Origin of the sequence: Shewanella livingstonensis, from assembly GCF_003855395.1 — a bacterium.
In the GTDB taxonomy this organism is placed as follows: Bacteria; Pseudomonadota; Gammaproteobacteria; order Enterobacterales; family Shewanellaceae; genus Shewanella; species Shewanella livingstonensis.
In genome coordinates this window covers 1,783,427-1,898,769 of sequence record NZ_CP034015.1, presented here as the reverse complement: position 1 = coordinate 1,898,769, position 115,343 = coordinate 1,783,427, and the positions used below count along the sequence as shown (strand labels likewise).

86 protein-coding genes, 6 tRNA genes, 1 other RNA gene and 1 pseudogene (2 of these 94 running past the window's edge) are annotated in these 115,343 nt (G+C 41.4%); 33 read left to right on the top strand and 61 right to left on the bottom strand.

Features of this window, described 5'->3' with window-relative positions:
* Nucleotides 1-581, top strand: partial view of an enoyl-ACP reductase FabV gene (fabV, locus tag EGC82_RS08205; protein ID WP_124730326.1) — the 3' portion only. Its footprint begins 622 nt before the window's first position; 581 of the gene's 1,203 nt are visible here — the last part of the coding sequence; its start codon lies beyond the left edge, outside the window; the stop codon is at nt 579-581.
* 357 nt (nt 582-938) lie between these two features.
* Here the strand turns inward: fabV and EGC82_RS08200 are convergent, their stop codons facing one another.
* The 11 genes from EGC82_RS08200 to EGC82_RS08150 form a co-directional block, all read right to left on the bottom strand.
* On the bottom strand, nt 939-1,907 hold the full coding sequence (locus EGC82_RS08200; RefSeq protein WP_124730325.1) for an AraC family transcriptional regulator: 969 nt from the start codon (nt 1,905-1,907) through the stop codon (nt 939-941).
* Nucleotides 1,908-2,051: 144 nt separating this feature from the next.
* Nucleotides 2,052-2,666, bottom strand: a complete 615-nt coding sequence (locus EGC82_RS08195) for a pentapeptide repeat-containing protein (protein WP_124730324.1) — start codon at nt 2,664-2,666, stop codon at nt 2,052-2,054.
* A gap of 78 nt (nt 2,667-2,744) precedes the next feature.
* The gene (locus EGC82_RS08190; protein ID WP_124730323.1) at nt 2,745-4,622 is read right to left on the bottom strand and encodes a SurA N-terminal domain-containing protein; all 1,878 of its coding nucleotides are present in this window, start codon (nt 4,620-4,622) and stop codon (nt 2,745-2,747) included.
* Between the two features lie 218 nt (nt 4,623-4,840).
* A complete protein-coding gene (gene hupB / locus EGC82_RS08185) occupies nt 4,841-5,113 on the bottom strand; it encodes a nucleoid-associated protein HU-beta (RefSeq protein WP_059745462.1) in 273 nt (90 codons plus the stop codon).
* 262 nt (nt 5,114-5,375) lie between these two features.
* Complete coding sequence (lon, locus tag EGC82_RS08180; protein ID WP_124730322.1) at nt 5,376-7,727, bottom strand: endopeptidase La; 2,352 nt, start codon at nt 7,725-7,727, stop codon at nt 5,376-5,378.
* A gap of 131 nt (nt 7,728-7,858) precedes the next feature.
* The gene (gene clpX, locus EGC82_RS08175; RefSeq protein ID WP_124730321.1) at nt 7,859-9,139 is read right to left on the bottom strand and encodes an ATP-dependent protease ATP-binding subunit ClpX; all 1,281 of its coding nucleotides are present in this window, start codon (nt 9,137-9,139) and stop codon (nt 7,859-7,861) included.
* A gap of 130 nt (nt 9,140-9,269) precedes the next feature.
* On the bottom strand, nt 9,270-9,881 hold the full coding sequence (clpP, locus tag EGC82_RS08170; RefSeq protein WP_101087838.1) for an ATP-dependent Clp endopeptidase proteolytic subunit ClpP: 612 nt from the start codon (nt 9,879-9,881) through the stop codon (nt 9,270-9,272).
* A gap of 90 nt (nt 9,882-9,971) precedes the next feature.
* Nucleotides 9,972-11,276: a trigger factor gene (gene tig / locus EGC82_RS08165; protein ID WP_124730320.1), complete on the bottom strand. Its 1,305-nt coding sequence runs from the start codon at nt 11,274-11,276 to the stop codon at nt 9,972-9,974.
* 393 nt (nt 11,277-11,669) lie between these two features.
* Nucleotides 11,670-11,745 (bottom strand) — tRNA-His (locus EGC82_RS08160).
* Between the two features lie 8 nt (nt 11,746-11,753).
* A tRNA-Arg gene (locus tag EGC82_RS08155) sits at nt 11,754-11,830 on the bottom strand.
* Between the two features lie 85 nt (nt 11,831-11,915).
* Nucleotides 11,916-11,992 (bottom strand) — tRNA-Pro (locus tag EGC82_RS08150).
* 290 nt (nt 11,993-12,282) lie between these two features.
* On the opposite strand from EGC82_RS08150, the gene folD reads away from it, so the two are divergent.
* Complete coding sequence (gene folD / locus EGC82_RS08145; RefSeq protein WP_124730319.1) at nt 12,283-13,137, top strand: bifunctional methylenetetrahydrofolate dehydrogenase/methenyltetrahydrofolate cyclohydrolase FolD; 855 nt, start codon at nt 12,283-12,285, stop codon at nt 13,135-13,137.
* A gap of 80 nt (nt 13,138-13,217) precedes the next feature.
* Here the strand turns inward: folD and cysS are convergent, their stop codons facing one another.
* Nucleotides 13,218-14,600 carry a cysteine--tRNA ligase gene (gene cysS / locus EGC82_RS08140; protein WP_124730318.1) on the bottom strand — a complete coding sequence of 461 codons (1,383 nt, stop codon included), beginning with the start codon at nt 14,598-14,600 and terminating at the stop codon, nt 13,218-13,220.
* A gap of 143 nt (nt 14,601-14,743) precedes the next feature.
* On the opposite strand from cysS, the gene EGC82_RS08135 reads away from it, so the two are divergent.
* Nucleotides 14,744-15,238, top strand: coding sequence for a peptidylprolyl isomerase (locus EGC82_RS08135; protein WP_124730317.1), 495 nt, complete (start codon nt 14,744-14,746; stop codon nt 15,236-15,238).
* Between the two features lie 2 nt (nt 15,239-15,240).
* Nucleotides 15,241-15,966 carry a UDP-2,3-diacylglucosamine diphosphatase gene (locus EGC82_RS08130; RefSeq protein ID WP_124730316.1) on the top strand — a complete coding sequence of 242 codons (726 nt, stop codon included), beginning with the start codon at nt 15,241-15,243 and terminating at the stop codon, nt 15,964-15,966.
* 66 nt (nt 15,967-16,032) lie between these two features.
* Here EGC82_RS08130 and miaE read toward each other — a convergent pair whose 3' ends face one another.
* Nucleotides 16,033-16,800, bottom strand: a complete 768-nt coding sequence (miaE, locus tag EGC82_RS08125) for a tRNA isopentenyl-2-thiomethyl-A-37 hydroxylase MiaE (protein ID WP_124730315.1) — start codon at nt 16,798-16,800, stop codon at nt 16,033-16,035.
* Between the two features lie 361 nt (nt 16,801-17,161).
* Here miaE and EGC82_RS08120 point away from each other — a divergent pair, with 361 nt between their 5' ends.
* Nucleotides 17,162-17,758 (top strand): Yip1 family protein, encoded by a 597-nt coding sequence (locus tag EGC82_RS08120; protein WP_124730314.1) that lies wholly within the window; start codon nt 17,162-17,164, stop codon nt 17,756-17,758.
* Between the two features lie 104 nt (nt 17,759-17,862).
* Here EGC82_RS08120 and glnS read toward each other — a convergent pair whose 3' ends face one another.
* The 15 genes from glnS to EGC82_RS08045 all read right to left on the bottom strand — a co-directional run bounded on the left by glnS (nt 17,863) and on the right by EGC82_RS08045 (nt 37,561).
* Entirely contained in the window at nt 17,863-19,533 is a 1,671-nt protein-coding gene (glnS, locus tag EGC82_RS08115; RefSeq protein WP_124730313.1) for a glutamine--tRNA ligase, read from the bottom strand.
* A gap of 159 nt (nt 19,534-19,692) precedes the next feature.
* Nucleotides 19,693-22,005: a Fe(2+) transporter permease subunit FeoB gene (gene feoB / locus EGC82_RS08110; RefSeq protein ID WP_124730312.1), complete on the bottom strand. Its 2,313-nt coding sequence runs from the start codon at nt 22,003-22,005 to the stop codon at nt 19,693-19,695.
* Nucleotides 21,998-22,237, bottom strand: coding sequence for a FeoA family protein (locus EGC82_RS08105; protein WP_124730311.1), 240 nt, complete (start codon nt 22,235-22,237; stop codon nt 21,998-22,000). Before EGC82_RS08105 ends, feoB begins: the two co-directional genes overlap by 8 nt.
* Nucleotides 22,238-22,435: 198 nt before the next feature.
* Nucleotides 22,436-22,972: a GNAT family N-acetyltransferase gene (locus EGC82_RS08100; RefSeq protein ID WP_124730310.1), complete on the bottom strand. Its 537-nt coding sequence runs from the start codon at nt 22,970-22,972 to the stop codon at nt 22,436-22,438.
* Between the two features lie 68 nt (nt 22,973-23,040).
* On the bottom strand, nt 23,041-23,319 hold the full coding sequence (locus EGC82_RS08095) for a peptidylprolyl isomerase (RefSeq protein ID WP_124730309.1): 279 nt from the start codon (nt 23,317-23,319) through the stop codon (nt 23,041-23,043).
* Nucleotides 23,320-23,413: 94 nt separating this feature from the next.
* Entirely contained in the window at nt 23,414-25,243 is a 1,830-nt protein-coding gene (locus tag EGC82_RS08090; protein ID WP_124730308.1) for a DUF885 domain-containing protein, read from the bottom strand.
* A 349-nt stretch (nt 25,244-25,592) separates the two neighbouring features.
* Complete coding sequence (locus EGC82_RS08085) at nt 25,593-26,840, bottom strand: tetratricopeptide repeat protein (protein ID WP_124730307.1); 1,248 nt, start codon at nt 26,838-26,840, stop codon at nt 25,593-25,595.
* Nucleotides 26,840-27,460, bottom strand: a complete 621-nt coding sequence (locus EGC82_RS08080) for an energy transducer TonB (protein WP_124730306.1) — start codon at nt 27,458-27,460, stop codon at nt 26,840-26,842. The genes EGC82_RS08085 and EGC82_RS08080 overlap by 1 nt, the downstream gene beginning before the upstream one ends.
* Before the next feature lies 1 nt (nt 27,461).
* Entirely contained in the window at nt 27,462-27,866 is a 405-nt protein-coding gene (locus EGC82_RS08075; protein WP_124016392.1) for an ExbD/TolR family protein, read from the bottom strand.
* Between the two features lie 13 nt (nt 27,867-27,879).
* Nucleotides 27,880-28,407 (bottom strand): MotA/TolQ/ExbB proton channel family protein, encoded by a 528-nt coding sequence (locus tag EGC82_RS08070; RefSeq protein WP_011638074.1) that lies wholly within the window; start codon nt 28,405-28,407, stop codon nt 27,880-27,882.
* On the bottom strand, nt 28,407-29,762 hold the full coding sequence (locus tag EGC82_RS08065; RefSeq protein WP_124730305.1) for a MotA/TolQ/ExbB proton channel family protein: 1,356 nt from the start codon (nt 29,760-29,762) through the stop codon (nt 28,407-28,409). Before EGC82_RS08065 ends, EGC82_RS08070 begins: the two co-directional genes overlap by 1 nt.
* Complete coding sequence (locus EGC82_RS08060; RefSeq protein ID WP_124730304.1) at nt 29,762-30,544, bottom strand: DUF3450 domain-containing protein; 783 nt, start codon at nt 30,542-30,544, stop codon at nt 29,762-29,764. The genes EGC82_RS08065 and EGC82_RS08060 overlap by 1 nt, the downstream gene beginning before the upstream one ends.
* 357 nt (nt 30,545-30,901) lie before the next feature.
* Nucleotides 30,902-31,888 (bottom strand): class I SAM-dependent methyltransferase, encoded by a 987-nt coding sequence (locus EGC82_RS08055; protein ID WP_124730303.1) that lies wholly within the window; start codon nt 31,886-31,888, stop codon nt 30,902-30,904.
* A 100-nt stretch (nt 31,889-31,988) separates the two neighbouring features.
* On the bottom strand, nt 31,989-34,595 hold the full coding sequence (locus EGC82_RS08050) for a TonB-dependent receptor (protein ID WP_124730302.1): 2,607 nt from the start codon (nt 34,593-34,595) through the stop codon (nt 31,989-31,991).
* A 569-nt stretch (nt 34,596-35,164) separates the two neighbouring features.
* Complete coding sequence (locus tag EGC82_RS08045) at nt 35,165-37,561, bottom strand: DNA polymerase II (protein ID WP_124732594.1); 2,397 nt, start codon at nt 37,559-37,561, stop codon at nt 35,165-35,167.
* 117 nt (nt 37,562-37,678) lie between these two features.
* Between EGC82_RS08045 and dinG the strand changes: the two genes are divergently transcribed.
* From dinG to EGC82_RS08015, 6 genes are all read left to right on the top strand, one after another.
* Nucleotides 37,679-39,754 (top strand): ATP-dependent DNA helicase DinG, encoded by a 2,076-nt coding sequence (gene dinG / locus EGC82_RS08040; RefSeq protein ID WP_124730301.1) that lies wholly within the window; start codon nt 37,679-37,681, stop codon nt 39,752-39,754.
* 8 nt (nt 39,755-39,762) lie between these two features.
* Nucleotides 39,763-40,536: a TSUP family transporter gene (locus tag EGC82_RS08035; RefSeq protein WP_124730300.1), complete on the top strand. Its 774-nt coding sequence runs from the start codon at nt 39,763-39,765 to the stop codon at nt 40,534-40,536.
* Entirely contained in the window at nt 40,533-41,195 is a 663-nt protein-coding gene (locus EGC82_RS08030) for a primosomal replication protein (RefSeq protein ID WP_124730299.1), read from the top strand. Before EGC82_RS08035 ends, EGC82_RS08030 begins: the two co-directional genes overlap by 4 nt.
* Before the next feature lie 9 nt (nt 41,196-41,204).
* Nucleotides 41,205-41,912 (top strand): DUF2057 domain-containing protein, encoded by a 708-nt coding sequence (locus EGC82_RS08025; protein ID WP_124730298.1) that lies wholly within the window; start codon nt 41,205-41,207, stop codon nt 41,910-41,912.
* A 5-nt stretch (nt 41,913-41,917) separates the two neighbouring features.
* Nucleotides 41,918-42,835 carry a histone deacetylase family protein gene (locus EGC82_RS08020; RefSeq protein ID WP_164839109.1) on the top strand — a complete coding sequence of 306 codons (918 nt, stop codon included), beginning with the start codon at nt 41,918-41,920 and terminating at the stop codon, nt 42,833-42,835.
* 62 nt (nt 42,836-42,897) lie between these two features.
* Nucleotides 42,898-43,197, top strand: a complete 300-nt coding sequence (locus tag EGC82_RS08015) for a late competence development ComFB family protein (protein WP_124730296.1) — start codon at nt 42,898-42,900, stop codon at nt 43,195-43,197.
* A 160-nt stretch (nt 43,198-43,357) separates the two neighbouring features.
* Here EGC82_RS08015 and ffs read toward each other — a convergent pair.
* An RNA gene (gene ffs / locus EGC82_RS08010) (signal recognition particle sRNA small type) lies at nt 43,358-43,454 on the bottom strand.
* Between the two features lie 617 nt (nt 43,455-44,071).
* Here ffs and EGC82_RS08005 point away from each other — a divergent pair.
* The 8 genes from EGC82_RS08005 to panP all read left to right on the top strand — a co-directional run bounded on the left by EGC82_RS08005 (nt 44,072) and on the right by panP (nt 57,776).
* Nucleotides 44,072-46,246, top strand: a complete 2,175-nt coding sequence (locus tag EGC82_RS08005) for an OmcA/MtrC family decaheme c-type cytochrome (protein WP_124730295.1) — start codon at nt 44,072-44,074, stop codon at nt 46,244-46,246.
* 286 nt (nt 46,247-46,532) lie between these two features.
* Nucleotides 46,533-48,494, top strand: a complete 1,962-nt coding sequence (locus EGC82_RS08000) for an OmcA/MtrC family decaheme c-type cytochrome (protein ID WP_124730294.1) — start codon at nt 46,533-46,535, stop codon at nt 48,492-48,494.
* Nucleotides 48,495-48,591: 97 nt separating this feature from the next.
* A complete protein-coding gene (locus EGC82_RS07995) occupies nt 48,592-49,581 on the top strand; it encodes a DmsE family decaheme c-type cytochrome (RefSeq protein ID WP_124730293.1) in 990 nt (329 codons plus the stop codon).
* Nucleotides 49,582-49,593: 12 nt separating this feature from the next.
* Complete coding sequence (locus tag EGC82_RS07990; RefSeq protein ID WP_124730292.1) at nt 49,594-51,681, top strand: MtrB/PioB family decaheme-associated outer membrane protein; 2,088 nt, start codon at nt 49,594-49,596, stop codon at nt 51,679-51,681.
* Between the two features lie 370 nt (nt 51,682-52,051).
* Nucleotides 52,052-53,209 carry a sugar diacid recognition domain-containing protein gene (locus EGC82_RS07985; RefSeq protein ID WP_124730291.1) on the top strand — a complete coding sequence of 386 codons (1,158 nt, stop codon included), beginning with the start codon at nt 52,052-52,054 and terminating at the stop codon, nt 53,207-53,209.
* Nucleotides 53,210-53,338: 129 nt separating this feature from the next.
* A complete protein-coding gene (locus EGC82_RS07980) occupies nt 53,339-54,697 on the top strand; it encodes a GntP family permease (RefSeq protein WP_124730290.1) in 1,359 nt (452 codons plus the stop codon).
* A gap of 20 nt (nt 54,698-54,717) precedes the next feature.
* The gene (locus tag EGC82_RS07975) at nt 54,718-55,887 is read left to right on the top strand and encodes a glycerate kinase (RefSeq protein WP_124730289.1); all 1,170 of its coding nucleotides are present in this window, start codon (nt 54,718-54,720) and stop codon (nt 55,885-55,887) included.
* Between the two features lie 230 nt (nt 55,888-56,117).
* On the top strand, nt 56,118-57,776 hold the full coding sequence (gene panP / locus EGC82_RS07970) for a pyridoxal-dependent aspartate 1-decarboxylase PanP (protein ID WP_124730288.1): 1,659 nt from the start codon (nt 56,118-56,120) through the stop codon (nt 57,774-57,776).
* An 18-nt stretch (nt 57,777-57,794) separates the two neighbouring features.
* On the opposite strand, the gene EGC82_RS21235 is transcribed toward panP, so the two are convergent.
* The 12 genes from EGC82_RS21235 to EGC82_RS07915 form a co-directional block, all read right to left on the bottom strand.
* Nucleotides 57,795-57,947 (bottom strand): hypothetical protein, encoded by a 153-nt coding sequence (locus EGC82_RS21235; RefSeq protein ID WP_164839108.1) that lies wholly within the window; start codon nt 57,945-57,947, stop codon nt 57,795-57,797.
* Nucleotides 57,948-58,957: 1,010 nt separating this feature from the next.
* Nucleotides 58,958-60,166, bottom strand: a complete 1,209-nt coding sequence (locus EGC82_RS07965) for a hypothetical protein (protein WP_124730287.1) — start codon at nt 60,164-60,166, stop codon at nt 58,958-58,960.
* Nucleotides 60,167-60,418: 252 nt separating this feature from the next.
* Complete coding sequence (locus tag EGC82_RS07960; protein ID WP_124730286.1) at nt 60,419-61,138, bottom strand: uracil-DNA glycosylase family protein; 720 nt, start codon at nt 61,136-61,138, stop codon at nt 60,419-60,421.
* A 1,338-nt stretch (nt 61,139-62,476) separates the two neighbouring features.
* A tRNA-Leu gene (locus tag EGC82_RS07955) sits at nt 62,477-62,562 on the bottom strand.
* 48 nt (nt 62,563-62,610) lie between these two features.
* Nucleotides 62,611-62,684 (bottom strand) — tRNA-Cys (locus tag EGC82_RS07950).
* Between the two features lie 41 nt (nt 62,685-62,725).
* A tRNA-Gly gene (locus tag EGC82_RS07945) sits at nt 62,726-62,801 on the bottom strand.
* A gap of 398 nt (nt 62,802-63,199) precedes the next feature.
* The gene (gene pgsA / locus EGC82_RS07940) at nt 63,200-63,748 is read right to left on the bottom strand and encodes a CDP-diacylglycerol--glycerol-3-phosphate 3-phosphatidyltransferase (protein ID WP_124730285.1); all 549 of its coding nucleotides are present in this window, start codon (nt 63,746-63,748) and stop codon (nt 63,200-63,202) included.
* A gap of 44 nt (nt 63,749-63,792) precedes the next feature.
* Entirely contained in the window at nt 63,793-65,625 is a 1,833-nt protein-coding gene (uvrC, locus tag EGC82_RS07935) for an excinuclease ABC subunit UvrC (protein ID WP_124730284.1), read from the bottom strand.
* 44 nt (nt 65,626-65,669) lie between these two features.
* Nucleotides 65,670-66,314 carry a UvrY/SirA/GacA family response regulator transcription factor gene (gene uvrY, locus EGC82_RS07930; protein WP_011638098.1) on the bottom strand — a complete coding sequence of 215 codons (645 nt, stop codon included), beginning with the start codon at nt 66,312-66,314 and terminating at the stop codon, nt 65,670-65,672.
* A gap of 239 nt (nt 66,315-66,553) precedes the next feature.
* Complete coding sequence (locus EGC82_RS07925; protein WP_124730283.1) at nt 66,554-66,973, bottom strand: secondary thiamine-phosphate synthase enzyme YjbQ; 420 nt, start codon at nt 66,971-66,973, stop codon at nt 66,554-66,556.
* 1,233 nt (nt 66,974-68,206) lie between these two features.
* On the bottom strand, nt 68,207-68,515 hold the full coding sequence (locus tag EGC82_RS07920; protein ID WP_124730282.1) for an Mpo1-like protein: 309 nt from the start codon (nt 68,513-68,515) through the stop codon (nt 68,207-68,209).
* Between the two features lie 68 nt (nt 68,516-68,583).
* A complete protein-coding gene (locus EGC82_RS07915) occupies nt 68,584-69,213 on the bottom strand; it encodes a GNAT family N-acetyltransferase (RefSeq protein ID WP_124730281.1) in 630 nt (209 codons plus the stop codon).
* Between the two features lie 178 nt (nt 69,214-69,391).
* On the opposite strand from EGC82_RS07915, the gene EGC82_RS07910 reads away from it, so the two are divergent.
* Nucleotides 69,392-69,628 (top strand): DUF2789 domain-containing protein, encoded by a 237-nt coding sequence (locus EGC82_RS07910; RefSeq protein WP_124730280.1) that lies wholly within the window; start codon nt 69,392-69,394, stop codon nt 69,626-69,628.
* An 84-nt stretch (nt 69,629-69,712) separates the two neighbouring features.
* Here the strand turns inward: EGC82_RS07910 and EGC82_RS21510 are convergent.
* Nucleotides 69,713-69,898: pseudogene (locus tag EGC82_RS21510) on the bottom strand (DUF3192 domain-containing protein).
* Nucleotides 69,899-69,915: 17 nt separating this feature from the next.
* Entirely contained in the window at nt 69,916-70,059 is a 144-nt protein-coding gene (locus EGC82_RS21505; protein ID WP_244212557.1) for a hypothetical protein, read from the bottom strand.
* A gap of 159 nt (nt 70,060-70,218) precedes the next feature.
* Between EGC82_RS21505 and EGC82_RS07900 the strand changes: the two genes are divergently transcribed.
* The 3 genes from EGC82_RS07900 to EGC82_RS07890 are packed head-to-tail and all read left to right on the top strand — an operon-like array spanning nt 70,219 to nt 74,078.
* On the top strand, nt 70,219-70,578 hold the full coding sequence (locus tag EGC82_RS07900) for a hypothetical protein (RefSeq protein ID WP_124730279.1): 360 nt from the start codon (nt 70,219-70,221) through the stop codon (nt 70,576-70,578).
* A complete protein-coding gene (locus EGC82_RS07895; RefSeq protein ID WP_124730278.1) occupies nt 70,579-71,352 on the top strand; it encodes a Zn-ribbon-containing protein in 774 nt (257 codons plus the stop codon).
* A 14-nt stretch (nt 71,353-71,366) separates the two neighbouring features.
* Complete coding sequence (locus tag EGC82_RS07890; protein WP_124730277.1) at nt 71,367-74,078, top strand: DEAD/DEAH box helicase; 2,712 nt, start codon at nt 71,367-71,369, stop codon at nt 74,076-74,078.
* 74 nt (nt 74,079-74,152) lie between these two features.
* On the opposite strand, the gene syd is transcribed toward EGC82_RS07890, so the two are convergent.
* A complete protein-coding gene (gene syd / locus EGC82_RS07885) occupies nt 74,153-74,803 on the bottom strand; it encodes a SecY-interacting protein (RefSeq protein WP_124730276.1) in 651 nt (216 codons plus the stop codon).
* A 54-nt stretch (nt 74,804-74,857) separates the two neighbouring features.
* Between syd and queF the strand changes: the two genes are divergently transcribed.
* Entirely contained in the window at nt 74,858-75,715 is an 858-nt protein-coding gene (gene queF, locus EGC82_RS07880; RefSeq protein ID WP_124730275.1) for an NADPH-dependent 7-cyano-7-deazaguanine reductase QueF, read from the top strand.
* A 91-nt stretch (nt 75,716-75,806) separates the two neighbouring features.
* Here the strand turns inward: queF and EGC82_RS07875 are convergent, their stop codons facing one another.
* Nucleotides 75,807-76,742, bottom strand: coding sequence for a 4'-phosphopantetheinyl transferase family protein (locus EGC82_RS07875; protein WP_124730274.1), 936 nt, complete (start codon nt 76,740-76,742; stop codon nt 75,807-75,809).
* A gap of 458 nt (nt 76,743-77,200) precedes the next feature.
* Here EGC82_RS07875 and EGC82_RS07870 point away from each other — a divergent pair, with 458 nt between their 5' ends.
* The 6 genes from EGC82_RS07870 (at nt 77,201) to EGC82_RS07845 (ending at nt 96,092) form a co-directional block, all read left to right on the top strand.
* Complete coding sequence (locus EGC82_RS07870) at nt 77,201-78,070, top strand: helix-turn-helix domain-containing protein (RefSeq protein ID WP_124730273.1); 870 nt, start codon at nt 77,201-77,203, stop codon at nt 78,068-78,070.
* Complete coding sequence (locus tag EGC82_RS07865) at nt 78,067-85,980, top strand: type I polyketide synthase (RefSeq protein ID WP_124730272.1); 7,914 nt, start codon at nt 78,067-78,069, stop codon at nt 85,978-85,980. Before EGC82_RS07870 ends, EGC82_RS07865 begins: the two co-directional genes overlap by 4 nt.
* Nucleotides 85,977-88,199 carry a PfaB family protein gene (locus EGC82_RS07860; RefSeq protein ID WP_124730271.1) on the top strand — a complete coding sequence of 741 codons (2,223 nt, stop codon included), beginning with the start codon at nt 85,977-85,979 and terminating at the stop codon, nt 88,197-88,199. Before EGC82_RS07865 ends, EGC82_RS07860 begins: the two co-directional genes overlap by 4 nt.
* Nucleotides 88,154-94,111, top strand: coding sequence for a hotdog fold thioesterase (locus EGC82_RS07855; RefSeq protein ID WP_415837562.1), 5,958 nt, complete (start codon nt 88,154-88,156; stop codon nt 94,109-94,111). The genes EGC82_RS07860 and EGC82_RS07855 overlap by 46 nt, the downstream gene beginning before the upstream one ends.
* Before the next feature lie 20 nt (nt 94,112-94,131).
* The gene (gene pfaD / locus EGC82_RS07850) at nt 94,132-95,760 is read left to right on the top strand and encodes an eicosapentaenoate synthase subunit PfaD (RefSeq protein ID WP_124730269.1); all 1,629 of its coding nucleotides are present in this window, start codon (nt 94,132-94,134) and stop codon (nt 95,758-95,760) included.
* 74 nt (nt 95,761-95,834) lie between these two features.
* Entirely contained in the window at nt 95,835-96,092 is a 258-nt protein-coding gene (locus EGC82_RS07845; RefSeq protein WP_124730268.1) for a hypothetical protein, read from the top strand.
* Nucleotides 96,093-96,178: 86 nt separating this feature from the next.
* On the opposite strand, the gene EGC82_RS07840 is transcribed toward EGC82_RS07845, so the two are convergent.
* Complete coding sequence (locus EGC82_RS07840; protein WP_124732593.1) at nt 96,179-96,817, bottom strand: fumarylacetoacetate hydrolase family protein; 639 nt, start codon at nt 96,815-96,817, stop codon at nt 96,179-96,181.
* A gap of 458 nt (nt 96,818-97,275) precedes the next feature.
* Here EGC82_RS07840 and EGC82_RS07835 point away from each other — a divergent pair, with 458 nt between their 5' ends.
* Nucleotides 97,276-99,312: a methyl-accepting chemotaxis protein gene (locus EGC82_RS07835; protein ID WP_244212556.1), complete on the top strand. Its 2,037-nt coding sequence runs from the start codon at nt 97,276-97,278 to the stop codon at nt 99,310-99,312.
* 617 nt (nt 99,313-99,929) lie between these two features.
* On the opposite strand, the gene EGC82_RS07830 is transcribed toward EGC82_RS07835, so the two are convergent.
* From EGC82_RS07830 to EGC82_RS07820, 3 genes are read right to left on the bottom strand one after another with little or no spacing between them, the layout of a single operon-like run.
* Nucleotides 99,930-100,946, bottom strand: a complete 1,017-nt coding sequence (locus EGC82_RS07830; protein ID WP_124730267.1) for a succinylglutamate desuccinylase/aspartoacylase family protein — start codon at nt 100,944-100,946, stop codon at nt 99,930-99,932.
* Complete coding sequence (rimK, locus tag EGC82_RS07825; protein ID WP_124730266.1) at nt 100,946-101,851, bottom strand: 30S ribosomal protein S6--L-glutamate ligase; 906 nt, start codon at nt 101,849-101,851, stop codon at nt 100,946-100,948. The genes EGC82_RS07830 and rimK overlap by 1 nt, the downstream gene beginning before the upstream one ends.
* Before the next feature lie 3 nt (nt 101,852-101,854).
* Nucleotides 101,855-102,286, bottom strand: a complete 432-nt coding sequence (locus EGC82_RS07820; RefSeq protein WP_124730265.1) for an ATP-dependent zinc protease family protein — start codon at nt 102,284-102,286, stop codon at nt 101,855-101,857.
* 468 nt (nt 102,287-102,754) lie between these two features.
* On the opposite strand from EGC82_RS07820, the gene EGC82_RS07815 reads away from it, so the two are divergent.
* A complete protein-coding gene (locus EGC82_RS07815; RefSeq protein WP_124730264.1) occupies nt 102,755-103,426 on the top strand; it encodes a DUF2461 domain-containing protein in 672 nt (223 codons plus the stop codon).
* 249 nt (nt 103,427-103,675) lie between these two features.
* Nucleotides 103,676-105,052 (top strand): RsmB/NOP family class I SAM-dependent RNA methyltransferase, encoded by a 1,377-nt coding sequence (locus EGC82_RS07810; protein WP_124730263.1) that lies wholly within the window; start codon nt 103,676-103,678, stop codon nt 105,050-105,052.
* Nucleotides 105,053-105,162: 110 nt separating this feature from the next.
* On the opposite strand, the gene EGC82_RS07805 is transcribed toward EGC82_RS07810, so the two are convergent.
* From EGC82_RS07805 to flhF, 12 genes are all read right to left on the bottom strand, one after another.
* Entirely contained in the window at nt 105,163-105,561 is a 399-nt protein-coding gene (locus tag EGC82_RS07805) for a DUF2802 domain-containing protein (RefSeq protein ID WP_124730262.1), read from the bottom strand.
* Between the two features lie 89 nt (nt 105,562-105,650).
* Nucleotides 105,651-106,145: a chemotaxis protein CheW gene (locus EGC82_RS07800; RefSeq protein WP_124730261.1), complete on the bottom strand. Its 495-nt coding sequence runs from the start codon at nt 106,143-106,145 to the stop codon at nt 105,651-105,653.
* A gap of 2 nt (nt 106,146-106,147) precedes the next feature.
* Nucleotides 106,148-107,239 carry a chemotaxis protein CheW gene (locus EGC82_RS07795; RefSeq protein ID WP_124730260.1) on the bottom strand — a complete coding sequence of 364 codons (1,092 nt, stop codon included), beginning with the start codon at nt 107,237-107,239 and terminating at the stop codon, nt 106,148-106,150.
* A complete protein-coding gene (locus EGC82_RS07790) occupies nt 107,223-108,017 on the bottom strand; it encodes a ParA family protein (protein WP_124730259.1) in 795 nt (264 codons plus the stop codon). Before EGC82_RS07790 ends, EGC82_RS07795 begins: the two co-directional genes overlap by 17 nt.
* A 48-nt stretch (nt 108,018-108,065) precedes the next feature.
* Nucleotides 108,066-108,527 carry a membrane anchored protein in chemotaxis locus gene (locus EGC82_RS07785; protein ID WP_244212555.1) on the bottom strand — a complete coding sequence of 154 codons (462 nt, stop codon included), beginning with the start codon at nt 108,525-108,527 and terminating at the stop codon, nt 108,066-108,068.
* On the bottom strand, nt 108,520-109,728 hold the full coding sequence (locus EGC82_RS07780) for a protein-glutamate methylesterase/protein-glutamine glutaminase (protein ID WP_124730258.1): 1,209 nt from the start codon (nt 109,726-109,728) through the stop codon (nt 108,520-108,522). Before EGC82_RS07780 ends, EGC82_RS07785 begins: the two co-directional genes overlap by 8 nt.
* Nucleotides 109,729-109,758: 30 nt before the next feature.
* Complete coding sequence (locus EGC82_RS07775; protein WP_124730257.1) at nt 109,759-111,975, bottom strand: chemotaxis protein CheA; 2,217 nt, start codon at nt 111,973-111,975, stop codon at nt 109,759-109,761.
* A gap of 15 nt (nt 111,976-111,990) precedes the next feature.
* The gene (locus EGC82_RS07770; protein WP_124730256.1) at nt 111,991-112,728 is read right to left on the bottom strand and encodes a protein phosphatase CheZ; all 738 of its coding nucleotides are present in this window, start codon (nt 112,726-112,728) and stop codon (nt 111,991-111,993) included.
* Nucleotides 112,729-112,741: 13 nt separating this feature from the next.
* Complete coding sequence (gene cheY, locus EGC82_RS07765) at nt 112,742-113,125, bottom strand: chemotaxis response regulator CheY (protein WP_011919599.1); 384 nt, start codon at nt 113,123-113,125, stop codon at nt 112,742-112,744.
* Nucleotides 113,126-113,168: 43 nt separating this feature from the next.
* Complete coding sequence (locus EGC82_RS07760; protein WP_124730255.1) at nt 113,169-113,888, bottom strand: RNA polymerase sigma factor FliA; 720 nt, start codon at nt 113,886-113,888, stop codon at nt 113,169-113,171.
* A complete protein-coding gene (locus EGC82_RS07755) occupies nt 113,881-114,762 on the bottom strand; it encodes a MinD/ParA family protein (protein ID WP_124732590.1) in 882 nt (293 codons plus the stop codon). Before EGC82_RS07755 ends, EGC82_RS07760 begins: the two co-directional genes overlap by 8 nt.
* 4 nt (nt 114,763-114,766) lie before the next feature.
* A protein-coding gene (gene flhF, locus EGC82_RS07750; RefSeq protein ID WP_124730254.1) for a flagellar biosynthesis GTPase FlhF crosses the window boundary here: on the bottom strand, nt 114,767-115,343 show its 3' end. It continues 809 nt past the right edge of the window; the window shows 577 of its 1,386 coding nt (coding positions 810-1,386); the start codon falls outside the window, past its right edge — the gene reads right to left on this strand; it ends in the stop codon at nt 114,767-114,769.

The window sequence follows — 115,343 nt, the reverse complement described above, 5'->3', positions numbered from 1 at the left end:
TAAGCGACGCTGGCGTATTAGCAGACAACTGCAAAACAGTTGCTTATAGTTATATTGGTACTGAATTAACTTGGCCTATTTATTGGCATGGCGCTTTAGGCAAAGCCAAAATGGATTTAGACCGTGCAGCTCATGCCCTTGACAGCAAATTATCCGCTACGGGTGGCTCAGCTAACGTTGCAGTGCTCAAAAGTGTCGTGACTCAAGCGAGCTCAGCCATTCCAGTGATGCCACTTTACATCGCCATGGTATTCAAGAAAATGCGTCAAGAAGGCTTGCATGAAGGCTGTATTGAACAAATATACCGCTTATTCAGTGAACGCCTATACCGTGTTGATGGCAAAGCACCAGCCGTTGATAGCGAAAATCGTTTACGCCTTGATGACTGGGAACTTCGCGAAGAAATCCAGCAGCATTGTCGTGATTTATGGCCACAAGTGACCACAGAAAATTTAAGTGAACTCACTGATTACGATGAATACAAAGAAGAGTTTTTAAAACTATTCGGTTTTGGTATTGACGGTATCGATTACGAAGCCGAAGTTAACCCTAGCGTGACATTTGATGTGATTGAGCTGTAAGCATAAATAAGCGACTAATTGTACAAAAATAGTATGTACTTCTCGCTATATGAAGTTAGCCCTTCAACTGCGCTAACCGTTTTAAGTGGTTAACATAAAAGCCATAATGCCCTGCATTATGGCTTTTTTATTCGCGTAACCCTCAATCAATCTACCTTCAACGAATATCGACAATATTATGCAGTTAATTAACCCTTAGCTTGATTAACGATGTATGACGTTATAACTCAAAAGCAATAATATCGCTGTTTGATATCTGTCGTATGTCAGTAGTCAATTATGCAATATCGTGTTAAATCATCTTTGTTAAATAATTTTGTTAAAAAAAATTTATTGATGAAGCTTATTTACTTGTAATTAAACAATCGGTAAATAAATTATTATCGGCATTGAGTCCTGTTGGGGATCTGGCTGTTGCGATTCTGACTGGGTAAGCGTTGGATGTATTGAGTCTTGGTCTGTAGATTTACTATGCCTAATCCCAAACTGTTCTATAAACAATGGGAAATCTCTTAAAACAACGTCATTAGCATTTAACCAGTCGCGATACAGATAATCTATTGCAGCAGCTAAACAGTTGTCATAGCCATTGCCATCATCAAAGCATCTGAGCGTCGCATATCGTCCCTCAGGGAGCGATTTAAGCGAAATATCACAGTGTTGTAAATCAACAGTATTTAACCTAGCTTGAATATCGATGTTTAGCGACACGGCTATATCAATCCGATATTGGGTTTTAGGGGTAAATGGAGGGGTTGAGTGCAATAAATTAAATGTTCTGCTACTCAAAGCTGATAAGCCATGTTGCTGACGCCACTTGATAAATCGCTCAACCGTGAGCGGGAGTAAAGCAGGATCACCATAATGCTGCATTACAACTAAGGCATGTTCATCAAGTGAGATGATTTCAACAAGATGGCATTGTTGAGTTTGCTGACTGGTGTCTGGCTGAAAAGATTTAAGCGGTTGCTGTTTAGCGAAAAAGTTGCCCCAATCAGGTGATTGTTGAAAAGCTTCAGGAGTTTGACCAATACTGTGAGTAAACGATTCAATAAAATGTTGTTGGTCACGGTAGGCTAATTTAGCCGCGATAGTCGCCAGAGAAACTTGCTTACCAAAACCTAATAAATGAGCGGCTTCTAGGCTTTTTAGCAGTTCAACGTAAACATCAATAGACATATGGTACAGCGCATAAAATAATGCTTCAAAATGGCTTTGCGGAAGCTGGGCGACATCAGCCAGCACATTTAGGTCAATAGGCTCATGTAAATGCTGATCTAAATAGGCTAATGCCCGCTCAAATGCTTTATCTAGTCGGTGGCTCATGCCCTCTCCTTATATGATGTTGATTGTGGTGACTATTTATTGCTCATCACCGAATTGACGTAACCTGACGGCTCAATTGTGCGCATATAATCCAACACACTTTATAAACATCTTTTTACTGAATCACCATTTTAATTAATCATATTAGTCGACTAATTGAATATCTAATCCTTGTAACAAATTCAATGCCTCAAACCGGCTAAATGTCGCGTGTTTCACATTGTTTGCAGTAATATCAATTTGATAATTCAACGCATCGGTAAAATTCGCGCCATTTAAATTTGTATGACTAAATTGACTTAAATTAAAGTCAGTCAAACGCAAATCTGCTTGGCTTAAAATAGCTTCTCTAAAGTCGACATCATGGGCGCGGCAACCAACAAGTGAAAACTCGGGTAAATGCAGAGCATAAAAATTACTGCCATCGAGCAAACTTCTTTCAAACTTAATCGTGGTTTGAGTCATAAACTGTGGCCACTGAGCTTTAGTCCAATCAATACCTATGGCTTTACAGTCGCTAAAAGTAACGTCATCAAACTCTGTAGCAATAACTGACATTACGCTTAAGTTACATTGGCTAAAAACACATTCTATAAATTGGCAACAGTGGAAGTGACTCTGACTAAAATCACATTGAATAAAATGGCAGCGCTCAAAAGTAATATGTTTAAACTGTAATGCCACGCCTTTGATCGATTCGAATAAGTCATCGCCGTAGTGTGATAACACAAACAATTCACTAGTTGCCTTATGACTCATAACTTATATTCCTTATAAACAAAAAGACCTAGACGTGAGCCTAGGTCTTTTTATATTTTATATATTGCGACAACTTAATTAGTCGGCAACTGGATACTCAATTTCAGCATCAGCTTTAAGTGAGGCAACCACTGCACGATAATCAGCTTCGCTGTATTGAGGTGCGATACGTTGTTTAAGCGTATTGATCAGATTGTCATTAATGCCTTCTGCTTTATTAACTTTATCAACCACAATAACCGCATAACCGGTTGCTAACGCTGCCGTATCAATAGTGACACTATTTTCAGCAGGAGCCGCAATCTTGAAAGCTTTGTTAGTTATCGCTTGATCAATGTCCTGATTAAAGCGACCTAATTTAGTTAACGTTGTTAATGAAGCACCAGTTAAAGTGTTATTACCCGCTTTTAGCTGCGCCATATATTCAGCGGCTTTATCACGAGCTCCATCATTGGCTTTGTCTTGCTTCAAACGTTCAGCAATACCTGCTTTAACATCTGCAAAGCTCATGATACCGGCTGTCTGATGTTTTTTCATGCGTATAACCACAACATGGTTAGGCGCAAGTTCAATCACATCACTGTTCAAACCGCTCGCAAGCACTTCGTCAGAAAATGCAGCTTTAATAAACTCAGGATTGTTAAAGTTAGCCGGTACGTTGTCACGAGAAAATAACTGCGTAGATTGCACTTTTGCATTAACAGCTTGAGCCGTTTCGTTTAGCGTATCAGGAATTTCGTAACTGGTATCAGCTAATTTAGTTTGTAAGCTATAAAACACATCAAGTGCTTTCTTTTCTTGCAGCTGAGCAACAATTTTTGCTTTAACATTTTCAAAAGCAGTTGCTTGGCTAGCTTGTAAGTCAAGTAGCTTAATAATGTGATAACCAAACTCACTTTTTACAATTGATGATATTTGATCTTTTTGTAATCCAAAAAGGGCTTCATCAAATGCAGGATCCATAACACCTTGTTCAAACCAATCTAACTTGCCGCCTTGTTGAGCGCTAAGCTGATCATCAGAATCTGTTTTTGCTACTTCAGCAAAACCTTCACCAGCAGTTAATTTGGCTTCAATAGCCTCAGCTTTAGCTTTATCTGCACTGTCATCATCAGTTGAGGCGACAAAAATATGCGCAGCAAGACGTTTTTCAGCCGTTTGATATTGTGCTTTATTCTCGTCGTAATACGTTTTCACTTCTTCATCAGAAGCTTCACTGTTTTTAGCCATATCAGCAGCATTTAATTCAACATACTCAAGGCTGACTTTTTCAGGACTCATGTATTGCGATACGTTAGCATCGTAATAGTTTTGCGCTTCTTCATCAGACACTGACGCGCTTGATAAAAAAGGTGTTGAGTCGACGACTAAATAACGAATATCACGGGTTTGGCCTTGAACTTGGGCAAGCTGCTTGGCTTCACCATCAAGCACAAACTCACTGCCAACAAGGGCATTTAATAACTGACGACGTGTCATATCAACACGCATCATGTTTCTAAAGCTTGTAGTTTGATAGCCTAACTGACGTAAAACGGCAAGATAACGCTCATTATCAAATTGACCGTCAGTTTGAAATGCTGGTTCTTCGATAATAGATTTTTTGATTTGCTCATCAGATACACGCAAGCCTAATTTATTGGCCGCCTGATCAATAAGTTTATCAGCGATTAAACGATCTAATACACCTTGTTTAATACCGTTCATGTAAGTTTCATCAGCCGCTAATGCAGTAAACATTTCACCAAGCTGTTGCTCTATGCGAGAGCGTTCATTTTGAAAAGCCTGCTCTAGCTCGTTGGCGCCAATTTCGTCACCATTAACAACTGCTGCAGGTACACCTGTGCTTGAGCCTAAATAGCTGCTCACACCGGCAAAAGCAAAAGAAAATATCACAAGTACTAGAATTGTTTTAGCAACAATCCCCTGTGATCCTTCACGAATTTTTTCTAACATCTGAATTCTCGCTTGTTGCGATTAATAAAATAAAAAGGCGCATCACCTTGTGGATGCGCCTTATTGTAAATTATATGGAGTTATCAGACGCTACCACGGGTATGACCCAATACTCCCAATATATATTATGCAGCGCATAACAATATTGCTTTTCGTAAAAAGCACCGCCGAGCAGTGCTTATTTTACGAATGCCTTACAAAGGCCACGATATTAACGACTAGTTAACAGCGTCTTTTAGCGCTTTGCCAGCTTTGAACGCAGGAATGTTCGCAGCAGCAATTTTAATTTCTTTACCCGTTTGTGGGTTACGGCCAGTACGTTCAGCACGTTGACGTACTTCAAATGTACCAAAACCAACTAGAGAAATCTTATCGCCATCTTTAAGACCTTCGGTTACCGCAGCGATAAAAGAATCCAGTGCGCGGCCAGCAGCAGCTTTAGAAATATCAGCACCAGATGCGATTTTCTCGATTAGTTCAGATTTGTTCATGTCATCCCCTTGAATGTTATTGTCGCGCCGCAACCAAATCTATGTTTAGAGCGGTCTGCGGAGGCTTTATTTTATAAGCTTGATAACACATCAAACTTAGTACGAAAACCAAAAAAAAGAAGTTGGATACTGCTCAACGTCAGATGCCCCAAGGGCTTGGTGCGTCTGACTCTCCACTAACCTAGGCTACCACAGGTCAGCGCTTTGTTAAGCCCCTTTTTTGATTTTTTTTATGCTCTATAGCAATTTTTTAACTAACAAGCTATTTTTTGACCACTTCAAAGCCTTCAACTGGTCGCTCAAGCGCCAGTTTCAACACTTCGTCTATCCAACGTACTGGATGGATAATTAAATCTGCAATCACATTGGCTGGAATTTCTTCCAGATCGCGTTCATTTTCTTGAGGAATTAATACGTGTTTAATTCCACCGCGATGCGCTGCTAATAGCTTTTCTTTTAAACCACCAATGGGCAATACTTCGCCACGCAACGTGATTTCACCTGTCATAGCTACATCACTACGAACTGGGTTACCGGTTAAACTAGACACTAACGCGGTACACATTGCAGCACCTGCCGAAGGACCGTCTTTTGGCGTTGCACCTTCTGGCACATGCACGTGAATATCACGTTTTTCATAAAAATCTTTATTGATGCCTAGATTTTCTGCACGAGCACGTACAACCGTCATTGCCGCTTGAATCGACTCTTTCATCACATCACCCAGCGAACCGGTATAGGTTAATTTACCTTTACCGGCTACTGAAGTGGCTTCGATAGTTAATAAATCGCCGCCAACTTGGGTCCATGCAAGACCCGTGACCTGGCCGATTTGATTATTCGATTCTGCTTTACCAAAATCAAAACGCTGCACACCCAAAAATGACTTTAAATTATCCTGGTTAACTTCAACCACTTTAATCGTTTTATCAAGCAGAATATGCTTAACCACTTTACGACAAATTTTTGATAATTCACGCTCTAATGAACGAACGCCCGCTTCGCGAGTGTAATAACGAATAATGCCCAAAATAGCACTATCATCGACAATAATTTCTTTCTCTTTAAGGCCGTTACGTTCAATTTGCTTAGTCAATAAATGCTTCTTGGCAATATTAAGCTTTTCGTCTTCGGTATAACCCGACAAACGAATCACTTCCATACGGTCAAGTAAAGGCCCAGGAATATCCATTGAGTTTGACGTAGCAACAAACATCACATCTGACAAGTCGTAATCGACTTCAAGGTAATGATCGTTAAACGTGGCGTTCTGTTCAGGATCGAGCACTTCTAACAAGGCTGACGATGGATCGCCACGCATGTCTGAGCTCATTTTATCGATTTCGTCGAGTAAAAATAATGGATTTTTAACACCCACTTTAGCCATCTTTTGGATGACTTTACCCGGCATAGAACCAATATAAGTACGGCGATGACCACGAATTTCCGCTTCATCACGAACGCCGCCTAATGCAACGCGAACATACTTACGACCAGTTGCTCGAGCAATAGATTGCCCTAAAGACGTTTTACCTACACCTGGAGGTCCAACTAAACACAAGATAGGCCCTTTAAGTTGCTTAACTCGACTTTGTACCGCTAAATACTCAAGAATACGCTCTTTAACTTTTTCAAGCCCATGGTGATCGGTATCAAGTACTTCTTGTGCTTTGGCTAAATCACGTTTGATTTTAGACCGTTGCTTCCAAGGTACTGCAGTCATCCAGTCAACATAGCTACGTACTACCGTGGCTTCAGCAGACATTGGTGACATCATTTTGAGCTTGTTTAGTTCAGCAATAGCTTTTTCTTTTGCCTCGCTTGGCATACCGGCATCTTCAATCTTACGCGCCAATACTTCAAATTCGTCGTGGCTTTCGTCAATATCGCCTAACTCTTTTTGAATGGCTTTCATTTGCTCGTTCAAATAGTATTCGCGCTGACTTTTTTCCATCTGCTTTTTAACACGAGTACGGATACGTTTTTCAACTTGTAATAAGTCGATTTCCGATTCCATCATCGCCATCAAATATTCAAGGCGTTCACCGACATTGATCATCTCAAGCACAGATTGTTTGTCTTCTAACTTCAATGGCATATGTGCAGCCATGGTATCAGCCAAACGAGCGGCTTCATCAATGCCTGACAATGAGGTTAATACTTCAGGTGGAATTTTTTTATTTAACTTGATGTATCCTTCGAATTGGCCAATAGCACTACGTACTAAGACTTCTTCCTCTTTATCACTTAACTCTTGTGACTCGAGATATTCAGCTGTAGCGGCAAAGAATTCTTCTTCTTGAGTGTATTGCTTGATTTTGGCACGTTGGCCACCTTCAACTAATACCTTCACTGTGCCATCAGGTAATTTAAGCAACTGCAAAATAGAAGCAACGGTACCAATATCGTAAATGTCATCTTTGGTCGGTTCGTCAAGATCAGCGTCTCTCTGAGCAACTAATAAAATTTGCTTGTCTTGTTCCATTGCCGATTCTAGGCAACGAATTGATTTTTCCCGTCCTACGAATAGCGGAATTACCATATGCGGGTAAACCACCACATCTCGCAGTGGTAATACGGGGAGTTCGATATGCGCTTCACGCTCTTTAGTCATGGCTCGATTCCGTTTAATGAAATAGACTTAATATTGATTATATTGGGGTGATGTTATCAGTTTCAATGGCTAATACGAAAAAAGGAGCCCTATGGACTCCTTATTTTTCAACTTACTGGTTATCAGTACATTTATTGCTCGCCTGAAGCAACCTGTGTCTCGGTATTTTCGTAAATCAAAATAGGCGCTGATTCACCTTTGACGACAGACTCATCAACAACCGCTTTAATCACACCTTGGGTCGATGGAATATCGTACATAGTATCAAGCAAAATGCTTTCAACAATAGAACGTAATCCACGGGCACCGGTTTTACGTGACATCGCTTTTTGGGCGATCGCTTGTAATGCATCATCACGAAATTCAAGTTCGACATTTTCCATCTCAAATAATGCACTATATTGCTTAGTTAACGCATTTTTAGGCTCAGATAGAATTTGTACTAATGCCGCTTCATCTAACTCAGTTAGCGTAGCAACAACAGGTAAACGACCAATAAATTCAGGGATTAAACCAAACTTGACTAAATCACCAGGTTCTACTTGGCTGAGGATCTGTGAAATTGTCGCTTTATCCGCTTCGCCTTTTACTTCCGCACCAAAACCAATTCCGGTACCTGTATGAGCTCGTTGCTCAATGACTTTTTCAAGCCCAGCAAACGCACCACCACAGATAAACAGGATTTTAGAGGTATCCACTTGCAAGAATTCTTGTTGTGGATGCTTACGTCCGCCTTGCGGAGGAACAGAAGCTACAGTACCTTCAATTAACTTAAGCAACGCTTGTTGAACACCTTCACCCGACACATCACGAGTAATTGAAGGATTGTCAGATTTGCGGCTAATTTTGTCAATTTCATCTATATAGACGATGCCGCGCTCAGCTTTTTCAACATCATAATCACACTTTTGTAATAGCTTTTGAATGATGTTTTCAACATCTTCACCCACATAACCCGCTTCGGTTAGTGTAGTTGCATCTGCCATAGCAAAAGGGACATTAAGAGAACGAGCTAACGTTTCTGCGAGTAAGGTTTTACCACTACCGGTAGGACCTAGTAATAAAATGTTACTTTTACCTAGCTCAACACCGTCTTTTATTGCGCCATTACGTAAACGCTTATAATGATTGTATACCGCTACGGCTAGTACTTTTTTAGCTTGATCCTGACCTATTACGTAGTCATCAAGATGTTTGCGTAACTCATGCGGTGTAGGCAATTTGTCTTCATCACGTTTAGGTGAAATCTCTTTGATTTCCTCACGGATGATGTCATTACATAAATCAACACATTCATCGCATACATAAACTGATGGACCAGCAATGAGTTTTCTTACTTCATGCTGACTTTTTCCGCAAAAAGAGCAGTACAGCAATTTGCCGCTGTCACCGTTATTTTTGTTATCGCCCATTATTCTACCTCTGTTTACAACTTAGGCTAAACCTAAGCTCTGCTTGTAGATATTTATCATAACCACATTGATGACTGAACGCCTTTCAATACAGAATACCTGAAAAAATCTAGAAAATCAGCTAGCGGTTTTAGCCGCGACTCGTTAACAATGAATCGACAATACCATATTCAACAGCTTGAGTGGCACTCATGAAGTTATCACGGTCAGTGTCGCGCTCGACCACTTCTAGCGGTTGGCCAGTATGATCAGCTAACATTTGGTTTAATTTATTCTTAATGCCTAGGATTTCCTGTGCATGAATGGCGATATCTGATGCTTGCCCTTGAAAGCCACCTAATGGCTGATGGATCATCACACGAGAGTTAGGCAAACAATGACGCTTACCTTTAGCACCACCGGCTAATAAGAATGCCCCCATACTTGCCGCTTGGCCCATACAGACAGTACTCACATTAGGCTTAATAAACTGCATAGTGTCATAAATAGCCATGCCAGCCGTGACTGAACCACCTGGAGAGTTAATGTACAAATAAATGTCTTTATCTGGGCTTTCTGACTCTAGGAATAGTAATTGGGCAACAATGAGGTTAGCCATGTGTTCTTCGACTTGGCCAACTAAGAATATAACCCGCTCTTTTAATAGACGAGAGTAGATATCATAAGAACGTTCACCTTTAGCTGTTTGTTCAACAACCATAGGTACAAGAGCATTGAGTACTGATTCTGGTGCTTTATGCATTATTCATTTCCCTAAAATAAAAATGGCCCGCATGAGGAACCTCATACGAGCCATTATAAATGGCGAACCGCTTGTTAAGTCAAGCTTAGCTTACGCTCGTCCGGTAGCCTTGTTCATAAATTCTTCAAAAGCGACGTCTTTAACGGTTACTTTCGATGATTTTAACAATGCTTCAACAGCTTGCTCTTCAAGCGCTACGTTGCGCATGTTTTGCATGAGTTCTTTATTTGAGTTGTAGTATGAAACAACTTCAGATGGATCTTCATACGCTGAAGCCATAGATTCGATCAATGTCTTAACACGATCATCTTCTGCTTTTAGCTCGTTGGTCTTAATCACTTCGCCTAATAGCAAACCAATTTTAACACGACGCTCAGCTTGTTCAGTGAAAAGTTCAGCCGGAAGTTCAGGCATATTTTCAGTTTGACCACCAAAACGTTGCATTGCTTGCTGACGAAGTACATTTACTTCACCTTCAACCAGTGCTTTAGGAATAGCGATGTCGTTTGCTGCGAGTAAACCAGTAATGACTTGCTCTTTCACATTCGCTTTCAACGCTTGCTCTAGCTCGCGAGTCATGTTCTTACGGATTTCAGCTTTAAGCGCATCTAATCCGCCATCAGCAATACCAAACAAAGAAGCAAATTCATCATTTACTTCTGGTAGATTAGCCGCTTGAACTTCAGTTAAGGTAATAACGAACTTAGCCGCCTTTCCTTTCAAGTTTTCAGCATGGTAATCTTCAGGGAAAGTCACTTCAATTTCGAATTCATCACCGGTTTTGTGGCCAACGATACCGGTTTCAAAACCAGGGATCATACGGTTGCTACCTAATTGGAGTTCGAAATCATCAGCTTTTCCGCCTTCAAATTCTTCACCGTCAATAGAACCAATAAAGTTCATTTTAACTTTGTCGTCTGCAACGGCTGCACGTTCAACAGCGGCAAAAGTAGCATGCTGTTTACGTAACGTTTCTATCATAGTATCAACGTCAGCATCATTGACTTCAGCTTTAGGCTGTTCAACAGCAATGCTATCTAAACCCGTTAGCACAACTTCTGGGTAGATTTCAAATGTTGCAACGAATTCAAAAGAATCACCTTCAGTTGAACCAGGAGTAAATACTGGTGCACCTGCTGGGTTTAACTTTTCAGCCACAATAGCTTCAATAAAGTTGCGTTGCATCACTTCACCAGTGATGTCTTGACGAATGGCTTTGCCATAACGCTTGTTGATTTCGCCAATAGGTACTTTACCTGGGCGAAAACCTGGAAGACGAGCACGCTTAGCTTCGCGTAATACATTGTCTTTAACCAATTTCTCGATTTGCTCAGCAGGTACAGAAATAGTTAGGCGACGCTCTAGGCCTTGAGTTGTTTCAACAGAAACTTGCATTGTTTTACCTCGAAATATGTCTGACGTTCTTTGTAATGGTCGACAACTCAACCATTAGATATTCGTTTCTTGACCACGGATTTAGCTCTGATACCCAGCACAGCGATATTATTGATGCTGAAGACGCTGTTGGTACAGGTAGCTTATTTTTGATATTTATCAAGACGCGACATTATAGCTACCGTTTTTAACAGAGTCGAGCCTGAAAAGGTCGATTTGCATGATAAAAAGGCTGACTTATGTTCAATTTTGATGTGTTTGCACGTTTAATGTGCGAAATGAGTTTTGAGTTACAGCTTAAAATGAATTGCCTCGAAATAATTATCGTGACAAAGGTGTGGATTTACAGCTGATGGAGGCTAGTTGTTTTAAGGTTTGATTTAATCAGAAAAATGGGGTGACTGATGGGGCTCGAACCCACGACAACCGGAATCACAATCCGGGACTCTACCAACTGAGCTACAATCACCATTGAAATGGTGCACCCGGCAGGATTCGAACCTGCGACCACCCGCTTAGAAGGCGGGTGCTCTATCCAACTGAGCTACGGGCGCATGGTTACAGCAATAGCTGTATCCTGTCTGGTTGAACAAGTTTACTTGTTCTGTTACTCGCTATTATAGCAAATAACATTTAATTTGGTCGGTGATAGAGGATTCGAACCTCTGACCCTCTCGTCCCAAACGAGATGCGCTACCGGGCTGCGCTAATCACCGAAATATTGCTTAATTTTCGAAACAAACATTATGGGTAAACAATAATTACGTTGTCTCTAGAACGGAGCGCATATTAACGAGTCACTTTGATATCGTCAACGATTTTTTTAACCATAAATGCTATATGCCGAATTTAGCAGCAAAAATCATGATTAGCATCATAGCGCGAATAGTTTATTCACTGTATTTTCCTTGTCTAGCAAATGACACTCTCTAATACGCCTGCTAGAATAAGCGCCGATCGACCATTGACTTCAACACCCGCGTCACTCAAAGGAAACTCTACAGCCATGACTGCTCAACTTATTGACGGTAAAGCCATTGCACAATCTATTCGCACCACTCTAAAACAAAAAGTAGCAGTAAGAAGACAAGCAGGATTTCGAGCGCCAGGACTTGCGGTTATTTTAGTGGGCAGTGATGCCGCATCTCAAGTTTATGTAGGCAGTAAACGCAGAGCTTGTGAGGAAGTCGGTTTTGAATCGCAATCTTTTGACCTTGACACCAGTACTACAGAAGCTGAACTATTAGCGTTAATTGACCAATGTAATGCTAATCCAAGCATTGATGGGATTCTAGTACAGCTGCCTTTGCCCACTCATATTGATGATTCAAAAGTCATTGAACGTATTCGTCCAGATAAAGATGTTGATGGTTTTCATCCCTATAATGTTGGCCGCTTAGCTCAACGTATCCCGGTGTTACGTTCTTGTACGCCTATGGGTATTATGACCTTGATTAAATCAACAGGTATCGATACTTATGGTCTAGATGCTACTGTTGTGGGGGCATCAAACATTGTTGGTCGTCCAATGACACTGGAATTATTACTAGCAGGTTGTACTACCACCACCTGTCATCGTTTTACCAAAAACTTAGAGCAAAAAGTCCGTCAAGCTGATTTATTGGTTGTCGCAGTAGGTAAACCAGGTTTTATTCCTGGTGAGTGGATAAAGCCTGGTGCAATTGTGATTGATGTTGGTATTAATCGGTTGGAAAACGGCAGTTTAGTGGGTGATGTTGAATTTAGTGTTGCTGCCGAAAAAGCGGCATTTATTACTCCGGTACCGGGCGGTGTAGGTCCGATGACCATTGCCAGCTTGCTTGAAAATACTTTATACGCTTGCGAGCACTATCATAGTTAACTAAAAGCCAGCTAAAAATGGTGTTCACAAAACAATCAAAAGCCTGCGGAAGCAGGCTTTTGATTGATGGCCAAATTACATTATTTTTTACGCCATGTGGTGCCACTTGGGCCACCATCTTCTAATATTACCCCTAACACATTTAAGCGATCGCGGGCAATATCCGCCGCTGGCCAATCTTTTTCAGTACGAGCGCGGTTACGCTCAACAATAAGCGCTTCTATTTCGGCCACTTCATCATCACTGCCCTCACCCTTAAAGAAAGCCTCTGGCGTTTGGCTGATAAGTCCCAGCACATCGGCTAATTGCTTCAAGCTGACACCAAGAGCAGATGCTGCTGTCATATCAGTGGTTTTAAGACGATTGATTTCTCGTACCATCTCAAATAGAACGGAGTAAGCTTCAGGCGTATTAAAGTCATCATCCATTGCTAACTTAAACTTGGCGACAAACGCTGTTGCAGCTGCAGCATCCACGGTTAAGTCTAAATCTTTAATGGCTGTGTATAAACGCTCTAATGCTGAACGAGCTTGCTTTAAATTGTCTTCAGAATAATTTAGCTGGCTACGGTAATGACCTGATAATAAAAAGTAACGAACAGTTTCAGCGTCATAATGTTTGAGCACATCACGAATGGTAAAAAAGTTATCTAATGACTTAGACATTTTTTCACGGTCAACCATCACCATTCCGGTGTGCATCCAATAATTAACATAAGGCGTGTCGTGGGCACAACATGACTGCGCAATTTCATTTTCATGATGTGGGAACTGTAAGTCAGAACCGCCACCATGAATATCAAAATGTAAACCTAGATGCTTACTGTTCATGGCTGAACATTCAATATGCCACCCTGGACGACCAGGTCCCCAAGGTGATTCCCAAGTAGGCTCACCCGGTTTAGACATTTTCCACAATACAAAATCCATTGGATTACGTTTGGCATTATCAACTTCAACACGAGCGCCGGCTTGAAGCTGATCTAAGTTTTGGCCTGACAACTGGCCATATTCAGGAAATGACGCAACACTGAACAATACATCACCATTACTGGCAACATAGGCATGATCGCGATCGATTAAACGCTCAACCATATCGATAATTTCTTCAATATGTAACGTTGCGCGTGGCTCAAAATCAGGCCGCTTCATATTCAATGCATCAAAATCTTGATGCATTTCGCCAATTAACCGTTCAGTAAGCGACTCACATGACTCATTATTTTCAGCAGCACGTTTGATTATTTTATCATCAACATCGGTAATATTACGCTGAAAATTCACCTCATAACCGATATAACGTAAATAACGTACTATCATGTCAAACGAAACAAAAGTACGCCCGTGACCAATATGACATAAATCGTAAATGGTCACGCCACAGACGTACATTCCGATTTTGCCTGGATTTATTGGTTTAAATTCTTGTTTGTCACGGCTAATACTATTGTAAATTTTTAACATCGATTGTTCTCTTTTACACTAATTTATAACGGAAAATGTTGATCTTGAGTTTAACATGATGTCACCTGTTTTGAACACTGCACTTTAAGCGACACTTAAGATAAGTTAGAATCGCGCAAATTATTATTTTCAAGTGAGATAACATGATTACTTTACATACCAATATGGGCGATATTACTTTACAACTAAATGAAGAAAAAGCGCCTATTACTGCCGCTAACTTTATGCAATATGTTGAAGATGGCTTTTTTGAAGGTACAATCTTCCACCGTGTTATTGACGGTTTTATGATCCAAGGTGGTGGTTTCACTGAAGACATGAGCCAAAAAAGCGTCAAAGCAACAATTAAAAATGAAGCTAACAACGGGTTATCTAACCGCAAAGGCACTGTTGCAATGGCGCGTACCTCTGATCCGCATTCAGCAACAGCACAATTTTTTGTTAACGTTAAAGACAATACCTTCCTTGATTTTAAATCAGAAACCTCTCAAGGCTGGGGTTACTGTGTGTTTGGTGAAGTTGTTGAAGGTTTAGACATTATTGAAACAATCAAAAATGTTGCAACAGGTAATAATGGTATGCATCAAGATGTACCATTAGAAGCCATTGTGATCAAAAGCGTTAGTGTAAAAGCGTAATTTTGAAAAAAACAATCTTTGTGGGCGATTTGCATTTAAGTGCTGATCGTCCCGATATTACTCAAGCCTTCGTGTATTTTCTGAACCATGGTTTAGATAATACTGAAGCGCTTTATATTATTGGCGATCTGTTCGAAGTATGGATGGGTGATGATATTGCTGAGTCATTTACCATTGCCATCGCAGAAGCAATCAAAACAGTATCGAATTCAATACCTGTATATTTTATTCATGGTAACCGTGACTTTATGGTCGGCAAGCAATTTTGTCAGCGTGCAGGCATGCAAGTATTGCCTGAGGTGTATTGTATCGACTTGTACGGTGTGAATACTGTTATTTTGCACGGTGATAGCCTTTGCACCCTTGATATTGCCTATCAACGATTCAGACGCTTTAGAAGTTTAAGTATTGTTCGTTGGGTTTATGCTCGCTTACCTAAAAAGACACGTTTAAATATAGCCGCAAAAATTCGTCAAAAAAGTGTCCAAGGTAATCAACAAAAAAACTACGAAATTATGGATGTTGAGCCAAGCGCAGTAACTGCACTGTTAGCAAGTACAGGCTGCCAACGGATGATTCACGGTCATACCCATCGACCAGCAATTCATCAACTAACGGCACAACATCAACGAGTCGTAGTAGGCGACTGGTACACACAAGGCAGCGTCTTAAACGTGAGTGACAACGGTTGCGAATTAATCACACTGCCCTTTTCCGATACAAACTAGGCTCACTACGATAAGCTTACCACATCATAGGTGAGTCTTAGTTAACAACACTTTGTACTTGTTGTGCTATTGCGGCGGTATACCACTGTGAAAGCGAAACTCGGTATCTTCTGCCAAAATTAACCCCATTTCTATCTTTCTAAAAAAATCAATTCGCTCGCTGATGTCGATACCAGCTATATCCTCTGCAAGCGTCAAATAATCTTGAAAATGCCGAGCTTCTGAGCGAAGTAATGAGGTATAGAACTTAGCCAGCTCATCATCTAAGTGCGGTGCTATTTTGGCAAATCGCTCACATGAACGGGCTTCAATAAATGCGCCTATAATTAATTTATCAATAATAGTAAGAGGCTCATGAGTACGAACATGGCTAATTAAGTGTTTCGCGTACCCCCCTGCACGAATATTACTGTAGTCAATGCCACGTTCAGTCATGATCTGTAGTACTTGTTCAAAATGATGAAACTCCTCTTTAATGAGGCGCACCATTTTACTCATTACATCGGCGCTATTGGCTAATTTCTCATTAGCGACTAATTCATTCGTCATATCGTTCTTTTTATTATCACGAGCTAAAAATGCATGCGCATTACGGTCTTGTTGATAAACAAAATCCTCATAGGGTTTTGCCCAGGTCTTTAATAAATGCGAACTGCTTTTATCTATCGCATATTTGCGGACCATTAAAATAGCCGTTTGTGCCGCCTTGAGCTCACAGTTGCAATGATCAATCAGCAATGCAGTGAGTTGTTCGGGTTGTTTAGCTTGTTCGACCCAACGGTTTGGTGTCTCACAACCTAAAAAGTCGTAAATAGGGGTAAGTAATTGTTGCATAAAATGGATAATCCTCTCAAAAATCTATGGTTATTTTACCTATAGAACGATTTTTTCTGAAGTCAAAAACGTAATAGCACTTGACGAAAGTCTTTTTATGTTCAATAAATAAGCTAAGCATCTAATTTAACGATTTTATAACAGATGCAATCGATCACCTTAAATAATGATTCTACATTGGGATAGAGTCATAACTTAGCAACATAGATGTTGGCCATTGAACTATCTCAGTGTAGTGCCAACACCATAACCCCTGTTGCTAAGTAGATGTGGACTGATTAAGGCGATGGGTAAATAGCTGTAGTCAGTTCGTCGTTGTTTGGCGAGCTAGGTCAAAAAATGCTAAACAAGGATAACTATAATGGTATTGAATCACTTAATGGGGCTTTACACTCATCCTAAACAAGAGTGGCACACAATTGAAAAAAATCATGAAGCGCTAAAAAGCAGTTTAAGTCATGTGTTGCTTATCGCACTCATTCCTGCAATATGTGCTTATTTTGCAACAGCACACATTGGTTGGCATCCTGGAGCCGGTGAACCACTGTTTCTAACATCACAAAGCGCACTATTTATGTCAATTGGAATGTATTTTGGCTTAATTGTTGGCGTTTTAGCACTCGCTTACTTAGCGTTTTGGATGGGTAGGACATTTGACGCGGATCCTACTTACACCCAAGCTCTCGAATTAGCATCGTATACTGCAACCCCTTTATTTATGGTCGGCTTAGCGGCACTTTACCCCGTACTATGGTTCATCATGGTCATCGGACTAATTGGCTTATCCTATTCGGTTTATCTGCTGTATGCAGGTGTCCCTATTATTATGAATATACCTGAAGAAAAGGGCTTTATTTATGCAAGCTCAGTGGTTACTGCTGGCCTTGTATTATTAGTAGCCCTAATGGCTAGTAGTGTTATTTTGTGGAGTATTGGCTTAGGACCTATGATGCAATAATGTATTCATCATTAATAATAAATTGTTGATTATTGATTGTTGATGAAATGATATGACATGAAAAAAGGCGCATTATGCGCCTTTTTTGTCACTTGCAAGCTTAATTATGCAAAGGTATCTCTTAACGGTACCGTTAAGTTAAACACTAACTGCTCGGGACTTGAGTCTTTACTGTCTGCACAAAAATAGCCTTCACGCTCAAACTGATATGATTTTTCAGCTGGCGCATCCACTAGGCTGGGTTCAACTAACCCCTTCACTATCACTAGTGACTGTGGATTAATCACTTCATCTACGGTTTCAAAAGCTGCAGGATTTTCATTAGTAAATAAACGGTCATACAAACGAAACTCTGCTGGTTTTGCTGTAGTAGATTCAACCCAATGAATAACGCCTTTCACTTTACGGCCATCGGCTGGGTTTTTACCTAACGTATCAGCATCATAGGTACAGTATATAGCGGTTACATTACCCTCTTCATCTTTGTCACAACGTTCAGCTTTAATGATATAAGCATTACGTAGGCGGACTTCTTTACCTAATACAAGACGTTTAAAGTGCTTATTAGCTTCTTCTTTAAAATCTTCTACATCAATAAATAGTTCACGACCAAAAGACAGTTCGCGGGTACCCATAGCTTCATTATTTGGATGAGCAGGTGCGGTAATAGTTTCAGGCTGTGCATTAGGGTAGTTTTCAATAACAACTTTAATTGGTCTTAAAACAGCCATTGCACGTGGTGCATGTTCATTTAGTTCTTCGCGAATACACGCATCTAACATACCGACTTCAATTAAGTTTTCTTGCTTAGTAACACCAATACGTAAGCAGAACTCGCGAATAGAAGCGGAAGTGTAACCACGACGACGTAAACCTGCGATAGTTGGCATACGAGGATCGTCCCAGCCATCAACCAATTTGCGAGTGACTAAATCGTTTAGTTTACGCTTAGACATCAAGGTGTATTCAAGGTTTAAACGAGAAAACTCATATTGACGAGTACGATTTGGCGCTTGAAAATCATTTAAATGATCTAAAACCCAGTCATATAAACGACGGTTATCTTGAAACTCTAAAGTACAAATCGAATGAGTGATATTCTCAATAGCATCAGAGATACAATGAGTAAAGTCGTACATTGGGTAAATACACCACTGGTCGCCGGTTTGATGATGATGAGCAAATCGAATGCGATAAATAATAGGATCGCGCATACACATAAACGGTGATGCCATATCGATTTTGGCACGCAGAGCACATTCACCTTCTTTGAATTCACCTTTACGCATTTTTTCAAATAATGCGAGGTTCTCTTCAATACCGGTATCTCGGTAAGGGCTGTTTTTACCTGGTTCTTTTAATGAGCCACGGTACTCTCTAGTTTGTTCACCATTTAAGAAACAAACATAGGCTAGACCTTTGGTGATTAACTCAACGGCATATTGATGTAATTGGTCAAAATAATTTGATGAATAACGGATATCGCCAGACCATTCAAAGCCTAACCAACGCACGTCTTCCTGAATAGAACGAACATAATTAATATCTTCTTTTTCAGGGTTTGTATCATCAAAACGTAAGTTACATTGACCGTGGTAATCTTTTGCAATACCAAAGTTTAAGCAAATAGATTTAGCATGGCCAATATGTAAATACCCGTTAGGTTCTGGTGGGAAACGTGTATGAACTTGGCTGTGCTTACCGCTTTTTAGGTCTTCGTCAATAATATTACGAATGAAGTTACTTGGACGTACTTCAGTGTCCACATGACTCATGGAAATCCTCTTGGCGCACTATGGCAATATGAATAAAAATAGATGATCCTACAGATCTTAAGTAGTTACAACTCCTAGGCCTGAAAAAGTTAACCAGATAAAGCAAATAAACCCAGCTAAGCTGGGTTTATTGTTTAAATCAAATATGATCAAGCATCACTATTCAGTGATAATACGTATCCCTGGAATAATTTGCTGTGCTTTTCTACCTTTTTTATTTAACCAGAAGTAAAAACCGACTAAGGCCAAAATGAAGAAACCAATCCAACTGGCCGACTGCACTGGATGTTCAGTGAAGGTCGCACCTTGATATACAACGGTGGCAGAACCATAGGCTAACGAAAATGTCCAAATTGCAGCAAATCGCGCCCATTTGGCACCAAACTCATGCACCAAAGCGCCCATAGCAGCCACACAAGGCGTATAAAGCAAGATGAAGAGCAAGTATGAAAATGCCGCTATCTGACTTTTAAAGCCCGTTTGAAGGGCACTGAACGTAGAAGAGTCAACAGACAATGCCATTGCAGCTTCATCTAAATCAGTAATTCCCGCTATCGCAATAGATAATGGATCACCAGGCTCTATACCTAATAAATTTGCCGGAATGGTTGCTAGGCCTATTTTAACGCTGTCCCAAATTGACACAAGTTCAGCCTGGTCACCTTCAACAGTGCTATATAAACTATTTAACGTTCCAACAACGGCTTCTTTAGCAAAAATACCTGTAATAATACCTACTGTTGCCGCCCAGTTATCCTGTTCAATCCCCATAGGCCTAAAAAATGGCGTAATTTGCTGACTAGCAACACTGAGTAATGACTCTTTGCTGTCTTCATGCCCAAAAGAGCCATCAGTACCGATAGCATTAATAAAATTAAGTAATGTCACAACAATAATAATTGTTTTACCGGCGCCCATAATAAAACTTTTAGTCCGCTTAGTTGTACGAGAGAGCACCGCTTTAGATTTAGGCATTTCGTAACTAGGTAATTCCATAACAACGGCACTACTACTTCCGGGTAATACTGTTTTTCGCAGCAATAAACCGGTACCAATAGCAGCGAAAATACCAATGATATACAGTAAAAATACTAAGTTTTGCCCCGACTGTGGAAAAAATGCTGCGGCAAATAACGCGTAAACAGGCAAACGTGCACTACAAGACATAAACGGTGCCATCATCCCTGTAACAATGCGCTCACGTTCACTGCCTAAGGTTCTAGTCGCCATAATGGCAGGAACCGAACAACCAAAACCAACGATCATCGGCACAAATGCTTTGCCAGGTAAACCAATACGGCGCATTAACCCGTCAACGACAAAAGCCGCACGAGCCATATAACCAGATCCTTCGAGTACCGAGAGGGCTAAAAATAACGCTGCTACAACCGGTATAAAGGTCGCAACAGTTTGAATACCTTGGCCAACACCGCCAGCTAAAATCGTAACGAGCCAATCAGGCGAATCGATTGAAGACAGTAATGCCCCAAAATGATCAACAAAAATAGCGCCTGCGGTAATATCAAAGAAATCGATAAATGCATTACCAACATTAATACTAAATAAAAACATCAGGTACATAACAAACAAGAAGATAGGAATACCCAATATTGGATGCAACACCACTTTATCGAGTCTATCGGTAGCACTAACGTGAGCGCCTTTACTCACTGAAGCTTCAAATACTTGTTGCACGAAATCATAACGAGTTGTGGCTATCATAATATCGATATCTGCACCCGCTTGTTCAACCCGCTCAGTACATTGTTGTACTGTATCATGTAGTTGTGTTTCGCTAGTACCACAGCCATTTCCATGACTGTTAGCTAAAATAGCCAGTGCTTGTCCGCGACTTAACTCTGCAAGACCCTGACTATCATTTTGTCTCTGTAAAGCGGTTACACTAGCCTCAATATCTGCATGATACTGGAGTAATAAAGATGACGTAATATCGCCTTTATTCAATAATGACAATAACTCAGCCTGCAAATGCTTAACATCGGCTTGATTTCGGGAGCAAATGGCTACCACAGGACAACCAAGACGGACAGACATGTCATCAACATTAATATTAATCCCCAGCTTTTTAGCTGCGTCAATTTTGTTAATGACAACAATAATAGGAATACCTAACTCTCGTAATTGAGTGGTTAAATACAGATGACGCTCAACGTTGGTGGCATCAACTAAGTTGATAATGGCATCCACTTGTTGATTTGATAGATAAGTCTGAGCAATTTGTTCGTCCAGTGAACAATCACAACTATTCCCAGCGGGTAATAAATCATAAATGCCAGGTAAATCGGTCAGAAAAATATCTGTACCAGAGTCACTAAACTTACCGGTTTTCTTTTCTACGGTAACACCGGACCAATTGCCAACCTGCTGACTTGCACCAGTAAGAGCATTAAAAAGAGTCGATTTACCTGCATTAGGGTTACCCACGGTGACACAGTGAAATTGTTTAGTCATTTTGTAGAACCACCTCAATAATGTCGGCTAAATCACAACGCATACATAATTTACTGCCACGTAAATCTAACTCAACACCCGAGCCCATTGGGGCTCTGCGGATAAAATGAAAGCGGGTGTTGGGTGTAATGCCCATAGATAACAACTTACGTTTAACGGCTTGCGGTAACGTTAATTGACCGATTTCAGAGATAATCGCCTGATCACCCGGCTTAAGTTCACTCAGCTTCATGTAACACTACCTTCAACAACATTAATAACACTAAAAATTTTATCTGAACTGAACGAGTTAAACTTAAATCTAGATCAAAGTTTTACATGTTAACGAGAATAGTTTTCAGTTGTATTACGTATTATGTGACAAATGCCCGTTAGAATACAGTGCCACGAAGATTTTATTTTGTTGGGATGGCTGACTGAATAAAATGAGTTACTCTCTTTGTGCAGTTAATAATCCCATATAGCAATCATCTGACCATATTCCATTAATACAACTATTCTGCCTTAACGTTCCCTCAAGGGCAAAACCTGCGTTCTCAAGCACCTTACGTGAAGCGGTATTTTGTTGAGCACAAATACCTATATATTTATGCATAGTAAATTGTAAAGCGCCCCAATCGATTACGGCTCGTAAGCTTTCAGTTGCAAACCCGAAGCCTTGCTGCTCGGGAGCAATAAGGTAGCCCACTTCAGCTATTTTTAATTGCGAGTCGTCACACCTAAAACCGATAAGTCCCACAAATTCATTAGTATCAATTCGCTCAATAGCCAATGATAGCCATTGGGCAGATTCAAATTGCCATATCGCTTTGCGCTGTTCAAACTTAGCGACTATGTCTGCTTCGGATTCAATTGCTCGAATATGTTGATTGACTTCTTTATCGAGATGCAAGCGAAGAAAATGCAGCCAATCTTTGCTGTGTAAATTACGTAATATCAAACGATCACTATAAAGATTTATATTCATAGACTCTAGTCCCCATCAATAAAAATGGCAGCCTAGGCTGCCATTACTCATCACTTAATCATCAATAACTAGCCGCGGCTAGTAACCTCGAGTAAATGAAAACCAAATTGAGTTTTTACCGGCCCTTGAACAACATTTAATGGCGCGCTGAACACAACTTCGTCGAATTCTTTGACCATCATGCCTGGTCCAAAAGAGCCCAAATCGCCACCTTGAGCACCTGATGGACAAGAAGAACTTGCCTTCGCAATATCAGCGAAATCCGCACCAGCTTCGATCTGTTGCTTAAGTGATTCGCATTGTTCTTGAGTGCTTACGAGTAAGTGTCTAGCTGTTGCTTGTACCATAATATGGCTCCTAAAAATGTAATATCTACTAAAAAATAACACTAACATAATGACAAAGTGATGACACGATTATGTCACCAAACTTGTAAGTCATTTACTTTGCTGATTCAGCTTTAATCCAATCGGCAATTTTGTTTTCCATAACAGCCATAGGCAAAGAGCCTGATGTTAATAACTGATCATGGAAACCTTTAAGATCGAATTTATCGCCAAGGGCTTTTTCAGCATCAGCACGTAATCTTAAAATAGTCAGTTGGCCCACTTTATATGACAAAGCCTGACCAGGAATAGCCATATAACGTTCAACTTCGGCGATAATATCTGACTCCGCCATAGGCGAATTGTCCATCATGTATTGAATAGCTTGTTCGCGACTCCATCCTTTGGCATGAAGTCCAGTATCAACCACTAATCGCATTGCACGTAACATCTCATCGGATAACTTTCCAAAATACTGATATGGGTCATTAAATACCCCCATTTCAATGCCTAAGTATTCTGAATACAACGCCCAACCTTCTTCAAATGCGGTATAACCTTGGAAGCGTTGGAATTGTGGAACATCGGTTAATTCTTGCTTAATAGCAATTTGAAAGTGATGACCAGGTGCGGCTTCATGCAATGAAAGAGTTGTCATACCCCATTTAGGTTGAGCTTTTAAGTTATAAGTATTGATATAAAAAATACCCGGACGAGAACCATCTACAGCAGGAGACTCATACGATGCACCAGCCGCAGACTTTTCGCGGAAGCTTTCTACCGGTTTGACAATATAATCCGCTTTAGGCATAACATTGAAATATTGTGGCAATACCTGATTAATTTGATCTTTTATGGTCATATAACCATTAATCAAATCTTGTCTATCGGTAAAGAAATACTGAGGTTCTGAAGATAAAGAAGCAAAGAATGCTGTTAGGTCACCTTTAAAGGCAACTTGCTCTCTAACCTTATCCATTTCAGATAAAATACGTGCAACCTCAGACAAACCAATTTGGTGAATTTCATCGACTGATAATGTGGTCGTAGTGTGGCTATTAGCCAGGTGTTGATACCAATCTTTACCATTGGGTAACCCCCACCAACCGTCTGAAGCACGAGAATTTGGTAAATATACGTTTTTCACATAGTCACGTAGTTGGGTCAACGCAGGTAATAACTCAGTGTTGATAAGTTGAGTATACTCAGCTGTTAATTTTGATTTTTGTTCCGCAGTAAAATCTTCAGGTAATAAGTTTATTGGTGAATAGAACAAGCTGCTTTGTGCATCGGTAACAAGTTGAGCATCTAACTGAGGAATAATGCGCTCCACTAAGACTCTAGGTAATACGACTTTACTGGCAATACCTTCATCCATGCGTTGTTGCGCAAGCTTGGTCCAGTTAATAAACCCACCTAAGCGACCTAACCAATTTTGATAATCTTTAACAGTCTTAAATGGTTGAGCACTTTCACCACTTCCCAGCTGGACCATAGTAAATACGGTGCTATAAAACTGATTAATGGGTAAAAAATATTCAGGATAAGTTTCACCAATAAGCTCCATATTACGATCATAAATGAACATATCGTAACTGAGTTTAAGGGCAGCCGGAAGCTTATCAACATTAATCGTTTTGGCTTGACTAAAATAATGACTATTCAAGTCATGACGAGCCTTTAAATACTCTTCTGTTAATGCACCACCAAACTGGTCGTTATAATCATTAACACCTACAAAGGTGGCATAAATAGGTTCAAGCTTTAGCTGATCATTAAAAAAATTGTCAACCATGGCTAAATACTGCTCTGAAGCAGATTGAGGCATAACTGTAGTACTAGACTCTTTACTGGAATCAGATGTTGAAGAAACCGTTGAGGCATCTGAACAACCTTGAGCGGCCAAAAGTAAGGACACCGTTATTGCCAACAATGTTTTATTCATTTTTATTATCCCTTAAACACAAATTAACTCACGCCTTGTTATCTTAATAGAGTCAAAGGCTCAATATTAGCGTGCCGATTGATCGAAATACCGTTATTCAATTTAAATGAAAACTTTGATAACGAAATCAATACAACCATTGTATCTTTGGCTTGCTTTACAAGAAACAAAACTTCAACAAAAACACACAAACTAACAATTAATCGTTTACTAATGACACTCAATTTATTTGATGATGTGCCAGTAGACTTAGTCATATAACAAGATAAAGAGTCCCAAAACAATTAGATTATTTTCACATAATAAATAAAAAAGCCCCTTAAAAGGGGCTTTTTAAATCAAACTTAAATTAAAGTGTCACGTTGTGAATACGAGCTTTTTCTTTTATGTAAGAAATATAGCTCTTAGCACTTCGTTCAGTCTTTTTATCGTTAGCGGCAAGTAATGCACGCTGATAAGCAGATTTGTACTTTTTAAGGCTTAAGTATGCTAAGGCTAACTCAAATTGAGCTTCACCAGGGTTATCAATACCTGCATCAAGCGCTTTCTTAAGCACAGGAATGGCATCGTTAAATTGTTGTTGTAAAGCAAGGATACGACCTTGTTTTAAATACAACTCACCCTTATTGCTAACAGCAGCAGCTTTACCATAATAGTAAGCGGCTTCTTTTAGCTCTTTAGCATTGTGATAAAAACCAGCTAGAGTGGTTAAACTCTTCTCATTTTCGATCACTAGGCCTGACTTCATGTGCTTTTCAAAAATGGTAGCAGCTTTATGAGGCGAACCTTTTTGTGCTAACAATTGAGCCAAACGAGTAATATTACTCTCTGTCTCTAAAAAGCCATTTTTATATGCCAAATCATATGTCGCTAGTGATTTGTCATAGTTTTCAGTCATCAAGTAAAACTGAGCTAACTGTACCCAGAGACGCTTATCGTCTTGGAACAAAGGCACCATAGTTTCTAAAACTTTTACGGCTTCTTTGTACTTTTTCTGGTTAAAGTAAGCAGTTAACTTCATCTGATATAAGCCTTTGTCAGGCGATTCAGCTAAAGATAAACCTTTGTCAGCGACTTGCAGTACTTTGTTCCAATCTTTTAACTCAGTATAGGCTATACCAATTCGACGATACATTTGCGCATCAGCCTTACAGGTAAAATCCATCCACTTGTAATAGTATGGAATTGCTTCTTTAAACTTTTTCTCTTGTAGTAACAAATCAGCATACAAACGCATTGTTGCAGCATGGTCGGTACCACCAAGAATGTCAGCATCAACAGCCGTTTTCAAGTACTTGATAGCTGTTTTCATCTGCCCTTTTTCAGCATAGAAGTTGCCTAACATACGATCGACATACGCTTTGTCGAAATCGTTTTTAGCATTAGCTTCAAGCAGTATCGCGATTGCTTGATCTAAATTACCTTCAGTATATGCTTCAAAAGATTTTTGAACTTTTTTTGCAGCGCTTTCGCCAACGGCACGAGATTGACGTTTATCAATCTCACACTTTTCAGCAGCAACTACAGTATTTGAAAATAATGCACTTCCACAGACTGAAAGTAATAACGCTGTAGCGATACTAGTTACTTTACGCATTATCTACCTCCTTTCTCTAGTGTGAAGTCAAGCTGTACTTTCATACCAGGTTGTCTTAATGGCTTACCATCAACAATCTTTGGCTTATATTTCCATTTTTTCAATGCACGAATTGCTTCGCGATCGAACAAACGCTTAGGTTCTGCTTTAATGACTGAAACGTCATCAACACCACCGAGTTCGTTGATTGTAAAGCTAAGTTGAACCCAACCTTCTTTACCATCTCGAGCAGCAGCAATTGGATACTGTGGCTCAATACGAACGATAGGCGTAGCATCACCATCACGGGTCATCATGTTACCTAATTTAAAACCAGTACTTGGTCCACCAGACTCAATACCACCCATATTAAACGCCATATTGGTGTCAATATTAGATGATGTATCTGGCGGAGTAGTATCCGGCTTCGGTGGCTGCTCCGGTGGTGGAGGTGGCTTAGGTGTAACCCTTGGTTTTTTCTGTGCCTTCGAATCCTGTTTATCCATCGTAATTTCAATAACAGGGGATTCCGCTGACTCGCCGTTGCGTTGTGCTCCGCCGCCGACTAGGAAAGCCATGAAAGCAAACAGCCCAAAAGTCACTGCAGCACCAATGATTATTGATACGAGTGCTCTTAGCATATTACTCATTCCCCGCTGATACTGAAATTTTGTCAATACCGGCAGCTTTAACATTATCAAGCACTTTAACGACTAAACCATGCAAAGCGTCTTTGTCTGCTTGAATAAGTACTGCTGCTTCAGGTGCTTCTGCCAACATACGCTCTACGTTAGCCGTTACACGTTCGATATCAACCTGACGGTTTTCCATCATAATGACGCCAGTTTTGCTGATGCCAATAAAGATGTTTGCCGATGGTTTAGACGTAGCCTGTGACGCTTTAGGCTTGTTGTAGTCTAAGCCAGATGGCTTAACAAACGATGTTGTTACAATAAAGAAGATCAGCATGATAAACACGATGTCTAGCATCGGGGTCATATCAATTTGCGCTTCCTCTTCCATACTGGAATGCTTCTTACGTGCCATGTTCAATCTCTCTCTAGTGGTGAGGCATGCTGTCTTTTAGCTTTTCTAAACTGATTCTCATCTTTGAGTCTAAACGTGTGCTAAAGAAAACACCCGATAGAGCTGCTACCATTCCTGCCATTGTCGGCATTGTGGCCATAGAGATACCAGCGGCCATTAAACGAGCATTACTCGTCCCCTGAACTGCCATCACATCGAATACTGAAATCATACCGGTTACAGTACCTAATAAACCAATCATTGGACAAATGGCCACTAAGGTTTTGATTAACAGCATACGTGCATTCAAATCTTGCTTCGCTTGGGATACCCAAGCTTCACGGATACGGTGAGCATGCCAAGAAGTTGTTTCTTCTCTTGCTTCCCATGAGGCGATAACGGCTTGATGTTGTTTTGGTGATATCCAATTTAGATACCAATAACGCTCAAGCATTAACACCCACATGAGAAATAGCACTGCTGCAACCAGCCAGAGGACATCGCCTCCGGAGGCCATGAAGCCCCTGACGGAATCCCATACGTCCATCAGGATTAGCATCATTAGTCAGCCCTCTTCTCAGCATGTTCTGCAATGATACCAGCACTTTGCTCTTCAAGAATTTGAACAATAGACTTACTACGAGCAACTACGATTGCATGTAATAACATTAACGGCAATGCAGCAATAAGACCTTGAACAGTAGTAATCAGCGCCATAGAAATACCACCAGCCATCAATTTAGGGTCACCAGTACCGAATAATTGAATTGATTGGAAGGTTGCGATCATACCAGTAACTGTACCCAATAGACCCATCATAGGAGCAATGGCAGCAATAACCTTAATGATAGAAATACGTGCTTCTAAAGCAGGTGTTTCTTTTAAGATTGCTTCATCAAGTTTTAGCTCAAGCGTTTCAACATCAACATCTTTATTAGACTGGTAAACTTTTAGAATACGACCTAAAGCATTGTTACCAGGGTTTTCGATGTTTTTACGTTGACTATTCACTTTAGCGCCAATGATAGTAAGAGTGACTAAACGTTCAACCGCAATCAACATACCTAATGCTAATAATGCAAGAATGATGTAACCAATCGTTCCACCAGCTTCTAAACGATCTTCTAAGCTAGCTTTGTTAGTAAAGATGTTAAGCAATACACCACGAGCTGGATCGATATAGAAAGGCGCTACACCTGTAGTAGTGTCTTCCCAAGAAGCAACAGCGCTCACCTGGTAGCCTTCTGGTTGCTGTGATAACTGTTGAATTAAACCTAGTTCAGGTTTGTAAACAACATATTTACCTTCAGCAGTTAAGTTGAAAGGACCTACGCGGTGAATAGCAGTATTGACTACGTTGCCATCGATAGCAGTAACATCACCATCAAATTTGACAACTTTACCAGACTCAACCATTTCAAATAATTGTGCTTCCCAAAACTGCTCTAACTCTTCAATTTTAGGGAGTGATTTACGTGCACCTAATTCAGCAATAAAAGTATCGCGTCCAGGGTACTGAGCACTGATGTTAGACGCTGCTAACTTACCAGAGAAATCACCGGCTTCGCCTTTAACAACACCAAACATTTCACCCAAGTCACCTTGAGCTGTTTTTAAGTCTTCTTCTAACTGAGCAATTTTACGCTCGTTGTCTAAGAATGCTTGGTTTAAATCTTTACCACGTTGCTTTTCAGCAGAAAGCGCATTTTTTTCACGCTTTAATAATTCAGCTTTATCACCACGTTCAGCTTGAAATTCTCTTTCGCGCTTAGCGTTGGTTTTGCCTTCGTTAGCTCGGTCGACTTTAACTTGTTGTAACAACTGACCGATAGTTTTTGGTGCATCTGCAGCAGAAACCATACCAGCTGTTAAAGAGAAAGTTGCAGCCACTAACACTGATGTAATTAACTTCTTCATTATTGTGCAGTCTCCGCAGCAGGAATTGGTAATGCGAATAGGTCTAGAGCGCCTTGCTTGCGAGCAATGCGGATACCTTTAGTAATATCACGTAGGTAGCTATCGTCTAACTTATTCCAAGACTTCGCATCAGCATCATACATCCATGCTATTTTTTGATCTAAGCTTTGTGCATAAAGTGCAACTCGGCCTAAATTAAAGAAATCGACTAACACTTCCTTACCGTCTAGATTTAACTTACCGGTATGAACAGCAACGAAACTACCGTACTCACGTTCGATGCTATAAGCATCAAGAATTAGACGATATTTCTCTGCTAATGTAACTTCTGCAGTATTAAGAATATCTTTTAAATTTTTAACACGATTCTGACGAGTTTCAATGTTAAATGGTAAATCTAAGTTTACAAACTGCTCTAAAGCATCAACCATTTTAAACATTAATGGTACAACGCCCTGACGAAGTTTATCTACGCCGTTAATATCAGTTTGAATTAAATCAAGTGAATTTTGTTGATCAGCTACCAAGCCTGCAACGTAATCATTATATGCTTTCAATGATTCACGTTCATCAGCTACGCTGCCATACTCAAAAAGCATGTCTTGTGCTTGGTCAAAATATTTGTCGACTTTCTGTTGTGACGCAGCTGAAGCAGCATTAAGGCTGCTATCGGCTTTTTGAACGTCAGCTAAAGGATCTGCAACAACGAAGTTGCTACCAGCTAAAGCCAGAGCGCCAACAAGTGCAGTAGCGATTTTTGTTCTATTGCTTACCTTGGACATAGTTCCCAACCAATTTGAAGTGAATTAAAAAGTTCAACTCTGCAAAATAACCATGATCTAAAATTGTTAATCAATGTTACTTCAACTAAGCACGTCTTTTTCTTGTGATTGTTAGTTTTTCTTCCCTTTTCTACGCCTATTAAAGCGTAGACCCGTTGGCATCATTTCACAAAATGTTGACCTATGTCAACATTTGCAAAGTTTAAAAACGTGTGGAAAGAGTCGTTAAAGAGGTTAATGTTGACGAAAGGTTAATAATTAAACATGTTCAACATAAATGTATAATAATTTAATCTTAACAGGAAAATATTATTTGTTTTTATTCAATCAGTTATAAAATGAGGGCAACTCAGCTTTTTAATTTATTGATGCTTTTTCGATTTTATAAATTAATTTTGAGGCATGTAAATACCACCCTAAGACTTCATTTTGTTCACTTTTTAAGACTTTGAGCTCATTTAACATAAAATCATTCTGGTGAAACTTACCGACAAATGTTGCCAATTTAGTTTCATCAAATGCTGCATTGACCAATTCAGTCAATCGTATTTTCAGCGTATCCATTTGTATTGCCATAAATTCAATAAATTCTAACTTTTTTGTAACAGGCCAAAATAATCCAGCCTTAAAAAATTGAGCGACAAAACTCATTAATCCACAATCTTGTGTTGCCGCTTCATCAAACATTACCAGCGATGTAATAAGACGATTAACTTCTGCTCTGATATTTTCACATTGAAGGTCTTTCTTAATCCGCTCAACATCAGTTTGACTATTAACAGAGCCCATAGCATTGGCCATTTTAGCTAAGCAATTAATCAATAAATGAACTTCTTCTTTAGCAATTAACGTCAAAATGCTTCTATTTCGGTTAAGGATCATCGAGCCACTATGATGGAAAACAATAACAAATTGACCATCGTCTTTTAATACTCTAGCCGCTTCATTAAAGGATTGCTCAACGTTTGAATACTCAAAGCCAAACTGGGATATATAGAGGTCTACGGAGCTTGCTTCAAATGGGAGTTGTTCGCTACTAGTATTTGACATCAAGGTAATATCGATATTATGACTAGTTTGGTTTGGTGAACTAATTAAATTAACTTCGGCTAAATCAACGCCAAAAATCCTACCGGTTAGTTCACTTGCTGATAATTCATCGCGTAACAAAAGCGGCAATGAGCCATTACCTGTACCAACGTCGACGACTAAAAAACCTTTAGGTAGGCTGTTAAATATTGGTTGCCAAACATTTTTTAAGACACCTTCATAATTACCTGATAATGCTTCACCGAATGAAGTAGTGTGCCCTTGTTGCCAATATTCACTCCAGTGATTATTCATCTTATCTCCTCAATTAATTGTAATATATTGCTAAATACTCGCTAACTAAAAAGGCTCCCGAAGGAGCCTTTCTTATATCTAATTAATTTGTAATTAGAATTTAGAACTTAAGAGTATAACTTGCACGATATTCACGACCGTAGTTATTATACAAATCAGGGTTCTCAAACTTACCATCTGGTGAAAGCACTGGGTCTTCATCTGTTAAGTTATTAATACCTAATAAGATTGAACCATAGTTACCTGCATCATAAACATAACTTAAGTTATGAATTAACCATGAATCCAATTCTCCTTTCGAAGCATCATCTTCAAAGTAGTATGTAGATGAGGTGTAATTCATGTTCCAAGATACGCTATGATTACCCATATTGTAGTTGGTAGTTAACACTGACTTGAAGTCTGGTTGACCATTCCAACCAGATGTATCACGAGAATCTGCACCGCCGTCAACTTCTTCGATATAATCAAGAACGAAGCTATTTGTCCAGTTAAAGCCTATGTCACCAATATTAGTTTCAAACTTGGCGTTTAAGGCAACATCGATACCTGAAATTTCTAAGGTATTAGCATTGCTATAACCGGTACCAATTTCATAAGCAGCACCAATACTTTGGCCAGCAGATGCAGGATCACGTTTTACATAGAATGTATTACCAGGAGCTAACGTACCTTCATTAATACCAGTCATAACACTAGTAATTGAACGTTGAGCAATTACATCGTCAATGTTCAGGTTGAAATAATCAACTTTTAAGCCGATATTATCAACGATATCCCATGCTACACCAAAGTTAATATACTCTGAAGTTTCAGGACCAAGATCCTTGTTAGCACTAATATACGTGTCAAACTGTCTTTCACTACAAGGTGTACCAGTAGATTCACAATATGGCTTATCGATACCATCAGCAGCACTGTAAGTCGTTGCGGCAAATAGTTGATCCAATGCTGGTGCACGGAATGCTTCTGAGTACGATGCACGAACTACAACGTTCTCAAGTGCTTGCCAGCGAATTGCTGCTTTAGGAGCAATGTTATCGCCAAAATCGCTGTAATCATCGTAACGAGCTGCAAGGTTTAATTCAATGTCATCAGTTAACGGTAATACCGCTTCGTAGAACATTGCCCATACTTGACGATCACCAGCAGCAGAGTTACCCGCACTACCACCAATTAAGCCAGCTTCTGACTGTGCGTCATATACTTCGCTAAACTGTTGGTCAAAATATTCTACTCCGACGTAATGCGCTGCTGCACCACCTGGTAATTCAAACGCATCAAAGCCAATACCAGCGTTATATTGATCAAATGTCGCACTACCTTGAGTCAAAGTAGTCGCTTTCATGTTATTGATGCCAGCTTCTGAACCTAAGTCGATACCGTTAGCTTGGTTATAAGCAAGACCAGAATAGCTTAAGTAGTACTCACCGATAGACTTATTATCGGCGATGTTGTGGTGGTAATAAACTTCCCACTCGGCATCATTTAGCGCACTGATTGTACCGCGTAAACCTGTTAGGTAATCTTGGTTATAATCATCTACGTTACCATCACGAGTACCAATACCAACCCAACGAAAATAACCTTTTGCTTCTACATCAAATGGGTTATGTGGGTTATCTGCAGCCATATTGTTCCAAGGCGCAGCTGGAGGAGCATAACGACCGAAAGAGTTATTTTGTGTAACCATTACACGACCAAACCACTCTACGTCTTCTGCAACTTCATAGTTGGCATCTACATATACTGTATTACGCTCTGTAGAGGCTTTGTTATATGACACATTACCATATGCATACATACACAAATCTGAACCCGCGCCAAATGCATCGTCACCGCGCACTTGTTTAAATACATTATCACCATATTCAGCAGCTAAATCACCACAAAGCGGAGATGGCTGATAAATTCCATCAGGACCTTTTACGCTTGCGCCATAATAACTCCAGCCATCTGTCTCAGAATATGCTTGAATAACGCCGTCACCATTTAAGTCTTCCATCCATGGTGCAGTAAAGTCACGGTCTGCATCTGCAATACCTTGACGATCTTGATGATCAAATGCAAAAGTAATGTTACCTTTATCCATTTGATAACCCGCAACAACAGAGAATTCTTTACTTGTTAAGCCGCCATCGCGGTCACGAGAACCACCACCGACATTGAATTCGATACCTTGGTAATTTTTCTTCATGATGATGTTAACAACACCAGCAATAGCGTCAGAACCGTAAGTAGAAGATGCACCATCAGTTAGAATTTCGATACGTTCTACTGCAGCCATTGGAATAGCGTTCAAGTTAGCAGATGCACCACCTAGAGTAGGTGAACCTGGGAAACGCTTACCATCAATAAGTACTAGAGTACGGCTTGAGCCAGCACCACGTAAGTTGATAGTTGCTTGAGATTGTGCAGAACTACCTGAACGCTCAGAGAATGAACCGAAAGAGTTTAAGTTACTGTTACGAAGGGCGTCAGCAACTGTAAAGTTACCTTCCATCTTCATATCTTCAGTTGTAATGGTCGTAATTGGTGAAGCGCCTTCAAGGTCAGAACGCTTAATACGCGAACCAGTAACCTCGATACGTTCTACTTTTGCGCCATCTTCATCAGCAGCAAAAACTGCTGGCGAAGCAAATGCTGCTGCTGCAGCACCACTGATCAGTGCTAAGCGCACCGATTTAGCTAATACGTTCTTATGCATTGTCTATCTCCCTGGACTTTTTTATGTCTTTCTTATAATGCTAACAACCTTTTTAGGTGTTAGTTCAATGAAGGAATGTAACAGAAAAAAATCACAACCCCTCAATTACAGATGCAATAAAATCACATTTGAAACAACTAATCAACATTTGAAGTGCTGTAAGCGCAAAAGTTAATCAAATGTAAAAGCCTAAGCTGTTAATAAATATGAACAGGTAAAAAAAATAACCTACAATAACAACGATTTAACAATATTAGTTTTTTTGATGTAAAATTAGCCAAGTCTAAACCTAAAAACCTAAGCTCCTGTTTCAAAATATTTTTTTGTCTGGGTAGGTATTTATTTATCACTTGTAACAAATATAAAAGTGTTAAGTGTTAATAAATGGCAATAAGTAAGCAGTTAATTAACATTCGAGGGGCGATGGCTTATTATGAAATTAGCCCGTGGATAGCAACAAAATATGTGATGCTTACTTTTTAGTTGAAGAAATGAGTACTCGACACAAGCAAGTCACTTCAGCTTAGTTTTACTCTGAAGTGAAAGCATTTACGCCACGATGAGTTAATTTAAAGCAATAACAGCTGATTATTTACCAATGCATCAAAGCTATGCCCACACAATTGCAAGATGGGCTCTGCGATGGGTTTAATTTGTTTACTAATGTAATATTCGTAATCAATATTCTGTGGTTTTGCTTCAATGGCCTGTGCACCTGTGAGGGTCATGACATAGCGGATTTGTTGGCCTTTTCGGGTAACGTTTACGTCTCCAAGTATTTTAGCAAGCTGTTTTGCAGCTTTAACATGAGGTGATGATTTAGCCGTGTAATCTTCAACATTGCGCCTTAAGCGCTTTTTAAAAATAAGCTCATTGTCTCTAGCGCCATCTTTAATTGCTGCCAGCTCATTGCTCAAATAATCAATGACATCCTCACCTTTAAAAAACAATTCATATAAGTGATATTGTATTCTGCGAGCAATAGGGCTCCAGTCACTCCTCACCTGCTCCATACCTTTAAAGGTTAGAGTTAATTGTTGCTGATCATTTGACACCGCGCCGACATAACGCTTTTTACTGCCTTCATCCGAGCCCCTTAAGGTAGGCATAATAAATTGTTCAAAGTGGGTTTCAAACTCCAGCTCAAGATAACTGTCTAATTGATATTCTTGTGCACACCATTTAAGCCAACGTTCGGTTATTGATACTGATAGGTGCTTACCAACCGCTTGGATATCTTTAATCCCATGATTATCGCCTAACCACACAAATGTTGAATCGGTGTCACCATAAATAACCTGATAACCGCACTCTTCAATCCATTTTTTTGTCAGCTTCATTATTTGATGACCGCGCATGGTAATAGAACTCGCTAACTTCGCATCATGAAATACGCAACCTCTAGAGCCGAGCACGCCATATAAAGAGTTCATTATAATTTTTATTGCTTGCGATAAAGGTGCATTTTTATCACTTTTGGCTAACTCCCTTTGTTCTGCAAGGCTAGCAACTAATGCAGGTAAAATAGGCGATTGCCGACTAAATTGAGCCCCTAAATATCCCGCGACAGTGTCTGAGTCACGGTTGATATTATTTGCATGCATTCCTTCGACTAAGCCTTTCGGATCAATAAGAAAAGTTCTGATAATCGACGGGTATAGGCTTTTGAAATCTAATACTAAAACATCTTTGTAATAGCCAGGAATAGAGGGCATAACATAGCCACCAGGGCTTTCTAAGCCATTACTGGCTGGATATGCAGGCGCAACAAAGCCACCTCGATGTAAGTGAGGTAAATACAAATGATAAAATGCCGCAATCGATGCTCCCACTCGGCCAAACTCCAACCCCGTTAACTTAGCGCGTTCAAGGGCAAAATCTAATAACTGGGTTTTTTCGAAAATATCCCACACCAACCTACAGTCAGTAATGTTATAAAAAGCCAGTGCATTTTTATCTTGTTCAAATAAATGGGTAATCTCTTGACCACGATTTTCAACATGATCAATGGCTTTACCTTCCGCTAATAATTGTCGTGATACAGACTCCAACGAAAAACTGTCAAATTGATAAAATGCCGCTTTAAGCCAATCAATACCATCCAATACAACACGACCGGGTAACGATAAGGTCTCTGGTCGATATTTGTCAGCCACTTTCCAATTTAACTCAGTATTTCCGCGACCAATGACTAATGGAATGTTATGTAATAAGCAGCGTTTATACAGCAAAGCTAAATCAAAGGTGACGACTGCCCAGCCGATAATAATATCGGGATCATATTCTCTGAACCACGCAATTAATCGCTGTATCAGTGTAACTTCATCTTTTACCCAAGTAATAAATTGATGACAATTTGCTTGTGGTTCGCCCACCATAAACACACATTGATAATTTGCACCATACAAACCAACTGAATAGAGTTCTCCTGCAAAACTGCACTCAAAATCTAATGAAATCATCTTCAACGGTATCGTAGTAAGTTGGTTATGCGGTACTTTTCTTGCACGATTAATCGATAACAATGGCATCGGTAAAACAGACTTACTCGCTTGATAATAACCTGTACACTCAATGTCCAAGGCAATAAAACGCTCAATAAGAAAGCGTTGTTCAGGCCTTATATCGGCTTCAAATAAGCTAATACCAATATCATTAGCAATGCGACTGAGTAATTTTAACTGGGAATTGGATTTTAAATATAATGCGCTAATAGGTTCGTGAGCAAAGCTCAACAGTGATATCGATTCAGCTTTAAGAACAAAACCGGCTTTTTGGATTAATTGATTTACGTCTTGTAGACGACAAAAACATATCACCTCACTGTGATAAAGCTCTGCTAACACAGGTCCCTGAGCGGTTTTAATATAATATTGCAGCACTAATTGGCCATGGCGATAAATGGCATGGCGAGTTAATACTTGCCCCTTCACATTAATCTCAGTTGGTGGATTATCTGTCGACATCACTGTGGGTTTGAATTCCTGCACAAGTTTACTCAATTTGATTTATTACTTCGTGGCATGCTAATTCACTGTTATTATGTACAGCATAATTCAGTCTATGCAGAAATCATACTTCCTATGCTACCGGATAACATAAAAAGTCAAATTCGCACCATTTATAAAGAGATTGCCGCCTCTATGCCGCAATTTCGTTCTCGTCGCGAACAAAACTATATGGTAGCGGAAATATCTAAAACCTTAGCGGGTGAATATGACAAAGACCGTCGTATTATTGTGGTTGAGGCCGGTACCGGTATTGGTAAATCCTTGTCCTACATCTTAGGCGCCATCCCTTTAGCCGTTGCGACTAAGAAGAAAGTCTGTATTGCCACTGCAACCGTAGCGCTGCAGGAGCAATTACTGCATAAAGATCTGCCTTATTTCTTACAGCAATCCAGTATAGATTTTAAATTTGGCTTGGTTAAAGGTCGTCAACGTTATGTATGTTTAGCCAAACTTGAAGCTATGATTGGTGACCAAGACAGTTCACAAATTGCCATGTGGCAGACTAAACCCGATCAAAGTCAAATTAATGAATTACAAAAGCTCCATCAAGATTTTCACCAAAAACGCTGGAATGGTGAAATTGATACGTTAAAACACCCTATTCCTGATTTTTTATGGCAACAAATTTGCTGTGATAAGCACAGTTGCCATCGCCAAGTATCAGCGCATCATAATTGCCCGTTTCACAAAGCTCGCGAAGATGTCGACACTTGGGATGTGCTCATTGTTAACCATAGCTTGTTATTTGCAGATTTAGAGCTAGGCGGCGGCGTCATTTTACCCGAACCTGAAGATATGTTTTATGTTATCGACGAAGCTCATCATCTGCCCATTGTGGCCAGAGACTTCTCCAGCGCCCAAGCCACGCTTCGGGGAGCATGTGATTGGTTAGAAAAAGCCTCAAAGACCTGTTCTAAGTTGCAAAATCAACTTAAAACCACTCATATTATTGCTCCAGTACAAGCGATGCTTGATCACACCACCGATTTAACTAACTTACTCACTCAAGTCGCTCACTATTGTGATACTCAACCACAACTCTTTGCCAACCCAGAATCTAGACTCCGGTTTGAACATGGTCAATTACCGCAATCATTATTAATACAGGCAGAAAATCTGGCTACTGCATCCGGTTCAGCAGTGAAACAATTTAATAAAGTGGTCTCTGTATTAAATGAGGCCATCAAAGATGGTGAAGTGCCTAAACATCAATCAGAAGGCTTGCTGTCGGAAACAGGCTTTATCTTACAACGGCTAGATAACTTGCATAAGTTATGGAAGATGATGGCCAAAGAAGACAGTAAAAAAGGCGCACCAATGGCGCGTTGGGCTGAGTTAATTACCGGCAAGCAGCAAGATTACTTATTTTGCTCATCGCCTATAGAAGTCGGTTTTATGCTTGAGTCTATGTTGTGGCAAAAAGCCGCTGGAGTAGTATTATGCAGTGCCACGCTGCGGGCATTAAATAGCTTCAATCATTTTGCTCATCAAGTTGGCTTATCAATCAACGATGGCAGTCGATTTTTAGCCTTACTGTCTCCATTTGATTATGAAAATAATGCCACCTTATTTATTCCTCAAATGGTGTGTGAACCTACTGACGACAATTACACCGCCGAACTTGCACAACATATTGTCACGTTAATCGATGGTGAAATGGCCACATTAGTGCTGTTTGCTTCCTATTGGCAAATGGACAAAGTGGTAGAGTTAGTTGAAGGTAAAATCCCTAAAGAGCAGCTTTTTGTTCAAGGTGCTATTCCCCGCCAGCAAATATTAGAGCAACACAAAAAACGTTGTGATGATGGCCTACCCAGTGTTATTTTTGGCACTGGTAGCTTTTCTGAAGGCCTTGATTTACCCGGAGACTACTTAACAAACTTAATTATTACGAAACTGCCGTTTGCAGTGCCGACTTCACCGGTAGAACAAGCTCACGCAGAATACTTAAAAGTAAAAGGCGGGAATCCATTTTTACAGCTGACAATTCCCGATGCTTCACGTAAATTAGTCCAAAGTTGTGGCCGACTATTACGTAAAGAGCAAGATTATGGCCGAGTGACTATTTTAGACCGTCGTTTGGTCACTAAACGTTATGGCAAATCATTAATTGATGCCCTTCCTCCTTTTAGACGTGTTATTGAATAGGTATTGAGTTGGATTTATTATTAGACCCTAGCCATTGGGCTGTATTAGCGGTCATCGGTATTATTGCAGGTTTTATTGATGCTATAGTTGGTGGTGGTGGGCTTCTGTCTATTCCGGCATTACTAACGGTAGGTATCCCCCCTCATTTAGCGTTAGGGACTAACAAGCTTGCCGCTTGTTTTGGCTCCTTTACCTCAAGCTACACCTTCTATAAACAACAGTTATTTACCCCGCGATTATGGAAAGCGTGCTTTTTTGCTACGCTGATAGGATCTATTGCTGGTTGTGGCTTAGTATTTCTCATTGATCCGCTATTGTTAGAAAAAATATTACCATTGCTGATTATTAGTATCGCGGTTTACACCTTATTTAGCCCTAAAGCGATGGGGGACAAAAATACCATCGTTCCTAAATATCGCTCACCCAAATACAAACAGATTTGCCAAGGGTTTATGTTAGGTGGATACGATGGGTTTGCCGGACCAGGTATTGGCGCTTTTTGGACTGTGTCGTCTATCTCATTACACAAACTCCCTCTATTACACAGTTGTGGACTAGCACGAGTCATGACCGCTGTGAGTAATATCACCGCATTAATTATTTTTGCATCAATGGGACAAGTGCAATGGATCCTTGGGTTGTGGATGGGCATATGCATGATGGCGGGATCATTTATCGGCGCAAGAAGCGCGATTCGATTCGGAATACCTTTTATTAAACCAATATTTATTATTATGGTATTGTCGATAGCAGTCCATCTTACGTGGAGTGCATGGGCATGAATACCCAACAACTGGTCTCAATGTTAAAACAGCAACTTGCACAGCTTGAGCAAGATGCATTGATCCACGACCAAAATTTAGCGCCTTCACAGCGGCAATCACTCATCGAGATTGAACGTTTTAACAGTCAGCTGTTTGCTCAACAAGGTGCTCAACTCAGCCCTTGCATCACCCAGTTACGACAAGATATTAAACAACTGGAAAAACAACTATTTCTTAAGTTGGGTGGCAATGTGATTCAACTCAGTTGTAATCGTATTCAAGACAGATTCAGTGCCTTACGCAGAGCATTGCTAACCACTGACATTAATCTTAAATCTGAACAGCAGCGTAAAGCCAGTAATCGAGCCCGCTATGCTAAAAAACAACAACAAGCAATTCAAGACAGTGGCTTTGGTTGGATAGCCAGCAATGTAATGCAAAACAGCCATCAACTCTACGCTGAGCTCAATAAACATTTAAATTGGGCCAAAAAAATAGAGCAAAAAATACAACAAATGGAAGCAACACTTGAATTCTGTCATAGTGATGACAAAATAAAATTGCAAAATGATATCCTCTCAATGCATCGTCGCTTAGGCAAATGTAAACAAGCAACCAGTTATATTGAAGAGCGTATTCAACTTTTTGAAAGACCTCGCCAAAGTTACCCACGTTAAGGAGCAACAATGAAATCTTTATTTACCACAAGTGCGCTTTTGGCATTTTTAACATCATCATCAGTCTTAGCCGCTAATTTAACCATTCCAATGTCTTTTGAGTACCTAGCACTTGATGGGGCAGAAGTTGAAACCAGCATGTTCAATCATCAATCGGATTTAACCTTAACCAATGGTACCCATAAAATTGCGATCCGTTATCATGATGTAGTTGATGACTCTTTTAGTGATAGCCAAAGTTTCGTAAAATCAACCCCATTAATTTTAACCTTAATGGTTGATGGCGATCATCAATATCGATTACAACCAGCTAACGGTGACGTGATAAAGAATCCAAAAGCATTCGCCAAAAATCCACAAATCAGCATTAAACGCCAAGATAATGCAGCGGTAACTTACAATGTAGAACAAACTAATTTTACTGAAAAGTCATTTCTTACGAGTCTGTTTAACAATAAAAACCAGCATGATATTGAAACCTTATCGGCTTCAGCTACGGGTAACGGCAGCCAACCGGTACAAGCATTAGCAGTCAAATCAGATATTGAATCGGCTACCATGAGTGCGCCCACCATCGCACCGACTACTGCACAAGTTCCAGCAGCAACACAAAAAACAACCCCAGCGCAAGCAGAGCAAATGCTGCAATATTGGTGGTTACAAGCCGACGATAAAACGCGTAAAGAATTTATGGGCTGGGCAATTAAGCAGCTCTAATCTTAATGTCTATTCCTTTTGTGTATCACGCCAGCTATTCACAGCTGGCGTTGCCTAGCACTCATCGTTTTCCAACCAGCAAATATCATAATTTGTACCAGCATGCGCTCAAACAACAATTATTGTTTGAGCAACATCGCTATACTCCCTCGGCAATCTCTAAAGCAATGCTTTATGGCGTACATTGTCCGCAGTATGTTGAACAATTTATTAATGGCACTCTAGACCATAAAGCCATGAGGCGTATCGGCTTTCCATGGAGCAGTGAATTAGTTACTCGTACCCTACATGCTATAAATGGTACCCGTTTATGTGCCGAGCTGGCGCTTGAATATGGTATAGCAGTCCACTTAACGGGTGGCTATCACCATGCTCACTATGATTTTGGCAGCGGCTTTTGCATCTTTAATGACTTAATTATTGCAGCAAAATCAGCCATCCATAGTGGTAAAGTAGATAAGGTACTCATTTTTGATTGTGATGTGCATCAAGGAGATGGAACCGCCACACTCGCTCAAGGTTACCCTGACATCATTAGTTGCTCGATCCATTGCGCGCAAAATTTTCCGTCTCGAAAGCAGCAATCTGATCATGATATTGATTTAAATAAAGGTTGTACTGATAAGAACTACCTAGAACACATACAACAAATATTACCTTACCTCATTAGGCTGCATCAGCCAGATCTGATCATCTATGATGCTGGGGTCGATATTCATCAACATGATGACCTAGGATATTTCGATATTTCAAATCAAGGTATTCTCGATCGAGACAAACAGGTGATATCGATAGCAAAAATGCATCGCATCCCACTTGCAGCCGTCATAGGTGGAGGCTATAGTCGTAGTGAAGATGAATTAACGATTCGACATAGCCAATTGTTAATTGCAGCAAATCAAATATGGTCATCACCGAGTTAATCACATATTCTCGACATTAAAACTGATGTCGATAAACCAAACCGTCTCAATGGAGCGTAATAATGCAATTAGAGATCCGAAACTATTATGAAGTTCTATTATTGGAAATGTTAAGAGATGAAGGCTTAATGGAAGAGCTTCCAGAAGAATACTTAGCTGATTTGTGCTGTGTCACACTGAATCAGTTACCTGTTAGATACATACGACATTTAGTAGACACTTATTTCTTCGAAAATTACCAAGAACTGCAACAGATGAAAACAGAGATAAGTGAATCTCTTGAACGTTCGAGACAATTCCTTAAAATGAATTTACAGAAACGCTTAAAAGAAGAAGCTGAATTAGCTGCCGAACAACAGTAGTAAGAAGGAATTGAACTGTGGTTAGCTAGCACTAACAGTTAAAATCGTTGTCCTAACTATGGGGTTAAGCATTCAAAGAAGTGTTTTCGTACTAAGCCATACAGCTCTTGGATTGCATTTGATTTACGAACAATAAATAGGGGGGAAGTAATTGGAGGTTCCCCTAGAGCCACACCCCGGCACACGAGTCACTTGCTGCGGTTGCTCCCTTCCAGGCCTGGCCGAGTTCACAAGTTATCATTGCGAGGGGACCCTAGGGTCACCATAGACTTCTGAATCATAAAATATAAAGCTTATGTCTCAGAACGGGGCGATTATCCCCTAACCCATTGGCTTGATCAAGCCTTTATCTTAATAAGTTCTTAATCCCTTACCTAACTGCGCAATACTTAACCTTAACGTAGCATCCAAGATACGATATCAAATCGCGTAACTGATAAAAATATCCCTATCTTCAAGTCGTAAACATCAAACTGACCACTTTGGTTCTAACAAAACTGATTGGCGTTTCAATTGTTTATCTATTGCAAGTAAATGCATATCAATACGGACAGAGTAAATTGTCCAAAGAGTCGTTAGACAAGTATTTAAGATCTTAAAAAGTGTTTACTAGCTTAAACGCACATTACATTAACGATTTAAAAATCAAGTAACCCGCTGTATTTACCTCTTAACAAAACGCGATTTCACTTATCAACAGAAGCAAATCATCATCATGCAGTGTTACCCATAAAGGAATAGTCAGATCTTAGTCACAACTCTACACTTAATTCAATGAGTAAGTCGCTAAGGTTAGCTAACATAAGAATTGAATAAAATCCGCACACGTTTAACCAACAGTGAATGCGAGATAACAAAAAAATGCAGGGAATACATGATGAAGACAATAACAGTTAGTCCCGCTGCAAAGGCGGTATTGGGTGCTGGGCTTATGGCTTTAGCACTATCGGGTTGTGGAGGCAGTGATGGTACCAATGGCGAAGATGGGCCAGATGGAATAATCGGTGTCAATATCGATGCGACATCGACCTTAAAAGCGACCTTTACCGACGCAACCGTAGTCAATGGAAAAGTCAGTGTTGCCTTTACCCTTAAAAATGCTAATGGCGTGGCAGTATTAGGACTAACAAAAGATCATGATCTTCGTTTTGGTATTGCGCAATTAACCCCTGTGATTGAAATGGTCGGTGCTGACGGTGCTAAAGTTGAAGTTGACCGCGGCTATCAGTGGCAGTCTTACATCAATACAACCAAGCAACCTAACGCAAGCTGGATACCTGATGGCGAAACCGATATTGCTCCTTCAGCACAATTTCAAGCTGAGGTTGAAGCTGCATCAAAATGTGCAGATTGCTTAGTTGACAATCTAGACGGTTCTTACTCATATACTTTTCAAACAAATATTGCTCAAGTAATAGAACCATTAAGTATCACTTACCAAGCTGAAGATACTCAACGTATTACCTTAGAACTACAACAACCCTTAATTACTGCAAATGCTCATTACGACTTTCAACCGTCGACAGGCTTAACCGAAGATATTGCGTCCCGCGACGTCGTCTCGATTAATGCTTGTTATACCTGTCATCAACCAGAAAGCTTAGCATTGCACGGCGGTCGTCGAATCGATATTGAAAACTGTGCATCATGCCATACCGCCACGTCTGGCGATCCTGAAACCGGTAATAGTGTTGATTTCACCTACATGATCCATGCCATTCATAAAGGCCAAGATCGCGTAACCAGCACTGCTGATGGCAATGCAGCCGCCCCGTATAAAGTGATTGGCTATGGCGGTGGAATACACAATTACGGCAACGTGATGTATCCGCAAAAACCTGCTGCCGATTGTAGTGCATGTCACGTAGAGGGCACAAACGCTCCCAAAGATGCTGCACTGTTTAATGCCAATAAAAGTGATACCGCTTGTATTGCCTGTCATACAGAATTAGCGTCTCAACAACATATTGGTGTCGGCACAAATTGTACTTCATGCCATATTGAAGAAGGTTATGCTCGCAGTGCAAAAGAAGCCCATGGCGATGTAATGAAAGCCTATAATGACACTCAAACCATGAAAGTGGTCTTTAGCGACGTTACTGTGACAGCTGACAACAAGTTCAGCACTAACGTGAGCTTTACTGATGTCAGTGGCCAAGTGATACCTGCTGAGTTTATCGACCAAGGTAGCCGAATTGTAATGGCGTGGGACAGTGACAAAAACTATCCAGCGTATAACGACGCCAGTTACAGTGCTCGTCGCCTTAAGTTAAACGAAGGAACCGCCAATACAGATAATAGTTGGACCATGGTTTGGAATAACGTCACCTTACCCACCGATTATGTGGGTAAAACCTTTGAGTTATGGTCTGCGGTAACCGCCTGTTATAACCATGGTGGTTACGGAAGACCTGAGGTCAAATTGACCGCCTGCAGCACTGATAATGTCCAAAAAGTGGAAATTAAAAGTAGTCCCTATCATTTTGTTATGGCAGCAAGCGCTGTAGACAATAGCCAAAGTACCGCCGCGCGTAGAAATATTATTAATACTGCTAGCTGTCAAGGTTGTCACAACCAAGAAGTGTATCACTATGATAATGGTGTTAATTGCCAAACCTGTCATACCGCTGATAAGACCCTTAGGAGTGATGACACTTACCCTGGTGGTAAAAAATCGACCAGTTTTGCCTTTAAAGCCCACAGCGCTGAAGGCCATTATCTTAAATATGCCGGTGTTAAATCTGGCACTGTGTTAAAAACCGACTGTAAAACCTGTCATACCGCGGATGGAATACAACTCGGTAGAGCCGCAGACAGAGTATGGCGTTATGGCGATATCGAGACTGGCGCTGATGTATGGATGTCATCAGATACTGGAGCATGTTTAAGTTGTCATCAAAAGTATCGTACTGATGCCACCGTGGCACATATTGAATCTAACGGCGGTATTGTTGATGGCATCAGTGAAGACGATGCTCGTAATCGTTCATCAGAAATATGCTCGACGTGTCATACCGTAGATCGCGTGACTAAAACACATGGTTTTTAAGCTAAACCAATAAACAATCTTGTTGTTTTATCCATCAAAGACCTTAGTTCATGACTAAGGTCTTTTCTTTTATGCGAACAATCTCCTCACCAAACTCTGCATTTTGTATACCTCTTTATTAATAGGCTGATCATCATCACACAATTACGTTCGTTTTAAAGACGAGTTGCTGTTTGTAAAGTAATCTTAGTGTTGGGAAAATTAATTCCAACATCAACTTAACTGAATAAGATAATTGCAGAACATACTGCCAGTAAGTTAGATGGATGACCTTTGCAGGGAAAATATGATGAATAAAAAATACATAAAAAAGGCATTGTTACTTGCTATGTCAGCATCAATGACACTGGTAGGTTGTGGCGGAGGCGATGATGGTGTTGCTGGTAATCCAGGAACCCCTGGCGGCGAGCCTGCTGAAGCGATTAAAACACTAAACTTAGATATCACCAAAGTTACCTATCAAGACAGCAAACCCACTATTGAAGTATTTGCGACCAATGAAAAAGATCTCCCTGTAGCGGGTCTTAAAGACTTTGAAATTAAAAAAGTCGTCCAACTCATTCCAGCTGGTGCAAGCGGTGCGGGTAATTCGGCCCAATGGCAATTTATTGGCTCCGAAAAAGCCTTTACTGACCATGGTAACGGTAATTACAGTTTTACCGTCAATGTTGAAGGCTTTAATCCAGATTTAACTCAACGTTATAATGTCATTGCAAGTGCATCAACTTTGCAAGATGGGGTTACCGGAGTCCCGCGTACTGAAATTACCGAAGATTTTGACGGTGAAGGATTCGAAGCTAAATACACTAAAAACATAGTCAGTGGCGCTACTTGTAATACCTGCCATGCTGAAGGCGAAAGTATTTATCATAGCTACACTGATTTAGAAACTTGTACATCATGTCATACCAATGAATTGGCGATTGAAAAAGGCAAGGTTCAAGATGAGTTCAGTCACTTAATTCATAATGTTCATAACAATGCCAAAATGTACGGCCGCAATTTGGACAAGAGTGCAGAAGTTGCACATGCGATAGTGCAAGACAATTGCACCACTTGTCATGTTAACTCAGAACAACTTAGCGAATCGAACAACTGGTCTCGTATTCCAACCATGGAAGCCTGTTCAAGTTGTCATACCGACATTGACTTTAAAACGGGTCAAGGTCATCCGCAACAAGTTGATAATTCAAATTGTATCGCGTGCCACAATGCAAGTTGGACAGAAGAGTTGCATACAACTTCGTATACTCAGAAAAAAGCATTTATCGATTTATACGGAATGACAGCAACATTAACGGCTAATAAATCAAGCGCTGAAGACAAATCAGCGACCCTATCGGTAACGATTTTAGATGCTAATGGTACGGCGATTGACGCAACAAGCTTAGTCAGCAAAATTCAACGCGTTGAAACCATTACGAACGTCGGGCCTAACTTCCCAATTATGGGATATAACCCTAGTCCAGGAAGCGGTCTAGCCAAAATTAGTAAAGATTTGATTAAAGCAGGTCTGTTACAAGCAGATGTCGTCATTGAGTCAGGTAAGTTGGTATACAACATTGCATCATTGCCGTTTGGCTCAGGCGATACAGATACTGCCTTTAGCTTTATTGGTCTTGAAATGTGTAACGATGGTCTGCAAGCTATTGATTGTGTTGATAGCGTGGCAACTACCAGTATGAAAGCCGAATTCACAGTAGGGACTTTCTCTGGTAATGCGCCTAGCTATCGTCACACTGACTCGGTCAATTTTGGTTCATGTGATAATTGCCATGGCGACACCTTTGAGTTACATAAAGGCCACCATGCTGGTTTTGTGATGTCAGAACAATTAGCTCGTGAGCTTAATGGCGAAGTCACCATAGGTTTAGATGGTTGTGTGGCTTGTCATACTCCCGATGGCACTTATGCTTCTGGTGCTAATAAAGGCGCAATTGAAATGAAATTGCACAGTGTTCATGGTGAACAAGGCATTATCAAAGACTGCACTCAGTGTCACAACGATTTTAATCTTGATGCATTCAAAGTGAAAGGTGCACTTGCTACGTCTGCTGGCCTTTATACAACACCTATCACTGCAACGTGTGCATCTTGTCATGGATTTGACACGATTTCGCAGCATGCGCAAAGCCAAGGTGCGGTTGTTAATGGTAGCTATCAAGAAGCCAATGATGCTGCGCAGTTAGAAACCTGTTTCTTCTGCCATGCACCCACCATTGAAAACCACACACAAGTGAAACTTTAATTTGTCCATTGAGAGAGAAGCCCTGCTTCTCTCTCATGCTATGGCTTACGTAATCAACTTGTTGATCATCAAAATGGACAAATTAGGAAGTCTACTTATGAAGACCACACATTCAATCAATACCTTATTTTTAGCCCTGCTCTGCCTTACGGCATCGACGCTGTTTATGTCGAATAATGTACAGGCAGCAAAGTGGGATGCCAGCATGACACCGGCAGAAGTTGAAGCAACCCTCGATAAAAAATTCGCCGAAGGAAAATATTCTCCTAAAGGTGCTGACTCATGTTTAATGTGTCATAAAAAGTCTGAAAAGGTCATGGATTTATTCAAGGGTGTTCATGGCGCTATTGATTCATTAAAAAGCCCAATGGCTGGATTACAGTGCGAAGCATGTCACGGCCCTTTAGGTTCACATAATCGTGGTGGTAAAGAGCCAATGATAACCTTTGGCCCAACTTCAACACTCGCTGCAGACAAGCAAAACAGTGTGTGCATGAGCTGCCATCTCGACGACAAACGCGTGGCATGGGACAGTAGCCACCACGCCAATGCCGATGTGGCATGTGCATCTTGTCATAGCGTACATGCTGAACATGACCCAGTATTGTCAAAGCAAACAGAAGTCGAAGTGTGTACTACTTGTCACACCAGACAAAAAGCAGACATGAACAAGCGCACCAGTCATCCAATGAAATGGAATCAAATGACCTGTAGCGACTGCCATAATCCACATGGCAGTTTAAGCGATTCAGATCTTGTTCAGCCAACAGTCAATGAAACCTGTTATTCATGTCACGCTGAGAAACGCGGCCCAAAGCTGTGGGAGCATGCACCCGTCACCGAAAATTGCGTCAATTGCCATAATCCCCACGGTTCTGTGAACGATGCAATGCTCAAGACTCGCGCGCCGCAACTGTGTCAACAATGTCATGCCGGTGAAAATCATACCAGCAATGCATATCTAGGCAACACTGATATGGGTTCAACGGTAAATGGTAATGCCTTTACTGGTGGTCGCAGCTGCTTAAATTGTCATAGTCAGGTGCATGGTTCTAATCATCCGTCTGGTAAGTTACTGCAGCGCTAAGGAGATTATATTATGAATACTAAATTGAACCTCATTACCTTAGCGTTACTCACTAGTACCAGCTTTAGCCTTATGGCAGATGGTTATGGCCTAGCAAACGCTAACACCGACAACATCAAGTATGATGCTTGGCAATGTAAAGCCTGTGCGGTGGCTACGGGAACCACAGGCACCGTCGGTGTTGGTATTGGTTATAACAGTGAAGATGATATTCACTCCGCTAACGCATTTAATAGCAGCAATCAAACTGCAGGCAAAATAGATGCCGATATTAACTATCGCGGTAACAATGGCTATCAAGCAAAAGTGGCGGCCAACAACTTGGGTATGGACAATGGCCGTATGGAGATTGATGTTGGCAAATTAGGACTATATCGTCTCAATCTTGGCTATCGATCCATTGCAACCTACCAAAGCAGCAATGCGTTAAGTCCTTATCAAAATATTGGCAGTGATAACCTCACCTTAGCCAGTAATTGGGTCACCGCGGGTGCTAGTTCAGACATGCCAATGTTGTATAGCAGTTTAACCCCATTTGAATTATCACTAAAACGCGAACGTGCAGGTCTTGGGCTTGAATACCAAACAGAATCACTGTTCACAACCTATGTTAACTTTCAGCGCGAAGAGAAAACCGGTACTAAGATTGCCTCTGGCAGTTTTTTCAATCAATCGATAATGCTTGCAGAGCCTGTTGATTACACTACAGACATTTTAAACGCGGGGATTAAACTCGGTGGCGATAACTGGTTTACCAGCTTAAACTACAATGGTTCAGTGTTTAGTAATAACAACCAACAGCTAGGCTTTGACAGTGCCTTTAATCCTACGTTTGGGGCCCAATCTAGGGGTTACATTGCACTCGACCCCGATAATGAAGCTCATACAATTTCGTTATTGGGTCAATATAATGATTCTATTACCAGCTATAGTGGCCGCTTACTCTTAGGTCAAATGACCCAAGATCAGCAGTTGACTAACTTAGGTTATAGCGACTCATTACCTGCTGACAGTATTGATGCCAAAGTCGACATTACCGGCATGACACTCAAAGCAATCACTAAACTCAATCGAAAATGGCGCCTTAGCGGCAGTTATGATTATAACGATAGAGAGAACAATACCCAAATTGAACAATGGACCCAAATTAGCATTAATGATGTCACCGGCAAAGTAAGGTATAACACCCCATACGATCTCACCACTCACAGAGCTAAATTGTCTACTGACTATCGTATCAACCACAATATTAAACTCGATGCAGGATATGATTTCAAGCGAGATGAACGCAGTAATCAAGGTAGAGAAACCACTGACGACAATAACGTTTGGGCACGTTTACGTGTCAATAGTTTTGATATGTGGGATATGTGGCTTAAAGGCAGCGTCAGCAAAAGAGATGGTTCAGAATATCAAGCATCAGAATCGTCATCATCAGAGCAGAATCCATTGTTACGCCGCTATTACTTAGCCGACCGCGACCGTACTCAAATGGAAGCGCGTTTTAACCACACTCCTATGGATAACTTAAACGTCGATTTTGGGGTTCGTTATGCTATTGATGACTACGCCGACACCCAAATAGGCTTAACTGAATCAAAAGATACTAACTACGATATCAATGTTAACTACATGATTAATGATGATATGAATGTGAATACATTTTATAACCATCAAATCATAAAATCTGCTCAGTCTGGCAGTGCCAATTTTAATATTGCAACATGGCAAGCTGATATAGAAGATACCGTCGATGTTGTTGGTGCGGGTTTAAGTTATAACAATTTAATGGACAGTCGTTTACGCTTAGGCTTGGACTATACCTACTCAGACTCAGACAGTACCACCCAAGTCAGTCAAGGTATTAGTGGTAATTATGGTGACTATTTTGCCAAAATACATAACATTAATGTGTACGCACAATATCAAGCCACCGAAAAAATGGCTTTGCGTATAGACTACAAAATGGAAAAGTATCTTGATAATGATGACGCCAATGATATCGCCCCTGATACCATTTGGAATGTGATCAGTTTAGGCAACTTACAACATAATTACACTGCACACATGATTATGCTTAACGTCAGCTATAAGCTATAAGTGAAGTAACCGTTATATAACCGAGCGGTTCACCGTAAAAATAACGCCAACCTTATCTAGGTTGGCGTTTTTATATCATTTGATTTAATGACGTTTTAGTACAAAAATGGTCGCTAACATCCTATTGTAAAAACAACTTGCAATCACACCGGATTTAACATTATATTAACAAGGTGAATAGCTTGTGATTGAAGTTTGGGCAAAAGGATGTTGCCCCCCATTTTATATTGTTAATCTTTACTACCCAGTTGCCGGTTCAAAAACTCCCTCTTATTTTAAATATCCTACGCATTTAAGCACTAACGTCCTCCCAATACTTAGCCAACATCAGGTATCATTCAATACCGATATTGATTGCCAAGAGAAATTCATGTTTCAGATTGATACCCAAATTGCCGCTAAAATTGTCGACCGAACCATGAAAATTATTGGGCATAATATCAATGTTATGAATGCTCAGGCGGTGATATTAGGTTCAGGCGATATCGATCGAATTGGCTCTGTACATGAAGGTGCACTATTAGCGATTAGCCAAAATCGCAATGTTGAAATCAATCAAACCATCGCCTCAAACCTACAAGGGGTAAAACCCGGGCTTAATTTACCATTGCATTACCAAGGTCAAGTGATTGGTGTTATCGGTATCACTGGCGAGCCAGACACATTAAGCCACTATGGTGAATTGCTTAAAATGACAGCTGAGATGATTGTTGAGCAAGCAAACTTGCAAGAGCAATTACAGTGGCAGAATCGTCAAAAAGAGGAGTTTATTTCCCAACTCATTCATGCCAATGAACAAGACTTACCTTCTTTACAACAATGGGCATTGCAATTGGGTATCGATTTAAACGTGCCGCGAGTGGCCGCCATTATTGAGCTCGATAGTAATAACCCACTATATCAACAAGACAATCAAGCATTAAAACAAGTACTGTATTTATTACAAAATCCTGTACGCGATAACTTAATTGCGATGACATCACTCACTCAATTAGTGATTTTAAAACCGGCTTTTTTAGATGGTAAGCAATTTGACCCAGAGCTTGAAAATCAACGCATCAACAAATTGCTCAAACGCTTACCCGCCAATATGCAGCTTAGCCTGCATATTTCATTGGGGCATTATTTCGGTGGTGAACTCGGTATTAGTTACTCTTATCGTACCGCTAAAGAAACGTTAGATATTGGCAAAAAGTTACATCCAACCAAAACCAAATATTTATACCAAGACTACAGCTTACAAGTGCTGTTATCAGGACTGCGGCACCACTGGCGAGGTAATGCGCTTGCTGGGCCGTACCTAAAACTCATTGAAGTAGACAATAACCAGCAATTGCAAAAAACACTTGCCGCTTATCTAGATCACATGGGAGATATCCAAGCCTGCGCTAACAGTTTGTTTATTCATCGAAACACACTGCGTTATCGACTAGATAAAATTCAAACGATTACCAACATTGATCTACGCAGTTTTAATGGATTACTGAGTTTATATTTAGGCCAGTTAATTCATCAACCCAGCACCTAGTTGTGCGTACGCACAAATTTAGCGTCAGCTTGCTTATTTATTGGTGCAAACGCACAGAGTAATTTATGGGTAATGGTTTACTATGATAAAGACTAAACTACCCCTACAATAATAAATAACGAGTACTCTATGGGACTAATATTGATCTTACTCGGCGTAATAGCCTTTATCGTCATCGCCACCTCTACATTTAAACTCCACCCTTTTTTAACCCTCATTTTAGCGTCGTTCCTCACCGCATTTGCCTATGGCTTACCCAGCAATGAAATCGCCAAAACCATCACTGGCGGTTTCGGTGGTATTTTAGGTTATATCGGCTTAGTCATTGTGCTCGGTACCATTATCGGTACCATTCTCGAAAAAAGTGGGGCAGCCATTACCATGGCAGATGTAGTGATTAAACTGTTTGGTCAACGGTTCCCAACGTTAACAATGTCAATGATTGGTTACTTAGTGTCGATCCCTGTTTTTTGTGATTCAGGTTTTGTGATTTTAAATTCATTAAAACAGTCAATGGCAAACCGGATGAAAGTGTCTCAAGTTGCCATGAGCGTCGCCCTAGCAACTGGGTTATACGCAACTCATACCTTTGTGCCGCCAACCCCAGGCCCTATCGCTGCAGCGGGTAATCTTGGTCTTGAATCACAACTTGGACTCGTTATTGCTGTCGGTGTGTTTGTTGCTGCCATTGCCGCTTTTGCCGGTATGTTGTGGGCCAATCGTTTTGCCAATGAGCAACCTGACGGCGAAGGCGCCGATGAACTGAATCTACAACAAGAAGATTTTGATGATCTAAAGAAAACCTATGGCGAATTACCTAGTCCTACCAAAGCATTTGCGCCTATTTTTGTGCCTATCATTTTAATCTGCTTAGGCTCGGTGGCTAACTTCCCTTCAAAACCACTCGGTGAACAAGGCTTATTCGATTTATTAGTGTTCTTGGGCCAGCCTGTTAACGCCTTAATGATCGGCTTATTTTTATCATTATCACTATTAAAAAGTAACCAAAAAATCAAAGAGTTTAGCGATCGTATCAGCCAAGGTTTAGTGGTATCGGCACCGATTTTATTGATCACTGGTGCTGGCGGCGCATTTGGTGCGGTATTAAAAGCCACCGAGATTGGCGCATTTTTAGGTAGCAGTTTATCCGCTTTAGGTGTGGGCATTTTTATGCCATTTATCGTGGCAGCCGCACTCAAATCAGCACAAGGTTCATCTACCGTAGCATTAGTCGCTACTTCAGCGTTAGTGGCACCATTATTAGGCGATATCGGTTTAGCCTCAGAAATGGGCCGAGTGTTAACTGTAATGGCGATTGGCGCAGGTGCGATGACCGTCTCACATGCAAACGATAGCTTCTTCTGGGTGGTGACTCAATTTAGCCGCATGAGCGTCAAGCAAGCGTATCGAGCTCAAACAATGGCGACTTTAGTCCAAGGTGTCACGGCGATGATTACCGTTTATCTACTGAGTTTATTTTTACTGTAAATTATTAATCAGAGTCTTATATGAAAATCGTTATTGCACCAGATTCATTTAAAGAAAGCTTAAGCGCACTTGAAGTAGCTAATGCCATCGAAGATGGATTTAAGCAGGTATTCCCAAACGCGCAATATTGTAAGGTGCCAATGGCCGACGGCGGCGAAGGTACTGTGCAAGCGATGGTCGATGCCACCCAAGGACAGATTATTAATCTTACTGTCACTGGGCCTTTAGGTTTACCTGTAAACGCATTTTATGGCGTGTTAGGACAACTAGATGAGGATGGAAACCAAACTGCAATAATCGAAATGGCTGCGGCATCAGGTTTACACCTGGTGCCATCCACTCAACGTAATCCATTATTAACCACCAGTTTTGGTACTGGTGAGTTGATTGCCGATGCATTAGACAGAGGCATAAGACACATCATTTTAGGCCTAGGTGGCAGTGCGACTAACGATGCCGGCGCGGGCATGATGCAGGCTTTAGGCGTAAAACTAAATGATATAACCAATACTGCATTACCTTTGGGTGGCGCAGCCTTAGCCACATTACATTACATCGACATGCAATCATGCCATCCAGCCATTAAGGAGTGCGCGATTGAAGTGGCGTGCGACGTCGATAATCCGTTATGTGGACCGCGAGGCGCCAGTGCTATTTTTGGTCCACAAAAAGGCGCTACAACCGAGATGGTTGAGCAACTTGACCTCGCTTTGGGGCATTTTGCTCATGTCATTAACCAACACCTTAACCAACCCATTGATGGACACTGTCAATTGCACCCAGGGGCTGGTGCTGCTGGCGGTATGGGGTTTGGCGTAATGACACTGTTAAATGCAACCTTAAAACCTGGGGTCGATATTGTCACAAAAAGCGTTAAGCTGGCACAACATTGTCTTAATGCTGATCTCATTATCACCGGTGAAGGTCGAATGGACGGTCAAACCGTATTTGGTAAAACCCCCATGGGAGTATTGAATGTTGCCAAACAACAGAATATTCCGGTAATTGGCATTTCAGGATGCCTTGGTGAAAATGCAGATGTTATTTTAGCCGAAGGTATGCACGCTATTTTCCCTATCATTCCTGCGTTGCAGCCCTTAGAGCAAGTATTGTCTGAAGCTCAGGTTAATCTAACCAATACCGCGCGCAACATTGCTGCAATCATGTCACTTTCATTTGCGAGTAAGTAATCTTATCCAACACAAATGCCTTACCACATTTGTGTTGGATTATTCATATCAACATCTTTCATCTTCTGAATAACCGCAGCTAATCCGTAGTAATAACACGATAAATGCTTGAAGCGGAACCAGCCATACAGTAAAGTTAGCACCCTCATTTCGTCCTGAAGGTGCAGCGTTAATCGTAAAGCACCCGTCAATGCTATCAGGATGAAGTTTTCATCATTACGGCAAGCAAAATGACCTCGAAAATCACCCGTCAAGCAAACGCTTCAGAAGACAGTTTACTGCGTATTTTTACCGCCCCTGAAGATTCAACCTCGACGTTGAGCATTATTGAGCAAAAGCTATCTCAAGACCTCGCAGGTTTTTTAGGTAATAGCATCGCCGCACTGGAAAAACCACTGTCAGAAATTGAAACCGACTTTAGCGCCTATCAGATCCCAACAGATCCAAAATTCGTTTCTGATTATGCCGACGAAATAATGCAAAACCTAGTAGCTCATTCAGTCCATACTTCAGCACCCAGTTTTATTGGACACATGACCTCGGCCTTGCCTTATTTTGTGTTACCACTGTCAAAAATGATGGTCGGGCTAAACCAAAATTTAGTCAAAATTGAAACATCCAAAGCCTTTACTCCATTAGAACGCCAAGTGTTAGGCATGATGCATCATTTGGTGTATCAGCAATCTGATCATTTCTATCATCAATGGATGCACAGCGCTAACCATTCACTTGGGGCATTTTGCTCAGGCGGCACCGTTGCCAATATCACCGCACTGTGGATTGCCCGAAACCGGCTGCTACAACCTTGCGGCGATTTTAAAGGCGTCACCCGCGAAGGAATGACGAAAGCATTACGCTTTTATGGTTATGATGACCTTGCTATTTTAGTGTCAGATCGCGGTCATTACTCTTTGGGTAAAACAGCCGACTTGTTGGGTATTGGCCGAGATAACATCATTAGTATCCCAACAGACGAGCATCATAAAGTCGATGTCGCCGCCATGCGAGATGCAGCAGAAAAGCTGGCACAACAAAATATTAAAGTGATGGCCATTGTCGGTATCGCTGGCACAACGGAAACAGGCAATGTGGATCCCTTAACTGAATTAGCAGCGTTAGCCAGCGAGCTAAATTGCCATTTTCATGTCGACGCTGCTTGGGGCGGCGCGAGTTTATTGTCCAAAAAATATAGCCACTTATTGAAAGGCATCGAATTAGCTGACTCCGTCACTATCGATGCTCATAAGCAAATGTATGTTCCAATGGGCGCCGGTATGGTGCTATTTAAAGATCCTGAACTGGCTAAAGCCATAGTGCACCATGCTGAATATATTCTACGGGTAGGTTCAAAAGACTTAGGCAGTCAAACGCTGGAAGGTTCGCGCCCAGGGATGGCAATGCTAGTGCATGCTTGTCTTCAAATTATTGGCCGTGATGGCTATGAAATCCTCATTAATAACAGCCTAGAAAAAGCCCGTTATTTTGGCTCAATCATCGACCAACATGCTGACTTTGAGTTAGTCACTGCACCGGAGTTATGTTTGCTGACCTATCGCTATGTACCAAAATCGGTGCAAGCAATACTCACTACAGCTCTAGCCAACCAAGATACCGTTTTAGTTGCTTCAATCAATGAACTACTCGATGGACTGACACAATTTATTCAAAAGCATCAACGCGAACAAGGTAAATCGTTTGTGTCACGCACACGGATTAAACCGGCAAAATACTTACGCCAACAAACGACGGTATTTAGAGTCGTGCTTGCCAATCCGTTGACCAGTCATCAGATTTTACACGACGTATTGACGGAACAAGTTGAGATCGCCGCGTTAGATAGCGAATATTTACCACAGTTGTTGGCGTTAATCGCACAGACTCATCAATAACGTCGATTTTATAGCTTGTTAGCTACCTTCTCGTCGTCCCGGCAGTGTTTTTAAGCCGGGATTCAGGTGTTTGCTTTGTACTTTTGTACTTTTGTACTCATGGCCTACGGCCACTAACGTCGTGGCGCTTCGCCCACACCAGGCTTTTTCAAACTTCGTTTGAAGTAACATCGCAAGGTTCCACCCTGCACGGGCCAAAAGGGGATCAACAGCAATCCCCTCTTGGATCACCCCTGCCGTTCCGGCAACATTTTCGCTTTTTAACCAAACAACTGCAGCGAAAAAATTGCGACGGAAATTGATCCAGCTTTTAACTTCGTCTTAGTGTTCTTCAGCCACCTCTTTATAGTAAAGAATGAAAATGCTAACGCTTCCGATGGTACATCTGATGTGAATGGATTCACGAATGTCGTGATGGCAAGATGCCAAAGAACGACCTGTACCGCGAAAGCTAGCCTGACGTCCTGTCAGGCTCACGCTATTTTCTTCAACGGCCTCAAGTTCAGAGTTGCATTTATAAATCTTTAAACAAAGCTAACTGATTTATGGACAGGAGTGGATTAGAACTTATCTTTTTATAAACATACCCTGATTCCACTAGATGCGGCTCTATTTTAGCTTATAGTTTATAACTTATAGCCTGCGGCCACTAACGTCGTGGCGCTTCGCCCACACCAGACCAAGAGGAAACCAACGGCTGTTCCCTCTTGGAACTCCCAGCCGCCCCGCAACATTTTCGCTATTTATAAAACAAGAGCTGCGAAAAGTCGCCATGGGGTCAGATTTAACTTTGACCTACATTTGCAGACTGCTTCGGCCTTATTCGAAAATGCTAACGCTTCCGATGGTACATCCTGTACCGCGAAAGCTAGCCTGACGTCCTGTCAGGCTCACGCTATTTTCTTCAACGACCTCAAGTTCAGAGTTGAATTTAGACTTTGGCAAGCGTTACTAACCCGTTTGTGGACAGAAATCATTTAGAGTATTGAGTCTAGTTAAGTTCTATTGGATTAAAAAAATACCTAAGTTTATTCGCCCCCCCTAATTCGCTATGGTAATACCCCTACGACCTGACGATGGTTCAGTTTTGTCTATGGTGTCCACTTAGCGTGTTTCTCCATACCACGCTATATGAACGTCTGCACACATTATTTGTGCAGGCAATAAGTTGTTGTTATCTTCTACCAAAAGCGAGTTTGAGTAAAAAAACCAGTCTCCTTTGCATTTTCCATAATATGATGATGAGCATTTAAAAAAGCATCCTCATTTTTGAGGTTGAAGCAAAATTGGTAAAAATCTGGATAGCCGAATACGATACAAGGAACATTCTTGGTTTTATAAATTTCAAGGATCTGTGGACTGAATTCGGCAGATTGATCCATAAATAATTCTTTTACCACAATCAACGCTTTCAACTCTAACGAATTGATATTCACAGAATGCTGTACTTGATCAATAAAAAACTCTAACTTGCCTTGTGTGCGGCGATAATAACTAATAGCTCCATTTACTTGGTTTGTAGCCTTTTTTAACGCGCTCAACACATTTTTTCTTTTTCTTGGTAGTTTCTGTCGGCTAATCTTTTCTATGTTAGGGCTATCTTTTGCTTGAATTATCAGCGATACAGTATCTGTAATAATAAGAATGTCGCACATTTCTTCATCATCATAAGTCCGTTTAGGGTTGAGGAATATTTGCTCAGGCTGGAATGTTAAAAGAAGGCATTGAACTATATCCTCTTCTTGGTAGCCCCCAGGTTCTTGTCTTTCCAACATCGTATGACTATGCCCACGAGAACCATGGTATGAATGACGCTTTGGGCAAAGGTCTTGCCTAAAGATACTATCTCCATAAATAGGGGGGGATAAAATAATATCAATTGCTTGTTTATCATCTTTTTTTGTTCTAGAACTAAACGAAATTTCAATGGCTTGCATTATTTTTTTTGCATTTGATAATGTAGGCTCTAGAAGTACTACCTCATTAATTTTACTAAGAGTTTCATCAGGAATTATGACATCGGCACGATATACTAATAGTTCTCTAGCTAACTCATCAAAAAAATGAACATTGAGTATTCCTTTTTTTAAAAATCTGAATAAATTTCGAGCAAAGTCTTCTTGGAATAATGGGGTTTTAACAACTAAAGGTTCATCTTCGTCATCAAAAAATGCAGTAATTAAACCTAAGGTTAGATGACTATCAACCTTAACAGGTATTAGGTACAGCTTAAACTTCCCATTGATCTTAGCAGTTAGAAGGACTTCCTTTGGTGCCTTAATAATAAATGCTTGGTAATCTTCATCAGCTAAAATCAAGCTTTCGGGTAAAATACCAAAAGGCATTTGCTGAATAATTGGCACAATTTCAGGGTAAAGAACTGAAAGCATCACTAATCTCCAAAGATATAGGTTTGTATTTTTCTTGGCGACATAACGGATTAGCTAATATTAAGGCTTTATTATAATGGCTTAGTATTTATGTGCAGGGGAAACATAAATACTAAGCCATCTGTAAGTATTGTGAGTAATTTATACAAGCCCTATAGAGGACAGATAGGACTAAGCTTTAAGTCCAAACAGAGCTTACAACTAACATAGAAAATGTAATCAACTTACATAAACTTTGGGGCATAAACGAGATTATACCGAGTTTTGACGTTCTTTAGCCTTGTTTTGGTTGGCTATGATCCAGTTAAATACGTCTTGCTTATTTGCTGGGCTGTAGTAGCTAAGATGGGGAACCGCCGCAACAAATGTGTGTACCCCATCGATGTCACAGTGGAATCCACGACAATTCCACTTCCCATGCAAAGATGGTTGAGGTGGTACTTCTTCCTCTTTCAAAAATAAGGCTTTCAAAAACGCATAGGCAGATACCTTATCGATACCATAAGTAAGAATTAAACTTGGCTGGATAATTTTCAAAACCACCTCATGTACCGGCCAACACAATCCCGCCAAACCAAAACACAACTCCGCGGAACTACGTGATGTTTTGAATATGATATTGGATGCGCACACAGTTTTCGGGTCATCAATATTAATCCCTTTCAATAACTCAATAACACGCTTCTGAAGAGGAGCTTCACCCTTAGGATAATTCGATTGCCCGTTTTCCCAACATTCGTCGTAATAAGAGTTTTCTTTTCTTCGCAACATGCTCTGAAGATGACTCCGAATAGTGTATGGAACGCCTGTCATTGGATGATTTTGACCACTACCGCCCGGGTTTAACCCCAACAAGTAGACATCTCCTTTTTTTAACGTTTCATGCGAGCTATATATGACTTCACCAATATCATCAACAATATATTTAAGAGTATTCTCAGCAAAGCTTGGGAGTTGTTCCTTCTCAACCATACTGCGTACTTTCCTTATTAATAACCACTAATATAGAAGACACTTTGTGCCATTACAAAAAGTAAGTCAACTAACTCGCGTTTAAAGGTAAATTTCATGTCGTTCAAAATCACAATGGGGCATAAATAAGTTAAATACTTTACTTTCAAAGCGTGTGATTCAACTCTAAACTTGAGGACGTTGAAGAAAATAGCGTGAAGCTCACATGGATGTGAACTTAGCTTTCGCGGTACAGGATGTACCATCGAAAGCGTTAGCATTTTCGAATAAGGCTGAGGCCGAAGTCAAGTGCAGTCAAAAGCTGGATCAATCTCCATGGTGACCTTTTCGCTGTTTGAAAATGTTGCGGGGCGGCTGGGAGTTCCAAGAGGGAACAGCCGTTGGTTTCCTCTTGGTCTGGTGTGGGTGAAGCGCCACGACGTTAGTGGCAGCAGGCCATAACCTAAATAAGCTTTGGGGCATTAATGATTTGCATACCTTACTTGCAATTGGTGTGATTCAACTCAGAACTTGAGGACGTTGAAGAAAATAGCGTGAGCCTGACAGGACGTCAGGCTAGCTTTCGGTGGCCATGGATGGCCTATCGGAAGCGGTAGCATTTTCGAATAAGGCTGAAGCAGGCTTCAAACAAAGTTAAAAGCTGGATCAATTTCCGTCGCAATTTTTTTCGCTTCTCAGAAAATGTTGCCGGAACGCTGAGGGCTTGCAAAGGGGTACAAGCGCTTTACCCCTTTGCTCTGGTGTGGGTGAAGCGCCACGACGTTAGTGGCCGCAGGCCATAGGTACAAAAAGAACAAAGCAAACACCTGGATCCCGGCTCAAAAGCATTACCGGGAAGACAATTCAATTAACCTGCGTAAGTTGACAAATTACTACCATAATCTTGTGTGGTCGAAGCGCCACGACGTTAGTGGCCGCAGGCCATATCAAACAGTTTCACTATGTAAAGGATTAAGCCAAAGAACCTACCTACTTTTCGAATTAGCCGCTCTTATAGCAGCGTAGCGACCTAGCAGGACGAAGTCCGCTCTAGTATCTAGGTTCTCGATCACACTGTTGCTATCGTTTGTAATAATTCACTAAATTGCAGACGTAAAAAAGCCCCAACTAATGTTGAGGCTTTTTTACACCATACTTACGTATGTAAAGGATGGTACCCGAGGCCGGACTTGAACCGGCACGCCTGATGTTCAACCAGAGTGCGAGGGATTTTATCTTCTCTGTTTTTATCTTCTTATCTTTGAATGTGTAAGCTAAATTGCAGACATAAAAAAGCCCCAACTAATGTTGAGGCTTTTTTACACCATACTTACGTATGTAATTTCTTACTATAAATAATGGTACCCGAGGCCGGACTTGAACCGGCACGCTTATTCAGCGAGGGATTTTAAATCCCTTGTGTCTACCGATTCCACCACTCGGGCAAAGTGTTGTTTTAACCGTTACTTAATGTAACCATCAAACTCAATCTGTGGAGGCGCGACCCGGAGTCGAACCGAGATAGACGGATTTGCAATCCGTAGCATAGCCATTCTGCCATCGCGCCATCTTTAACCAAATTCAAATCCATCGGATAAGATAAGAAATTGGAGCGACATATCGGGTTCGAACCGATGACCTATACCTTGGCAAGGTATCGCTCTACCAACTGAGCTAATGTCGCGTATATCAATTTTTATAATGCTTTATTAATTCTGCAAGAAAGGTATCGTCTTTCAACCTATCCAACTGAGCTAATGTCGCGTGTATCAATTTTTATAATGCTTTATTAATTCTGAAAGAAAGGTATCGTCTTTCAACCTATCCAACTGAGCTAATGTCGCGTATATCAATTTTTATAATGCTTTATTAATTCTGCAAGAAAGGTATCGTCTTTCAACCTATCCAACTGAGCTAATGTCACATTAAAAGTGTTAGTTAACACTAAACCCTGAGGTTTGTTGTTGACTCATCACTTGTCTACGGGGAGGCATTCTACCGAATTAACCTCGTGTGTCAATTATTGATTTACGCAAATTTGACTGTTTGCACACTAAACAATCTTATTGAACTATTATTACGCTATTCTGCGGTTAAATCTTTCCAAGCTGCTGAAATGTAACTCATCATCGACCAGAACGTCAGTGCTGCGGCAATATAAAACAAGCCGTAAGCGACATCTGTTAGCCAAGGTGTAGGTTTCCAAATCAATCCAATAATCGCGATCATTTGCGTGGCTGTTTTATATTTACCAATCCAAGACACGGCAACTACACCACGTTTGCCTATTTCGGCCATCCATTCACGCAAGGCTGAAATAACAATTTCGCGACCAATCATAAATAACGCTGCTAAGGTTAAGTACACATTGTCATTTTGCTGAACCAACAGCACTAATGCGGTCGACACCATGACTTTATCAGCAACGGGATCTAAAAAAGCACCAAATCGAGTTAATTGACCCAGTTTACGAGCAGCATAACCGTCAGCCCAATCAGTTAAGGCGGCCAACCAAAAAATAAATGCCGAAACAAATGGTGCCCATGGATATGGCAAATAGAAAACCGCTATAAATACAGGTAATAGGGCAATACGGAATAATGTCAGCGCAATAGGTAAGTTAAACGGCATAAAAAGACCAATTTGTCAGAAGCAGCGCCAATTTTGCCTTAATTTTAGCCCCCTCGCAATGCATCATGAATTGTTTGTGCCATTTCTAAGCTAATTCCGGGTACTTTTGTCAATTCAGCCACGCTAGCGCCCTTCACTTCTTGAATTCCACCTAAATGTTGCAACAAAGCTTTACGTCTTTTAGGGCCTACACCTGCGATGGATTCTAAGGTAGAAGTATTGCGAGTTTTTTGACGTTTATTACGGTGGCCAGTAATCGCAAAGCGATGCGACTCATCACGAATGTGTAGCATCAAATGAAATGCTGGTGAGTCACTGGCAACCTCGAACGTTTGCTCACTGCCACCAACGGTAAACGTTTCAAGCCCTGCTTTACGGCCTTCACCTTTAGTTACGCAAATGAGCAATGGCGGATGATCAATATTGACACACTTTTCATCGACAATTGTTTGCGCCACTCTTAACTGGCCAATACCGCCATCAATGAACACTAAATCTGGTACTTTGCCATTGTTATCGATTTTATCAAATCGACGGCTTATAGCTTGTTCCATCGCGGCATAATCATCACCACCAGTAATACCGGTAATATTGTAACGGCGATAATCAGCTTTATGTGGCCCTTCACGATTGAACACCACACACGATGCGACTGTGCTTTCGCCCATGGTGTGACTAATATCAAAGCATTCCATCCGTTTAATCGGTTCATTAAGCTCAAGTGCTTCTTCAAGTAATTGAAAGCGTTGTTCTACGGTATTCTTATGCGATAACTTGGTCGCGACGGCATTACTGGCATTGGTCATGGCAAGGCGTAAAAAGTTTGCTCTGTCGCCTCTTACTTGCGTTTTTAACTCAAACTTTTTATCTAATGCGTGTTCTATCGACGCTTGTAATTCTGTTATACCGTCAAAGTAATGGCTGAGGATGACTTCTTTGGGAATCGTGCGCTGGCTATCGGCATTTAGGTAAAACTGGCCTAAGAATGATGACAATACTTCTTCAATTTCAGTCTCTGCTGGTACTGAAGGATAATAGCTGCGACTGCCAAAAATTTTACCATCACGAATAAACAATAGGTGAAAACAGGCAATGCCAGAGGCGTAATCAACGCCGATGACATCCATATCACCTTTATGATTTGACACTTCCTGCTGCTCTGCTACGCGCCTCAATGCCATGATTTGGTCACGATACTGCGCAGCTCGCTCGTATTCCATGCCTATTGCAGCAGTTTCCATTTTGGCCACCAGCTGGGATATCACTAGTTTGTCTTTCCCGCGTAAAAACAAACTGGCTAGCTTGACCTGTTCGTTGTACTCCTCATCACTAACAATCCCCACACAAGGCGCACTACAACGGTCAAGTTGATACTGTAAACAAGGACGAGAACGCGATTTGTAGTACAAGTCATCACACTGGCGAATTGGAAACAGTTTTTGCATTAAATGCAAACTTTCGCGCACTGCGCCGCCATTAGGATATGGGCCAAAATAATGGCCTTTTTCACGCTTTGGACCACGATGATATGCCAGCCGAGGATGCTTATGGCCGCTTAACAGAATATACGGATAAGATTTATCATCACGCAGCAATACATTGTATTTGGGCATGTACTGCTTGATATAATCGTTTTCAAGTAATAACGCATCAGTTTCGCTATGGGTAACGGTCACATCAATATGATCGATATGCGACACCAATGCTTGGGTTTTCACATTGGGGATATTAGTTCGAAAATAAGAACTCAGGCGTTTTTTAAGATCTTTAGCTTTACCAACATAAATAACCTGTTGGCGCTTATCGTACATACGATAAACGCCAGGTGCTGAGGTAACGTTTTTTAAAAAGGATTTGGCGTTAAAACCACTAGACATGATTGAAGCTACTTAATGCGTTGCGAGGAATGCACTATTCCTGACTAAAATGAACCTGTATCAAGCATTTTGTATCGGATAGCTAAACGGGTTAACTCAACGTCGCCGCCGATCCCAAGCTTAGCAAATAACCGATAACGATAGCTATTGACGGTTTTCGGGCTTAAATTTAATTTTTCAGAAATATCGTTAACCTTCTCACCATTGGTTATCATCATCATGATTTGCAATTCACGTTCAGACAAACTGCTAAATGGGTTCTCGTCAGAGTGGTTAAATTGACTAAGTGCCATTTGCTGGGCAATTTCCGGCGATAAATAACGCTGACCACGAGCCACCTGGGTAATAGCACGCAATACCTCAGGAGATGTTGAACCTTTAGTTAAATAACCAGAGGCCCCAGCCTGCATCACTTTAGTCGGAAATGGATCTTCAGTTTGTACGGTTAACACAATAATTTTTGCATCTGGCTGGTAACGTAAAATCTTACGAGTAGCTTCTAAGCCGCCCATGCCAGGCATATTCATGTCCATTAAAATAACATCAGCTTCATTCTGTCGAGACCACTGTACGGCTGTTTCTCCATCAGGCGCTTCCCCGATGACTTTAATACCGCGTTCATCTTCTAAAATGCGACGAATCCCCGTTCTCACGAGTTCATGGTCGTCAACCAAATATACAGATATCACGTTAACCCACCTATTATTATGCGTAATTCATTTTTGAATTTTAGGGCCGTTTTTATATATCAAACATTTATGCGCCAACACTTCTCAGTGTAAAACGCCATATTCATCTCATCTCACTTATGTGGGTGAATTTAGCATCTTTACATTTACTGACACAAGCAAAGTCATGATTGATCGTCAAAGATGTATATGAAACACGCAGTTCTGTTACCTTAGTATTGCAATTTAACCTTTTTAAATCATTCACCTTGCAACGTAGCAATAATAGTACGCGCCGAAGCATGATCGCGATGTTCGCATAAATATAAACCTTGCCAAAGACCCAGGTTTACGCGTCCATTGGTAATAGGAATACTCTGACTAACACCTATCAACGTCGACTTAATATGAGCAGGCATATCGTCTTCACCTTCGTAGGTATGCTGAAAATATGGCGCACCTTCTGGTGCTAGCACATTAAAATGCCGCTCCATGTCGCCACGAACAGTGGGATCAGCATTTTCATTTATGGTTAATGATGCCGAAGTATGTTGAATAAACACATGTAATAATCCAACATTTAAGGATCTCAGTTCTGGCAACTGTGCTATCACTTCATCAGTAATTAAATGAAACCCTCGCCGTTGAGGATTAAGTGTCAATTCTCGCTGTAACCACATTCAATCGATCCTTTTTCATGCGAACTCATTAGCTATGGCCGTTAAACAACCCAATAACACCAAGCCGATTATCGATCCAAGCACAAAGCATACATCAGATTAGTGTCAACACTAAAATAGCTTAGGTTCATTGTCACATAATTTACTCGTCATTTACCGAACAATTCACTGATTAATATCAACTTGGCTGTTAATTAATACCTTAAAACCGATAAGCGGTATTAAAATAGCAACAACATTAGTCTTACAGGTGCCTGTTTAATAAAACAGGCACCTCACAAAAAACCACTGTATGCAATTGAATTTATGTATAATTAGTAACAAAGAGGAGTGCGGAGTACCGCTTGAATAGTGCATAAGATTTTATGCCTGCAATTTATCATTAATGGTAAAGCGAATTAAGCAAACAATAATCTTTAATGACCACCTGAATCATTTTAAGCATGACACTTAAAAAGTGATCACAGAGTTAAGCATTTATTATCGTAGCAGACACATCATTATTTATAGGCTTTATTGACAGGCTCAGGCTTTTATTTGCAGACTCTTTACACGCGCCTCACAGCAAACTAATTAATTATCAGAAAGCAAAAAAGGCACAACCTTAAGTTATAAGGTTGTGCCCGTTAACACTTTTGTCAGCAATCCGGCTGAAAGTTGGCTCCCTGCACCATCCATGTAAACATGCTTCCTGCAGTCCTTTTCCCTATTCTCATTTCCTTGTCTATTTGTATAATACAAACAAACTCATGAGTGTCATTCCTTTGAACAGCCTATCCTTTGGCTGAGCAGTAAATCTATTCAATCCGTTGAATCGTCCATGCTGCGTCCTGCAGTCCTATCCCTTTATCCTTGTGTTAACAGTATTACTGCTTTCACCCATCCTTGATTCGGCTATCCATTTGCCGAGCTTATGCCCATTCCGTGAGCGTGTCCGAGTATCATCCTTGAAATTCTTAAGCATTATTCGTCTTATTTCTCATCCTAAGAAAACCAACACATAACTCGCTTTCGATAACTACATTCTAGACAAATTAAGCCATATGAAAAGTCACTCATTAGCGATGAAATTCGTACGTCACAGATCGATAAACGATCAAAAAAATATAAACCCATGATTTTAATTAATTAAATATAACTTTTAATGTTAAACGCTGACAACTTAAGATAGGATCCCTTACATGCTTGTAGGATATGGCTTACAAATGTATGAGCAAGTTATTACTATTGGATTTATTTTCGCCATAGACGCGATATCATCTGGCCAAACATAACCCAATCGGCCCATAAGCTGTAAAGCGGATAAGTGAATGTGGCCGGCCTGTTTTTTTCAAATATAAAATGTCCTAACCATGCAAAGCCATAACCCACTACTGGCAACCACAATAGTTGCCACCAATGTTGATTAATTAGCGTATTAATAATAATCACCAAAATGATACTACTGCCAATGTAATGCAATCTTCGACAAACTGGATCTTGATGCTGCGACAAATAAAATGGATAAAACTCTGCAAATGAAGAATAACGTTTAGGTTCCATCAATCACTCCTTTATTAATAACCCGCTAATAATATGATTGGTTACTACTAAATTATTTTAGTGCGAGGTTATGCCTTGCTGTAAAATAAAATGTCACCATCAACATTACCGATACTGACATTAGCAATACTGGTAAATCCTTGTTTTACGAATGCCTGATGATGTGAAGGATTACTCACAAACACCCCTAGCCCATCGAGTCCAGGCTGTTCATCACACCAACCCAATACTGCCTGAATTAACTTAGCACCATAACCTTTTTGCTGCTCATTAGGTGACAAAGCAATAAATTGTAAAACACCGCATTTTTGAGAAGGCAGATTTTCGACAATGCAGGTTTCTTTTTGCATAAATCCTTGAGTTGATTTCCATCCTGTACCCAACATCATTTTGAAACGCCAATGCCAATAACGCCCTTCCCCCAAAGGCACTTGCTGAGTAATAACACACGCAACACCAATTAAACGATCACCATCAAAGAGACCAATTAAAGGTTGTTCTTGTTGCCATAACTCATTTAACTCTTCACGAATAGCTGCACGAAGTTTTTGCTCATATTGTTGATTATCATCTTGGCCAAGCACATCTATAAAATAGGGATCATCATGATAAGCATTATAAAGAATAGAGGCAGCAACCCGTAAGTCTTCTGCCGTTAAATACACTGCTCGTAATGTTTCCAAGGTGTTATTATCCATTATTATTCCTTGTTTACTGACTCTCTAGATTAAAACTAACTTAACAAGTTTGCAGCATTGCACAAGTTTTGTTTACGCATTTTGCCTATTCGCGGTGATGAGAGGCAGTTGTTTGCAATTTATCACCTCAACACGGATACTAAATTTGTTTACCATACAATCATAAGGAATGCGTCAAATGGACACTACATCAAATGATTTAAGTCACTTATTTAAGCAATTAGGTTTAGCAGATAATCAACAGGGTATCGATGACTTTGTTAAACAAAATAAACTTGATAAGCACACATTAATAGTTGATGCCGATTGCTGGAACTCAGGCCAAAAAGCATTTTTAAAAGAGGCATTGCTAGAAGACGCCCAATGGTCAGAAGTGATTGACCAATTGGACGTAATGATGCGAGCTAAAATATAATTGGCTGGTTAGAGTCTGTAAATAATTTGATGATAACGCCTATAAACAATTATATTCGTTTATAGGCAGTATCACCCCAGACCGCTAAGACGTCATTTGAAACACAATTGACGTGCATTCATTTTTAGTTATTTTACCCTTTCCTATAGCCCATCGGGTTCCATAAAACAATATATTAATAGACTGTTAAGCATGGTTTTGAGTCGGCTTAATATAAGCCTCATTGAAATCGGTAGAGCCCATCAGGAGAGTCACTTGTTCACGACTCATACCCATAGTCAGTGTGCTTAACACGTCACGGTTTTTATCTTGTTTAACTTGCCAATAGTCAGTATTTTAGCCGATTTATGATCACCAACACTGATAACACAACCACTCAAGCCTAATGATGTCGCGCCAATTAATCCTGCTGCAATAAGTTTTAATTTCATGTTGCATCCTTTTTGGTAAAGTATAATCCGCATTGTATTTACAGATACATTAAGCCAAAATTGTGCCACATAATAATATACTGATTTATATAGCTTTATATTTTAACTCAACAAAAATCAGTTAATCTCGCACTAGAAAATTAAGGAATGCCACCAATAATGAGCCCTATTGAACAAGTGCTTGCAGCCGCTAAATCCATTGCTAACAATGGGCATACCCCCAGCTTAGCGCTGATAAAAAGTCGTTTAGGCAATAGCATACCAATGCCTATACTAATTCAAGGTTTGCAACAATTTAAGGCGTTGCCTAAATCTGAGTGGCAACATTTACCTGAATTAACAGACATTCCTGCTACAGCTGATAAATCTGCTGATAATAAACCAGATCTTGCTAATGTAATCCAACATGTCATTAGTTTGCAGCAACACATTACTCAGCTAACGCAGCGAGTGACACAACTAGAAAATCAATTACAAAATGATGCAGCTCAAAGCAACAGCAATAAGGCAGACCAATAGATGTTTGTCACCGAACTACGTTTTGAATGCTTTGCCGATACGACTATTGAGATAGTAGAAAAAGCCATAAACGCTTTTCTTGAAGCCCTAAGGGCAAATGGACAAATTTTAGGTAGAGAGTTCGCAATAGCCTTTAATGACGGTGAATTTAGAGTTCGCTTGTTATTACCCGAAAAAACCAGTCTAGCAAATCGTTATCATAGCCCGTGGGTAAAAGTAACATTAGCCGGCTTAACCACAGCCAAACTATTAGCCCCTAGAGAAAAACTCATCGGCCAAGATATTAACTCAGAGGTCAGCAGCACCGATACACCATCATGGCAGTTGTTATATACCAGCTATGTTCACATGTGCTCACCGCTGCGTAATGGCGATAACCTGTTACCAATCCCTTTGTATCAATTACCCGCCACATTCAATGGTGATCATAAACGCATCATAAAATGGCAAACAGAATGGCAAGCTTGTGATGAATTACAAATGGCTGCTGCCACCAAAGCTGAATTTGCTGCGCTGGATGAAATCACTCAGGTAGACAGCGACCTATTTAGGCGCGGTTGGGATTTACGTGGCAGAATTGAGTTTTTAACTCAAATACCAACTTATTATTATCTTTATCGCGTCGGTGGCGAGTCATTACAAACAGAGTTAGCCCGCCCTTGTCCACGTTGTGGCTCACTTGATTGGAAACTTGAACAGCCTTTGTTAGACATGTTCCACTTTCGCTGCGAGCCTTGTCGTATCGTGTCTAACATATCCTGGGATCATCAATAAATGGAATTACTTCATTGAGCTACCAACAGATAATTTCTTACTACCGAGATTGCTACAAAGAAGACAGTGCCTCAATTAACCTTTGGAACGTCAACAAGCTTAAGCAAGAAGACCGTTTAATTCTTAAAGGCCAAGATGAACTAGGCACAGGCTTTTTACCGCGTTTACCGATCCCTGAAGAATTTGCTGCCCCAATGCTTAAACGGGTAGCTATTTATCAACGGGAACGGGTATTGCTGTATGCACGATTCTTGTTTGTAGGAAAAGTCAGTATAAAAGGCGAACTTAAAACGATAATATCGCCTTTACTCTTTAACGAGGCAACGATTGAGCAGGATAAGGGTAATTTCTATTTTTGTGTACAAGATCAAACACCAGAAATCAATGAAGCCCTCCTACAACAATTGCTTCCAGAAGATAATGAATTATCTGAACAGCTCTTTTCTGAAGATACCCAATCACCATCGTTTTGGACCTCATACTTTAACCATAACCATATTGAAATAAGCTCGTTAGAATTACTTCAATACCCAAAGCTAGCTCAATCTGGTGACATAAAAAAAGCGCTGACAAAAAAGACTCCCAGCTTATTACCTATTTCTATGCTGATTTTTGTTGAACGCTCAACAAGCAGTCGCGGCGTACTTCATGAGTTAGACAATATCATCAATGCCAATGAGCTATCAGCTTCAATTGCTAAGCTTTTTAACCACAGCATAGCAAAACCTAACGAATACTCGTGGCCGCCAAAGCTCAAGTACGACTTTTTACCAGGTCTATTATCTAGCCGACAAAAAAAAGTGATCGCTATCGCTGCTAACGCCAGTTTAGGCTGTGTTTCAGGGCCACCCGGTACAGGCAAAAGTTACACTATAGCCGCCGTTGCAGCTGAGCACATGGCGCGCGGACAGTCGGTGTTAATTGTGGCTAACAATGAAGTTGCACTTGACGTTATTGCAGACAAATTGGCGAGTAATTTCAACTTAGGCGATATTTCTATTAAGGCTGGACAGAAGACATTTTTAAAGCAATTAAAAAACTATACCGCTGATTTATTAGCGGGCTATTTCGCGAGTGATTTAGATAACAGCCCCAACGCCAGTGAAGATGACATTAATCAGCAAAACCAGTTGCTAATTAAATTAGAACATCGCTTTATAGCTTTTAGTCAAAAGGCCATTGGCCGAGGTTTGCGGTTACATAAACTAGAATTACAACAGTCAAAGTGGTTAACACGCGCTTATCTGTTTTTTACTCAACGGTCGATAAACCAATGGCAACATCAATGGAGTGCATTAGAGGCTATCAACCAACACACCATTGAGCGTGAAACACTTGCATCTAACTACCTTAATGCGCTTAAAAAGAACAACTTAAAAACATTAGTCAATCAACACCTAAAATCGTTACAAGCATTCAACCAAGCTATTCGTAGTCTAACATCCAGTAAACAATTAATGTTATTTGAGCAAATTGAATACCCTAAGTTGTTTGCAGCCTTTCCTATCTGGTTAGTCAGCTTAAATAGCCTGCACAAGGTATTGCCGCTTAATTGTGAAATGTTTGACTTGGTGATTATTGATGAAGCGACACAATGCAATATCAGCAGTTGTTTACCGGCGTTTTATCGCGCTAAACGAGCATTAATTGTTGGCGACACCAAGCAACTAAAGCACTATTCATTTTTAGCCAGAAGTAAGCAAGTGCAATTATTGGACAAACATAAAGTACCTGACAGTAGCCAAGGCGCCATAAGTTATCGAGATAATTCGATATTAGATTTAGCTCTAAAAACCTTAAGCAGCGATCAAGAATTGGCATTTCTTGATGAACATTTTAGAAGTAAACCCGAACTCATCCACTTTAGTAATCAAGCTTTTTATCATTCAAAATTAAAAGTCATGCAGCACAGGCCTTGTACTAGTTCAGGCCATTTGCACCTTCATCGTGTTGCAGGAACTCGCGACGCATTAGGTGTAAATGAAATAGAAGCACAGCGCATACTAGCTGACATTCAAACGCAAATAACAACAGATATGCAAGCTGGAATAGCTCAAAGTATTGGTATTATCTCACCGTTTAGCGCCCAAGCAGAACAGATAGCAAAACTGATTGAGCTGCATATCCCTCAAACCGATATCATTAAACACAATATCCGCGCCGCCACGCCATTTGGTTTTCAAGGAGAAGAACGAGATACGATGTTTATCTCGTTTGCGGTTGATAACCGCAGCAAACGTGCAGCGGCTTACTTAAATAAAGCCGATGTCTTTAATGTCACAATTACAAGAGCACGACAACAGCAGTCAATATACCTTTCCATTGATGAATCACTATTACCCGAGCATAATTTGCTACGCCAATATATTGGGTCAATTAGCGCGTTTCATGCTGAGCATAGTGTTACCTCTGTCATAGACACATTCCAACAACAAATTATTGAGGCTTTAAAAGGTCATCATATAGAAACTTGGCCAGGATATGCCATGGTAGGAACCGAAATAGACTTGCTATGCCGTTTCGATAACAAATACCTTGCGATTGACCTTATTGGCTTTCCAGGACCTTGGGCAAACTTTTTCGAGCTAACCACTTACAAGCTATTTAAAAGGGCTGGCGTTGAAGTATTGCCCGTTAGCTATGGTATGTGGATTGTAGATAAACAAGCATGTGTTGATAAAATCATACATAAACTGTGCGGTGGGTTAACAAAGAGAAAGACTTGATACCAAGCTGAGGTTACACGCTCTGAGATAGACGAAGTATTGAAATGCTAAAAGCGTTTCAACACTTCACATGGTTACTTTTTACGTGACAAATGTTGCCACATGGTTTTAATCCGTTGCCCTATTCCGGGATGTTCCGTCACTGTAGCTATTTCTTCTACGGGTTTAACCGGTGGTGTTATCATTGGAGAGAGCTGCTGCAGAAATTCAGTTAAAGATGGCGCAATTTGGCTACTTTGTTTCTGTCCAGGTATTTCTATCCATACACTGCCATCATCATTGTTTACGGTTAGCATTTCGTCGCCATCACCTACCACACCAATAAACCAGGTCAGGGGTTGTTTAAGCTTTTGCTTCATGATCAAATGACCAATTACATTTTGTTGCAAATTTTCAAAGTCGGCTTGATTCCACGCTTGAATTAATTCACCGTAACCAAACGATGCAGTAAACGGTAACGGCGCTGAAAAATATTGGCCATAAAATGCATGAATATCTTGGTGTAACTGAATATTTAATGCATGCTCTACATTACTAAAATTGGCTGTAACATCCCGTTTAACTGGCTGCCAGAACACCACATCATCGCTATTGGCATCAAACGTTCCTTGAATACATATTGAAGCTTCACCCAAAGGATAATAGCGCGGAAATTCAGATAGCGTATCTTGATAAGAATTAAGATATTTTTTAATGAAGCAATCTAATGCAGATGAACAAGACACTTAAGCCACTCGTAGTTTATAATAAAACCATATTTTGACACGGAAACCGATTAGATGACACACAATCACGACCCTTATAGTGATGCTGATGCATTAAAAGGCCTAACATTAGGCCGTGCAACTGCTTATCAAGCTGAGTATGACGCGTCACTGCTGCAAGGGGTTCCTCGTAAACTTAACCGAGATGCTATTGAGTTAAGTGGCGGACTGCCCTTTCATGGTACCGATATTTGGACCGGATATGAGTTGTCTTGGCTTAATGCAAAAGGCAAGCCTATTGTTGCCATTTTGGAAGTTCAGTTAGATATCAACAGTGTCAACTTGATTGAATCGAAATCTTTTAAACTGTACTTAAATAGTTTTAACCAAACTAAGTTTGACAGTGTAGAAGCCGTACAAGAAACCTTAAGTCAAGATTTAGGCATTTGTGCCCAAGGCGAGCTGACCGTAAAAGTCATCGAACCGAAGTACTTTAATCTTGAACGTATCATTGATTTGCCAGGTACATGTATCGACGAATTAGATATCGAGGTCGACGAATACGCCTTTAACCCAGATCATTTAATAAACAGTACTGATCCAGATAAAAATGTCGCCGAGACACTTAACTCTAATCTGTTAAAGTCTAACTGTTTGATCACCTCACAGCCCGACTGGGGCAGTGTAATGATCCGTTATCAAGGCCCTAAGATTGATCGTGAAAAACTGCTGCGTTATTTAATCTCTTTCCGTCAGCATAATGAATTTCATGAGCAATGCGTTGAACGTATCTTTGTCGATTTAAAAAAATACTGCCAGTGCACTAAGCTAACCGTATACGCGCGTTATACCCGTCGCGGCGGCTTAGATATCAACCCATATCGCAGTGATTTTGAAAATCCACCAGAGTCAAACCGTCTAGCAAGACAGTAATTATCACTCTGGTTATTAAGATCAAAAAAGCCAATCTCATTGAGATTGGCTTTTTTGTAACTGATTAACGCCTAAATCTAGCAGGTAATCCTTATTTGGTTTGCAACAGTAAGCCTGTAAAACTTATTTGATAACACGATGGCGTATCGAAACAGGTAAGTTGATTGGATACTTGTGTCGTTGTCGCCTGTAATTGATTAGCTAAACCTAAGGTGATGGCAAAGCGGTAGTGTGGATCAAGTCGCCCCATCGCTGTCTGCCAGATCATCTTTGTCGCTATATCTTCTGTATGAGTAAAATGCAGTTTAACCATTTGGTATAGCGCTATTGATGCATGCTGCTTATTAATGAGTTGATTATTCAATAAACGTACATCAATATTGGATGACCTTGCTTGACTAAAATCGACCATAAACGATTTAAGCGACAATGCTAGCCCTAACCCACGCGCTTTTATGTAAGATTCTTTAACCGCCCATAAATCAAAAAAACGTTGCCGTTGCAACGATTCTGGCAATTGTAATAAGGTGTCGGTTTCAGCCTGGGTAAAGTAGTGATTGAGGATAGGTACAATATCAGTGTTGCTGCGCTCTCGCTCAATATCCACCCCAAAAAACATATCAGCATCAGAGTAATAATCCGCTTTGAGCCCATGTCCGCCCATTATTATTCCAATCATCAGCCACTCGCCGCTATGGCTTAAATTAAAATGCAACCCAGTTTGCGCCAATAAACCTTTACTAAGAGCCGGTTTCCCTTTGTCACCATAGCTAAAGCGCCACTCATGGGGCTTTAGCCCATTATGCAATGATAATATCGCTCGCAACGCTAAACGAACTTGTAAACCATTACTCCGCGCCGACTCGCTTTTATAACGGCTCACCTTAGCGACCTCGTCATCGGTTAACCACCCTAAGGCTAATCCGGCGGCATAGTCAGCAGCGCAAAGCGCACCATCGAGCCGTACAAAGTAAATATGCGGTTCAGAAAGCGAACGTACCTGGGTTAATGAAGATATGACAGACATTAAAACAAACAATACTCTTAAACGATGATACGGCTAAATTACCTCAATAAACCCTATTCAGCGAGGAATTTATCAATTATCGCAACGCGTTACTATTGGTCCAAATTCAACTAACGACACTCTATTACCATTATTATCAACCAAGCTGAAGATGAGCATTTACGATGTAACCTTTTAGGCGGAACAACAGCGTATTCAATTACGACTTACTCTGGTTAAAGAAAACATTAAACTAACAACATAGAATATGCTGTAAATATTATTTTTTACATCTCACATCTTGTTTTCAGTCTCGGGTGATTGTATCGGAGTGAAACCTCAGGTAATCTGCTTGGTGTTAAAAAATCATTAATGGATATTTGGACTAGTTTTTAACTTATTTAAGTATGACTTAAGTAATTATGAGTAAGTTTAAATGAGCTGAAAGTCCCAATAGATTATTTGGAACCCCTGTCTAGATGACAAAAAAGATAACCACACATTTAGAATCAGGTCTATTTAAAGGCAAGCCTAGTCAAAAAACGGTTAATCACCGTAATGCGACCACCACGCCTGAGATGCGCCAATTTATTCAGCAATCAGATTACAGCGTCAGTCAGCTCTCTAAAATTCTTAATATCAGCGAAGCCACAGTTCGAAAGTGGCGTAAACGTGACTCTATCGATAACACCCCCAATACCCCGCACAAACTCAACACTACGCTATCGCCTATGGAAGAGTATGTAATGCTGGGTCTGCGTTATCAATTGAAGATGCCCTTAGACAGGTTATTAAAAGTCACCCAACAATTTATCAACCCAAATGTATCTCGCTCCGGCCTTGCCCGTTGTTTAAAGCGCTTTGGGGTGTCAAAACTTGACGAATTTGACAGCCCTTTTGTGCCTGAAAAATTCTTCAATCAGTTGCCTATTACTCAAGGCGCACATATTCAAACCTATACTGTTAACCCGCAAACCTTAGCCGACACCTTGGCGCTGCCGAGTCCAGATCCGGACAATGTAGTACAAGTAGTATCGTTAAGTATTCCACCTCAACTCACTGAACAGCAAGCCTATTCAGTTCTGCTTGGGGTCGATTTTAAATCTGACTGGGTTTACTTAGATATTTATCAAGACAGCCATACTCAGGCGAGTAATCGCTATATTACTCACGTCTTAAAGCACGGACCGTTTCATTTACGTAAGTTGTTAGTACGCAACTATCATCTTTTTCTTGCTCGTTTTCCTGGAGCAAGTCAAGCAGCCGCAATACCTACTAGCACCACTGATGCAGCTGAATCCCAACACCAGATAGCTGAACCTCAGTTATCAAACGGAGACTCACAATGAGCCAATCCAAGAAAAACACCGATAAACGTCTTAACAAACGTTTAAAAGACATGCCAGTAGCCATTGTTGGCATGGCGAGCATTTTTGCTAATTCTCGTTATTTGAATAAGTTTTGGGATTTAATCAGCGAAAAAATTGATGCTATTACCGAGGTGCCTGACACTCATTGGCGTCCTGAAGACTATTTTGACGCAGACAAATCTGTGCCAGATAAAAGTTACTGTAAACGCGGTGGTTTTTTACCTGAAGTAGACTTTAACCCAATGGAATTCGGCCTGCCGCCTAATATCCTTGAGTTAACTGACTCATCACAACTGTTGTCGCTCATTGTGGCAAAAGAAGTATTAGCCGATGCAGGCGTAGGTGCTGATTACGATACCGACCGCATAGGTATTACCTTGGGCGTCGGCGGTGGCCAAAAACTGAATCACAGTTTAAGTGGCCGTTTACAATATCCTGTACTAAAAAAAGTATTCAAAAGTAGCGGATTAAGTGACGAAGACACTGAAATGCTGATCAAAAAATTCCAAGACCAATATGTTCACTGGGAAGAAAACTCGTTTCCAGGTTCACTTGGTAACGTGATTGCTGGTCGTATTGCTAACCGTTTTGATTTTGGCGGCATGAACTGTGTGGTTGATGCGGCTTGTGCAGGCTCTTTAGCGGCGATGCGCATGGCGATCACCGAACTCGTTGAAGGCCGCAGTGACATGATGATCACCGGCGGTGTGTGTACCGATAACTCACCTTCAATGTACATGAGTTTCTCTAAAACCCCTGCTTTTACCACGAATGAAACCATTCAACCTTTTGATATCGATTCAAAAGGCATGATGATTGGTGAAGGTATTGGCATGGTGGCATTGAAGCGCCTTGATGATGCTGAGCGTGACGGCGACCGTATTTATGCAGTCATTAAAGGCGTTGGCGCTTCATCGGATGGTAAGTTTAAAAGTATTTATGCGCCGCGCCCTGAAGGCCAGGCAAAAGCATTAAAGCGCGCCTATGATGACGCCGGATTTGAGCCACACACTGTTGGCTTAATTGAAGCCCATGGTACAGGTACGGCCGCCGGCGATGTGGCAGAGTTCAATGGCTTGAAGTCAGTGTTTTCTGAAGGTAACGACACTAAGCAGCACATCGCATTAGGCTCGGTTAAGTCACAAGTTGGCCACACTAAATCAACCGCAGGTACTGCTGGCGTGATTAAAGCAGCACTTGCACTGCATCACAAGGTATTACCGCCAACCATTAACGTGAGCAAACCTAACCCTAAATTGGGTGTTGAAGATTCTCCGTTTTATTTGAACACTGAAACGCGCCCATGGATGCCACGAAGCGATGATACCCCGCGCCGCGCCGGTATTAGCTCGTTTGGTTTTGGTGGTACTAACTTCCACGTGGTGCTAGAAGAATACAAACAAGATCACGCCCGTGATGCCAAGTATCGTCATCGCGCAGTAGCACAAAGCTTACTGATTAGCGCAAGCAGTAAAGCCGCACTGCAAACTGAATTAACCCAGTTATTAAATACCGTAAAAGCCATTGATACCGCTTCACCTAATATCAGTGAAATTGAATTAGCCAAGCTAGCTAAACGTTTTGCGGTAACCACACTTGACAGCAACGCTGCACGTATCGGCATGGTAGTCAGTTCATTAACTGAGCTTGTGACCCAACTAACCCAAGCGATTGCGCAGCTTAGCTCGAACACCAATGATGCATGGCAGTTACCGTCTGGTACAAGTTATCGTACTAGCGCGTTAGTGGCTAAAGACAGCAAGGTTAAAGTTGCCGCACTGTTTGCCGGTCAAGGTTCACAATACGTCAATATGGGCGTTGATTTAGCCTGTCACTACCCAGAAATGCGTCAGCAGGTCATGCTAGCCGATAAGGTATTTGCTAAAAACAAGCAAACGCCGTTATCACAAATTTTATTCCCAATTCCAGCCTTTGAAGCAGAGGATATTGCAGCACAACAAGCGGCATTAACCAATACCGCTAATGCACAAAGTGCCATTGGCGCTATGAGCATGGGACAATATCAACTGTTAGCCCATGCAGGTTTTAAAGCCGATATGGTAGCCGGACACAGTTTTGGTGAACTGTCAGCATTATGTGCTGCTGGGGTTATTGCTGCTGAAGATTACTACCAATTAGCCTTTGTCCGTGGTCAAGCTATGGCGGCAACGCCAAAAGATCAAGATGCTGGCGCAATGTACGCGGTTATTTTGCCCGCCACAACGGATACGGCCAATATTGATAAATTAGAAAACTGCATCAAAGATTTTGCTGGCGTGAAAGTCGCTAATTATAATTCACCAACTCAGTTAGTGATTGCAGGCCCAACATCAACCACCATCGATGCGGCTAAAGCGATTCAAACCTTAGGCTTTAAAGCCATTGCTTTACCGGTATCTGGCGCCTTCCACACGCCACTTGTGGCCCATGCCCAAGTACCGTTTGCTAAAGCTATCAGCAAGGTTAAATTTGCTAAGCCAAGCATGAGTTTATATGCCAATGGCACAGGTAAACTGCATTCTAAAGATCCTAAAGCGATTCAAGCTGCTTTTAGCGACCACATGTTGCAATCGGTGCGTTTTAGCGATCAATTACAGTCTATGTATGATGCTGGCGCCCGTGTGTTTGTTGAATTTGGCCCGAAAAACATTTTACAGAAATTAGTCGAAGGTACATTAGGCAATCAAAGCGATGCTGTTAGCGTTGTAAGCTTAAACCCTAACCCTAAAGGCAATAGCGATATTCAATTGCGCCAGGCTGCAACTCAGCTTGCGGTGCTAGGTTTAAGCCTCACTGAAGTTGACCCATATCAAGCACCGATTGCTGAATTAGCTAAGTCATCACCGATGAACGTGAAACTCACTGCGGCCAACTTCATCAGCCCTGCGACCAAAGCGAAAATGCAAAAGTCACTGGAAACAGGTCAAGTTGCCCTTAAAGAAGTGACGATTGAAGTGCCTGTTGAGAAGATTGTTGAAACTATCGTTGAAAAGATTGTGGAAAAAGAAGTGATCAAAACAGAATATATTGAAGTGCCACAAGCTGGCAGTGCTAATGTTCAAACCAGCACTAATGCTAGCGCTCAAGCAAACCAAGTGTCAGCACAGGTTCACTATGCTCCTGTCAACGCAACTCTTGTAAACACAGCGCCAGTAAGCCATGACAGCATTGGCGCATTTTTTGCCGCCCAGCAACAAACCGCTGAATTACATCAGCAGTTTTTAGCCATTCCACAGCAATACGGCGATACGTTTGCAAGCTTAATGGCAGCGCAAACTCAAATGGCAGCATCGGGCGTGGCTATTCCAGATAGCCTGCAACAGTCAATGGCATTTTTCCACCAGCATCAAGCGCAAACGCTGCAAAGCCATACCTTGTTTCTTGAACAACAAGCGCTTTCAAGCCAAAACGCGTTAGCTATGTTAAGCGGTCAAGCACCTGTCGCTTTTGCTCCGGCTCCAGCGCAAGCTGCAACTCAAGCTCGCGTTCAACAGCCAGTTCAACATATTGCGACTCAAACTGCAGTGACTCAAACGCCTGTCGTACAAGCTAGTCTGCAAAACCGTGCTGCACCGGCTCCACAAGCTGTCGTTGCCATGTCAGCTCCAGCGCCTCAAGTGACGCCAGTTAAAGCACCTACTCCAGTTGCTCAAGCGGTGGTGAGTTCAGGCTTAAGCGCCGACAAAGTTTTGAATACCATGCTAGAAGTGGTTGCTGAAAAAACCGGTTACCCAACTGAAATGCTAGAACTTGGCATGGACATGGAAGCCGACTTAGGAATAGATTCAATCAAACGAGTTGAAATTTTAGGCACAGTTCAAGATGAGCTTCCAGGTTTACCTGAACTTAGCCCTGAAGATTTAGCCGAGTGTCGCACCTTAGGCGAAATTGTTGATTACATGAACAGCAAATTGCCAGCTGCGGGCGCTGCGCCAGCTCAATCAGTCGCCGCGCCTGTTGCATCTGCAAGCAATGGCTTGTCTGCTGAAAAGGTACAGGCAACCATGATGGCTGTGGTTGCCGATAAAACCGGTTATCCAACTGAAATGCTAGAACTTGGCATGGACATGGAAGCCGATTTAGGTATCGACTCTATCAAGCGTGTTGAAATTTTAGGCACAGTACAAGATGAGCTTCCAGGCTTACCTGAACTTAACCCAGAAGATTTAGCCGAGTGTCGTACTCTTGGTGAAATCGTTGACTACATGAACAGTAAGTTGCCAGCACAAGGCGCAGCTTCTGTACAAAATGCAGTTCCTGCACAAGCTGCTCCAACATCTGGCTTAAGCGCACAAAAAGTTCAAAGCACCATGATGACTGTGGTTGCCGACAAAACCGGTTACCCAACTGAAATGCTAGAACTGAGCATGGACATGGAAGCCGATTTAGGTATCGACTCTATCAAGCGTGTTGAAATTTTAGGGACAGTGCAAGATGAGCTTCCGGGCTTACCAGAACTGAATCCAGAAGACTTAGCTGAATGTCGTACCCTTGGTGAAATCGTGGCTTATATGGGCAGCAAGCTGCCAGCCGCAGGCGCTATGAACTCTCAGCTAACTGCTGAAGGCTCTAAGCTGCCAGCTGCGGGCGCAAGCTCAGTTGCAGCAACGGTAGCATCAGCACCTGCTTCATCAGAAAGCAGCAGCTTAAGTGCAGCAAAAGTACAAAGCACCATGATGGCTGTGGTTGCCGATAAAACCGGTTATCCAACTGAAATGCTAGAACTTGGCATGGACATGGAAGCCGATTTAGGTATCGACTCTATCAAGCGTGTTGAAATTCTAGGTACAGTTCAAGATGAGCTTCCAGGCTTACCTGAACTGAATCCAGAAGATTTAGCCGAGTGTCGTACTCTTGGTGAAATCGTTGACTACATGAACAGTAAGTTGCCAGCACAAGGCGCTGCTTCTGTACAAAATGCAGTTCCTGCACAAGCTGCTCCTGCATCAGCCTTGAGCGGACAAACAGGCTTGAGCGCTGAAAAGGTACAAAACACCATGATGTCAGTGGTTGCCGACAAAACCGGTTATCCAACTGAAATGCTAGAACTGAGCATGGACATGGAAGCCGATTTAGGTATCGACTCTATCAAGCGTGTTGAAATTTTAGGGACAGTGCAAGATGAGCTTCCGGGCTTACCTGAACTGAACCCAGAAGATTTAGCCGAGTGTCGTACCTTAGGCGAAATAGTAGCTTATATGAACTCACGTCTACCCGCCGCAGGCGCAAAGCCAACTGCTGATGGCGCTAGTCTGTCAGCGGCCGAGCTTGCTAACGACTTACCTCCTCATCAGGAAGTCGCGCTAAAAAAGCTACCAGCGGCGGATAAGTTAGTTGACTGTTTTTCTAAAGACGCATGCATCGTTATCAATGATGACGGCCATAATGCCGGCGTATTAGCAGAAAAATTAGCGTCAACTGGCCTAACCGTCGCAGTGATCCGTAGCCCTAAAGCCATTACCAATAAGCAATCTCCGCTAAGCAGTGCTGTAGCTAGCTTTGAGTTAACGCAAGTCAGTGACGATGGGGTTGCTGCTGTGATTAAACAGATTAGTGCTAAACATAAAATTGCCGGTTTTGTGCATCTTCAGCCTCAGTTTGAACAGATAAACAATGCATTACCGCTAAGCGATGCTGGTTTTAAAGCGGTTGAGCAAGCGTTCTTGATGGCGAAGCATTTACAAAAAAGCTTTGAAACTCTGTCAAAAACTGAGCGTGTGAGCTTTATGACGGTGAGCCGTATTGATGGTGGTTTTGGCTACTTAGATACTCAAGACCTCGCAACCGCGGAGCTAAACCAGGCTGCTTTGTCAGGCCTTAGCAAAACATTAAGCCATGAGTGGCCAAACGTGTTTTGCCGTGCCTTAGATATCGCGCCAAATGTTGAAGCGCTTGAATTAGCCAAGGCGATTGTTAGCGAACTCTTTGATATTGACACATCAACCACTGAAATTGGTATTAGCAGTCAAGGTCGTCACACACTTAACGCAACGGCTTGTGCAACAACGCGTTACCAAACAACCACCTTAAACAGCGATGATACTGTGCTGGTAACGGGTGGCGCAAAAGGGGTCACATTTGAATGTGCGCTTACGTTAGCCAAGCAAACAAAATCGCACTTTATCTTAGCCGGTCGCAGTGAGCACTTAGCGGCAAATTTGCCAGCATGGGCACAGGGTAAACAAGCAAATGAACTTAAAGCAGCTGCAATTGGCTTTATTCAATCCCAAGGTGACAAACCAACGCCTAAGCAAATAGATGCCTTAGTTTGGCCTATCACCAGCAGTTTAGAGATTGACCGTTCACTGGCGGCATTTAAAGACGTGGGCGCCAGCGCTGAATATATCAGTATGGACGTCAGCTCAGATGCGGCAATTAAGCAAACCCTTAAAGGGCTTAACACCATTACTGGCATCATTCATGGTGCTGGCGTGTTAGCCGACAAACATATTCAAGACAAAACCTTAGCTGAATTAGGCCGAGTTTATGGCACTAAAGTGTCGGGCTTTGCCGGTATTATTAATGCGATTGATGCCAGCAAACTTAAGCTAGTGGCGATGTTCTCATCTGCAGCAGGTTTTTACGGCAACACAGGTCAAAGTGACTATTCAATGTCTAATGAGATCCTCAACAAAACTGCACTGCAACTTGCGGCTAACTACCCACAAGCTAAAGTGATGAGTTTTAACTGGGGCCCTTGGGACGGCGGCATGGTCAGCTCTGCATTGAAGAAGATGTTTGTTGAGCGCGGCGTGTACGTTATTCCATTAGATAAAGGCGCCAACTTGTTTGCTCACAGCCTGCTGTCTGAAACGGGCGTGCAGTTGCTTATTGGCTCAGACATGCAAGGTTCTGACACTTCATCACAAGATGACGCATCACAGGCGAGTGCTGCTGTAAAAAAGCTTAATGCGGACTCTTTGCTTATTGCCGAGCGTTCGCTGACACTGACTTTTAATGGCGTGAACAACACGTATATTGTTGAACGTGTACTTAACCCGCTTTTAATGCCCTTCATTGAAGATCATTGCATTGCGGGTAATCCAGTACTGCCAACCGTGTGTGCCATTCAATGGATGCGTGAAACTGCGCAGCTATTGTGTGGTCAGGCGGTTTGCGTTCAAGATTATAAGTTACTCAAAGGCATTATTTTTGACACCAACGAGCCACAAGTCCTACGTCTAACACTGACGCAAACTGAGGCAGGCTTAAGTGCATTAATTGCTAGCCGACTGCAAAGCGATCCATCTGACACTGTGTTAAGACCGCAATATCAAGCGAGCCTGATTGTTAACGAAAAAGTTGTTAACCAAAACTTGGTTAACGAGAAAATTGTTAATGCATCAAACGCCTTACCTGCAATCATCACCACGGCAAAACAGCTGGCAAATGAAGGTAAAGTGATAAGCACAAGCAGCGAGCTTTATTCAAACGGCAGCTTATTCCACGGCCCTCGCCTACAAGGGATTAAGCAAGTGCTGATTGCTAACGATCAGCAGTTAGTATGCAAGGTTGAACTACCGCACATTAACGACAATGATTGTGCAGGTTTTGCCCCTCAGTTAACCCTAGGTGGCAGTCAGGCGTTTGCTGAAGATTTGCTATTACAGGCCATGTTAGTGTGGGCGCGAATTAAGCATGATGCGGCCAGCTTGCCATCCACCATTGGTGAGCTAACCACTTATGTGCCTTTTGCATCGGGTGATAGCGGTTATTTAGTGCTAACCGTGCTGAAAAGCAGCGGCCGTTCACTCACTGCCGATATCGCGCTTTACCATGAAGATGGTCGCTTAAGTTGCACTATGTCTGCGGCTAAAACCACTATCAGCAAAAGCTTGAACGATGCTTTTATCGCACCGCGCAATAAGCTTGTAGAGGGTGCAATTTGAGTACTGACTTAACAGATAACTCATTAGCAGGCCGCGCATTAACCAGCGCGGAACTGGCGCAAGCCGTGAAGCAACGCCACACTATGCCACTGCGCATCGCGGTGTTGCTTAACGCGCCTAAGCTGATGGCTCAAACTGAGATCCAGTTTGTTAGTCTTGATGAAACCAATCCGCTGGGGTTTGAACAAGCCCTGGCTGATGCCGCAGAGCTGCTAGCTAGCACTCAATCAGCCAACGCTCAATCAAGCAGCGTTCAAGCCAATGTGGTCGTTAATTTAGCTGACACATTATGGTTAATGCCTGCATTGATGGCGGCAAAAAACAGCATTCATCCACACGCCCTGATCAACGGTGTCGGAATTGCTGAAAATAGCCTTGAAGCAATAAACCAAGCCTTAGCGCATGCTAAACGGGATCACGTTCAGCCTGTGGTACAAACAGTGAAGGCGGGATCTGCTAGTCATAAGCTTAAACAGCTGCATAGTTTAGTCACCTCAATTGCCACTAGGCAGCTTCCGGTGGCTAGCTGTGTTGAGTCTAGCGATGTTAACCAGCAAGGGTATTGGTTTTGCGAGTTTCATCAAAGCCGAGTCGCTGCTTTTTCTAGCTCAATGTGTGCTAACTCGCACCAAGCGGTCATTTTAACCCAAGGTACTGGGCTTATTACCGCCAAACCTTTACTCAACGCTTCCCGATTATGGTTGCCTATTGGCGCGATATCGATTGCAGATTTACAGGCTCAGCTCGCTTCATTAGCCTTGTTACTGAGTCGCTTAGTAAGTGATTCAAATAATGATATTGGCTTACTGGAATTGATTAAGCAGCAACTTGTTGGTTATCAGGCTAAATCAGCAATCAACAGCTTAAGTGCCGTGGTGATGGCCAGCAGTTATGCTGCACTTTGTGTTGAAGTCAACGCCATGCTTAACGCCATAAGCCATACTGACAGTACAGATATTCACTCGCAGATTAATTATAAAACGCCTGCAGGCAGTAGTTTTACGGCTAAGCCTTTAGGTGAAAATGGCTTAAGTTTTGTCTACCCTGGGGTCGGCACTGTGTATCCCAATATGTTTAAGCACTTGGGCCATACTTTTCCAGCGCTGTATAGCGAGCTTGAAAAGCAAGGCGATTTGCAAGCCATGTTACAAAGCCAGCTAATTTATGCGACCGAAGCTACGCAAGCGGCACAGAGCATGAGTTTATCTGAGCTGGCTATTTCGGGTGTTGGCGCAAGTTATATGCTGACTAAGTTGTTAGATAAAGAATTTAACATCAAACCTAAATTAGCCTTGGGCTATTCGATGGGGGAAGCCTCAATGTGGGCCAGCCTTAATGTGTGGCAACAACCGCACAGTTTAATCGATGCCACCCAAACAAGTTCATTATTCACCCAGGATATTTCAGGGCCATTACTGTGTGTTAGACAAGATTGGCAGCTCGATGCATCAAATACCACCAAAGGTGAAGACATTGTCTGGAACAGCTTTATTACTCGGGCAACGCCTGAGGAATTAGCGCCGCATCTTTTGGATTTTCCGCGGGCCTATATTGCCATTATTCAAGGTGATACCTGTGTGGTTGCGGGCTGTGAAGCCAGTTGTAAAGCCATGCTCAAACAAGCGGGCAAACGCGGCATAGCCTCCAATAAAGTCACCGCAATGCACACGCCACCAGCGATGCAAATTATTGAGCAGGTAAAGCAGTTTTATCACCAGCCTCTGATGGCGGACTTACCTAATGAGATCCGCTTTATCACAGCAACAGAAGCTGAGCCAATCGTGTTAAGCCCAGATGCAATAGCCCAATCAATTGCCGATACTTTTTGTCATCAATTGGATTTCACTCAGTTAATTGCCAAGGCTTACCAGCACGGCAGCAGGCTATTTGTTGAAATTGGTGCGGACAGACAAACTAGCACGCTAATCGATAAAATTTTAGCCAGCCAGCTTGCAGACAAACCGGTTAATCAAGACGGCCTATCAGCCCAAGCTATTGCGGTTAATGCCAAAGGTGCAGATGAAAGTATCAGTTTATTGAAATGCTTAGGCCAATTGTTAACTCATCAAGTCCCGATGTCATTAACGCCTTTTATCGACAGTATTGACTGTGCCATCTCACAAGCACTAGCACGACGAGTCGAAAAGCTCGCGGTTGGTGATAATCCGACATTATCGGCTCAAGCACCTCACCCTATTTCAGAAGGAGAACCTCATTGAGTTCTCATAACACCCCAAAAATTGCCATAGTCGGCCTTGCTAATCAGTATCCCGATGCGGATACGCCGGCTAAATTTTGGCAAAACTTATTAGATAAAAAAGACTCTCGCAGTCAAATTAGCCAGCAAAAATTAAATGCTACCCCAACAGACTATATTGGGGTGCAAGGCCAGTCAGATCGCTTTTATTGCGACAAAGGTGGCTACATTGAAAATTTTGCTTTTAATGCAAATGGATACCATGTCCCCGCCAGTGCTTTTGAAGGCCTAGATGACAGTTTTTTATGGGCCACAAATACCGCGCGCAACGCCTTAAATGATGCGGGTATATCGTTAAACGATAGTCGCTTATCACGCACAGGTATTGTGATGGGCACGCTGTCATTCCCCACGGCGAAGTCAAATGAGCTGTTTGTGCCGCTTTATCACGGCGCAGTTGAAAAAGCGCTACAGGTAAAACTTGAGCAGCCTAATTTTGTGCTACAAGGTTTTGGCAATGAGCAGAGTGTTGGCAATAAACCGGCCCAGCCAATTAATTATCGCAATGGGGCCATTGCCCATAATGCCTCTAAGCTCGTTGCAGACGCACTGGGTTTAGGTGCCGCGCAATTAAGTTTAGATGCTGCCTGTGCAAGCTCTGTTTACGCATTGAAACTGGCGTGTGATTACTTGCACACTGGCAAGGCAGACATAATGCTAGCGGGCGCCGTATCGGGCGCAGATCCATTCTTTATCAACATGGGTTTCTCTATTTTTCACGCCTACCCAGACCACGGTATTTCGGCGCCGTTTGACAGTAACAGCAAAGGCTTATTTGCCGGTGAAGGTGCTGGCGTATTAGTCCTGAAACGCCTTGACGATGCACAGCGCGATGGCGACCATATTTATGCGTTAGTCAGCGGCATTGGCTTGTCGAACGACGGTAAAGGCCAGTTCGTACTAAGCCCAAATAGCAAAGGCCAAGTATTATCGTTCGAGCGCGCTTATCGTGAAGCTGATATAGCGCCATCCAGCATTGAAGTGATTGAATGTCACGCTACTGGCACACCGCTGGGTGACAAGGTCGAGCTGACATCGATGGAGCGCTTTTTTGAAGATAAGCTTAATGGCAGTGCAACGCCATTAATTGGCTCAGCTAAATCTAACCTAGGCCATTTGCTTACAGCAGCAGGGATGCCGGGGATCATGAAAATGATTTTCGCTATGCGCCAGGGAGTATTGCCGCCAAGTATTAATATCAGCAGCCCTATCGCCTCGCCGAATCAATTGTTTGGTCAACAAACCTTACCTAATGAAGTATTACCTTGGCCAGATAAAGCCGGCAATACCTCGCGTCATGCTGGGGTGTCAGTATTTGGTTTTGGTGGTTGTAACGCGCATTTATTGATTGAATCTTATGATAATAATGCGATTAATCATGGTTCTGTCAATACATCAGCTAGCCAGTTAAACGCAGCTAATACGCCGCTTAACATTACCGGTATGGCTGCTCATTTTGGTCAAGCTAGTAGCATAAATGCATTGGCTGACAAAATCACTCAGCAACAATCTTTAATGACAAGCTTACCCGCTAAACGCTGGAAAGGATTAAATAGTCACCCGGAATTATTGGCCAAACATGGTCTGCATTGTGTTTCCCAAGGCGCTTATATCGAACAGTTTGATTTTGACTTTTTACGTTTTAAAGTGCCGCCCAATGAAGATGACAGATTAATCTCACAGCAGCTGTTATTAATGAAAGTTGCCGATGAAGCCATTATTGACGCTAAACTCAAACCCGGCAGCAAGGTCGCGGTATTAGTGGCGATGGAAACTGAGCTTGAACTGCATCAGTTCCGTGGGCGGGTTAATTTGCATAGCCAAATAGCCCAAAGTTTAAAAGCACAAGGTGTTGCACTAACTGATGATGAATATCAAGCTCTTGAATCGATCGCCATGGACAGTGTGTTAGATGCCGCTAAGTTGAATCAGTACACCAGCTTTATTGGCAACATTATGGCGTCGCGCATTTCATCATTGTGGGACTTTAATGGCCCGGCCTTTACCATTTCAGCAGGCGAGCAATCGGTAAGTCGTTGTATTGATGTGGCGCAAAATCTGTTTGCTTTAGGCTCAATGCAAGAGCCGCTGGACGCTGTTATTATCGCCGCAGTCGATTTATCGGGCAGCATTGAGAATATGCTGCTTAAAAATGGCTACTTATCTGCATCGGGTATTCAGCCAAACGATATTGCCAGCCGCCCTTGGCACGTGGGTGAAGGTGCTGGCGCTATTGTGTTGCAAGTACAAGCTGCCAATACCCGTTTAACCGACAGCAGCTACGCCAGTATCGATAGCCTGCAATTTAGCAGTAACTATTGCGCCAATGATATGAGTACAAAGGTGTTATCAAAGCCGGCTGATTTGATTGAATTAAATCAGTCCCCTGAAAACCGTTTTGATGCTTCAGGCCAGGCGATATTTAACCAACTAGCATCAAGTGCAACACCGCTTACCCAAGCACAAAACTTGATGGGACACAGCTTTGCCGCATCTGGAATGGCGAGCATTATTCATACACTTGTTAAGTTGAACGTCAATACTAAGACAACTCATGCTAGCGCGGCTAATGCTAACATCGTCACGGTAAGTGAAAATCAATTCTCTAGCATTGATATTTCAGTATCTCAGCCACAGCAACAAGCGCTAACACATCGATTAACGGCACCACTTGCACAGCAGCTATCGCACACCATAGCCACTGGCAGTAAATTAAGTTTAATCAAGCAAGTCAGCCTTGGCGGACGAGATATTTATCAACATATTATCGATACCCCAATAGCATCAATTGACAGCATTAAAGCTAAATGTGCTCATATTGCTCCGCAAGCACAGGCCACTACAGTGATTACAGTAGTTCCTATGACAAAGACGCAATCGACAACACAAATCGCGCCCTCAACAGAGACGACACACACTATTATGCCTAATCTAAAACCGGCTTCTACTAAACTAAACTCTGCACACTCTGCGTTTACCCAGAGTGTACCGCCAGCCCATTTAAACGCTTTTCAGCAAAATCAGTGGCTAGCGCAACAAGCACATTTAGCCTTTTTGAAAAGTCGCGATGCAGGCCTTAAAGTGGCTGACACCTTGCTAAAACAGCAATTAGCCCAGGTTAATGGTCAGCCAACCGCTTATACCGCAAGCTCAAGTACCGTAAGCTCAGGATCTGTGCAGCCTTTACAGCAAATACAAACTGCACCTCAAGCGGTAAACGTCTTGGCGCAACCTGCTCATCAAACAGTATTAACACCCAATCATGCAGCGCCTGATCATTCAACGCCTGATCACTCAAGAGTCCCCGCATACACCGCCCCTATTCCAGCCGATAAACCGTGCATTTGGAATTACGCAGATTTAGTGGAATATGCCGAGGGTGATATCGCCAAGGTATTTGGTCAAGATTACGCGATTATTGACGGCTATAAACGTCGCGTACGTCTGCCTACCACTGACTATTTATTGGTATCACGCGTCACTAAACTTGATGCAACCATGAACCAATATAAGCCTTGTTCAATGACCACTGAATATGACATTCCAGTGGACGCACCTTATTTAGTCGATGGTCAAATCCCTTGGGCGGTCGCGGTTGAGTCTGGTCAATGTGACCTGATGTTGATTAGCTACTTAGGCATCGACTTTGAAAACAAAGGCGAACGTGTTTACCGTTTATTAGATTGCACCCTAACATTCTTAGCCGATTTACCTCGCGGCGGCGATACATTACGTTACGACATCAAAATTAATAACTTTGCCAGCAATGGCGACACGCTACTCTTCTTCTTCTCTTACGAATGTTTCGTTGGCGATAAGATGATCCTCAAAATGGACGGCGGCTGTGCAGGCTTCTTTACTGATCAAGAATTAGCTGATGGAAAAGGCGTTATTCACACAGAAGATGAAATCAAAAATCGTATAAGCGTGATGAACAACCCTAACAAACCGCGTTTTGAACCGCTACTGCATTGTGCTCAGGCAGAATTTAACTATGGTCAAATCCATCATTTACTCAATGGTGATATTGGCAGCTGTTTTGGCGGCGCGCACGTTAGCCACCAGCTAGAAAATGGTTTACAGCCATCGTTATGTTTCGCTTCTGAAAAGTTCTTAATGATTGAGCAAGTTAGCAAGCTAGATGTGAGTGGCGGCGCTTGGGGCTTAGGCTTAATTGAAGGTCATAAGCAATTGGCACCGGATCACTGGTATTTCCCATGCCACTTCCAAGGTGATCAAGTGATGGCGGGCTCATTAATGGCCGAAGGCTGTGGTCAGTTATTACAGTTCTTTATGTTGCATATCGGCATGCACACCTTAGTGAGTAATGGTCGTTTCCAACCACTTGAAAATGCTTCGCAAAAAGTACGTTGTCGCGGACAAGTATTACCGCAACATGGGACATTAACTTATCGCATGGAAGTGACGGAAATTGGTATTCATCCACGCCCTTACGCTAAAGCTAACATTGATATTTTACTCAATGGCAAGGCTGTGGTGGATTTCCAAAACTTAGGCGTGATGATAAAAGAAGAAAGCGAATGTACTCGTTACCCGCTGCTATCTTCACAAACTACTCATGCAAACACGTCAGCCAATCAAGTTAGTGTTAACAAAGCCCCATTGATGGCGCAAGTGCCAGATTTAAGCGCGCCGACCAATAAAGGTGTTATTCCGCTTAAACACGTAGAAGCGCCAACTGTAGCTGCCGATTCAAAGTACGCCAACCGCGTACCTGATACTGTGCCGTTTACCCCTTATCACATGTTTGAATTTGCCACGGGTAACATTGAGAACTGTTTCGGTCCAGATTTTAGTATTTACCGCGGCTTAATTCCGCCGCGCACACCGTGTGGTGATTTACAGTTAACCACCCGCGTAGTGGAAATTAACGGTAAGCGCGGCGAGCTGAAAAAGCCGTCCTCTTGTATCGCCGAATATGAAGTGCCGGCCGATGCTTGGTACTTTACCAAAAACAGTCATCAAGGGGTGATGCCTTATTCGGTGTTAATGGAAATTTCATTACAACCTAACGGCTTCATCTCAGGCTACATGGGCACCACCTTGGGCTTCCCAGGGCAAGAGCTGTTTTTCCGTAACTTAGATGGTAGCGGTAAATTATTGCGCCATGTGGATTTACGCGGTAAAACTATCGTCAACGATTCAAAGCTTTTATCAACGGTTATAGCTGGCAGTAACATTATTCAATACTTCAGCTTCGATTTAAGCGTCGATGGAGAGGCCTTTTATAGCGGCACTGCAGTATTTGGCTACTTCAAAGGCGATGCGCTTAAAAACCAACTTGGTATCGATAACGGCAGAGTAACGAAGCCTTGGCATGTTGAGAACAATGTCGCGGCTGACATTAGTGTGAACTTACTGGATAAAACCTCACGGGTGTTTAATGCACCGGCTAGCCAGCCTCATTATCGCTTAGCAGGTGGCCAACTTAACTTTATCGACAAGGCAGAAATCGTTGAGGCTGGCGGCAAGTACGGCAAAGGCTATTTAGCGGCGTCACGCACTATTGACCCAAGTGATTGGTTCTTCCAATTCCACTTCCATCAAGATCCGGTAATGCCAGGTTCATTAGGCGTTGAAGCCGTAATCGAGTTGATGCAAACTTACGCCATCAGCAAAGATCTAGGCAAAGGTTTCACTAACCCGAAATTTGGTCAAATCTTATCAGATATAAAATGGAAGTATCGCGGCCAAATAAACCCACTGAACAAACAAATGTCGCTGGATGTGCATATCAGCGCAGTAAAAGATGAAGACGGCAAACGCATCATCATTGGCGACGCAAACCTCAGTAAAGATGGTCTGCGTATTTATGAAGTCAAAGACATCGCAATCTGTATTGAAGAAGCATAAGGTCAACAGGGATAATAATAATGACAACACAAGTGCATAACGAAAAGCTTTCTCCTTGGCCTTGGCAAGTTAGTCAGCCACACGTCAGCTTCGAGCCCTCAGGCATGGACAAAAAACTTAAAGATTTATCACAAGCGTGTTATGTGGTTAACGACACTCAGTATGGTTTAGGTGTGGCGCAACAAGCTCAAGTTGTGACCGATGCTATTACAGCGATAAATGCACTGCCAGTGAGCGCATTTGCCCCTGCCCTAGGGACCCAAAGCTTAGACGACAGTAATTTTCGCCGCGTCCATGGGGTAAAATATGCCTATTACGCTGGCGCGATGGCCAATGGTATTTCTTCTGAAGAGCTGGTTATCGCGTTAGGCCAAGCGGGTATTTTATGCTCGTTTGGCGCAGCAGGGTTAATTCCATCACGGGTTGAACAAGCGATTAAGCGCATTCAAGAAGCGCTGCCTAATGGCCCATACATGTTTAACTTGATCCACAGCCCAAGCGAGCCAGCATTAGAGCGTGGCAGTGTCGAGCTATTTTTAAAGCATAAAGTGCGTACCGTTGAGGCGTCAGCCTTTTTAGGCTTAACCCCGCAAATCGTCTATTACCGTGCAGCTGGTTTAAGCCGCAATGCAAATGGCGATGTGCAAATAGACAATAAAGTGATTGCTAAAATCAGCCGTACTGAAGTGGCGATTAAGTTTATGCAACCTGCGCCAATTAAAATGCTACAACAATTGGTTGATGAAGGTCTTATCAGCGCAGAGCAAATGGCACTGGCGCAGCTAGTGCCAATGGCTGATGATATTACTGCCGAAGCAGACTCAGGCGGTCATACTGACAACCGTCCATTAGTGACTTTACTGCCGACTATTTTGGCATTAAAAGATGAGGTGCAAGCGCAATACAATTACAAAACGCCTATCCGCGTGGGTGCCGGTGGTGGGGTCGGTACGCCAGATGCTGCACTAGCGACATTTCATATGGGCGCAGCCTATATTGTTACCGGTTCAATCAACCAAGCCTGTGTAGAAGCCGGAGCCAGCGAGCATACTCGTAAGTTACTCGCCACGACTGAAATGGCCGATGTGACTATGGCACCTGCTGCCGATATGTTCGAAATGGGTGTTAAGCTGCAAGTGGTAAAGCGCGGCACCTTGTTCCCGATGCGCGCCAACAAATTATATGAGCTCTATACTCGCTATGACTCTATCGACGCAATCCCTGCTGATGAGCGTGAAAAGCTTGAAAAACAAGTATTCCGTTCAAGTTTAGAAGACATTTGGGCTGGCACCGTAGCGCATTTTAATGAGCGTGACCCAAAACAAATTGAACGCGCTAAAGATAACCCTAAACGTAAAATGGCGTTAATTTTCCGCTGGTATCTAGGTTTATCAAGCCGCTGGTCAAACTCAGGTGAAGTGGGCCGCGAGATGGACTATCAAATTTGGGCCGGACCATCACTTGGCGCATTTAATGCTTGGGCAAAAGGCAGTTATTTAGATGACTACACCCAGCGTCATGCAGTAGACTTAGCTAAACACTTAATGCATGGCGCAGCTTATTTGGCCCGAGTGAATTTATTAACGGCGCAAGGTGTGAGTCTTCCAGTAGCATTACAGCGCTGGCGCCCTATTGACCAAGTAAAGTGATCGATAAACTGATCGACCAAGTAATAGAGTGATCTCGCTTGATTGCGAGCTCAGCTATAAAGATAGGAACCAACATGAGCGATACCCAGAAACTTGATTTTTCAACGATTAACGATCCAACACTGGCGTCGTTTAATCAACAAAAAAATCTGATTAAGCGCATGCTAAAAGGCAATAGTGCCACTTGCAACGACTGTAATAAACCGCTGACGTTACAATTGCCACCTAACACTACAAAGGCCAAACCCGCAGATAAAGCCCCGGGGATTTATTGTGTTAAAGGTTGCACTGATATCGAGCTAGATATGGAAGCCGTAGCGTTAATGAGATAGTGCCAATTTACTTGTCTTAAAAAATGACCATCTTATTAAAGATGGTCATTTTTTATTTCGAGCTTGCTCTATGACGTGCACTAATATTATTTAGCCTGCCATTGCTTAACGATTTCTGGGCTACCACAAAGCTGTTCAATCGGTTTATCGCCAGACAACGCAGTCTCAAATACATTAAATGGCACATTAGCCCATAAGCTCAGCTCAAAGGTACTGTCTGCTGTCACCACGCCTACGCCTTTGGGGGTTCCGGTCATCACAATATCACCATCATTTAAAGTCATAAACTCACTAACAACATTAAATATATCCTGTGGTTGATACATCATTAATTGCTGATGACCTAATTGCGTCACGGCATTATCAATGGTTAATTGAAAGCACCAATCTTTCATATTTGCTGTTATGGCAATAAATTCACTGAATAATGCCGAACCATCAAAGGCTTTTGCTCGCTCCCATGGTAAGCCTTGGTTTTTTAACTTGGTTTGCAGCTCGCGCTTGGTCATATCCAGCCCAACACCGACTGCACTAAACTGACCATCACTTACCATAAAACATAACTCGGCTTCATAATGCAAAGCTTCACCAGCATAACTTAATAAGCTATTAGAAATAGCTGAATTAGGCTTAAGAAATACCACCATATCATCGGGTATGTCGTTACCCAGCTCGTGAATATGCTCAACATAATTACGCCCAATACAGACAATTTTTGATGACATGGTATTGATATCTTGGCCATCTGGTTGCGTTAGTATTACCGATTGTAGATCCACATTAACCTCGAATAATTGCAATAGTGATAAAAGTAACCGTTTTAGCGATAAAAAATATATTGTTTAGACGTTAATCAAACAGTTGAAAGTTGTCTATTCGACTATAAACAGTTATCTGAATTTTTATCCGAAATTTTTACTCACAATGGTCTACCCAGGATTATCTATCTGATGATGGCGGTACGGTCTCAATCGACAGACATTGATACAGGACAGCAATCTACATCGTAATAGTAAAATATTACTATTAAAACAAAGATATATTTCTATTTTTATACAAGTGTATTTACATTTTTTTAACAACGAACTAGTCTAGAGTATGTCGTACTCAGACAATGAATATGCTTAGTGAGATATTAAGACTGTAAGAATGAATGTCAGAAAATTACAATAAGAGATATTAAATGACAATATTCGAATTGACAATCAAACAGAAAATAGCTTTAGGATTTGCCTCAATAGGCTTGTTACTGCTTACTGGAAGTAGCTTTTTCTATAGTTCTCTAAATCAAATTCAAACAGCAAATGATAATATTGAAACCTTAGCGGTTCCCGTTCAAAACCAATCAAATGCACTGCAAATTACCTTATTAAAAATGGCAAAGACAGATAGCCTAGCTTATTCACAAACAGGTAATGACAATATCAATCTCAGCTTTAAACAATTTAATCAATTACAACAAGAATTCAATAACGTATTAACCACGCTGTTAATAAAAGTAGCCGACCAGCCTACGATGCAACAGTCATTAACTCAAGCAAAAAATGCTTATCAGCAGTACGTACAACAATCGCAAACCATGTTCAGAGCAAAACTCGACATAGAGCAAACTCGCGCTAGCTTTACCAACCTAAAACAACAGTTTGACGATGCGCGTATAAGCGCCAGTAACAATATGATTGATTTAGAGCTTATCGAAGCATCTACTGACGAGGCACCATTATTAGCAGAAGTCATTAGCGGCGGAGTGCGCATTGACGATATGTTATTTACACTTGGCAATACCATGACAGAATTAGGCCGATTAACTTCTGTAGAGGCAATCAATATCCATAAACAAGATGTTGCCATGTTATTAGGTAACATAACTGTCAATGGTAATTACTTAGCCCAACAGGCTGAATATTTAAATGCTACTGCCCTATTTGCCGATTTTGACACTAATTTGCGTGCCATTAAACAGTTCACCGATGCTCCTGGCACCTTGTATACCGCGCAACAAAATGTCGTCAATAATCAAAGTTTGGCTGAACAAAGTCATCAACAAGCCAATACGTTTTTTGACGCCACTAATCATCAGTTAGATCAATTAGTCAAACTCGCTAACAAAAGATTTCAAGAGTTACAAATAGTTGCAATAGATGAAGTGAGTACCGCAAAAACATTAGCAATTTCAATGGCTGTAATATTTGTATTAATGGCGACCTTTATTTATTACTTTACCTCAAAAGCGATGTTAGGCCCTTTACAAGCAATTAACAGGGCATTATCGCGCATCGCTAGCGGTGATTTATCTCATCGATTAACTAAGCGAAATAATGATGAATTCGGTGAGTTGATGGATAATATTAATAAACTGTCTGACGAGTTAACTCACTTACTTGAAGCCATTAGCCATGATGCTCACTCACTCGATGCAGCTGCTATCCGCTCACAAGAGCAAAGTGAAAAGATATCTACATCAGCAGTAATTCAAATCAGCAGTATTGGTCAAGCTAAGCAACTTGCAGAACAAATCCATCACAGTTCAAATCAGGTGAATGAGCAAGCCTCCGAATCAGAACAGCATGTCAAATTAGCTTCTTTACAAGGGGTACAAATAAAGGGAATTGCTAATGATAATCGTATCCGTATTGAAACCTTATCTGCCAGCCTGCACGACTCTGTTGAGATCATGGCCAAACTGAGTCAGCACAGTAATAATATTGGCGGAATTTTAACGACTATTAGTGCGATTGCCGATCAAACCAATTTATTAGCCTTAAATGCGGCGATTGAAGCGGCGAGAGCGGGTGAACATGGCCGTGGTTTTGCCGTAGTAGCCGATGAAGTTCGCTCATTGGCCTCTAGAACGCAATTATCAACAGCCGAGATTCAAACCATGACTAATGCCCTGCAACAAGAAACGATTCATGCCGTAAATGCTATCTCTCGAGGACAAATACAAGCCAGTGAATGTGTGGAACAAAGTCAGTCGTTGCATGATGCTATTGAGCAAATTGAAAAGGCTTTGAGCACCATCAATGGCATGAGCCAAAGTATTACTTATGCATCTAATGAACAAGTAAATTATAGCCAACAAATAGAACTTACCATGAGCCAAACTGCTGATGCTGCAGAGCAAAATGCACAAGAATCGACATCGATGACAGAACAAAGCCAACAACTAAATCAATTAGCTCATTCACTGACCACCTCGGTTGAACGATTTACGCTGTAATGCTCCAGTGCTCTGATCATAAGCACTAACATAAAAATAGGCCAGAAACTGCAAAAGTTTCTGGCCTATTTTGACTCTATAACAAATTCTGTAGCGTATTATCAATTCTTACCTAAGGTGCCTACGGAAAAACGCGATTTTTACGCCGATTTTTAACCCGTCCCATCAACACTTTATCGCTTTAAATACATGCCCACATTTCCTTGAAACTTCACTTGGCATGTCTGGATAGCGCACTAAATTAACTGGTTTACCAATTAAATCACTTTCATCAAAACCACTGACCTCAACAAAGCATCGTTATAATAGCTAATGCGGCCACGCCGTTCGGTGTCTGAAATTAAGCGGACATCATCATCGAAGTAACACTACTTTTGGTTGATAGGCTGATAGGCTGATAGGCTGATAGGCTGATTATAGCTTGATAGGCATTTGAAAAAATTCAATACAATAATTAATTTAACGCATTTAAGACACTCAGAGGCATAAACTTAACCCGCAGGACCTTGATAGCCCCACGGGTTAATTTAGCTGACAACGTATTGCTATTGAGCCTATGATGTAACATTGCCTCACGGCAAAGTTAACAGCTTAAAGCGAACGTTGATGCACGCAGCTTATTCAGCATACTCTTGCATAAAATCGTCAAGATTGTCGTTGATAATTTCTATCTCATCACCGCTAAATTGCGCAATATGGAACAAGGCTTCGCCTTCATTGGTTACCGGAATATTACTGTTACCAATAATAATACCGTCTGTCGGCGCTAGTAGTGGTGATGGATCGCCGCCTAAAGGATTAACGATGTTGGCTAACACCTGGCCTTTAGACACTCGTTCACCCAGTTTAAGTTTTATATTAACCAATCCATCAGACTCACTGCGCACCCAATAGCTTCGGCTTGCATTAACACTGGTGGTTTTAGTTTTAATTTTACCTTTAGTCATGCTTAAACAGCGCATCACATTGATGACACCATTAACGCCAGACTTAATCGACATGTCGCTAAAACGCAATGCTTCACCGGCCTCATATAAAATACAAGGAATGTTAAGGCTGTTAGCGTAACCACGCATTGAACCTTCACGTGCTTTAGATGACATTATCACCGGAGCACCAAAGGCATTAGCCATCTCGAGCATCACTTCATCGTCGGTATCGCAACGGATCTGCGGTAAGTTCTCACGATGAATAGCCCCAGTATGTAAATCCACAATATGCGTCGCACGTTTAACTAAAATGCTACTAAACAAATGCGCTAATCGACTTGCTAGCGCACCTTTAGCAGAACCTGGGAAACAGCGATTTAAATCGCGGCGATCCGGTAAATAGCGAGATTGTTGAATAAAACCAAATACGTTAACGATAGGAACAACAAGTAATGTTCCCGTTAAGGTTTTAGCATTCACACGACCGAGCAAGCGTCGACATATTTCAATGCCATTTAACTCATCACCATGAATCGCTGCGCAAACCAATAAAACAGGTCCCGCTTTAGTGCCGTGAAACACTTCAACGTGCAGATCCATCGGTGTATCGTTATACAGTTTTGCTGCGGGCAATTTGACACTTTGTTGAGTGCCTGCTGGTACGCTAACATCACCGATAACAAACGGTTCGTGCTTTCTTACCATTAACCAACTCCTTTCGTTTTAGCGCTAGTAGATTTAACATTTTTTTCAATAAATTGAATGATTTTATCAGCGACATCAATACCGGTGGCTTTTTCGATACCTTCAAGACCCGGAGATGAATTCACTTCCATCACTAATGGACCATGTTTAGAACGCAAAATATCTACACCAGCAACATTGAGCCCCATGGTTTTAGCAGCACGTAATGCCGTTGAACGCTCTTCAGGAGTTAATTTAACAATGCTAGCAGAACCACCACGGTGTAAATTTGAACGAAATTCGCCAGGCAATGCTTGGCGTTTCATTGCGGCAATCACTTTATCACCAATTACGAAGCAACGAATATCAGCACCACCCGCTTCAGCAATATATTCTTGCACCATGATATTAGCTTTTAAACCCATAAATGCTTCAATAACAGATTCGGCTGCTTTACGAGTTTCGGCTAATACCACACCAATACCTTGAGTACCTTCAAGTAACTTAATCACACATGGGGCTCCGCCAACCATGTCTAATAAATCAGGGATATCAGCAGGTTTGTTGGCAAAGCCCGTTACCGGTAAACCAATATTCTTGCGAGATAGAAGTTGTAAGGAGCGTAATTTGTCACGCGAGCGAGTAATAGCAACTGACTCGTTTAGTGGGTGAGTGCCCATCATTTCAAACTGACGTAATACTGCGGTGCCATAAAAAGTCACCGATGCGCCGATGCGTGGTATAACCGCATCAAATTTAGGCAATTCTTCACCACGAACATGAATGCTGGGTGCATTCATATTGATATTCATATAACACTTTAATGGGTCGACAATTTTGATAACGTGACCGCGAGCTTCTGCAGCTTCTTTTAAGCGGCTGGTCGAGTATAAATTCTTATTTCTCGACATTATTGCAATATTCATTTGTTATTCTCCTGCTAGAAATGATTCTGCTGAATTAACCAAAAAACGCCCTTCTAAAGCGCGACGACCCAATAACATTCTAAATTTCATGTGATCTCTATTGGTCAATGTCAGTTCGATGTCAAAAAGTTGTTCTCCGATAAGGATCGGGGTTTTTATCACGTAGCGTTTTGTTACGTGACCGCCTGAGTCACTGACATCTCGGCGATCGAACACATGAAATTCACACACGACTTCACGATCAGAACCTTGGTCAGGATGAAGCCAGACTCGAACCCATTTTTGATTATCTTTTTGAAACGGTTTTATTTTGAACGCATGTAAACAAGATGTTTTTGCGCCAGTATCCACTTTGATTTTGACTCTTTCGTTGCCAATATCAGGAAAAGTGCCCCATTCACGCCAACCCACAATACCGAGGGAGTGTTCAGTCATGGTCAATCCTTTCTTGTAGAGGAATTATTCATTCCAAAGTGTAATCGTTTAATAAAATCAATATTTGAGTGGACGTCACAATCAGCTTAGCTTATTGCACTACTCATAGGATATATACGCTAATCGATGTCAACCAACAAGGTTTTACACCAATAAATTAGCCTTAACAACAATTTTAACACCAACACTTTATTTATATCAAATTAACATTAATAACATAGCTAAAAAAAATTTCTATGTCAGTAAGTTAGATAAAAAATTGCAAAGTTTTTAATCCATTATAAAGTTAAGTTTACTTTGAGCTTAAACACACAAAAAACATAAATAATATTAAAATGCTCAAATAACGTTCACAATATTAATGAGTTAAATCAATCATAGCTATTTCACTAAGAGCAGACATTGTTTACCATATTAGCCAAGTTATCACTTCATTATCTGCATTGTTATTGTCAAAAAGGTATCGTCATGTTCAGTCAACTCAGTTTCGATTTTTTAAACAGTCTAGCAGCTAACAACGATAGAGAATGGTTTAAGGCCAATCAGCAACAATACGAAGATCAAGTTAGAACACCTGCATTACAGTTTATAGAAGCAATGCAAGGACCCGTTTTAGCCTTATCGCCACGATTCATTGCGGTAGCTAAAAAAGTCGGCGGCAGTCTAATGCGCCCACAACGAGACAGTCGCTTTAGTAAGAATAAAACGCCTTATAAAACCAATGTTGGTATTCAGTTTAAACACTTTCAAGCTAAAGATGTTCATGCTCCAGGTTTTTATGTTCATATTGCCAATGATGAATGCTTTATTGCCGCCGGTATTTGGCACCCAGAATCAAAAGCCCTCAATGCTATTCGTCAGTGTATTGATGAAAACCCTAATGCTTACCAAAAAGCATTGGGTCAATTGAAGCAGGCAGGATTTGAATTGACAGGCGATTGTTTATCTAGGCCACCGCGCGGATTTGATAAAAACCACCCCATGATTGATGAGCTAAAGCGAAAAGACTTTATCGCTATAAAACCCATCAGCCCTCAACAAATATGTCAGGCAGATTTTGTGGAGTTTTGCGCACAAGAGTATTTACACACAAGCGCACTAATGGCTTATTTATGCTTCGCATTAGATTTGGATTTTTAATACTTAAGCTCCATGATGAAATCATTCATCATGGAGTGGCAACTTTAACGTTAGTCCTGCATTTAATCCTCCAATCATAGTGGTAATCTTCTAGGTGGCTTCTCTTTAGAAGGTTGTTGTTAACATTTTAGCCATTTCTATAGCATCGCAGTTTTAGCTCATTATTTAGATAAGCCGTGTTAAACTAGCAAAAAATAGTCCGCTGTACAGCACCGAGTTATTTGCTGTCACGTAACATCAGGTCCATTCATGATCCATAATATTTCCGCCATGTCTAACGCAACAACATCAGACGACACACATGCGCAAGAAATTGCTGCGACCACACCAGCCCAAAAACGTGCGCTAAGTTATTCTTCAACAATTGCGACACTCTTTAATCAGGTAATGAGTACTAGCATGCCTGCGGATAGAATTATCGGCCAATATTTCCGCGAACATAAAAAACATGGTTCTAAAGACAGACGAGTAATCCGTGAAAGTTTGTTTGGCCTATTTCGCTGGTGGGGTTGGTTAAACCAATTAGAGTCAAGCAAGCAACACACTACATGGTTTCAACAACTCAGTACTTGTGCGATGTTAGAACAACATGAGTGGAATGACATAACTCAAGCTTGGAATGACTTTGCTGATTGGCCTCAAGCGCGCGCCGATAAGACTCTGCTAGAAAATGATGCATCACTAGAGGCTAAGTTAGCAGGCTTTATTACATTAAGTGGCATCGAAACCAGTCAAATAAGCCAATTATTACCACAATGGTTTTGGCAATATTGTCCTATAGATACCACTGAACAATATGCGCTTGTAAACGCCATGAGTACTAGACCGCCTATCTGGGCTAGAGTACAAACATTATCAACAGCAAAAGTAATTGAGTCGCTTAACCAAGCGGGTGTTGAAGCAAAAGCAAGTGCTTACTTTACTGATGCCATCAGTCTGGGTCATAAGAGCATTAATCTAAATGAGATAACGGCTTACAAACTAGGTCATATTGAGATCCAGGACTTGGCCTCCCAGGTTATTGGCCAAATATGCCAGCCTAAAAACCATGAACAATGGTGGGATGCGTGTAGCGGTGCCGGCGGAAAAACCTTACAGTTGTATTCATTAATGTCACAGCAAAACTCAACCTTTACAGGCAGCATTACAGCATCGGATATTCGCCATAAACCGTTAGAAGAACTGCGTAAACGGGCAAAACGTGCTGGTTTTGATAATATTAACGTCGCACCTTGGAAGGGGGAAATATTACCGGTCAATGTGAAAGCATTTGACGGTGTGTTAGTTGATGCACCATGTAGCTGTACTGGTACTTGGCGCCGCAACCCAGATATGCGCTGGCTTGATGATGCAAGTGCCATTACTGACAAGCCAATACTACAGTTAGCCATTTTACGTCGTAGCGCAGCTGCAGTAAAATCAGGTGGTAAATTGGTTTATGCAACCTGTTCTTTATCACCAAGTGAAAATGAACAAATTGTAAAAGACTTCTTATCTGAAACGTCTGAATTTGAACTTGAACCGGTCACGCATCCTTTTACTGGACAGCAATGTGATACGTTAACCATTTGGCCTCAGCAAGCTGATAGTGATGGTATGTTCGTTGCTAAGATGCGTCGTAAGTAGCGTACTTAACCTAAGACGAACTGACATTACCTACTAAGAAAGGGACTCACTAAAAAGCCATCATATCGATGGCTTTTTTTATAATGGCAAGTCAAAGGAACAATATTAGACTATTTACGATGCAGACGAAGTATTAATTCAGCTTCTGCCTTAGGCAGTTCACACTCTTGCATTAGCTCCTCAATTCCAGCCCCAAGACCAACCATTTTAACGGCCCGAGAATATAATTTGGCTTGTGGATCTTGTTGGCTAGCTTCTTCAAGCATATCAAACTGCTTAGAGAGTTTTTTCTCTAATTCTACAACTCGCCTACCCACGCCAATAGTGCCACTACGCAACTCATGTAGTTCACGTTTAACCGCTTCGCGCTGACGGTCGCTTTCTTTTACTAACACGGTCAGGGCATCCACTTTAGTCTTTAATTTACTCGACTGTTTTTGCAAGTAAAGCACTAAACCAAGACATGCAATAACGTACACTAAAGCTGCAATTAGAAATTCATCACCCATTAACATACCTATGTTGCCATTACTTAAAAGCACCAATCTAAAGCAAAAAGCCAACAGCTATTCGGTTGGCTTTTTTCGTTATAATGCGATTAAATTTGAGTTAATTCAACCCACTCATCGTCAGATAATAATTTATCTAGATCAACTAAAATTAATAGTTCATTATCGCGATTACTCACGCCCTGGATAAATTTGGCACTTTCTTCAGTACCCACGTTAGGGGCATTATCTATTTCTGAACGACGTAGATAAACCACTTCAGCTACGCTATCAACTAAAATGCCAATCACTTGTTTTTCAGCTTCAATAATTACAATACGTGTCGAATCGTCTAATTCAGCAGATTGTAAACCAAAACGTGAGCGAGTATCGATAACCGTGACTACGTTTCCGCGAAGGTTAATAATCCCCAACACATAATCAGGTGCGCCTGGTACAGGAGCAATTTCGGTATAACGTAATACTTCTTGAACCTGCATTACGTTAATGCCGTAGGTCTCATTGTCTAACTTAAATGTTACCCATTGTAATACTGCATCGTCTTTACCTGCAGCAACCGCTGCTACACTTCTAGAATCGCTCATAGTTAACCTCGGTCAATCGAATCCTGACAACCTAAACCTGCATCAAGCATTTTGATTAATGCTTGCACATGTAAAATGCCACACATTTGTTGTTTTACTACCCCGGCAAGCCAAGGGCGCTTACCCGGTTTTTCACGCCAATTGACGTGTGATTTATCTATTTTAACGGCGTTAACTAACGATTCGCACGTTAATCCCCACTGACTATCTTCAAGCATAACAATATATTGATAATTTACCGTTTGTGCTAATTCAGGAGAATACTTTTCAGGCATTACCCATGCACAGGTATCAACCACATTTATTTTACTATCTCGGTGGGTTTGCACCCCTTTAAACCAAGAAGGCCTACCAATTAGGTGGTTTATTTTGTCAATTTTAATAATCCCACCCAAACTTACCAGCGGCACCGCTAACGTTAACCCCGCGACATTGAAGAATAACACTTGAAATTCATCATCAAGTACTTCTTGTAGATCATGGGTAATACTAGGCGGTTGATACCCTGCCTGAGTGTCTGGCGTAGTATGCTCATGTGCTGACGATAGCTGTACTAACTGATCATGCTTAATGATAGCGTCTTTTATATCAGCGTGTGAACTTTCGTTATTGTTTATATCGACTAACGGATTGATTTCTTTATCCGTTAGTACTATTTCTGGTGTTTTTGTATCATTAACAGCCGTTTTAGGCTCAATATGAGTGATAGCCTGACGAACACGTTCAGCACTTGCTTTAATCTGTTGTGATAAATCAGTTTCTGCATTGGGTTTAGAGACTGCAGATAATAATTTTTCAAGCGCCATTTTATCAACATTGGTTGTCGGCGGTGCATACTGCCATTGACTGGTTATAGGTGATGAAACCTTAGGCAATATTTGTTGTGAATAATGAGTGGATATAGGTATTGCTGATGCATCTGTGGCAGTGGTTTTGTCCTCGCTAATATTTGACGTTTTATTGGCGATATCATTAACAGGGGTCACAGAAATAGCTTGTTTTACCTCAAGGCTTTGCTCAGGAATCGATTTAGGCGGTTCCTGCAGTAAAAGACTGAAATAATCAAAAACAGTTTCATCAACCGATTTTGACATGGGTAAACTCCTGAGAAAATAAAAAATCCAGTAAGCGATTATAGGCTTTAACACCTCGGCTACTGGCTGAATAATGTGATGCAGGTAAATGAGCCAAACTGGCATCTCTAAATTTAGTATCTACAGGTATGACATCGTTAGGCCAAAGTGTTGAGCTGTAGTTGTCTTGCAAAAATTGCAGTGCTATTGGAGAAGCTTTAGTTCGCTTATCATACATAGTTGGCAATACGGTAAAGCTGTAACGAGTTTTCTTAGACCGTCCCATAATATCCATGGTTTTGACCATCCGCTCGAGGCCTTTTATGGCCAAAAACTCTGTCTGGACTGGGATAATAATGTGCTGGCTTGCCGCTAATGCATTAACCATTAATACCCCTAATACTGGCGGGCAATCAATAATAGCCACATCATATTTATCTTCCAGTAATGCCAACAAATTACGCAGAACCAACCCCATACCTTCCTGATGGCCTAATGACCTATCAAGTGTAGCTAACGCCATGTTAGCCGGGATTAGATCAAGCCCCTCGATTTGAGTGGGAATAACATTTTGTAGAATAAATTCTTGAGTAAGTGTCTGATGATTCAAAAACACATCATAAAGCGAACAAGGCACTTCGTCTGAATCAATACCTAAATAATAACCCAATGAAGCATGAGGATCGGTATCAATAATAAGCACTCGTTGGCCGCGCTTAACCAATGCCCCGGCTAAACTGGCTACTGTGGTGGTTTTACCAACGCCACCTTTTTGGTTAGCTACCGTCCATACTTTCAAAAAAGCCTCTCAACTTATTATAATGATGCTGTTATGGAATATTGACTACTATTTGTGTTGTTTATCATCACGGGTGGTGACACGGATACCGCCATTTGGTAAACGAATAACCTTAACTCCTTGAGCATCTTCTGACACTATGACCTCTTGATCATTGTGTGCCGCTGGTGCATCAGTATCATGCTTAACTTTATCAACATTAGTAACCTGTGCGCCAACCAAAGCACCTGGTCCAAACAACACACTTTGCGCTTGCTCCTTTCCTGCAGACGCTATAATGGCTTGAGTTTGTTCAGGATGCTGAGTTAGCCAGTTAGCAATATTAGCTGCTTGATCTTCTGGTACCATTAATAACACTTGGGATGCGGTTAAACGTACTACTTCTTGCTCTAATAGCGTGGCCTTTTGATGAGCATCAACATACAAACCCGCCAATACAATGATAGTAATAAAGGATAGAAAAAAACCCAGCATTTGCTTTGTTTGTAATGAATACTCAGGCTTAGCCACGACTAGACTCTTTTAAAATAGCTTCAGCCATATTATCTAAGGAAATAGAGTGAGTTGAGATACCTGCTGATGCCACGGCTTGTGGCATACCATATACCACACAGCTTGCTTCATCTTGTGCCCAAATAGTCGCGCCAACAGACTTTAACATTCTGGCCCCTTCTCTACCGTCAGCCCCCATACCGGTTAACACCACAGCTAAAACATCACCATTAAAGGCTTTAGATGCTGACGCAAAAGTAATATCAACGCAGGGTTTATAATTCATTTCAGGGGTTCCTGGAATAACTTTGAGCCTTCCAGTAATACCATTTCGTTCAATCATCAGTTGCATACCTCCTGGTGCTAAATAAGCACAACCAGGACGCATAACATCACCATTTTCAGCCTCTTTAACATCAATTTTGCACAAGGTATTTAAACGTGCTGCAAATGCTGGAGTAAACGCAGCAGGCATATGTTGGATTAACACGATAGGATGAGGATAATTGGCTGGAAATGCAGTTAATACCTTCTGCAATGCGACCGGTCCACCCGTAGATGTGCCAATTAATAACACTTTATATTGCTTACCGCTGGCGCGAATAGACGATAATGATGACGTTATTGAATTTGCAGGAGAACGCTCAGTCGATGTACCAGATAAACTGGAACGAGCAACTACTGGAGGCATTGTTGAAGCAGTTGACGTCAAACGACTACTTAATGGTCGACGAGGCGTAAGTGCATCCGTAGCAGCCACAGCTCGACGAGGTTCAGGTACGTTGATAGCGCTAGATGTTAATGAGCTTGAACGATACATCCTACGTCGACCTAATGCTTTTATTCGTTGCTGTAACAACAGTATCGCATCGTCTTTATTAGTCGCTATATCCTCAAAACGTTTGGGCAGAAAGTCCAATGCACCAGCTTCTAACGCATCTAGCGTTGCTTTGGCACCATCATGAGTTAGCGATGAAAACATTAAAATAGGCGTAGGATTGTTAGCCATAATTTCACGGACAGCAGTAATACCGTCCATAACAGGCATTTCAATATCCATCGTAATGACTTGAGGCTTTAATTTTGCAGCCATATCAACAGCTTCTTTGCCGTTAACAGCAACGGCAACAACTTCGAGTTCAGGATCTTGATTAACAATCTCACTGACTCGACGTCGAAAAAAGCTAGAATCATCTACAACTAGTACTTTTATGGCCATTTAATTCCTTAAATAATGGAACTTTTATTATTATTTTTTACTTTTTGCGTAATGTTTTAGTAGTCCAGGCACATCTAAAATGAGTGCAATGCCACCATCTGATGTAATTGTCGCACCCGCCATGCCTGGTGTACCTTGTAGCATACTACCGAGAGGTTTAATGACCACTTCTTCTTGGCCAATTAGTGCATCAACAACAAAACCAATTTGCATGGTACCAAGCTGAACAATAACCACATGACCATGTTTCTTATCACCATGTTTAAATGTTGTTTTTTTGCTATGTAGCCAATGCTCTAGATAAAATAATGGTACAGCTTTGTTACGGAAAATAACCGTCAACTGACCATCAACAATATTTGTTTTTGTTAAATCTAAATTAAAAATTTCATTCACACTTGATAACGGTAGTGCGAAAACTTGGTTAGACACATCAACCATTAATGTTGGCATGATCGCCAAGGTTAATGGCACTTTAATTTCAAGTACCGTGCCCTTACCTTTCATTGAATCAATATAAACAGTACCGTTTAGTTGGTTGATACGGGTTTTCACCACATCCATACCGACACCACGACCTGAAATATCTGAAATTTCAACTTTGGTTGAAAAACCAGGAGCAAAAATTAGGTTGTAAGCTTCGTTATCGGTCATTCTCGAGGCGGCATCTTCATCTAAAACACCGCGACTTATGGCAATTTGTTTTAGCTTCTCGGGATCCATTCCTGCGCCATCATCCTCAATTTTAAGCAGGATGTGATCGCCCTCTTGGCTAGCCGATAAGGTAATGGTACCCGTCCGAGATTTACCACTCGCTTCACGAGTAATCGGCATTTCAATACCGTGATCGACTGAGTTTCGCACCAAGTGAACTAAAGGATCGGCTAACGCCTCAACTAAATTTTTATCAAGATCGGTATCTTCACCAATCATGATTAAATCAATTTCTTTATTCAAGGTTCGAGCTAAATCACGAACAACTCTTGGGAAGCGACCAAACACTTTCTTAATAGGTTGCATGCGGGTTTTCATCACCGCACCTTGTAGATCAGCTGTCACTAAATCGAGGTTTGCAAGAGCCTTGGACATTTCTTCATCTTCACGAGATATGCCTAAACTAACAAGTCGGTTACGAACCAATACCAACTCACCTACCATGTTCATGATTTGGTCTAAACGAGCAGTATCAACGCGAACAGTTGTCTCACCTTGCGGAACAGAAGCTGCTTTAACAGGAGCTTTATCTTTTATAGGTTCAATCTTCGGAGCAACTGCCGGTACAGATGGTACAACCGGTTTAGCAACTGGAACTGGTGGCTTGACTGCCTGGGGAGGTAATACTGCTTTATTCGCTTCAACGGCGACAGGAGCTGATGTCGCTTTAACTGCTGGTGCAGTGCCTTTACCGTGTAATTCATCTAAAAGGCGTTCAAATTCATCATCAGTAATTTCATCAGAATCAACTAGTGGCTCAACAATAGGAGAACTAGCCGGTTTAGCTGCAACAACCGGTTCTGATTTAGCTTTGAACGAACCTGAACCGTGTAATTCATCTAATAATGCTTCAAACTCATCATCAGTAATTTCGCCGCTACTTTTTATTGACGTTGCTGGTTTTGAACCAATATTGTCTTTTTTGGCTTCAGAAGGTTTATTCGATGCAACTGGACTTTTACCCGTGCCATGTAAAGCATCAAGTAAAGCTTCAAATTCTAACTCATCAATTTCATCAATACTGCTAGAACCGGAAATTGCCGCAGATGGAGTGCTAATATCTTCAATGACTTCAGGCTCGTTAAACTCAACAATATTTTCTATAGGTTCTGATTCTCCCGCCGTCATTTCTGAAGGTAATGGAGCTCCTGAACTTAACAATTTAAGTTTAGCAAGTAACGTTGAATCTGCAGGGTCTTGTTGCTGTCCCTGTTGAGTTTGAGCGAACATGGTATTAATGGCATCGACCGCTTGCAAAATAATATCCATTAACTCTGCATTTACGCCGCGCTTACCGGTGCGTAATAGGTCGAACGTATTTTCTGCTTCGTGACAAACGTCAACCATTGGCTTTAGGCTTAAAAAACCAGCCCCACCTTTAACGGTATGGAATCCACGGAAAATAGCATTAAGTAAATCACTGTCATCAGGATTATTTTCAAGAGCAACAAGCTGCTCCTGTAGAAGCTCTAAAATCTCACCAGCTTCAATTAAAAAGTCCTGGAGTATCTCTTCATCAACATCAAAGGACATTAAATTGACTCCTAGTTAGAAACCCAGACTTGATAGCAGATCGTCTACTTCATCTTGACCTGTCACCACATCTTCACGCAGCTCAGCATGCATGATGGGACCTTCTGCTTCTATTTTATTATCGTTTATAGTTGGTAATGATTCAGTAGTATGATCACCAAATACCGTTAACATTGAGACCAAATTATTTTCAACTTCACGAACTAAATCAATCACTCGACGGATCATTTGACCAGTTAAATCTTGGAAGTCTTGTGCCATCAAAATTTCGTTTAACAGCTCGCGAAGACGATTAGAATCATTCTCGCTGTGTAACATAAACTGCTGAACATCGTGACAAAGCGATTTAAATTCACCTAATTCGATATCGCGACGCATCAATTTGTCCCACATGGGGGTCATTGATTGTATATTGCTAATGATGGTATCGGCCAAAGGTAGACATTCTTCAACTGCATCCATAGTTTTATTTGCAGCTTGCTCTGTCATATCGATAACATAGTTCAATCTTTCTTTAGCATCAGGTATTTCGGTATTAGCTAATTCAGATAAGCGGTTATCAACTTGAAAATCTTTTAGTGCACTATGGAGTTGTCGAGTTAATTTACCGACTTCTTCAAAAAGCTCGCGCTGCAAAGGCGTTGCAAGCTCTCTGATAACATCATCAGCTTTATCTTGCTGACCTAAAGTAAGCAATTCAACAAGTTCCTGGGCCTGCTCGAGGGAGATTAACCCCGATATTGATGCCTGCATGACTTATCCTTGCTTATGCTAGTCGTTCAAAGATTTTATCTAGCTTTTCTTTTAACGTAGCGGCTGTGAAAGGTTTTACCACATAACCATTTACACCAGCTTGCGCTGCAGCAATAATCTGTTCACGCTTAGCCTCTGCGGTTACCATCAATACAGGTAAATGCTTTAATGAGTCATCAGCACGAATTGCTCTAAGCAAATCAATACCTTGCATTCCTGGCATGTTCCAGTCTGTTACTACAAAATCAAAATCGCCTTTTTGCAACATAGGTAGGGCTGTTGAGCCATCATCTGCTTCTTGGGTATTATTAAATCCCAAATCTCGCAACAAGTTCTTAATGATACGCCTCATTGTTGAAAAATCGTCAACAATAAGAATCTTCATATTCTTGTCCAAGGTTTCCTCCGGTGAGCTGACACTCGTTTGCTCTAATTAGTTATTATTCTTGTGTCCAATGCTTGAGTTTCGCTTTTAATCTGAGCATTGCCTGACTTAATATCTGGCTAACTCGCGATTCACTAACTTCAAGGATGGCACCGATTTCTTTTAAATTTAGCGCCTCATCGTAATATAACGACAACACTAGCGCATCTCTTTCTGGCAATGTCTTAATTGCTTCAACCAATGCAGATTGGAATTGAATTTCAGCAAGTGAGTCAAAGGCCTCATCTGGTGTTTCATTATCTGTGATTAACACATCTTGCGAAACACCAAGATCTTCTATGCCTATGATTTTACCCACAGAAACATCATTTAATATATGATGGTACTCATCGAGTGACATATCAAGCTTTTCAGCAATTTCTGTATCATTAGCATCACGCCCAAATTGCTGCCCTAATTCATCAATCACTTGTGCGACACGACGATTATTGCGATGAACAGAACGAGGAACCCAATCACCACGTCGAATTTCGTCGATCATAGCACCACGGATCCTAATACCAGCAAAGGTTTCAAACTTAGCCCCTTTGCTGTTATCAAATTTAGATGAAGCCTCAAGTAACCCCATCATTCCAGCTTGTAATAAATCATCAAGTTGCACCGATGCAGGTAATCTTGCCAGCATATGATGAGCAATTCTTTTTACCAACGGTGCATACTGTTCAACAATAGACGTTTTGTTATCGAATTGAGTATACGCTGCGGCTTTATTCACCCGTTCTTCCTTCTTGTATCGGCTTACGTTGTACAAGACGTTCAACAAAGAACTCTAAATGACCGCCTGGTTGTTGTGGAACCGGCCAAGTCATAATTTTATTGGCTAATCCATGGAAAGCAATAGCAGAAGGTGATTTAGGAAACGCCTCAACAACTAGCTTTTGCTTACGAACAGCTTTACGTAAATTCTCATCAAACGGTATTGTTGCCACTAGTTCTAAAGCAACATCTAGAAATCTATCCGTCACTTTACTGAGTTTAGCAAATAATTCCATACCTTCTCGTAAACTACGCACCATATTTGCCACAATTTTGAAGTGGAACACGCCATGCTCACGACTTAGGATTTTAATCAATGCATAAGCATCGGTAATCGATGTCGGTTCATCGCATACAACAATTAATACATCTTGTGATGCACGAGAAAAACTCAGCACCATGTCAGATATACCGGCAGCAGTATCGACAATTAAAATATCGAACTGAGTACGCATTTCACTGAATGCACGTATTAACCCTGCATGCTGTGCTGGCGACAACTCAACCATCGCTTGCGAACCTGATGTCGCTGGAACAATGCCAATACCTTTAGGTCCGCGTACTATGATGTCATCTAATTCGGCATCTCCGGACAAAACATGAGATAAATTTTTCTCAGCACGGATCCCGAGCATGACATCGACGTTGGCTAAACCTAAATCAGCATCAAGTACTAATACACGTTTGCCTTTTTCAGCTAATGCAACGGCAGTATTAATTGACACACTCGTTTTACCCACTCCGCCTTTACCACCGGATACGGCAATGACTTTAACTTTATCGTTATTTGGTTGATTCATCATACGTAAACCACTTGCTTGATCCCGAGTCATATCTTTACTCAAATGCATAGGCTGTGTCATTAGACCACACTGTGTCTTGTGACGATTGTTGTTCTGTTTCATTTAACGCCGAGAGTGCCTGCTTAGCCAACTCTAGCGTATCAGCCACTTTCATGTCCTCAGGAACACGTTGGCCGTCAGTAACATAACTTAATGGTAACTCATTTTGAATCAATACGCTCAATGCACCTGCAATTGATATTGATTCATCTAACTTTGTTAAAATTGCACCTGATAATGGAATGCGTTTAAAGTGTTCTACAGCATCTTGTAATACGCGACGTTGGCCGGTCGCAGATAAGACTAAGTAACTCCGAATAGGGATCCTACTATTTGCTGTTAAATTATCAAGTTGCTGATATAGACGCATATCACGTTGTCCCATACCCGCGGTATCAATTAATACTAACTTACGATTTCTAAATTGATAGAGAATTTGTTCTAATTCGGTTAAATCATGTGCTTGCTTGACCGGACAACCCATTATTTTACCGTAAGTGGCTAATTGCTCATAGGCACCAATACGGTAATGATCTGTGGTAATCAAAGCGACCTGCTCTGGGCCGTGATGG

Excerpts from the sequence above, each read along its gene's own strand:
- EGC82_RS08200 (WP_124730325.1), bottom strand. The coding sequence starts at position 1,907 with ATGAGCCACCGACTAGATAAAGCATTTGAGCGGGCATTAGCCTATTTA.
- EGC82_RS08195 (WP_124730324.1), bottom strand. The coding sequence starts at position 2,666 with ATGAGTCATAAGGCAACTAGTGAATTGTTTGTGTTATCACACTACGGC.
- EGC82_RS08190 (WP_124730323.1), bottom strand. The coding sequence starts at position 4,622 with ATGTTAGAAAAAATTCGTGAAGGATCACAGGGGATTGTTGCTAAAACA.
- hupB (WP_059745462.1), bottom strand. The coding sequence starts at position 5,113 with ATGAACAAATCTGAACTAATCGAGAAAATCGCATCTGGTGCTGATATT.
- lon (WP_124730322.1), bottom strand. The coding sequence starts at position 7,727 with ATGACTAAAGAGCGTGAAGCGCATATCGAACTCCCCGTATTACCACTG.
- clpX (WP_124730321.1), bottom strand. The coding sequence starts at position 9,139 with ATGGGCGATAACAAAAATAACGGTGACAGCGGCAAATTGCTGTACTGC.
- clpP (WP_101087838.1), bottom strand. The coding sequence starts at position 9,881 with ATGCATAAAGCACCAGAATCAGTACTCAATGCTCTTGTACCTATGGTT.
- tig (WP_124730320.1), bottom strand. The coding sequence starts at position 11,276 with ATGCAAGTTTCTGTTGAAACAACTCAAGGCCTAGAGCGTCGCCTAACT.
- folD (WP_124730319.1), top strand. The coding sequence starts at position 12,283 with ATGACTGCTCAACTTATTGACGGTAAAGCCATTGCACAATCTATTCGC.
- cysS (WP_124730318.1), bottom strand. The coding sequence starts at position 14,600 with ATGTTAAAAATTTACAATAGTATTAGCCGTGACAAACAAGAATTTAAA.
- EGC82_RS08135 (WP_124730317.1), top strand. The coding sequence starts at position 14,744 with ATGATTACTTTACATACCAATATGGGCGATATTACTTTACAACTAAAT.
- miaE (WP_124730315.1), bottom strand. The coding sequence starts at position 16,800 with ATGCAACAATTACTTACCCCTATTTACGACTTTTTAGGTTGTGAGACA.
- EGC82_RS08120 (WP_124730314.1), top strand. The coding sequence starts at position 17,162 with ATGGTATTGAATCACTTAATGGGGCTTTACACTCATCCTAAACAAGAG.
- glnS (WP_124730313.1), bottom strand. The coding sequence starts at position 19,533 with ATGAGTCATGTGGACACTGAAGTACGTCCAAGTAACTTCATTCGTAAT.
- feoB (WP_124730312.1), bottom strand. The coding sequence starts at position 22,005 with ATGACTAAACAATTTCACTGTGTCACCGTGGGTAACCCTAATGCAGGT.
- EGC82_RS08105 (WP_124730311.1), bottom strand. The coding sequence starts at position 22,237 with ATGAAGCTGAGTGAACTTAAGCCGGGTGATCAGGCGATTATCTCTGAA.
- EGC82_RS08100 (WP_124730310.1), bottom strand. The coding sequence starts at position 22,972 with ATGAATATAAATCTTTATAGTGATCGTTTGATATTACGTAATTTACAC.
- EGC82_RS08095 (WP_124730309.1), bottom strand. The coding sequence starts at position 23,319 with ATGGTACAAGCAACAGCTAGACACTTACTCGTAAGCACTCAAGAACAA.
- EGC82_RS08090 (WP_124730308.1), bottom strand. The coding sequence starts at position 25,243 with ATGAATAAAACATTGTTGGCAATAACGGTGTCCTTACTTTTGGCCGCT.
- EGC82_RS08085 (WP_124730307.1), bottom strand. The coding sequence starts at position 26,840 with ATGCGTAAAGTAACTAGTATCGCTACAGCGTTATTACTTTCAGTCTGT.
- EGC82_RS08080 (WP_124730306.1), bottom strand. The coding sequence starts at position 27,460 with ATGCTAAGAGCACTCGTATCAATAATCATTGGTGCTGCAGTGACTTTT.
- EGC82_RS08075 (WP_124016392.1), bottom strand. The coding sequence starts at position 27,866 with ATGGCACGTAAGAAGCATTCCAGTATGGAAGAGGAAGCGCAAATTGAT.
- EGC82_RS08070 (WP_011638074.1), bottom strand. The coding sequence starts at position 28,407 with ATGATGCTAATCCTGATGGACGTATGGGATTCCGTCAGGGGCTTCATG.
- EGC82_RS08065 (WP_124730305.1), bottom strand. The coding sequence starts at position 29,762 with ATGAAGAAGTTAATTACATCAGTGTTAGTGGCTGCAACTTTCTCTTTA.
- EGC82_RS08060 (WP_124730304.1), bottom strand. The coding sequence starts at position 30,544 with ATGTCCAAGGTAAGCAATAGAACAAAAATCGCTACTGCACTTGTTGGC.
- EGC82_RS08055 (WP_124730303.1), bottom strand. The coding sequence starts at position 31,888 with ATGAATAATCACTGGAGTGAATATTGGCAACAAGGGCACACTACTTCA.
- EGC82_RS08050 (WP_124730302.1), bottom strand. The coding sequence starts at position 34,595 with ATGCATAAGAACGTATTAGCTAAATCGGTGCGCTTAGCACTGATCAGT.
- EGC82_RS08045 (WP_124732594.1), bottom strand. The coding sequence starts at position 37,561 with ATGTCGACAGATAATCCACCAACTGAGATTAATGTGAAGGGGCAAGTA.
- dinG (WP_124730301.1), top strand. The coding sequence starts at position 37,679 with ATGCTACCGGATAACATAAAAAGTCAAATTCGCACCATTTATAAAGAG.
- EGC82_RS08030 (WP_124730299.1), top strand. The coding sequence starts at position 40,533 with ATGAATACCCAACAACTGGTCTCAATGTTAAAACAGCAACTTGCACAG.
- EGC82_RS08025 (WP_124730298.1), top strand. The coding sequence starts at position 41,205 with ATGAAATCTTTATTTACCACAAGTGCGCTTTTGGCATTTTTAACATCA.
- EGC82_RS08020 (WP_164839109.1), top strand. The coding sequence starts at position 41,918 with ATGTCTATTCCTTTTGTGTATCACGCCAGCTATTCACAGCTGGCGTTG.
- EGC82_RS08015 (WP_124730296.1), top strand. The coding sequence starts at position 42,898 with ATGCAATTAGAGATCCGAAACTATTATGAAGTTCTATTATTGGAAATG.
- EGC82_RS08005 (WP_124730295.1), top strand. The coding sequence starts at position 44,072 with ATGATGAAGACAATAACAGTTAGTCCCGCTGCAAAGGCGGTATTGGGT.
- EGC82_RS08000 (WP_124730294.1), top strand. The coding sequence starts at position 46,533 with ATGATGAATAAAAAATACATAAAAAAGGCATTGTTACTTGCTATGTCA.
- EGC82_RS07995 (WP_124730293.1), top strand. The coding sequence starts at position 48,592 with ATGAAGACCACACATTCAATCAATACCTTATTTTTAGCCCTGCTCTGC.
- EGC82_RS07990 (WP_124730292.1), top strand. The coding sequence starts at position 49,594 with ATGAATACTAAATTGAACCTCATTACCTTAGCGTTACTCACTAGTACC.
- EGC82_RS07985 (WP_124730291.1), top strand. The coding sequence starts at position 52,052 with ATGTTTCAGATTGATACCCAAATTGCCGCTAAAATTGTCGACCGAACC.
- EGC82_RS07980 (WP_124730290.1), top strand. The coding sequence starts at position 53,339 with ATGGGACTAATATTGATCTTACTCGGCGTAATAGCCTTTATCGTCATC.
- EGC82_RS07975 (WP_124730289.1), top strand. The coding sequence starts at position 54,718 with ATGAAAATCGTTATTGCACCAGATTCATTTAAAGAAAGCTTAAGCGCA.
- panP (WP_124730288.1), top strand. The coding sequence starts at position 56,118 with ATGACCTCGAAAATCACCCGTCAAGCAAACGCTTCAGAAGACAGTTTA.
- EGC82_RS21235 (WP_164839108.1), bottom strand. The coding sequence starts at position 57,947 with ATGTTACTTCAAACGAAGTTTGAAAAAGCCTGGTGTGGGCGAAGCGCC.
- EGC82_RS07965 (WP_124730287.1), bottom strand. The coding sequence starts at position 60,166 with ATGCTTTCAGTTCTTTACCCTGAAATTGTGCCAATTATTCAGCAAATG.
- EGC82_RS07960 (WP_124730286.1), bottom strand. The coding sequence starts at position 61,138 with ATGGTTGAGAAGGAACAACTCCCAAGCTTTGCTGAGAATACTCTTAAA.
- pgsA (WP_124730285.1), bottom strand. The coding sequence starts at position 63,748 with ATGCCGTTTAACTTACCTATTGCGCTGACATTATTCCGTATTGCCCTA.
- uvrC (WP_124730284.1), bottom strand. The coding sequence starts at position 65,625 with ATGTCTAGTGGTTTTAACGCCAAATCCTTTTTAAAAAACGTTACCTCA.
- EGC82_RS07925 (WP_124730283.1), bottom strand. The coding sequence starts at position 66,973 with ATGTGGTTACAGCGAGAATTGACACTTAATCCTCAACGGCGAGGGTTT.
- EGC82_RS07920 (WP_124730282.1), bottom strand. The coding sequence starts at position 68,515 with ATGGAACCTAAACGTTATTCTTCATTTGCAGAGTTTTATCCATTTTAT.
- EGC82_RS07915 (WP_124730281.1), bottom strand. The coding sequence starts at position 69,213 with ATGGATAATAACACCTTGGAAACATTACGAGCAGTGTATTTAACGGCA.
- EGC82_RS07910 (WP_124730280.1), top strand. The coding sequence starts at position 69,392 with ATGGACACTACATCAAATGATTTAAGTCACTTATTTAAGCAATTAGGT.
- EGC82_RS21505 (WP_244212557.1), bottom strand. The coding sequence starts at position 70,059 with ATGAAATTAAAACTTATTGCAGCAGGATTAATTGGCGCGACATCATTA.
- EGC82_RS07900 (WP_124730279.1), top strand. The coding sequence starts at position 70,219 with ATGAGCCCTATTGAACAAGTGCTTGCAGCCGCTAAATCCATTGCTAAC.
- EGC82_RS07895 (WP_124730278.1), top strand. The coding sequence starts at position 70,579 with ATGTTTGTCACCGAACTACGTTTTGAATGCTTTGCCGATACGACTATT.
- queF (WP_124730275.1), top strand. The coding sequence starts at position 74,858 with ATGACACACAATCACGACCCTTATAGTGATGCTGATGCATTAAAAGGC.
- EGC82_RS07875 (WP_124730274.1), bottom strand. The coding sequence starts at position 76,742 with ATGTCTGTCATATCTTCATTAACCCAGGTACGTTCGCTTTCTGAACCG.
- EGC82_RS07870 (WP_124730273.1), top strand. The coding sequence starts at position 77,201 with ATGACAAAAAAGATAACCACACATTTAGAATCAGGTCTATTTAAAGGC.
- EGC82_RS07865 (WP_124730272.1), top strand. The coding sequence starts at position 78,067 with ATGAGCCAATCCAAGAAAAACACCGATAAACGTCTTAACAAACGTTTA.
- pfaD (WP_124730269.1), top strand. The coding sequence starts at position 94,132 with ATGACAACACAAGTGCATAACGAAAAGCTTTCTCCTTGGCCTTGGCAA.
- EGC82_RS07845 (WP_124730268.1), top strand. The coding sequence starts at position 95,835 with ATGAGCGATACCCAGAAACTTGATTTTTCAACGATTAACGATCCAACA.
- EGC82_RS07840 (WP_124732593.1), bottom strand. The coding sequence starts at position 96,817 with ATGTCATCAAAAATTGTCTGTATTGGGCGTAATTATGTTGAGCATATT.
- EGC82_RS07835 (WP_244212556.1), top strand. The coding sequence starts at position 97,276 with ATGACAATATTCGAATTGACAATCAAACAGAAAATAGCTTTAGGATTT.
- EGC82_RS07830 (WP_124730267.1), bottom strand. The coding sequence starts at position 100,946 with ATGGTAAGAAAGCACGAACCGTTTGTTATCGGTGATGTTAGCGTACCA.
- rimK (WP_124730266.1), bottom strand. The coding sequence starts at position 101,851 with ATGAATATTGCAATAATGTCGAGAAATAAGAATTTATACTCGACCAGC.
- EGC82_RS07820 (WP_124730265.1), bottom strand. The coding sequence starts at position 102,286 with ATGACTGAACACTCCCTCGGTATTGTGGGTTGGCGTGAATGGGGCACT.
- EGC82_RS07815 (WP_124730264.1), top strand. The coding sequence starts at position 102,755 with ATGTTCAGTCAACTCAGTTTCGATTTTTTAAACAGTCTAGCAGCTAAC.
- EGC82_RS07810 (WP_124730263.1), top strand. The coding sequence starts at position 103,676 with ATGATCCATAATATTTCCGCCATGTCTAACGCAACAACATCAGACGAC.
- EGC82_RS07805 (WP_124730262.1), bottom strand. The coding sequence starts at position 105,561 with ATGGGTGATGAATTTCTAATTGCAGCTTTAGTGTACGTTATTGCATGT.
- EGC82_RS07800 (WP_124730261.1), bottom strand. The coding sequence starts at position 106,145 with ATGAGCGATTCTAGAAGTGTAGCAGCGGTTGCTGCAGGTAAAGACGAT.
- EGC82_RS07795 (WP_124730260.1), bottom strand. The coding sequence starts at position 107,239 with ATGTCAAAATCGGTTGATGAAACTGTTTTTGATTATTTCAGTCTTTTA.
- EGC82_RS07780 (WP_124730258.1), bottom strand. The coding sequence starts at position 109,728 with ATGGCCATAAAAGTACTAGTTGTAGATGATTCTAGCTTTTTTCGACGT.
- EGC82_RS07775 (WP_124730257.1), bottom strand. The coding sequence starts at position 111,975 with ATGTCCTTTGATGTTGATGAAGAGATACTCCAGGACTTTTTAATTGAA.
- EGC82_RS07770 (WP_124730256.1), bottom strand. The coding sequence starts at position 112,728 with ATGCAGGCATCAATATCGGGGTTAATCTCCCTCGAGCAGGCCCAGGAA.
- EGC82_RS07755 (WP_124732590.1), bottom strand. The coding sequence starts at position 114,762 with ATGACTCGGGATCAAGCAAGTGGTTTACGTATGATGAATCAACCAAAT.